The organism is Belnapia rosea (assembly GCF_900101615.1).
Classification (GTDB): Bacteria; Pseudomonadota; Alphaproteobacteria; order Acetobacterales; family Acetobacteraceae; genus Belnapia; species Belnapia rosea.
Genome location: NZ_FMZX01000012.1, coordinates 54,906 through 153,837, shown reverse-complemented (window position 1 = coordinate 153,837; position 98,932 = coordinate 54,906). Strand labels below are relative to the sequence as shown.

The window sequence follows — 98,932 nt, the reverse complement described above, 5'->3', positions numbered from 1 at the left end:
CGCACGCAGCACCAAGCCGCGCCCATACCCACAAACCTCTACACCCAACCAACCATGCCATCACTCAGGATCCGGTTCGGTGGCCCGGTGGTCATCGCGGGGATGATACACCCGATCCCATCCCGAACTCGGACGTGAAACACCCCAGCGCCCATGATACTGCAGCTCAAGCTGCGGGAAAGTCGGTCGCCGCCGGGCCACCCAACCAGATCCTGAACAACCGTCACCACACATCACACACCCATCAACGCGGGGTGGAGCAGCCCGGTAGCTCGTCAGGCTCATAACCTGAAGGTCACAGGTTCAAATCCTGTCCCCGCATCCCAAAACGACGTATCCATTCCGATATTGTCTGTATCATCTCCGAGTAGCTTGGAGATGAAGCCCTACTCCGACAGGGCAGGGACCTGTTCCAACAGGTCGCTAGCAGTCGGCTCCTCAAGTACACGCCAGACACCGCCGACGAGAATTTCGCTCGGGCGGAAGCGGCTCTTGTAGGACATTTTGCGGCTTTCAGGCACCCAGTACCCTAAATAGACAAAAGGCAGGCCAAGTGCTTGCGCCCGGGTCAACAGCCACAAGATCGCCCAGCTGCCTAATGAGCGCCGATTGGCGGCAGGGTCGTAGAAAGAGTAGACAGCAGAGAGCCCATCCGACAGCCAGTCCGTCAGGCAGGCGCCGACGAGCCCGTCCCGTGAGTCGCGGAACTCAACCATGCTGGTCGTGATGGGCGTATCCTCGACCATGGCTCGGTAGTCATAGAAGCCCATGGCCGCCATATCACCTTCGCCATGACGAGCCTGCTGATAGCGCTGGAACAAAGCAAATTGCTCAGCGGTGGCACGCGGCGGCATTTCGAAGCCGGCGATATCGGCATTGATCTTCTGCAGCTTCCGCTGAGCCCGATTCGGCTCGAATTGGTCGACCCGAATGCGGATCGGGATGCAGGCCGAGCATCCAGGGCAGACCGGCGAATAGGCGATGTTGTGGCTCCGCCGAAAGCCGGCGCGCGACAGCCGATCATGCAATGCCTCAGCATCAGGCCCTGTCAGTTCGGTCACGATCTTACGCTCCGTCCTGCCCGCGAGATACGGACAAGGCAGTGGCGCAGTCGTGTAGAAGAATTGGGGACGTCTGTTGGGGCGGTGCAGCATCGCTTGTGTCAGTGTCGGCTCATGGGGCGCCGGAATCAACCGCCAGCGCGCGATAAACCCTTCTGTGATGCATCAAGGCCGAAGGCGGAAGCTGGGAGCGGGCTCGGTAGGGCGGCGGCCAAGCTGGACCGTGCCGCCATCGCGCCAAGCTGGCAGCAGATCCGACCAGTGACGGGATAATGGGTGACCGGATTGGCCGGTGGCGATGATGGCATAGGTCGCGTCCGTATCGGCCAGATCGGCAACCAGGCGCAGGCCTGCACCATGCACATGTTGCCACGCGTCGAGCCCCTGTCCCCCACGCAACCCGCCACGGGCGACTGTCCACTCGTCGCCGCCAGACGCTGCTTCCAATCGGACAAGGCTGTCCAGGCCGGGCAGGGCACGTAGCAGCGGGTGCTCGAAAACAGCGCGGTGCACGGCGCCCCAGCGCCAGCCCGAAGGGGTTCCGCCAAGGCTCGCCGCCAGATCGGCTACCGCCTCTGCCAAGGCCCGGGCGGCAAGCGCCGAGCAGTCGCCGCCGCACCAGGCCGCGCCGCGATTCCCTGGTGCCAGGACCAGGCTGAGAAAAGCCGCATGCGGCGCGGCAAGCTCATCGGGGACGCCTCCCGCTGCCAGGGCAAGCCGTCCGAGCCGCTTGACCCAGGCATTGAACAGGAGCGGCTCCGGCCGGTCGGCTGCCACGTCGCCATCCCAGGCCAGCAGCATGCCTTGCGCCTGACCCGGCATACCCGCCGCCATGGGCAGGGTACTGAGGAGGGAGCCGGGGCCGGTCAGCGATCGGGCAAAGGGCGAAACGGTGTCCCGCTGCATCGCCGTGAAATTCAGCGCATCATGCTTCGGCCGCAATTCGAGCAGGGTGCCGATGCGACGGAAGCGCCAGTCAGCGATCCAGTCGTGACCGAGAAAGACCGGGTGGCCCGGCGGCGCAACGCGGTTGTTGGCATTGGCGAGCATGCCGCTGGAGGGATCGGCCCGATGGGGCAGGGCGTCGAAATCGACCCACCCAGCCCAGTCATGCACCCCGTTCCACCCGGGTACAGGCTGCGTGCCATGCCCGGAGAGACGCATTGGCGTCCGGCCGGTAAGCAACAGACCAAGATGCCCGTCGATATCGGCAGCCATCAGATTCTGCGAGGGGCTGGTGATCCGCTCCGCCGCGGCACGAGCTTCGGCCACCGAGCCCGCCCGGTTCAGGGCATGGAGGCCGGTGGCGGCGGTATCACCCGGCGCGAGATTCGCCATGGCGACCGCCAGCACGGTGCCGTCCTGGCGTGAAGATCCGTCGAGGTCGGAGATCACCGGGCCATGCCGGGTCTCCCGCACCCGGAGAAGTTCGGGCTCGGCGCCACGGACGGCAATCCGCTCCTCGATCACGGTGAAGGGGCGTGGCCCTTCCGGTGTGTCATAGGCATCCTGGCCGGCCAGGCGCTCGATGAAGACGTCCTGGGTATCCGATTGGGTGGTGGTGAAGCCCCAGGCAAGCCGGGCATTGCGCCCGATCACCAAGAAGGGCACGCCGGGTGAGGTGGCGCCGGCGAGCATCCGCCCATCCGCCAGGTCGATGCGCGCCAGGTACCAGAGGATAGGCGCCTGGAAGCCGAGATGCGGGTCCGAGGCCAGGAGCGGCGCCCCGGAGATGGATCGACTGCCCGCCACGGCCCAGGCGTTGCTGGCGGAAGCCGGCAGGGTACCAGGCTCCGGAAAGCGGGGGAGCACAGCCGCAAGACGGGCGAGGGCGGCCGGATCGAGCGCGGCCCGTGGGTCGTCAGGCCGGCCGGCGCTCGCCTCGGCCGGGAACAGGTCTTGCAGGCGTTCGGGCGACAGGATGGCGGCGAGGCGGGCGCGGTCCAGCTCGCTCCGCCAATTGCCGGACAGCCAGAGGCCCATGACCTTACCCCAGAGCAGGCTGTGCTCCGGCCGCCAGGGCTCGGGCGTGCCAAGGGCCAGGAATTCCGGTGCGGCAAAGCGGCCCTTGGCGGCGATCCAGGCATTCACCCCGGCGGCATAGGCTTCCAGCACCGCGCGTGTCTCGGGGGCCTGGGCGGCCATGTCGGCCTCCGCCCGGCGGGCGAGGCCAAGGGTGCGGGTGAACCGGTCGAGGCGCAGCGCGGCCGGCCCGGCCAGTTCGGCCAGACGGCCGGCCGCGCCGCGGCGCATCAGCTCCATCTGGAACATCCGGTCCCGGGCATGCAGCCAGCCAAGGGCCATGGCGGCATCCCGTTCATCGGCTGCCACGATCCGTGGGATACCGTGGGCGTCGAGGGTGATCTCCACCGGTCCGGTGAGGCCGGCCAGCCGAAGCTCGCCCCCGCCGCCGGGCAAGCTCCACCAGATGGCACCGGCCAGGCTGGCGGTGGCCAGCAGGAGCAGGGCGAGCAGCCCAAGACCGAGGCGGCGGAGCCAGCGGAGAGGAGAAAGGCGGCGAAGAAGCATGCGCCGGTATGGCCCGATCGAGCCTCACCCGTCCATGCGGCGCGATTTTGCCCGCAGCGCCTTGGAAAGCAGCATGGCCTGCGCTAAACGCCCCAATCCGGCGCCGTCCTGGTTCTCTCTGCCTTGGGCGGGCGTGGTGGAATTGGCAGACACGCCGGATTTAGGTTCCGGTGGCGCAAGCCTTGGGGGTTCAAATCCCTCCGCCCGCACCATCGGCGCCGCTTTGAGGTCTTAGGGAAGAAAGTGACGACGATGCAGGTGACCGAGGTCGCGAATGACGGGCTGAAGCGGGCCTATACGGTGTCGGTCCCGGCGGCTGATATCGCGGCCGAGCGCACGCGCCGGCTCGAGGAGCTGGGCCGCGAGCTGCGCCTGCCCGGCTTCCGCCCCGGCAAGATCCCGGCGAGCGTGGTGAAGCAGCGCTACGGCCAGGCCGTTATGAGCGAGGTGCTGGAGCAGTCGGTCAACAAGGCAACGCAGCAGGTGGTGACCGATCGCGGCCTCCGCCCGGCACTGCAGCCGAAGATCGAGCTGGTGAATTTCGCCGATGGCGCCGATCTCGAATTCAAGGTCGAGCTCGAGCTGCTGCCCGAGATCCCGATGCCGGATTTTTCCGGGATCGAGGTGGAGCGGCTGAAGGCCGAGCCTTCCGAGGAGCAGGTCACCAAGACCATCGAGACCATCGCCGCCCGTAACCGCAAGCTCGAGGACATCACCGAGGAGCGCGGCGCAGCCAAGGGCGAGGTCGCGGTCTGCGACTTCACCGGCACGCTGGACGGTGAGAGCGAGCCCTTCCCGGGCGGCACCGCCACCGAGATGCCGATCGAGGTCGGCGGCGACGGCTTCATTCCCGGCTTCACCGAGCAGCTCGAGGGAATCAAGGCCGGGGAGACCCGGACCATCCATGTGACCTTCCCCGAGGAGTACGGCTCGAAGGAGCTGGCCGGCAAGGCGGCTGCCTTCACCGTGACCTGCAAGTCGCTGAAGGCCCCGGTGAACCCGGCGATCGATGACGAGCTCGCCAAGAGCATGGGCTTCGAGGACCTGGCGAAGCTGCAGGAGGCGGTGCGTGGCTCCCTCCAGCAGGAATACGACAACCTCTCCCGCCTGAAGGTGAAGCGCTCGCTGCTCGATGGCCTGGCGGAGCGGGCCAGCTTTCAGGTGCCGGACGGCATGGTCGAGTCGGAGTTTGCCCAGATCTGGCAGCGGATCGAGGCCGATATGAAGGCCGACCGCCTGGACGAGGACGACAAGGGCAAGGATGAGGAAACGCTGAAGGCCGACTACCGGGCCATTGCCGAGCGCCGCATCCGCCTCGGCCTGCTGCTCTCCGAGATCGGCCGGACCAACAACATCTCGGTCAGCGCCGACGAGCTCTCCCGCGCCATGCGCCAGGAGGCCGCCCGCTACCCCGGCCAGGAGCAGCAGGTAATGGAGTTCTTCCGCAAGAACCCCCAGGCCGCCGAGAACCTCCGCTCCCCGATCTTCGAGGAGAAGGTTGTCGATTTCATGCTGGAGCTGGCCAAGGTCACCGAGCGCAATGTGGCACCGGATGAGCTTTCCGCTGCCGCCGCAGCCTGAATCTGATATATAAGCTTCACGGAACCGGACCGGGGCCGGGCCGGACCCCCGCCATTCGGCGGGGCCTTCCGGCACGGCCTCGGTTGCTCCACATTAAGGGTTGCGGGCTAGGCTGGCCCGCCTGCTTCCAGTCTGAAAGGCGTCATCATGCGGGACCGTGATCCTGTCGAGGTCTACAACAATACCCTGGTCCCGATGGTCGTGGAGCAGTCCGCCCGCGGCGAGCGTGCCTGGGACATCTATTCCCGGCTGCTGAAGGAGCGGATCATCTTCCTTACCGGCCCGGTCTTCGACCAGGTCTCCTCCTCGATCTGCGCCCAGCTTCTCTTCCTCGAGAGCGAGAATCCGAACAAGGACATCGCCTTCTACATCAACAGCCCGGGCGGCGTCGTTTCGGCTGGCCTCGCGATGTACGACACGATGCAGTATATCCGCAGCCCCGTCTCCACGGTCTGTATCGGCCAGGCGGCTTCGATGGGCTCGCTGCTGCTGACCGCTGGCGAGAAGGGCAAGCGCTTCGCCCTGCCGAACGCCCGGGTCATGGTCCATCAGCCCTCGGGTGGCGCCCAAGGCCAGGCGACTGACATCGAGATCCAGGCGCGCGAGATCCTCAAGCTGCGCCAGCGGCTGAACGAGATCTATGTGAAGCATACCGGCCAGCCGATCGAGGCGATTGAGCGGAAGCTGGAGCGCGACACCTACATGTCCGCCGAGGAAGCGCGGGATTTCGGCCTGGTGGACCAGGTGGTCGAGACCCGGCCGGCGGCGCCGGGCGCTGCAGAGGCGCCGAAGAGCTGAGGCGGCAGCCGCTTCCGGGGTCACGCTCCGGTCGGCGGGGATCGGGTGGCCGGAAATACATTCCGGTTCACTTGTCGCGTTTCGGTGCCCCGCCGCCTGCTGTGACGCCACAAAGCTTTTCCCCCGATGACAGGGGGGCTACAGTCCTACGGAAAGCTCCCTCTTCGGCCCGGGAGGGGGGGCGTGGCCAGCCGGTGGCCCGCGTTATGCGGGAATTCCCCAGCCGGCCCTTTCAGGCGGAGTGCCCATGAGCAAGTCCGGCGACTCGAAGAATACACTCTACTGTTCGTTCTGCGGCAAGTCCCAGCACGAGGTCCGCAAGCTTATCGCCGGGCCCACCGTCTTCATCTGCGATGAATGCGTCGAACTCTGCATGGATATCATCCGTGAGGAGCACAAGACCCATCTGGTGAAGTCTCGGGACGGGGTGCCGACCCCGAAGGAGATCTGCAAGGTCCTCGACGATTACGTCATCGGTCAGGACCATGCGAAGAAGGTCCTCTCCGTTGCGGTGCACAACCACTACAAGCGGTTGGCGCATGGCGCGAAGAACAATGATGTCGAGATTGCCAAGTCGAACATCCTGCTGCTCGGCCCGACCGGTTCGGGCAAGACGCTGCTGGCCCAGACCCTGGCGCGGATCCTCGATGTCCCCTTCACCATGGCGGATGCGACGACCCTGACCGAGGCCGGCTATGTCGGCGAGGATGTCGAGAACATCATCCTCAAGCTGCTGCAGGCCGCCGACTACAATGTGGAGCGGGCGCAGCGCGGCATCGTCTATATCGATGAGGTCGACAAGATCAGCCGCAAGTCGGACAACCCCTCCATCACCCGGGACGTCTCGGGCGAGGGGGTTCAGCAGGCGCTGCTGAAGATCATGGAGGGCACGGTTGCCTCCGTCCCGCCCCAGGGTGGCCGGAAGCATCCGCAGCAGGAATTCCTCCAGGTCGATACGGCGAACATCCTCTTCATCTGCGGCGGCGCCTTTGCCGGCCTCGAGCGGATCATCGGAGCGCGTGGCAAGGGCTCGGGCATCGGATTCGGTGCCGAGGTCCGCTCGCCGGATGATCGCCGCACCGGCGCCGTCCTGCGCGAGGTGGAACCCGAGGATCTGCTGAAATTCGGCTTGATCCCCGAATTCATCGGCCGCCTGCCGGTGATCGCGACGCTCGAGGATCTCGACGAGAAGGCCCTGATCGAGATCCTGACCAAGCCGAAGAACGCCATCGTCAAGCAGTACCAGCGCCTCTTCGAGATGGAGGGGACCAAGCTCACCTTCACCGAGGATGCGCTCCGCTCCGTGGCGACGCGGGCGATCCAGCGGAAGACCGGTGCGCGTGGGCTCCGTTCCATCATGGAGCAGATCCTGCTCGGCACCATGTTCGACCTGCCGGGCCTCGACGATGTCGACGAGGTGGTGGTGAATCGGGAAGTGGCGGAGAGCCGGGCAAGCCCGCTCTTCATCTATGGCGAGCGGGCTGCCGAGCAGAGCTCCGCCTAAGGCCCGGCGCCGGCCGTATCGCGGGGGAGGGACCCTCGCCATACGGCTGGCCGGGCTTGCGGGGGGGTGTCGGGCGGCCCATCTGCATGACATCCCCGTGGCGCCGCGGGTCACGCCGCCAACCAGCGGAAGCTGAGGGTGACCCGTGGGCCGACTGTCCTTCAGTGAGGTCCATAATGGCGGATAAGACCCCAGAACTTCTTCGCGGCGAATTGCTGCCTGTCCTGCCCCTGCGGGACATCGTGGTATTCCCGCATATGATCGTGCCGCTTTTCGTCGGGCGCGAGAAATCCGTGCGCGCGCTGGAAGCCGTGATGCGGGAGGACAAGCAGATCCTCCTGGTCGCGCAGAAGAATGCTGCCCAGGACGACCCTGAGGCCGAGGACTTGTTCACGGTCGGCACCGTCTCGACGGTGCTGCAGCTCCTGAAGTTGCCGGATGGCACGGTGAAGGTGCTGGTCGAGGGTGGCCGGCGTGCGCAGATCACCGGCTTCAAGGAAACCCAGACCCACTTCGAGGCCTATGCGGCCCCGCTTGCCGAGGCGCCGGCCGATCCGCCGGAGACCGAGGCGCTCGCGCGCACCGTGGTCGGGCAGTTCGAGCAGTATATCAAGCTCAACAAGAAGATCGCGCCCGAGGTCCTGGTCTCGATCAACCAGATCGACGATCCGGCGAAGCTCGCCGACACCGTCGCCAGCCATCTCTCGCTGAAGATTCCGGAGAAGCAGGAGCTCCTGGAGACCGCTGGCACCTCCGCACGGCTGGAGCGCGTCTTCGGCCATATGGAGTCCGAGATCGGCGTCCTTCAGGTGGAGAAGCGCATCCGGAACCGCGTCAAGCGGCAGATGGAGAAGACGCAGCGCGAGTACTACCTGAACGAGCAGCTCAAGGCGATCCAGAAGGAGCTGGGCGAGGGCGAGGACGGCAAGGATGAGGTCGCCGAGCTCGAGGCCCGCATCAAGGCCACCGCTTTCAGCAAGGAAGCGCGCGAGAAGGCGATGGCGGAGCTGAAGAAGCTCCGCACCATGTCGGCGATGAGCGCCGAGGCGACGGTGGTGCGCAACTACCTCGACTGGATGCTCTCCATCCCCTGGAAGAAGAAGTCCCGGGTGCGGCGCGACATCGTCGCAGCCGAGAAGGTGCTCGATGCCGACCACTACGGCCTTGAGAAGGTGAAGGAGCGGATCATCGAGTATCTGGCGGTGCAGTCGCGCTCGCCGAAGATCCGTGGCCCGATCCTCTGCCTCGTCGGCCCGCCCGGCGTCGGCAAGACCTCGCTCGGCAAGTCGATCGCCAAGGCCACCGGCCGTAATTTCGTCCGCATGTCGCTGGGCGGCGTGCGCGATGAGGCCGAGGTGCGTGGTCACCGGCGGACCTATATCGGCTCCATGCCGGGCAAGGTCATCCAGGGCATGAAGAAGGCCAAGACCTCCAACCCGCTCTTCCTGCTCGACGAGATCGACAAACTCGGCGCCGACTGGCGCGGCGACCCTTCCTCGGCGCTGCTCGAGGTGCTGGATCCGGAGCAGAACGGGACCTTCGCCGACCATTATCTCGAGGTCGATTACGACCTGTCGGATGTGATGTTCGTGACGACCGCCAACAGCCTGCGCATGCCGCAGCCGCTGATGGACCGCATGGAGATCATCCGGATCCCCGGCTACACCGAGGACGAGAAGGTCGAGATCGCGCGGCGGCACCTGCTGCCGAAGCAGTCCGAGGCGAATGGGCTGAAGGCGGGCGAGTGGTCCGTCACCGAGGAGGCGTTGCGCGACCTGGTGCGCTACTACACGCGTGAGGCCGGCGTCCGCAGCCTGGAGCGCGAGGTGGGTGGCCTGGCCCGTAAGGCGGTGAAGGAGATCGTCTCCAAGAAGGCGAAGAAGGTCGCCATCACCGCGAAGAACCTCGAGAAATTCGCCGGCGTGCGGAAGTTCCGCTACGGCGAGGCCGAGGCGGAGGACATGGTGGGCGTCGTCACCGGCCTCGCCTGGACCGAGGTGGGTGGCGAGATCCTGACGATCGAGTCCGTCACCGTGCCGGGCAAGGGCAAGGTGCAGACCACCGGCAAGCTCGGCGACGTCATGCAGGAGAGCGTCTCGGCGGCCATGTCCTATGTCCGGTCGCGGGCGACCAGCTTCGGGTTGAAGCCGACGCTGTTCGAGCGGCGGGACATCCATGTGCATGTGCCGGAGGGCGCGACCCCGAAGGACGGGCCCTCCGCCGGCATCGCCATGGCGACCAGCATCGTCTCCGTCCTTACCGGCATTCCGGTGCGGCGCGATGTGGCGATGACGGGTGAGATCACGCTGCGGGGCCGCGTTCTGCCGATCGGCGGGTTGAAGGAGAAGCTGCTGGCGGCGATGCGTGCCGGCATCACCACGGTCTTCATCCCGAAGGATAACGAGAAGGATCTCGCGGACATCCCGGACAATGTGAAGAAGGGCCTGACGATCAAGGCCGTCTCGCATGTCGACGAGGTCATCTCGACCGCATTGGTGCGCAAGCCCGAGGCGATCTCCTGGGAGGAGCCGGCCGAGCCGCCGCCTCGCAGCGCCGAGGCCGATGGCAGCGTCCCAACGCTGCCTCACTGAGGCTGGTCCTGTGCGGAGGGTGGGAGCTACCCGCCTTCCGCGCGGTTCCAGTGCCACGATCACGGCGAAAACCGCAGATATCCGCCACCCTGACCTAAGCCTATGATTGACGCGCGAGAATCCGCCCTCTTACAGTCCCGGCGAGTTACAGCCTGGGATTGTCCTGGCTGGCACGAGCAAGCCGTTTCCAGGGGGGGATAGCGTATGAACAAGCAGGATCTCATCTCGATCGTCGCCGAGGTTGGTGATCTGCCCAAGGCCAAGGCGGGTGATGTGGTGGATGCGGTCTTCGACGCCATCGCTCAATCCCTGACCAAGCAGACGGATGTACGCTTGGTCGGTTTCGGGACATTCTCGATTTCGAAGCGCAAGGCAGGCACGGGGCGCAATCCACGGACCGGTGAGGAGATCAAGATTCCTGCCAGCACTACGGTCCGCTTCAAGGCCGGGAAGGGTTTGAAGGACGCCTTGAACTGAGGCTTACTGGGGCCGGCTTCATCATCGGTCCCTGCCATGACTCCCATGTCATGGCTCCCGTGGGCGCTTAGCTCAGCGGTAGAGCGCCTGTCTTACACACAGGTGGTCGGCGGTTCGATCCCGTCAGCGCCCATTCTCCATACGGGCGTGACTTTGATGACGTTCACCCTTCATGTAGAATTCCGGCAGAAGAATGTCTGGCAATTGTCGGCATTATCCTGGCGGAGGCTAGCTTGCGGACGAGTTTTGCGAAGATCGGGTTCGTCGCCTGTGCTGCGATGGCTCTTGGCGGCTGCATCCAGCAGGGCACCGCAAGCGGACCGGTAACCGGCGCGGCCGGTGGTGGCACCAGTGTCGGTGCGGATGCCAATCTGCAGCGTTGTGCGGAGCCTCTGGGCACCGTCGCCATCGATGATGGGCGCGACCAGAGCTGGTGGGGGCCCTTCACGGCGCGGACGCAGATCACGACGATCGAGCCGATGGTACGGCTGGTCGTCCAGCAGTCGAACTGCTTCGTCATCACCGCCATGGGCAACAACCGCCTCGAAAGCCGGATGCGGGGCATGGTCGGTGACATGCGGAACAGCGGCGAGTTCCGCGCTGGCTCCAACATGCAGCGCGGCCAGCGGGTGGCAGCCGATCTCTTCATCGAACCTGCCATCCTGTTCTCCAACCAGAACCTGGGCGGCCTTGGCGGCGGCGTTGGCGGATGGGGCGGCATGGCGCTTGGCCTGGCCGGGGCAGCGATGTCGACCTCAGCCACCTCGGTGACGCTCTCGGTCTTCGACATGCGAAGCGGCGTGCAGGTTGCCGCCTCCGAAGGCTCCTCGACGGCGACGAATTTCGGAGCGCTGGTTGGCGGGTTCGGGGCGACGGCGGGTGGCGTGCTCGGTGGCTACCAGCGTACGCCGGCCGGTCAGGCGACCGTCGCCGCCTTTGTCGATGCCTACAACAAGCTGGTCGTCGCGGTTCGCAACTACCGGGCCCAGGATGTCCGTGGCGGCCTCGGGACAGGTGGCGGTGCTCTGCGCTCCCGCTAGGGCGGGGCTTGGCCTCGCTGCACTGGCGCTGCTGCTGGGCGGCTGCCAGCCCCGCATGGTCGGCGGCAGCGGCTTCGGTAGGGCCGTCCCTGTCTGTGACGAGGCAGGTTGCCGGGTGCAGCCACGCGAGGCGCAGACCCTTATCATCGCCGAGGATGAGCGCCTGCGGCGCCAGTCCGACCCGGATCTCTATCGCGGGGAGCCCATCGGCGAATTACGTGCTGCCGCAGCCTCCGGTGATTCGGGTGCGGCGTACCGAATCGGCCAGGCTTACGAGTTTGGCGCTGGCGGGTTGCCACGCAGCGCCGCCCAGGCCGCACGGCAGTACGAGGTCGCGGCCAATGCCGGCATGCCCTTCGCCATGTTCCGCCTGGGTCGCCTCGTCGAACAGGGTGCAGCGCCCGGCGGCCGCGCCAGGGCCATCCAGCTCTATACCGACGCAGCCCAGGGCGGCGTGGCCCAGGCGGCGCATAACCTCGGCTTCCTCTATCTGCAGGGCCGTGGCGTTCCCCAGGACATGGCCGAGGCGGCCCGCTGGTTCACCCAGGCGGCCGAGAAGGGCGTGGCAGAGAGCCAGTACAATCTCGCCCTGATGTATTTCCGCGCGGAGGGAGTCGCGCGTCGTCCCTATGATGCCCTGCAATGGATGCGCCGCTCGGCACAGAACGGCTTCCTGCCGGCGCAGAAGGCGGTGGGACGTCTCTACATGACCGGTCTTGAGGAGATGGGGCAGGACATCCAGGAGGCGAAGAGCTGGCTCTCGCTGGCCGCCAGCCGTGGCGATGCCGAATCGCGGCGATGGCTGCAACAAGTCGAACAGGCCGAGCAGGCGGAACGGGCCTATCAGCAGCAGCTGGCCATGCAGGCGCAGCAGACGGCGACGCTCTGGGCCACGGTTGCGTTGGCCGCTGCGCTCGCCCCGCCGCCGGTGACGGTGGTTGTCTATTGAGGGCGCTTGACACCAGGGGCGAGGGGCCATAAACCCCGGCTCCTGTCGCGGGCGGGTGTAGCTCAGTTGGTTAGAGCGCCGGCCTGTCACGCCGGAGGTCGCGGGTTCGAGCCCCGTCACTCGCGCCACGCGACAGATTGCAACGACGGCGCCGCTCCTCTGTGGGGCGGCGCCGTTGCCGCATTTTACCCCCTTTTCGTTCCGGGCCTCCGTCGCCACATCCGGTGTAGAGAAGCGCGTTTCCCCCTATGGCGGAGCGGGCGGGGCAGGGCTAATGTCCGCCCGCGCTGCGTTGCGGCAAGGCGGGACCGAGGCTCGATCCCCACCGCCAGAAGGCTGCCCCGGCGCGTCTGTGGGCGGAGCAAACATGACCCAGCCGCTGCTGGCCGATTATTTCCCTATCCTGGTCTTCCTGGCCATCGCCGGCGCTATTGCGGTGGCCATGGTGGGTGGAAGCCTTCTCGTGGCGCGGCAGAAGCCGAATCCCGAGAAGCTGTCCGCCTACGAATGCGGCTTCGAGCCTTTCGACGATACCCGTCGGCGCTTCGATGTGCGCTTCTACCTGGTGGCCATCCTCTTCATCATTTTCGATCTCGAGGTGGCGTTTCTGTTCCCCTGGGCGGTTGCGCTTGGCGGGATCGGCTGGTTCGGCTTCCTCTCGATGGTCGCCTTCCTTGGCGTCCTGACGGTTGGCTTCGTCTACGAATGGCGCAAGGGCGCCCTGGACTGGGAGTGACGGCACGGCCGTCGCCACCGGAGACCCGCATGAACGAGAACACGGACACCATTGCCTGGAACCGCGAGCACCTGGCCCCCGGGCCGGCGCAGGACGCGGTCGTCAAGGGCATCACCGGTGAGATCGAGGACAAGGGCTTCATCGTCGCCAACCTCGACAAGGTGGTGAACTGGGCCCGCACCGGCAGCCTTTGGCCAATGACCTTCGGCCTGGCCTGCTGCGCGGTGCCGATGATCCACGCCTATATGGCGCGCTACGATCTGGACCGGCTCGGCATCATCCCGCGCGGCTCGCCGCGGCAGTCGGATGTGATGATCGTCGCTGGCACGCTGACCAACAAGATGGCCCCCGCGCTGCGCAAGGTCTACGACCAGATGAGCGAGCCGCGCTGGGTCATCAGCATGGGCAGCTGCGCCAATGGCGGCGGCTACTATCACTACAGCTACAGCGTGGTGCGGGGCTGCGACCGGATCGTGCCGGTCGATGTCTATGTACCCGGCTGCCCGCCGACGGCCGAAGGGCTGATCTACGGCATCATGCAGCTGCAGAAGAAGATCCGGCGTTCGGGGACGATCCTTCGTGGTTGAGAATGCAAACCTGGCCGCGCTTGGCGAAGCGGTGCTGGCAGCGATGCCGGAGGGCCGCATCGTCATCGAGCGCGGGGCGGAGCTGGTGCTGACGCTGCCGCGCGAGGGCCTGCTGGCGGGCATGCAGCGGCTGCGCGACCAGTTCGGCTTCGAGCAGCTGATGGATCTCTGCGGCACGGATTGGCCCAATCGGCCGTTGCGCTTCGAGGTCGTCTACAACCTGCTGAGCCTCTCGCAGAACCGGCGCATCCGGGTTGTCGTCGCGACCGATGCGGCGACGCCGATCCCGAGCATCGCCGGCATCTGGCCCTGCGCCACCTGGTACGAACGCGAGGCCTGGGACATGTACGGCGTCGTCTTCGAGGGCCAGACCGATCTGCGGCGGCTGCTGACGGATTACGGCTTCGAAGGCCACCCGCTGCGCAAGGATTTCCCGCTCACCGGCCATGTCGAGGTTCGGTACGACGAGGAGCGGAAGCAGGTGGTGTATGAGCCGGTGCAGCTGCAGCAGGACTGGCGGAATTTCGACTTCATGTCGCCTTGGGAATCCATGACGACCCTGCCCGGCGACGAGAAGGTGCATCTCAACCGTATCGAGGGAGGCAAGGCATGAGCGGCAGTTCCGCCATGGCCTCGGAGGCGGGGCCGCTGACCTCCGCAGCCGATCCGGCCACCATGCCGTCCGCGACTGGCGTCTCGAACGAGACGAAGACGGTCGAGGTCGACAGCCACACGATCAATTTCGGCCCGCAGCATCCGGCGGCGCATGGCGTGCTGCGCCTCATCCTCGAGATGAAGGGCGAGATGGTGGAGCGGGCAGATCCGCATATCGGCCTGCTGCATCGCGGCACCGAGAAGCTGATCGAGTACAAGACCTATCTCCAGGCGATGCCCTATATGGATCGCCTTGATTACGTCAGCCCGATGTGCATGGAGCACAGCTGGGTGCTGGCGGTGGAGCGGCTGCTGCATATCGAGAACGACGTGCCGGAGCGCGCCCGTGTCATCCGCACCATGTTCGCCGAGCTGACGCGCATCCTGAACCACCTGCTTAATGTGACGACCTACGCGCTCGATTGCGGCGCCATCACCCCTGCGCTCTGGGGATTCGAGCAGCGCGAGCACCTGCTGGAATTCTACGAGGCGACTGGCGGCAGCCACTACCACGTGAATTACTTCCGGCCGGGCGGCGTCTCGCGTGACCTGCCGGCCGACCTGCCCGCGCGGATCTCTGGCTGGTGCGCGCAATTCCCGAAATTCCTCGATGACCTCGAGGGGCTGCTGACCAACAACCGCATCTTCAAGCAGCGCACCGTCGATATCGGCATCATGTCAGCCGAGCAGGCAATGGAATGGGGCTTCTCCGGGCCATGCCTGCGTGCGTCGGGCGTGCCGTGGGACCTGCGCAAGTCGCAGCCCTACGAGATCTACGATCAGCTCGACTTCGAGATCCCCGTTGGCCGCCAGGGCGACTGCTACGACCGCTATCTGGTCCGCATGATGGAGATGCGGCAGAGCCTGCGGATGGTGGAGCAATGCCTGGCGCGGCTGAAACCGGGGCCGGTCAAGATCCTCGACAACAAGATCACGCCGCCGAAGCGTGGCGAGATGAAGCGGTCGATGGAGTCGCTGATCCACCACTTCAAGCTCTACACCGAGGGCTTCCACGTGCCCGAAGGCGCGACCTACACCGTGACCGAGGCGCCGAAGGGCGAGTTCGGCATGTACCTGGTCGCCGACGGCACCAACCGCCCCTATCGTTGCAAGGTCCGGGCGCCGGGCTTCGCCCATCTGCAGGCCATGGAGGTGCTCTCCAAGGGGCATATGCTGGCCGATGCGGTGGCGATCATCGGTTCGCTCGATATCGTCTTCGGGGAGATCGACCGCTGATGGTCGCCGAGATGTCCACCGGGACGGAGTTCCCGCAGCCTGAGAGCTTCTCCTTCGACGAGGAGAGCCTGAAGGCGATCGACACCATCGTGAAGCGTTACCCGCCGGGCAAGCAGGCCAGCGCCGTTATTCCGTTGCTCTATGTCGTGCAGCGGCAGATGAAGCGGCAGACCGGCAGCGCCTGGGTGCCGAACAAGGGGATGGATGCCGTGGCGGAGCGGCTCGGCATGGCGCCGATCCGCGTCTATGAGGTCGCCACCTTCTATTTCATGTTCAATATGAGGCCGATCGGGAAGTTCCATCTTCAGGTCTGTGGCACCACGCCTTGCTGGCTGCGTGGCTCGGACGAGGTGGCGCGCGCCTGCCGCGAGGCGGGCAAGGTGGGCGGCTATGGCCAGACCAGCGAGGATGGGCTCTTCACCATGACCGAGGTCGAATGCCTCGGCGGCTGCGTGAACGCGCCGATCCTGCAGGTCGATGACGACTACTACGAAGACATGGATTACGAGAGCACGGTCAAGCTGATCGAGGCGCTGCGGCGCGGCGAGCGGCCGGCGCCCGGCTCCGTCATCGGCCGCCAGACGAGCGCGCCGGAGGGCGGACCGTTGACGCTGTTGGACGTGCCAGGAGAGTGAGATGTCGCTGACCGACAAGGACCGCATCTTCACCAACCTCTACGGGATGCATGACTGGCGCCTGCCAGCCGCACGTCGCCGCGGGCAATGGGACAACACCAAGGCGCTGCTCGAGAAAGGGCGCGACTGGATCATCGAGGAGGTCAAGAACTCGGGGCTGCGCGGCCGCGGCGGCGCCGGCTTCCCGACTGGCCTCAAATGGTCCTTCATGCCGAAGCAGCCGAGCGACCGACCGCACTACCTCGTCGTCAATTCCGACGAGTCGGAGCCGGGCACCTGCAAGGACCGTGACATCCTGCGGCACGACCCGCATACGCTGATCGAGGGCTGCGTCTTCGCCGGCCTCGCGATGGGCGCCCATGTCGGCTACATCTATGTCCGCGGCGAGTACTACAACGAGCAACTCGTCCTGCAGGCGGCGATCGACGAGGCCTATGCGGCGGGGCTGCTCGGCCCGAATGCCTGCGGCGCGGGCTGGGACTTCGACCTCTACGTTCACCGCGGCGCCGGTGCCTATATCTGCGGCGAGGAGACGGCGCTCATCGAGAGCCTCGAGGGCAAGAAGGGGATGCCGCGGCTGAAGCCGCCATTCCCGGCGGCCGTCGGCCTCTATGGCTGCCCGTCGACGGTCAACAACGTGGAGACCATCGCGGTGGTGCCCACGATTCTCCGTCGCGGCGGCGCCTGGTTCGCCGGCTTCGGCCGGCCGAAGAACAGCGGCACCAAGATCTTCTGCATCCAGGGCCATGTGAACAAGCCCTGCAACGTGGAGGAGGAGATGAGCATCCCCCTGCGGGAGCTCATCGAGAAGCATGCCGGTGGCGTGCGGGGCGGCTGGGACAACCTCCTCGCCGTCATTCCCGGCGGCAGCTCCACGCCGATGATCCCGAAGGCCGTCTGCGACGACGTGCTGATGGATTTCGACGCGTTGCGCGAGCACAAGACCGGCCTCGGCACGGCGGGTGTGATCGTCATGGACAAGTCCACCGACCTCATCAAGGCGATCGCCCGGCTCTCCACCTTCTACAAGCATGAGAGCTGCGGCCAGTGCACGCCCTGCCGCGAGGGCATGGGCTGGGTGAAGCGCATGATGGACCGCATGGTCGAGGGCCGTGCCGAGGTGGCCGAGATCGACGTGCTGGAGCAGGTGACGCGCCAGATCGAGGGGCACACGATCTGCGCGCTCGCCGATGGCGGCGTCTGGCCGGTGCAGGGGTTGATCCGGCACTTCCGGCCGATGATGGAAGAGCGTATTGCCGCCTACAAGGCGGGCAAGGCCGCGCCTTTGGCGCTGGCGGCGGAGTAAGCACGCGATGGCGAAGGTCACCGTCGACGGGATCGAGGTGGAGGTGCCGAACGGTGTCTCCGTCCTGCAGGCCTGCGAGGCCGCAGGCAAGGAGATCCCGCGTTTCTGCTATCATGAGCGGCTGAGCGTGGCCGGCAATTGCCGGATGTGCCTGGTCGAAGTGGAGAAGGCACCGAAGCCCATCGCCTCCTGCGCCTATCCGGTGGCGGATGGGATGAAGGTCTTCACCGACAGCCCGATGGTCCGCAACGGCCGGCGGGGCGTCATGGAATTCCTGCTGATCAACCACCCGCTGGATTGCCCGATCTGCGACCAGGGCGGCGAGTGCGACCTGCAGGACCAGGCGATGGCCTTCGGCTCGGATGCCAGCCGCTACCGCGAAGAGAAGCGGGCGGTGAAGGACAAGTATCTCGGCCCGCTGGTCAAGACGATCATGAACCGGTGCATCCAGTGCACCCGCTGCGTGCGCTTCGCCACCGAGGTCGCCGGCGTGCCGGAGCTCGGCGCGACCAATCGCGGCGAGAACATGGAAATCGGCACCTATGTCGAGAAGGCGCTGACGACCGAGCTCTCCGGCAACCTGATCGATATCTGCCCCGTCGGTGCGCTGACCTCGCGCCCCTATGCCTTCGTCAGCCGTCCCTGGGAGCTGCGCAAGACCGACAGCGTGGATGTGCTGGATGCGACCGGCACCAATGTTCGCGTCGATGCACGGGCTGGCGAGGTGCTGCGCATCCTGCCGCGCACCAATGACGACGTGAACGAGGAGTGGATGGCCGATCGCGGCCGCTTCGCCTTCGACGGGCTCAAGCGCCGCCGGCTGGACCGTCCCTGGGTGCGGAAGAATGGGAAGCTGCATCCGGCGAGCTGGACCGAGGCTTTCACCGCGATCGCGGCCGGCTTCGCCGGGCGGAAGCTGGGTGCCGTGGTCGGCGACCTGGTGGATGCCGAGGCGGCGGTCGCGCTGCGCGACCTGATGGCGGGGCTCGGCAGCACGCATCTCGAATGCCGGATGGATGGGGCGGCGATCGATGCCTCGCGGCGCGACTTCTACACCTTCAATACCGGCATCGCCGGGATCGAGGAGGCGGATGCGCTGCTGATCATCGGCAGCAATCCGCGCCTTGAAGCCCCGGTCATCAACGCACGGATCCGCAAGCGGGTCGCGACCAGCGGTTGTCCGGTGGGCTTCATCGGCCCTCGTGGCCTCAACCTGACCTATGCCCATGATTGGCTGGGGGAGGGGGGCACGACCCTCAAGGCGCTGGTCGGTGGCGATCACCGGTTCAATGAAGTGTTGCGGGCGGCCAAGCGGCCGATGCTGATCCTCGGCCGTGGCGCCCTGGCGCGGGCGGATGGCGCAGCCGTGCTTGCGGCGGCCTGGCAGGTCGCGGCACAGAACGGGATGCTGCAGGCCGATTGGCATGGCTTCAACCTGCTGCACCAGTTCGGCGGGCAGGTGGCGCCGCTCGATCTCGGCTTCACGACTGGCATCCCAGCGGATGTGCAGGGGCTGTGGCTGCTCGGCGCGGAGCCGCCGGCCATGGTGCCGGAGGGTGCCTTCGTGGTCTATCAGGGGCATCATGGCGAGGCGGGTGCGGCACGGGCCGATGTCATCCTCCCCGGCGCGGCCTATACCGAGAAGGACGCCACCTGGGTGAACACCGAGGGCCGTGTGCAGCGTGGGCGGCTGGCGGTCTATCCGCCAGGCGAGGCGCGGGAGGATTGGAAGGTCCTGCGTGCGGCCAGTGAGGTGCTGGGGGTGCGCTTGCCCTATGACTCGCTGGATGCGGTGCGGGCGCGGCTCGCCGAGGTCAATCCGGTCTTCGCCGGTCCGGGCTTCGCCGCTCATGGCTGCACCGACACGGCGGGGCCGGTGGGCGATGCGGCCGGCGTCTCGGATGCGGCCTTCGCCTCGAACATCCTCAACTACTGGCAGGCGGATGTCGTGAGCCGCGCTTCCGCCACCATGGCGGAATGCGCGCGCACCTATCTGCCCCAGGCGGCGGAGTAAGCGGGCATGGACGGCTTCCTCGCCTCGCCCATCGGGATCCTGGCCATCACCGTTGCGCAGACGCTGGCGCTGCTGGTGCCGGTGCTGATCGCGGTCGCATACCTGACCTTGGCCGAGCGCAAGGTGCTGGCAGCGATGCAGTTGCGGCGTGGCCCGAATGTGGTCGGGCCGTTCGGCCTGCTGCAGCCCTTCGCCGATGCGCTGAAGATGCTGATGAAGGAGACGATCATCCCCTCCGGGGCGAACCGTTTCCTCTTCGTGCTGGCGCCGATGCTGCTCTTCATGCTGGCGATGATCGCCTGGGCGGTGATCCCGGTGCAGGATGGCTGGGCGATCGCCGACATCAATGTCGGCATCCTCTACCTTTTCGCGGTCAGCTCGCTTGGCGTCTACGGCGTCATCATCGCCGGCTGGGCCAGCAACTCGAAATATGCCTTCCTCGGCGCGCTCCGCTCCGCGGCGCAGATGGTCAGCTACGAGGTCTCGATCGGCTTCGTCATCGTGACCGTGCTGCTATGTGTCGGCTCGCTGAACCTCTCGGATGTGGTGCGGGCGCAGGAGCGGGTGTGGTTCTTCATCCCGCTCTTCCCGATGTTCATCATCTTCTTCATCAGCGCGCTCGCCGAGACGAACCGTGCACCCTTCGACCTGCCGGAGGGCGAGAGCGAGCTGGTGGCCGGCTTCTTCGTTGAATACAGCAGCATGTCCTTCGCCCTGTTCTTCCTTGGCGAATACGCGAACATGATCCTGATGTCGGCGCTGACGACCATCCTCTTCCTGGGTGGCTGGCATCCGCCGATGCATATGGAGCCCTTCACCTGGATCCCAGGCTTCGTCTGGTTCGCGCTGAAGATCGCGCTGCTGCTCTTCGTTTTCATCTGGGTCCGGGCGACCTTCCCCCGCTACCGCTATGACCAGCTCATGCGGCTTGGCTGGAAGGTCTTCCTGCCCTTCAGCCTCGTCTGGCTCGTGTTGACCGCGGCGGTGCTCAAGCTCGCCGGCTGGCTCCCGGCCTAAGGAACCCCGCCATGGCAAGCCTCGATCGTGCCGCCCGCAGCCTGCTGCTTACCGAGCTGGTTTCGGGCATGGCCCTGACCTTGAAGTACTTCTTCAAGCCCAAGGTCACGGTGAACTACCCATATGAAAAAGGCCCGATAAGCCCGCGCTTCAAGGGCGAGCACGCGTTGCGCCGTTACCCCAATGGCGAGGAGCGTTGCATCGCTTGCAAGCTCTGCGAGGCCGTCTGCCCTGCCCAGGCCATCACCATCGAGGCCGAGCCGCGCGAGGATGGCAGCCGCCGTACGACGCGATACGACATCGACATGACCAAGTGCATCTATTGCGGGATGTGCGAGGAAGCCTGCCCGGTCGATGCCATCGTCGAGGGCCCGAACTTCGAGTTCAGCGTCGAGACCCGCGAGGAGCTGCTGTACGACAAGTCCCGGCTGCTTGCGAATGGCGACCGCTGGGAGCCGGAGCTGGCCAAGCGGCTCGAACTCGACGCCCCCTATCGCTGAAGCGGAAGCCCCGATGATTGCCGCGCTCGCCTTCTATCTCTTCGCGGCCATCCTGATCGCTTCCGCGGTCATGGTGGTCACGGCACGCAATCCCGTCCACAGCGTGCTCTTTCTCATCCTTGCCTTCTTCAACGCGGCGGCCTTGTTCCTGATCGCCGGGGCCGAGTTCCTGGCGATGATCCTGGTCATCGTCTATGTCGGCGCGGTCGCGGTGCTGTTCCTGTTCGTGGTCATGATGCTGGATATCGACTTCGCCCGCTTGCGCGAAGGGTTCCAGCGCTACGCCCCGATCGGCGCCATCATCGGTGGCATCCTGTTCCTCGAACTCGTTTTCGTCCTCGGAAGCTGGAGCTTCTCGGACCAGGCGAGCGAGCTGCGCCTCTCGCCCACCCCGGGTGGCGGCGTGACCAATGCCGAGGCGATCGGGCGGGTCCTCTATACGGACTATGTCTATCTCTTCCAGGCCTCCGGCCTCGTGCTGCTGGTGGCGATGATCGGCGCCATCGTGCTGACGCACCGGCAGCGGGAAGGGACCAAGCGCCAGGATATCGCGGCGCAGGTCCACCGTACCGGCTCCGTCGTGCTGGAGAAGGTGCCGAGTGGCACCGGCATCGCGGCCCTTGGCATCCGCAGGCCGCCGGAGCCAGAGGCCGAGCCGCCGAAGGTCACGCATGAGGCCGGTCATGGCCACGAGGGGCACCACTGAGATGACCATCGGCCTCGCCCATTACCTGACCGTCAGCGCCATCCTGCTCGTACTCGGGATTTTCGGCATCTTCCTCAACCGGAAGAATGTCATCGTCATCCTGATGAGCGTGGAGCTGATCCTGCTCGCGGTGAACCTGAACTTCGTCGCCTTCTCCTCCTGGCTGGACGACTTGAACGGGCAGATCTTCGCCATGTTCGTCCTCACCGTGGCGGCAGCCGAGGCGGCCATCGGTCTTGCCATCGTCGTCATCTACTTCCGCAACCGCGGCAGCATCGAGGTCGAGGATATCTCGACGCTGAAGGGCTGAACCCATGTTCGTTGGCGCGATCTTCTTTCCCCTGCTGGGGGCCTGCCTCAGCGGTTTCCTCGGCCGCTGGCTCGGCGACAGGCTGGCGCAATGGGCGACCGTCATCTGCATGGCGCTGGCCGCCGTCTGCGGCAGCCTTGCCTTCGGCCAGGTCGCTTTCGACAGCCAACCCACGACGGTGCCGCTGCTGACCTGGATGGATGTCGGCGGGCTCGAGATCTCCTGGGCGCTCCGCTACGACACGCTGAGCGTGATGATGGTGGCGATGGTCACCTTCATCTCGACGCTGATCCATCTCTACTCGGTCGGCTACATGTCGCATGACGCGACGCCGGCGCGTTTCTTCGCCTATCTCAGCCTCTTCACCTTCATGATGCTGATGCTGGTGACGGCGGACAACCTTGCCCAGCTCTTCTTCGGCTGGGAGGGCGTCGGCCTCGCCTCCTATCTGCTGATCGGCTACTGGTACGACCGCGAGAGCGCGAACCGCGCGGCGATGAAGGCCTTCATCGTCAACCGCGTCGGCGACGTCTTCTTCATGCTCGGCCTGGCGCTGACCTTCTATACCTTCGGCAGCATCGAGTTCGACACGATCTTCCCGGCAGTCGCCGAGCATGCGAATGACCGCTTTGCCGGCCTGCCATCAATCGAGTTGATCGGCGTGCTGCTTTTCCTCGGGGCCTGCGGCAAGTCGGCGCAGCTTGGGCTGCATACCTGGCTGCCGGATGCGATGGAGGGCCCGACGCCCGTCTCCGCGCTGATCCATGCGGCGACGATGGTGACCGCGGGCGTCTTCCTCATGGCCCGCATGTCGCCGGTGATGGAGTATGCCCCGACGGCGCTGGCCATCGTCACCGTAGTGGGCGCCTCGACCGCGCTGTTCGCTGCGACGATCGGCTGCGTGCAGAACGACATCAAGCGCATCATCGCCTACTCGACCTGCTCGCAGCTCGGCTACATGTTCTTCGCCGCCGGCGTGGGCGCCTATCAGGTCTCGGTCTTCCATCTTTTCACCCATGCCTTCTTCAAGGCCCTGCTGTTCCTGGGCGCCGGCAGCGTGATCCACGCCATGTCGGATGAGCAGGATATCCGCCGCATGGGCGGCATCTGGACCAAGATCCCGGTCACCTATGCGGTGATGTGGATCGGCAACCTGGCGCTGGCCGGCATTCCCTTCTTCGCCGGCTACTATTCGAAGGATGCCATCCTCGAGGCTGCCTATGCCTCGCATAGCGGGGTTGGCATCTATGCCTGGGTCTGCGGCATGCTGGCCGCCTTCCTCACGGCCTTCTATTCCTGGCGCCTGCTGATCCTCACCTTCCACGGCGCGCCGCGGGCCGATCACCACACCATGGAGCATGTCCATGAGAGCCCGGCGGTGATGCTGATACCGCTCCTGCTGCTGGCCGTGGGTGCGGTGCTCACGGGTGCCTTCTTCGCTCCCTTCTTCATCGGCGAGCATGAGCACGCCTTCTGGAATGGCGCGATCTTCAACGGCGAGCACAACCACATCCTGCATGCCATGCATGAGGTGCCGGACTGGGTGCCGCTCGCGCCGACGGTCATGGGCATTGCCGGCATTGCGCTTGCCTACTTCATGTACATGGCCATGCCAGGGCTGCCGACGCGGGTGGCGCAGATGTTCAGCGCCCGCCCGCAGCTGGTGCAGCGCCTGCCCCTCATTCCGGAGGAAGGGGCGGAGCAGCGGACCGAGCCCAATCCGGGCGGGCTCTACGGTTTCCTGCTGAAGAAGTGGTACTTCGACGAGCTCTATGACTTCCTTTTCGTCCAGCCAGCCCGGCGTTTGGCGGCGAAGCTCTGGAAGACCGGTGATGCCCGGATCATCGACGGCATGCCGAATGGCGCGGCCAGCCTTGCCGTTGCCGGGGCGCGCGGCGCGGTCCGCATCCAGACCGGGCGTGTGGCGAACTATGCCTTCGCCATGATCATTGGCCTCGTCCTCTTCGTCACTCTCTTCCTGATCGGGCGCTGAGAATGAACGCTGCCGGCTTCCCGCTGCTTTCGCTGCTGACCTTCCTGCCATTGGCGGGTGCGGCGATCATCATGTCCGTGCGTGGCGATGACGAGGTCGTCGCCCGCAATGCGCGCTGGACCGCGCTCTGGACCAGCCTGATCGTCTTCCTCCTCAGCCTCATCCTCTGGGCCCGCTTCGACCAGAGCTCGGCCGGCTTCCAGTTCGAGGAAAAGCTGAACTGGCTGCCGGAATTCGGCGTCGGCTACCATATGGGGGTGGACGGCATCTCGGTGCTCTTCGTCCTCCTCTCCACCGCGTTGACGCCGCTCTGCATCCTGGCCTCCTGGGAGTCGGTGACGTCCCGCGTGCGGGAATACATGATCGCCTTCCTCGTCCTCGAGACGATGATGGTCGGCATGTTCTGCGCCCTCGACTTCATCGTCTTCTATGTCTTCTTCGAGGCCGTGCTGATCCCGATGTTCCTCATCATCGGTGTCTGGGGCGGGGCGCGGCGGGTCTATGCCGCCTTCAAGTTCTTCCTCTACACGCTGCTCGGCAGCGTGCTGATGCTGCTGGCCATCCTCTATCTCTGGTACAATGCCGGCACGACCGACATCCCCGCGCTGTTCGAGTATCAGGTGCCGCGCGCGGCCCAGGCCTGGATCTTCTTCGCCTTCTTCGCCAGCTTCGCGGTGAAGGTGCCGATGTGGCCGGTCCATACCTGGTTGCCGGATGCGCATGTGGAGGCGCCGACCGCTGGCTCCGTCATCCTCGCCGGCGTGCTGCTGAAGATGGGGGCCTATGGGTTCCTCCGCTTCACCCTGCCGCTGCTGCCGGAGGCGAGCGCCACTTTCGCACCGCTCATCTTTGCGCTCTCCGTGATCGCCGTGGTCTACACCTCGCTGGTCGCGCTGGCGCAGGAGGACATGAAGAAGCTGATCGCCTACAGCTCGGTCGCCCATATGGGCATCGTCACGATCGGCATCTTCACCTTCAACCAGCAAGGCCTGTCCGGCGCGCTCTTCACCATGCTGGCGCATGGCGTCGTCTCCGGTGCGCTCTTCCTCTGCGTCGGTGTGCTGTATGACCGGGTCCATAGCCGCGAGATCATGCGTTATGGCGGCGTCGCCAAAATCATGCCCGCCTATGCGCTGGTCTTCATGCTCTTCACCATGGCCTCGATCGGCCTGCCGGGGCTCGCGAATTTCGTTGGCGAGTTCCTGGTGATCGTGGGCGCCTGGCGGGTGAACCCTTGGGTCGCCCTCGGCGCGGCGCTCGGCATGATCCTCGGCGCGGCCTATATGCTCTACCTCTACCGGCGGGTCTCCTTCGGGAAGATCACCAGGGAGGATCTGAAAGCGCTGCTCGATCTTAGCCCGCGGGAATATGTGGTTTTCGCGCCGCTGATCCTGCTGACGCTCTGGATGGGCATCTATCCGCAGTCCTTCCTTTCCTTCTTCGAGGCCAGCGTCGCCGCGCTGGTGGCGCGGCATGAGGCCGCGCTGAACATCAGCCGCCTGGCAGGAATGTAAGCCGATGTCCTGGACACTTGCCTTGCCGGAACTGGTGCTGGCCTGCAGCGGGCTGATCTTGCTGCTGGTTGGCGTGATCCCGAAGCAGGAAACCTTCTTCCCCATCACCATGGGCGCCATCGGTGCGCTGCTGCTGACAGCGGTCCTGGTACTGGGCCAGGGGGAGGGGACTGCGCTCGGCGGCCATTATGTGGCGGACGCCTTCAGCGGCTTCATGAAGATCCTGTCGCTCGGCGCCGCGGCGATCGCTCTCCTGGTCTCGATCGACTTCAACGAGAAGGAAGGTCTCGGCCGCTTCGAATTCCCGGTGCTGGTCGTCTTCGCCACCCTCGGCGCGATGCTGATGATCTCGGCCAATGACCTGATGGCCCTCTATCTGGGCCTCGAGCTGCTCTCGCTGCCGCTCTACGTCATCGCCGCCTTCAACCGCGACAATGCACGGTCCGCCGAGGCGGGGTTGAAGTATTTCGTCCTGGGCGCGCTGGCCTCGGGCCTGCTGCTCTATGGCAGTTCGCTGGTGTATGGCTTCGCCGGCACCACCAATTTCGACCGGCTGGCGGATGCCTTCTCGGAGGCACAGGACGTGTCGCCGGGTGTGATCGTGGGCGTCGTCTTCGTCATCGCGGGCCTTGCCTTCAAGGTATCCGCCGTGCCCTTCCATATGTGGACGCCCGATGTCTATGAGGGCGCGCCGACCCCGGTGACGGCCTACTTCGCCTCTGCCCCGAAGGTCGCAGCCATCGCACTGATGGCACGGGTGCTTCTCGGCCCCTTCGGTGACCTGGCCGGCCAGTGGCAGCAGGTGATCCTGCTGGTCTCCATCGGCTCGATGATCCTGGGAAGCTTCGCCGCCATCGGGCAGAGCAACCTGAAGCGACTGATGGCCTATTCCTCGATCGGCCATGTCGGCTATGCCCTGATGGGCCTCGCGGTCGGCAGCGATATCGGGCTGCGCGGCCTTCTGGTCTACATGGCCATCTATGTCTTCATGAATATGGGCACTTTCGCCGTGCTGGTCGCCATGCGGCGGCAGGGCCGGGCCGTGGAGCGCGTTGACGACCTCGCCGGTCTCGGGCGCACCAACCCGACCATGGCGCTCTGGATGGCCATCTTCATGTTCTCGATGGCCGGCATCCCGCCGCTGGCCGGCTTCTTCGGCAAGCTCTACGTCTTCCTCGCCGCTGTGCAGGGCGGCTACTGGACGCTGGCGGTGATCGGCGTGCTGACCAGCGTGGTCTCCGCCTACTACTACCTGCGCATCGTGAAGGTGATGTACTTCGACCAGGCCGCTGGCGTGCTGGACCGGGCGCCAGCCAGCCTCACCATCGTCATGGCGGGTACCGGACTCTTCACCGCGCTTTTCTGCCTTTGGCCGGCACCGATGCTGGCAGCGGCGCAGGCGGCGGCGGCGGCGCTTCTGGGGTGACGCTTCCCCCCGGTTGGCGGCTGGAGGTGCATGAGGCGCTCTCCAGCACCTCCGACCGTATTGGCGAGGCCGCCGATGCTGGCGAGGCGGCGGGCCTCGCAGTCCTCGCGCGTCGGCAGACGGCAGGCCGGGGTCGCTCCGGTCGTGCCTGGGCCTCGCCCATCGGCAATATGTATCTATCGATGCTGCTGCGCCCATCGGGGCCGGTGCGCGGCGCGGCCCAGTGGTCCCTTCTGGCTGGTGTCGCCCTGGCCGAGGCCGCGCGGCAAATCGATCCGGCACCTGAGCTGCTTCGCCTCAAATGGCCGAATGACCTGTTACGGGATGGCGTGAAGTGCGCCGGCATCCTGACCGAGACGGCGCTCTCGCCGGAGGGCAGTCTTGCCTGGCTGTCCTTCGGCATCGGCGTGAATCTCACCCACGCACCGAGCCTTCCTGATCGGCCAACGACCTGCCTTGGTGCGGCGGAGCCGCCGGAGGTGTTCGCCCAGCGGCTCATCGCCCGGCTCGACTATTGGTGCCGGCGTCAGGCGGAGGAGGGCTTTGCCCCGGTCAGGGCGGCCTGGGTGGCGCTCGGACCGGCGCTCGGCACGAGGCTGGCCTTGCGGGATGGGCCGATCCCGGAAGGCAATTTCCTCGGTCTCGAGGAGGATGGCGCCATTCTCCTCGAGTGGCAGGGCCGGCGGCATGCCATTCGCAGTGGGGAACTCGGCAGCCCGGCGTGACGCCCCCGCCTGCCCGCACGCGAGTTCGTGACCGGGGGGCTTCGCCGCATGACATGCTTGGCGGCGCTTCAGGCGAACCCCATGTTCATCCAAATTCCCTGATGCGACCCGGCAGGACTATCCCCTGTGCCGCCCAAGGGATCGCGATGGCATGAAAGGCTGGGGCGCGCCCGCGGCGGTGTTGCCCTAGAGTGTGAGGATGAACGATCTCCAGGCTTCGGCCGTACCTGATGCGGCCGACGATCTCGCTTTTATTCCGCTCGGCGGGACCGGCGAAATCGGCATGAATCTCAACGTCTATCGCTGTGATGGCCGATTGCTGGCGATCGATTGCGGTATCGGCTTCGGTGGGCCTGAGATGCCAGAAGTCGAGGTCATGGTTCCTGACCCGGCATGGCTGGCAGCGCGCCGCGACCGCTTGGTCGGCTTGGTCATCACCCATGCCCACGAGGACCATATCGGCGCCGTAGCCTATCTGTGGCCGCAACTGCGCTGCCCGATCTATGCCGGACCCTTCGCCTCCGCGGTGTTGCGGCGGAAACTGGGCGAGGCGGGCCTCCTTGGCGAGGCGAAGGTGATCACCGTGCCGCTCAGCGGCAGGGTCGAGCTGAAGCCTTTCGACCTGGAATTCCTCCGAGTGGCGCATTCGGTGCCGGAAGCCCAGGCCGTCGCCATCCGCACCCGTCATGGGCTGGTGCTGCATACCGGTGACTGGAAGCTGGACCCGGAGCCGCTGCTCGGCCCGCCGACGGATGAGGCGGCCTTCGCCCGCCTCGGCGAGGAGGGTGTGCTGGCGATGGTCTGCGATTCGACGAATGCCCTGGTCGAGGGACATTCCGGGTCGGAGGCCGAGGTGCGGCGGAACCTCACTGCCCTGATCCGTGGCCTCCGCGGCCGCGTCGCCGTGACATGCTTCGCCACCAACCTGGCACGGGTCGAGAGCGTCGCGCTTGCGGCCCAGGCCGCTGGCCGGCAGGTGGCACTGTTCGGCCGTTCGCTCCGCAATGCGGAAGCAGCTGCCCGCGAATGCGGCTACCTCAAGGGGATCGAGCCCTTCGTCCCGGAGGACGAGGCCGGCTACATTCCCGACGACAACCTCCTCATCATCTGCACGGGCAGCCAGGGCGAGCCGCGCTCGGCCCTGGCGAAGATCGGCGCCGATACCCATCCGGCGATCGCGCTCGGGGAGGGGGATACCGTCATCTTCTCCTCCCGCATGATCCCCGGGAATGAGCGCGGCATCCTGCAGATGCAGGATGCGCTGGCGCGCCGCGGCTGCCACATCATGACGGCCGATGACCATATGGTGCATGTCTCGGGTCACCCGGCCCGCGACGAGCTGAAGCGGCTCTATGCCCTGGCGAAGCCGAAATACGCCGTGCCGGTGCATGGCGAATGGCGCCATCTCTCGGAACATGCAGCGCTGGCCGGCGATCTCGGCGCCATCCCCGTGCTGGTCGAGGATGGCGATGTATTGCGGCTCTCGCCCGGGCGGCCGGATGTGGTCGAGGGCGTGCCAACCGGGCGGCTCGCCGTCGATAACGGCCGATTGCTGCCGCTTTCCGGTGGGGTGCTGGCAGCCCGGAAGCGGATGCTTTTCAACGGCGTGGTGGTTGCTTCCCTGGCCGTGGATGGCGGCGGCCGGGTGGTGGGTACGCCGCAGGTCTCGGCCCCCGGCCTGTTCGAGAGCGGGGAGCCGGACTCTGTCCATCTCGCCGCCGAACTGGCCCGGGCGGTGACGGACCTGCCGACTGCACTCAAGCGCGAGGACGACGCCCTGCGCGAGGCGGCGCGGAGCGCGCTCCGCAAGGCGGTTGGGCGCCGGGTGCGCAAGCGCCCGAATGTCGAGGTCCATCTGCTGCGGGTGTGAGGAAGCGATCCCATGGGTTGGGTCAGCGGGACAGTCGTCTATTTCCTCATTTGGTGGGTGGTGCTCTTCGCGGTGCTGCCCATCGGCACGCAGCCGGTCGCCGAGGGTGACGCCGAGAGCGGCTGGCGCGGCGCGCCGCAGAACCCCCGACTCTGGCGCAAGGTGGTGATCACCACCCTGGTCTCGACCGTGTTCTGGCTGGGGGCTTACGTGCTCATCACAAGCGATTGGATGAGCTTCCGGAGCGGCTGGTTGGCTATGCCCGAAAAATGAGCGACTTTCGGCCGTTTAGGCCGGTGTCGCTTTCTGTTTGTGCGGTTTGTGTCTGGGAGCCACTTTTTTCATCGATCGCGGCATCGATTGACGTTGTGCCACGTTGGTCCCCCGCGCCAACATACTCGCAGAGAGAGGGTTGGTCCTCTTTCTGCCGTGTGACTGGCGTTTCCTCCCTAAACTCGGGCCGTACCCCATGGGTGCGGCCCTTTTTTTCGTCTACTCGGCCGCTTACGAAAGAGCAAGGAAAAACCATCGCCGAGGGGTAATTTTCTTTCAGGATCGTTCGTATTGCACCGCAGCATCGAAAGAAAATTGCTGTTAAATCTGCAAATCCGGACCACTGGCGGATCGGGCGCCACGCCACTAGTCTCCGCCGCCCGAACACCCCAGGAGCCAGCCTTGCGCCTGTCCCGCGCCTTCCTGCCGACCCTCAAGGAAACCCCAGCCGATGCGCAGATTGCCTCGCACCGGCTGATGCTGCGCGCGGGCATGGTCCGGCAGACCAGCGCCGGCATCTATGCTTGGCTGCCGCTCGGCTGGCGGGTGCTGCAGAAGGTGGAGCAGATCGTCCGGGAGGAGCAGGACCGCGCCGGCGCCCAGGAGATCCTGATGCCGACGATCCAGACGGCCGATCTCTGGCGCCAGTCGGGCCGCTACGACGCCTACGGGCCCGAGATGCTGCGCCTCAAGGACCGGCACGACCGGGACATGCTGTATGGCCCGACCAATGAGGAGATGGTGACGGAGATCTTCCGCACCTACGCCAGGAGCTATCGCGACCTGCCGCGCAACCTCTACCATATCCAGTGGAAATTCCGGGATGAGGTGCGCCCCCGCTTCGGCGTCATGCGCAGCCGCGAATTCCTGATGAAGGATGCCTACAGCTTCGACCTCGATTATGCCGGGGCGCAGAAGAGCTACCGGCAGATGTTCGTCGCCTACCTTCGGACCTTCGCCCGGATGGGGCTGAAAGCCATTCCCATGCAGGCCGATACGGGCCCCATTGGCGGCAATCTCAGCCATGAATTCCTGATCCTGGCCGAGACCGGGGAGAGCCAGGTCTATCTCCACCGCGATCTGCTGGATTTCGACGTGCTCGGCCAGGCGCCGGACTACGAGGGGGATCTCTCGCCCATCGTCGACTTCTGGACCAGCCGCTACGCCGCCACCGACGAGAAGCATGACGAGGCGGCCTGGAACGCCATCCCGGCCGAGCGCCAGGTCTCGGCACGCGGCATCGAGATCGGCCACATCTTCTATTTCGGTACGAAGTACAGCGCCGCGATGGGGCTGCAGGTGCAGGGTGCCGACGGCAAGCCGGTGACGCCCGAGATGGGCAGCTACGGCATCGGCGTCTCCCGCCTCGTCGGCGCCATCATCGAGGCCAGCCATGACGAGGCCGGCATCATCTGGCCGGATGCGGTGGCGCCCTTCCGCCTCGCCGTGCTGAACCTGAAGCAGGGCGATGCGGCAACCGATGCGCTGTGCGACCGGCTTTACGCCGCCTTCGACGGCGATGCCGTCTATGACGACCGGCCGGAGCGGGCCGGGGTGAAATTCGCCGATGCCGACCTCATGGGCTATCCCTGGCAGGCCATCATCGGCCCACGTGGGGCGGCCGCCGGCAAGGTGGAGCTGAAGCGCCGGGCCACGGGCGAAAGGCTGGAACTGTCGCTCGAGGATGCCATCGCCCGCATCAAGGGCGCCTGATCCTCGTCATGTTCGATGCCTTCGAGCGCGCCGTCGCCTTCCGCTATTTGCGCGCCCGGAAGGGCGAGCGTTTCGTATCCGTCATCGCCATCTTCTCGCTGGTCGGGATCGCCCTGGGCGTCGCCACGCTGATCATCGTGATGAGCGTGATGAACGGCTTCCGGCAGGAGCTGCTGGGCCGCATTCTCGGCCTCAACGGCCATATGGGTGTCTACTCGGCCGATGGCGGGCCGCTGCGCGACTATGACCCGCTGGCCGCGGCCATCGGCCGCGTGCCCGGCGTCACCGCGGCGACGCCCGTTGTCGAAGGACAGGTTCTGCTGACCAGCGAACAGGGCGGCGCCTCGGGCGGCCTCGCCCGGGGCATCGCGCCGGACGACCTGCGGGCGAAGGCGATCATCGCCGGCAATCTCCGCCGCGGCTCGCTGGCGGAGTTCGGCGGCGAGGACAGCATCGTCATCGGCACCGGCCTTGCCTCCAAGCTGCGCATCGGCGTCGGCGACCGGGTGACGCTGGTCTCGCCTCAGGGCCGCACCACCGTGCTCGGCACCTTGCCGCGGGTCCGCGCCTACCGGGTGGTGGCCCTCTTCAATATCGGCATGAACGAGTACGACACCAGCTTCGTCTACCTGCCCATGGCAGCGGCGCAGCTCTTCTTCCAGACCGGCGATGCGGCGACGCAGATCGAGGTCTTCGTCGAGGATCCGACACGGGTGCGCCCGATCAACCTCGAGATCCGCCGCGCCCTCGGCCAGCAGCAGCCGATCCGCATCGTTGACTGGCAGGACGCCAACAGCAGCTTCTTCAACGCGGTGCAGGTGGAGCGGAACGTGATGTTCCTCATCCTCACCCTCATCATCATCGTCGCCGCCTTCAACATCGTCAGCTCGCTGATCATGCTGGTGAAGGACAAGGGGCGGGACATCGCCATCCTTCGCACCATGGGCGCGACGCGCGGCGCCATCATGCGAATCTTCCTGCTGTGCGGCGCATCGGTCGGGGTGATCGGCACGCTGATCGGCTTTGGCCTGGGCCTCGCCTTCTGCCTCAACATCGAGAGCATCCGCCAGGCGCTGCAGGCCCTGACAGGGACCGAGCTGTTCAGCCCCGAGGTCTATTTCCTCTCGCAACTCCCGGCCGTGGTCGATCCGCATGAGGTGGTGCAGGTGGTGCTGATGGGCCTCGGCCTGTCGCTGCTGGCGACGCTCTACCCCAGTTGGCGCGCCGCGCGGCTCGACCCGGTGGAGGCCCTGCGCAATGAGTGACGCTCCGCCGCTCCGCCTGGAGAGCGTCGCCCGCCGCTTCCGGACCGAGGCAGGCGAGTTGACCGTGCTGACCGGGGCCGAGCTGACGCTATCGGCCGGCGAAATCGTCGCTCTCGTCGCCCCGTCCGGGACCGGCAAGTCGACCTTGCTGCATCTGGCCGGGCTGCTGGAGCGGCCCGATGCCGGCGAGGTATTCGTCGCCGGCCGCGCCGCCGGGACGCTCTCGGATGACGCACGCACCGCCATCCGTCGCACCGCCATCGGCTTCGTCTACCAGTTCCACCACCTGCTGCCCGAATTCACGGCGGAGGAGAATGTGGTGCTGCCGCAGATGGCGAATGCCACGCCTCGTCCGGCTGCCGAGGCACGGGCCCGGCAGTTGCTCGGCAGCTTCGGGTTGGAAGGGCGGGGGCACCATCGCCCCGGCCGGCTCTCAGGCGGCGAGCAGCAGCGTGTCGCCATCGCCCGGGCCCTGGCCAATGCGCCGCGCATCCTTCTGGCCGACGAGCCAACCGGCAATCTTGATGTCGGCACCTCGGACCTCGTCTTCGAGGAGTTGCTTTCCGCCGTGCGCGGCCAGGGCGTCGCCGCCCTCATCGCCACCCACAACCCGGCCCTCGCGGCGCGGATGGACCGGGTGGTGACGTTGCGGGACGGGCGGGTGGTGCCGGGCTGAGGCCTACTCCGCCACGACCATCCGCGCGGCTGGCTGCCTTGCCAGGACGAGCGGCAGCAGCCGTAGCAGGAAGAGCAACGTGCTGGCGAAGAAGACAAGCGCTGCGCCGATCGCAAGCCCCGGCGCCTCATGCTCGATCGAGAGATAGATGCCGGCCGGGAAGGCGACGGCGGAGCCGGCCGAGAGGAAGAATTGCAGAGGTGCCAGCAACCGGCTCTCGGCCAGTTGCGGCCAGGCGCGGTAGCTCAGCCCCATCAGCGCCAGCGTCGTCCAGCCGACCAGGTTGAGATGCGCATGCACCGGCGCCAAGTGAAAGTCATGCGCGATGCCCATGGCGATGCCAAGGCTGGTGCCGACGACCAGGCAAAGCGCCGCGGCGATGAGGAAAAGGGCGGGCAGTCGAGACATGGAATCCTCCGGGTCTTTGTCGGCGGCGGTGTGACACCGGAATGTCGCCGGAGCATTGCAGCCACGGGCCGCAATTGTCTCATCTGTCACGGCGCCACAGCGCACCGCAGAGCATCCCGGCCACCACGGTCACCATTCCGGCGACCTGCATCGCGCTGACATGCTCGCCGAGCAGCAGCCAGGCCCAGAGCACGCCGAGTGCCGGCACGAGCGGCGGCAGCAGGGCTGCACGAGCCGGCCCCATCGCCACCACCGCGCGGCTATAGAGGATGATGGCGAGGCCACCGGCGATCAGCCCCTGGTAGATTGCCTGCCCCAGCGCCTCCGCCGGATGCGCGACCACCCCGCCGATGCCGAAGATCAGAAGATGCACCGGTACCCAGGCCAGGGAGAAGGCACCGATGATGGCCGCCGCGCGCAGCCCGCTGACCTGCCAGCGCCGCATCAGCACGCCATAGAGCGCCCAGTTGAAGCCGCTCATCAGCACCAGAAGGTCGCCGATCCAGGCTTGCCTGCCGCCTTCGCCGAGTCCGGCCCATCCGATCAGCAGCAGCCCCACCACGATCACCGGCAGGCCGATGCGCACGCCTGTCTCCGGAGGGGTCCGCAACAGCCACCAGGCAAGGAGGGGCGCGAAGACCATCGTCCCGCCGGGGTTGAGGATGGAGGCATGCACGGCGGGCGCAAAGCGGAGCGCCGCCGCCGTCAGCAGGAAATAGGGCGCCCCGGCAAGGGCGGCGAGCACCGCCGCCCGACCCAAGGACAGGCCGCCCAGCCCGATTCGCACCAGCAGCGCGAGGAAAAGCGGCCCCGCCACGCCATAGCGGATCAGCACCAGGTCCGGCACCGAAAGCCCAACGGCCAGCGCATGGCCGGTGGCCGCGAAATTGGCGCTGAACAGGAACATCGCGAGGACGCCGGCGGCGACCACGGCACGGCTGGGCTGGTCCGGCATCGCGCGCAGCATGCAGGCCACGGGGGTGGCGTGCTAGTCTCCCCGGCATGAGCGCAGACCCCAACGCCGGTTTCGTCCATCTTCACGTCCATTCCAGCTACTCGCTCTCCGAAGGCGCCATCAAGGCGGAGAAGCTGGCGAGCCTCGCCAAGGAGGCCGGTATGCCGGCCGTGGCGCTCACCGATTCGGCCAATCTCTTCGGCGCGCTGGAATTCGCGCAGAGCTGCCAGGGCAAGGGCATCCAGCCCATCATGGGCTGCCAGCTCTGGCTATCGCGCACCGCATCCGACCCGCGCCCCGAGGCGGAGCGGATGCCGCCGGATCCGATCGTCGCGCTGGCGATGAATGCGCGGGGCTACGACAACCTCCAGCGCCTGTCCTCGCGCTCCTTCCTCGGCTCGGATGCCTCCGGCCGGCCCTGCCTCTCCTATGCGACCCTGGAGGAGCATGCCGAGGGCATCTTCCTGCTGACCGGCGGCACGCTCGGCCCGGTCAGCCGGCTGCTGGCGGAAGGGCGGCGGGACGTCGCCGAGGAGTTCCTGCGCCGCCTCGCCGCCACCTTCCCGGACCGGTTGGCGGTGGAGCTGCACCGGCACGGTCTGGAGGTCGAGAAGGCGATCGAGCCGGCCCTGCTGGCGCTGGCCGACGAGATGGCGCTGCCCATTGTCGCCGCCAATGACGTCTACTTCGCCGTTCCCGCGATGCATGAGGCGCATGACGCCCTGCTCTGCATCGCTGAAAGCCGGGTACTGGCCGAGAAGGAACGCCGCCGCGTCACGCCGGAGCACTGGTTCAAGCCGCCGGCCGCCATGCGCGCTCTCTTCGCCGACCTGCCGGATGCCTGCGACAACACGATCGCCATCGCCCGCCGCTGCGCGGTGATGGCGGAGACCAAGAAGCCGGAGCTGCCGATCTGCCCCAAGGTGCAGCCCGGCATGACCGAGGCCGAGACGGTGCGCGACATGGCCCGCCGCGGCCTCGCCGCCCGGCTGGACGTGGCGGGCATCGAGGCCGACAAGCGCGAGGTCTATGACACGCGCCTGGACTACGAGCTCGGCGTCATCGAGAGCATGGGCTTCGCCGGCTACTTCCTGATCGTCGCTGATTTCATCCAATGGGCGAAGGCGCAGACGCCGCCCATCCCGGTCGGGCCAGGCCGCGGCTCGGGCGCCGGCTCGGTCGCTGCCTGGGCGCTGCAGATCACCGATCTCGACCCGCTGCGCTTCGGCCTGCTTTTCGAGCGCTTCCTCAACCCCGAGCGTGTCTCGATGCCGGATTTCGACATCGACTTCTGCCAGGACCGGCGCGACGAGGTCATCGCCTATGTCCGCCGCGAGTATGGCGAGGACCGGGTGGCGCAGATCATCACCTTCGGCAAGCTGCAGGCCAAGGCGGCGGTGCGCGATGTGGGCCGCGTGCTCGGCATGCCCTATGGGCAGGTGGACCGCATCGCCTCGCTCATCCCCTTCAACCCGGCGAAGCCGGTGACGCTCGCCCAGGCCATCGAGGGCGAGCCGCGCCTGCAGCAGATGCGTGACGCCGATGAGCAGGTGGCGCGGCTGCTCGAGATCGCCAACCAGCTGGAGGGCCTCTACCGCAACGCCTCGACGCATGCCGCCGGCGTCGTCATCGGCCGCAAGCCGCTGATCGACATCGTCCCGCTCTACCGCGATCCGCGCAGCGACATGCTCATCACCCAGTACTCGATGAAGTATGTCGAGCAAGCGAGCCTGGTGAAGTTCGACTTCCTCGGCCTGAAGACGCTGACGGTCATCGAGCAGGCGCTGGAGATCCTGAAGGGGCAGGGGGTCGAGGTCGACATCAACGCCATCCCGCTCGACGATGCCAAGACCTTCGAGATGCTGCGGAAGGGCGATGCCGCCGGGGTGTTCCAGTTCGAAGGCCAGGGCATGCGGGACTGCCTGCGGCAGATGAAGGTCGACCGCTTCGAGGACCTGGTCGCCGCCGTCTCGCTCTACCGCCCGGGCCCCATGGCGAACATCCCCGCCTATTGCCAGCGCAAGCATGGCGAGCCCTGGGAGAGCCCGCATCCGAAGATCCACCCCATCCTGGCGGAGACCTTCGGCATCATGGTCTACCAGGAACAGGTGATGCAGATCAGCCAGGAGCTCGCGGGCTATTCGCTCGGCGGCGCCGACCTGCTGCGCCGCGCCATGGGCAAGAAGATCGCCAAGGAGATGGAGCAGCAGCGCGCCATCTTCACCGAGGGCGCGGTGAGGAACGGCATCGAGCCGGCCAAGGCGACCGAGATCTTCGACATGATGGCGAAGTTCGCCGAGTACGGCTTCAACAAGTCGCATGCGGCTGCCTACGCGCTGGTTAGCTACCAGACCGCCTGGCTGAAGGCGAATCACACCGTCGCCTTCCTCGCCGCCTCGATGACGCTCGACCTCGACAAGACCGACAAGCTGGCCGGGCATATGCAGGAATGCTCGCGCCTCGGCATCCCCGTGCTGCCGCCCGACATCAACCGCTCCGGCGCCTTCTTCCTCGTCGAGGCGCAGGAGGGCGGCAAGCAGGCCATCCGCTTCGCGCTCGCCGCGGTGAAGCGGGTCGGCGCCGCGGCCATGCAGGCGCTGGTCGCCGCGCGCGATGCCGCGGGGCCCTTTGCCTCGGTCGCTGATTTCGCCCACCGGGTCGATCCGAAGCTGCTCAACAAGATGCAGATCGAGAACCTGGCCAAGGCTGGCGCCTTCGACCGGCTGGAAGGCAACCGCGCCAGGCTGGTCGCCGGGGCCGAGGTGGTGCTGCGCGCCGCCCAGGAAGCCGCCGAACGCCGCGAGGACCCGACGGCCGACATGTTCGGCAGCACCGGTGGCCCAGTGCCGCTGCGGCTGAAGGACATCCCCGACTGGCCGCAGCTCGAGAAGCTGGCCTATGAGGCGGAGGCCGTGGGCTTCCACCTCTCCGCCCATCCGCTCGACACCTACAAGGATGTGCTGAAGCGCCTCGGCGTCACGCCCTTCCTCGCCATTGCCGATCGCGCCAAGGGCGGCTCGGCCAAGCTGACGCTGGCCGGCACCGTCGTCGCCACCAAGGAGCGGCCGACCCGCACCGGCAGCCGCATGTGCTGGCTGACACTGTCCGACCAGACCGGCAGCTTCGAGGTGACGCTGTTCAGCGAGGTGCTGAACCGTGTCCGCGACCTGCTGACCGAGGGCAATGCCCTGCTGGTGAAGGCCGAGGCGCGGCTGGAGAACGATGCGTTGCGCCTCACCGCGAGCGAGGTCGAGGGGCTGGAGAAGGCGAGCCAGGGCGTCGGCCAGGGCATCCGCCTCTGGCTCGAGGGCCCCGCCGCGGTCGATCCGATCCGCACGCTGCTGGAGCGGGAGGGCAGGGGTCGCGGCCGGGTCGTGGTCGTGGCCCGGACGGGGGAGGGGCAGGAAGTTGAGCTCGCCCTGCCTGGTAAATTCAATGTCTCGCCCCGCCTGATGCAGGCGATGAAGGTGCTGCCGGGCGTCGCCGAGGTGGAGGCGGTCTAGCTTTTCGCCCCCGCCCGCTCCTTCGCCAGCAGCGCCCGCTTGCGCGGCACGCCCCAGCGATAGCCTGTAAGGTCGCCATTGGCGCCGACCACGCGGTGGCAGGGCACCGCCAGCGAGACGTGGTTCTGTGCGCAGGCCCGCGCCACCGCCCGGACCGCGCTGGGCGCGCCGATCGCCACGGCCATCTGCCCATAGGTCCGCGTCTCGCCGAAGGGGATGGCCTGCAGCGCTTCCCAGACCCGGCGCTGGAAGGCGGTGCCGCGCAGGTCGAGCGGCAGGGCAAGGGCGGCCTTGGGTTCCTCCAGGAATTCCACAACCTGCCGCACCGTCCCGGCCAGCGCCTCGGGCGCCGGCTCGATCCGCGCCTTGGGGAAGCGCTGCCGGACATCGCCTTCCAGCGCGTCGAAATCCTCGGCGAAGCCGATGAAGCAGACGCCGTTCTCGGTCGCGCCGACCATGAGCGGGCCGAGGACGCTCGTCGCCCTGGCGATGCGAATGGTCTCGCCCGCCCCGCCGCGTCGAGCGGCACCCGGTGTCATGCCGAGCACGCGGCCGGGCGCGCCATAGACCCGGCTTTCGCTGCCATACCCTGCGCCGGCCACTGCCTCCGCCACCCGATCCCCCGCAGCCAGCGAGGCCTGCAGCCGCCGGGCCCGGACGGAGGCTGCGTAGGAGTGCGGCGTCACCCCGGTGCTTTCCTTGAACAGCCGCAGGAAATGGTGCCGGGCGTAGCCGGCGCGGTCGGCAAGGGTCGCGAGGGAGGGTGTCCCCTCGCTCGCCTCGATCAGATCGCATGCGGCGCGGATGGCGGCGGCATGGATCGCAGCCCGCTCGCCCTTCGGGTCGCAACGCTTGCAGGCGCGGAAGCCCTCTGCCTCCGCCGCCGGCGCATCGGCATAGAACCGGACATTGCGGCGGAGCGGCGGGCGGGAGGGGCAGCCGGGGCGGCAATAGACCCTCTGGGTGGTGACGGCATAGAGGAAGCTGCCGCATTCCGGCTCCGGATCACGGGCCAGCAGGGCTTCCCAGCGCAGGGCATCCTGGTCGAGCATCGGTCGGGCCTCGTCGGTAAGCATGGTGCGATGATGGCGATGCGCTCCGGCAGCGGCCATCCGGGCATTGCCCCGGCATCGGCGAGAGGAAGGCAGAGATGACCGAGGCCATCACCGGCTGGCATGCCCATATCTACTACGATCCCGCCTCGACCCGCAGCATGGCCGCGGCGCTGCGCGAGGCGATCGGCGCCCGCTTTCCGGACGCCCTGCTCGGCCGCTGGCACGACGTGCCGGTCGGGCCGCATCCCTGTGCGATGTATCAGGTCGCCTTCCCGCCATCGCTCTTCCCGTCGCTTGTGCCTTTCCTGGCGCTTCACCGGGCTGGGCTGGTCGTGCTGGTGCATCCGGAAACCGGCCGGGCCCGGGCAGACCATGCGGAGCATGCGTTATGGATGGGCCAGGTCCTGCCGCTCAGGCTCGACGTGCTGCCGGTTTGAGGCGACGAATGCGCTTGCGGGTCTGGGTTGCATGCTGTTCAGCGCACATTTTCGTGACATCTGACGAACTGTAGGCCGCAACGTATACGAACTGCCTTTGGGCGGGCCGTATTCCCGGCAGGCCCAAGGGGAGGACATCCCATGGCGCGTAAGCTGGTCGCCGAATTTCCCGAGGCGATGACGGCGGAGCCCGAGGCGCTCGCGCCCATGCCGGCGCGCCAGCCGCGCTGAGGCAGGCGGCGCTGGGTTCAGGCCCGTGCCGTCACCAGCCAGATCGCCGCTGGCATCACGACGCCGCCGGCGCCCTGATGGGCGCGGAAGAAGGTGGTGATGCCGGCGCGCACCGCCTCGCGCCGGCTCTCCGGCGCCTCATGCAGCGCACGGCTCACCTGGCCGACCGTCATGGCGAAATCCGCCGCCTCCGCCGCATCGGCGCCAAGCCGCAGCAGCGGGTCCTCGGCGGTCAGCCGCACCTCCTGGAGGCCGGCGCCGTACAGGATGCGCTCCACCCGTGCCGGGTCGGCGAAGGCGAACTGGCCGGGCTCCTCCGGGCCAGGGGGCGGCGGGGAAGGGATGAGGTCGCGCACGGCGGCCGCCGCGCCGGTCGTCCAATGGTTCTCGGCCGCGCTGCGGAAAGCGGCCAGCACCACCCGCGCGCCGGGCTTCAGCGCCGAGCGGATCTGCGCGAAGGCCGCCACTGGGTCGAGGAAGAACATCACGCCGAAGCGGGAGACCAGCAGATCGAAGCTCGCAGGCGGGAAGGGGTAGGTGGCGGCATCCGCCAGCACCACCTCGGCCTGCGAGAGCCCGGCCGCAGCGATGCGCCGGGCCGCCACCGCGACCGATTCCTCGGCGATGTCGACACCGAGCACCCGGCCCGTCGGGCCCACCTGTCCAGCCAATGCCAGCACCGAGGTTCCGCTGCCGCAGCCGATATCGAGCACCCGCTCCCCTGCCTGCGGTGCAGCGTGGTCCAGCAGCAGGTCGAGGATGGGCGCGAAGCGTGTGTCGATCCTGTCATGCAGCCGGGCCCAGGCCCGGGTCATCGGCCCATTCCAATAGGCGGCCTGCGGCGCATTGGGGCCTTCGGCTTCGGCTGGCATCGGCCGTTCTCCTCGATCAGCTATTTGTACAGGCCGTTGATCTCATCCTTGTAGTGCTCGAGCACGGCGCGGCGCTTCACCTTCATGGTGGGCGTCAGCATCCCGTTCTCGACAGAGAAGGGGGTGGGCGTCGGAGCCCAGCGGCGGATGCGCTCGATGCTGGACAGGCGGGCATTCACCCGGGCGATGGCCGGGCCGATCCCTGCCTCCTGGCCCTCAGCGGGGACGACGAGCGCCACAACGCCGGGCTGTCCCTCGCCGGCGACCACAGCCTGGGCGATCTCCGGCTCTGCCATCAGCAGCGATTCGAGCTTGGCGGGGCTCACCATGTCGCCGCCGAGGGTCTTGATGAAATCCCGCTTGCGGTCCGTGATGGTGATTCGGCCGTGCTCGATGCGCGCCATGTCGCCGGTATGCAGCCAGGGCGCGTCATCCGGTGCGGCCCCGGCGGCTGGATGGATGGCGGCTGCGGTCGCCTCCGGATTCCGCCAGTAGCCGTCCATCACCAGCGGGCCGCGCACCAGCAATTCCCCATCCTCGGCCAGCCGCGCCTCGACGCCGGGCAGCGGATAGCCGACGGTGTGGCGGACATTGTCCCAAGGCGGGTTCACCGCGATCACCGGCCCCGCCTCGGTCTGGCCGTAACCCTGGATCAGCGGCAGGCCGAGACCGATGAAGAAGCCGGAGAGGTCCGGATCGAGCCGTGCCCCGCCACAGACCATGGCCTGGAGCTGGCCACCGAAACGCGCCCGGACCTTGCTTCGCACCAGCCGGTCCAGCACCGCATCCTGCACCCGCTCCAGCAGCGAGAGCGGCGGCCCATCCGCCCGCTTCAGGCCGAGCTCCAGGGCCTTGCGGAACAGCCGCTGGCGGAAGGGCGTCTCCTTCTCGAGCTGGGCGACCATGCGGCTCCGCAATACCTCGAAGAGCCGGGGGACGGCGGTGATGATGCTCGGGCGGAATTCCTGGAATTCGGCCGAGAGCCGGTCGGCGCCACGGGAATACACCACCTCCACCCCGAGCGAGGGCAGCAGGAAGACGCCGACCGTATGCTCGTAGCTGTGCGAGAGCGGCAGGAAGGACAGATAGACCGTGCCATCCAGGTGCAGCCGCTCCGCCAGGGCGGCGACGCCGTCGCGGTTCGCCAGCATGGCGCGGTGCGGCAGCATCACCCCACGCGGCGTGCCGCCGGTGCCGGAGGTATAGATGAGGCAGGCGAGGCGGCCGGGCGGGATCTGCTCCACCTCGGCCATCAGCAATGGGAGATCTCCCGGCTCGCCGGTTACTTCCGCCCAATGCGCGACGCGGGGCGCGGCCTCCTCCGGCGGCGGGGCGTCGAGGCCGATCAGCAGATCGAGCCCCTCCGGCGCCGCCCGCGCCAGGCGCGCGGCCAGCACGGCGGTGGAGGCGATGGCGATCCTCGCCCCGGAATCCCGCAGGATATGCGCGTGGTCCACATCCGTGTTGGTGGTGTAGGTCGGGACGGTGACGGCGCCGATCGCCATCAGCGCCACATCGGCGACGTTGAATTCCGGCCGGCTCTCGCTGACGAGCAGGACCCGGTCGCCCGGCATGACGCCGGCGCGGCGGAGCCAGGCAGCAGCGCTGGCGACGGCAAGGGCGAATTCGCCCCAGCTCATCCGCTGCCAGCCACCCTGCCGCCAATGGCGGACCATGGGCCGGTCGGGCCGGCGGCGGGCGATGTCGAGCAACATCCATGGCAGGCTGCCCCAGGGCGTGCCCCCCTTGCTGCCAGTGAAGGCGCCTCCCTGGCTGGGACCGACATCCGGCATTCCGCGCTTCCCCCGTGCTTGATGGCTTGGCCCTGCCCGCACGCGCCATATATGCAAAGCCGTGACCCGAGCCGAGCCCCAATCGAACCCGCCCCAGGCCGCCGCGGATACCGCCGCGGCCGCATCCTCCCTCCCGGTCCTGCATGGGCTGGTAGCCTCGCCGCTGGATGCCGGTGGCGAGCCGGGCCCGCCGCTACCGGTCTGGGACCTGTCCGACCTCTATGCGTCGCCCGACGATCCGAAGCTCACGGCCGACCTCGATCGTGCCGAGGCCGAGGGGAAGGCCTTCGCCAGCCGCCTTGCCGGGCGGCTTGGCGGCCTCTCCGGGGATGCCCTGGCCGAGGCGATCGCCGAGTATGAACGGATCGAGGAGGTCCTGGGCCGGGCGATGAGCTTCGGCCAGCTGATCTTCGCCGGCGATGCGACCGACCCGGCCAATGGCCGCTTCTACCAGACGCTGCAGGAGCGGGTGACGACGATCAGCAGCCATCTGCTGTTCTTCACCCTGGAGCTGAACCGGCTGGAGGATGCCGAGATCGAGCGCAAGCTCGCTGGCAGCCCCGCACTTGCCCGTTGGCAGCCCTGGCTGCGCGACCTTCGCGTCTTCCGTCCGCATCAGCTCTCGGACGAGCTCGAGAAGCTGCTGCATGAGAAGGAGGTCACCGGCCGCTCGGCCTGGAATCGGCTGTTCGATGAGACCATCGCCAATATGCAGGTGAAGGTAGGCGAGGAGGAGCTGACCGTGTCCGCCGCCCTCAACCGCCTGTCGGACCGCGATCGTGCGGTGCGGGCGGCGGCGGCGGAGGGGGTCTCGGCTGCCTTCGGCAGCCAGGTCCGGCTCTTCTCGCTGGTCACCAATACCCTCGCCAAGGACAAGGAGATCATCGACAACTGGCGCCGTTACCCGCGCCCGGGCTCCTCCCGCAACCGGGCCAACATGGTCGAGGATGAGGTGGTGGACGCGCTGGTGACGGCGGTACGGGACAACTTCCCGCGCCTCTCGCACCGGTATTACAGCATGAAGGCGAAGTGGCTCGGCCTGCCGAAGCTGCAGCATTGGGACCGCAACGCCCCGCTGCCGGAGGAGCAGGACCGCAGCATCGCCTGGCCGGATGCGGTGCGGACCGTGCTCGACAGCTACCGTGCCTTCAGCCCGGAGCTGGCCGATATCGGTGGCCGCTTCTTCGACAAGCCCTGGATCGACGCTGCGCTCCGCCCCGGCAAGGCGAGCGGCGCCTTCGCCCATCCGACCGTGCCGAGTGCGCACCCCTATCTGCTGCTCAACTATCACGGCAAGTCGCGCGACGTGATGACGCTGGCGCATGAGCTGGGCCATGGCGTCCATCAGATCCTCGCCGGGGCGCAGGGCTACCTGCTCTCGGGCACGCCGCTGACACTGGCCGAGACCGCCTCCGTCTTCGGCGAGATGCTGACCTTCCGCGGGTTGCTGGATGCCGAGCAGGACCCGAAGCGCCGGCGGCTGATGCTGGCCGGCAAGGTCGAGGATATGTTGAACACGGTGGTGCGGCAGATCGCCTTCTACCGCTTCGAGACGCTGCTGCATGAGGAGCGCCGCAAGGGCGAGCTCTCCGCCGAACGCATCGCCGAGCTCTGGATGCAGGTGCAGCGCGAGAGCCTCGGCCCTGCCTTCGAATTCACCGAGGATTACGGCGTCTACTGGGCCTATATCCCGCACTTCATCCATTCGCCCTTTTATGTCTATGCCTATGCCTTCGGGGATTGCCTGGTGAACGCCCTCTACGGCGTCTACCGCGACGGGGCAGTGCCCGACTTCGAGCGCAAGTATCTCGACCTGCTGCGCGCCGGCGGCACGCTGCGGCACAAGGAATTGCTGGCGCCCTTCGGCCTCGATGCTTCCGACCCGGCTTTCTGGCAGCGCGGCCTCGACGTGATCGCCGGCTTTATCGATGAATTGGAACGTGATGTCTGAGCGCAGCCCCGACAGCACCATCTTCGGCGAACTGCGCCGGATGGCGCGAACCTCCGGCGCCGTCGGAGGCATCGCCGCCCGCGTGGCCGGCGAGCGCTTCTTTGGGGTGAAAACCGACAAGGCAGCGCATGCGGAGGATCTGAAGGCCATCCTTGGCGGGCTGAAGGGTCCGCTGATGAAGGTGGCGCAATTCCTCTCCACCGTGCCCGACGCCCTGCCGGAAGCTTATGCGCAGGAGCTGGCTACCCTGCAGTCCAATGCTCCGCCCATGGGCTGGCCTTTCGTGCGCCGGCGCATGGGCTCCGAGCTCGGGCCAGGCTGGGAGAGCCGCTTCACCAGCTTCGGCCGTGAGGCCGCCGCCGCCGCCAGCCTTGGGCAGGTGCATCGTGCGACCCTGCCGGATGGCCGGGAGGTGGCCTGCAAGCTGCAGTACCCCGACATGCCAAGCGTGGTGGAGGCCGATCTCCGTCAGCTCAAGCTGGCCGTCAGCCTCTATCGGCGGATGGACAGCGCCCTCGACAATGGCGAGGTCTATCAGGAGATGTGCGACCGGCTGCGCGAGGAGCTCGACTACCTCCGCGAGGCCTCGCAGATGCGCCTCTACGGCATCATGATGCGCGACACGCCGGATGTCTCGATCCCGACGCCGGTCGAGGGCCTCTGCACCAAGCGGCTGCTGACGATGAGCTGGCTCGATGGTCGCGCCATCATCAAGCGGCTCGAGGAGGACCCGCCGCTGGAGGAGCGGAATGCCTATGCCAAGGCCCTGTTCCGCGCCTGGTACAAGCCCTTCTACCAGTACGGCGTCATCCATGGGGACCCGCATCTCGGCAACTACCAGGTCCGGCCGGACCGCGAGGGCATCAACCTCCTCGATTTCGGAACCATCCGCGTCTTCCCGCCAAGCTTCGTCGGCGGCGTGATCCTGCTCTACGAGGCGGTGCGCGACGGCGACGACGAGAAAGCCGCCGAGGCCTACCGCATCTGGGGCTTCCGCAACCTCTCCAAGGAGACGATGGAGGTGCTGAGCCTCTGGGCGAAGTTCCTCTACGAGCCCTTGGTGCAGGACCGGGTGCGGCCGATCCAGGAGGTCGATGACATGTCCTATGGCCGCAAGATGGCGGCCAAGGTGCATGAGGGGCTGAAGCGCACCGGTGGCGTGCGCATCCCGCGCGAATTCCCGCTCATGGATCGCGCCGCGATCGGCCTCGGCAGCGTCTTCCTGCGGCTCCGCGCCCAGATCAACTGGCACCAGATGTTCATGGAGCTGGCGCAGGACTTCTCCGAGGCCGCATTGACCGAGCGTCAGGCCGAGGGTCTGCGGGAGGCGGGGGTCCCGCCACCAATGGCGAACGTCCCACCGGGCTAGGCCGGGGGGCGCCTAATCTCTGGGCTGGTGGCTGGATCTGCCCAAAACCATGGCCACGGCTTGGAGATTCTGTCTTGCCTCCCCTGGCGCGGATGCGCATGTTCCGCGCCCGAAGGGGGATACCCGCATGCGACTTGCAGTGCTCAAGGAACGCCGTCCGGCCGAAACCCGGGTCGCCGCCACGCCGGAGACGGTGAAGAAATTCATCGCCCTCGGCCTGACCGTCGCGGTCGAGGCTGGGGCCGGGCTCAGCGCCGGCATCCCGGATGCGGAGTATGCCGCCGCCGGTGCCGAACTCGCCCCGGATGCGGCCAGCGCGCTGCATGGCGCCGGCATCGTGTTGAAGGTGCGTGCGCCGCTCGGCACCGGTGAGGGTGCTGTCGACGAGCTCTCCTTGATTGCCCGCGGAACCCTGCTGCTGGGCCAGCTCCAGGCGACGCCGGAGATGGCGGCGACCTATGCCCAACTCGGCCTCGAGGCCGGGGCGATGGAACTGCTGCCACGCATCACCCGGGCGCAGAGCATGGATATCCTCTCCTCCCAGGCCAATCTCGCCGGCTATCGCGCCGTCATCGAGGCTGCAGCGGCCTTCGACCGAGGCTTCCCGATGCTGATGACGGCGGCCGGCACCATCCCGGCCGCCAATGTCTTCATCATGGGCGCGGGCGTCGCCGGATTGCAGGCGATCGCCACGGCACGCCGCCTCGGCGGCCGCGTCTCGGCGACCGATGTGCGGCCAGCTGCCAAGGAGGAGATCAAGTCCCTCGGCGCCAGCTTCGTCGGCTATGAGGACGAGGAGAGCAAGGCGGCCCAGACGGCAGGCGGCTACGCCAAGCAACTCTCGGCCAATTTCTACGCCAAGCAGGCCGAGGTGGTGGCAACCCATATCGCCAAGCAGGACATCGTCATCACCACCGCCCTGGTGCAGGGCCGCAAGGCGCCGACGCTGGTGACGGCCGAGATGGTCCGCAGCATGAAGCCGGGCAGCATCATCGTCGACATCGCCTCCGATGCCGGCGGCAACGTGGCGCTGACCAAGCCCGGCGAGGTGGTGACCACCGAGAATGGCGTGACCATCCTTGGCCATTCCAACTGGCCCGGCCGCATCCCGGCCGCGGCCTCCGCCCTCTATGCCCGGAACCTGCTGACCTTCCTGACGACCTTCTGGGACAAGGAAGCCAAAGCGCCGAAGCTGCCGGAGAGCGATGAGATCGTGAAAGGCGTGCTGCTGACCCGTGGCGGCGCCGTGATCCACCCAAGCCTCGCCCCCGCCCAGGCCGCCTGAGGAGACCAGAGCGATGAATCCCACTGACCTGGCCAACCAGGCCAGCGCCACGGCGCAGCGCGCCCTGGAACTGGCCCAGCAGGCTCGCGCCATGGCCGAGACCCATGTCGCGCCCGTGGCCGCGGCGGCCGATCCCTTCCTCTTCCTGCTGACGATCTTCCTGCTGGCCTGCTTCGTTGGTTATTACGTTGTGTGGAACGTGACGCCGGCGCTGCACAGCCCGCTGATGGGCGTCACCAATGCCATCTCCTCGGTGATCGTCGTCGGCGCCATCCTGGCGACCGGGCTCGGTGAGAGCCTGGCGGCGCAGGTCTTCGGCTTCCTGGCTGCCGCGCTGGCCGCGGTGAATATCTTCGGCGGCTTCATCGTGACGCGCCGGATGCTGGCCATGTTCCAGTCGAAGAAGAAGGGCTGAGACCGTGGCCGCAACCCTCTCGACGTTCGCCTATCTCGTCGCCGCCGTCCTCTTCATCCTCGCGCTGCGTGGCCTGTCCCACCCGACCACTTCACGGCAGGGCAACCTGTTCGGCATGGTCGGCATGGGCATCGCCATCGTGGCGACCCTGCTGCGCCCGGGGATGGGCGGGGGCGGGATCGGGCTGATCATCCTGGCGCTGGCCATCGGTGGCGGCGCCGGCGCCTATATCGCCTCCCGCATCCAGATGACGGCGCTGCCGCAGCTTGTTGCCGCCTTCCACTCGCTGGTCGGCCTATCGGCGGTCTTCGTCGCGGCAGCCGCCTTCTACGCGCCGGAGAGCTTCGGCATCGGCCATGCCGGTGAGATCCATGGCGGCTCGCTGGTCGAGATGTCGCTCGGCCTCGCCATCGGTGCCATCACCTTCTCCGGCTCGGTCATCGCCTTCGCCAAGCTGCAGGCGCTGATGTCCGGCGCGCCGATCACCTTCAAGGGTCAGCACTGGCTGAACCTCGGCCTCGGCATCCTGCTGGTGGTGCTGATCATCGGCTTCGTTGCCTCGGGCAGCGCGGCGCTGTTCTGGCTGATCGCCATCCTCGCCTTCGCGCTTGGCTTCCTGCTGATCATCCCGATCGGCGGCGCCGACATGCCGGTCGTCGTCTCGATGCTGAACAGCTATTCCGGTTGGGCAGCGGCGGGCATCGGCTTCACGCTTAGCAACCTCCTGCTGATCGTGACCGGCGCGCTGGTCGGCGCCTCGGGTGCCATCCTCTCCTACATCATGTGTAAGGGCATGAACCGCAGCATCATCAACGTGCTGCTGGGCGGCTTCGGCACGGATGCGGGCGGTGCGGCGGCCGGTGGCGGTGCAACGGGTGACCGGGCGCCGGTGAAGGCCGGCAGCCCGGAGGACGCTGCCTACATCATGAGGAATGCCCAGAAGATCATCGTCGTGCCCGGCTATGGCATGGCGGTGGCGCAGGCCCAGCAGGTGCTGCGGGAGATGGGCGATCTGCTCAAGAAGGAAGGCGCGCAGGTGGAATACGCCATCCACCCGGTTGCGGGCCGTATGCCCGGGCATATGAACGTGCTGCTGGCCGAGGCGAACGTTCCTTATGAGGACGTGAAAGAGCTGGAAGAGATCAACCCGGAATTCGCCGATGCGGATGTGGCCTTCGTCATCGGCGCCAATGACGTGACCAACCCGGCGGCGAAGACCGACAAGTCCAGCCCGATCTACGGCATGCCGATCCTCGATGTGGAGCGGGCGAAGACCGTCTTCTTCATCAAGCGCGGCATGGCAAGTGGCTATGCCGGGGTCGACAATGAGTTGTTCTTCCGCCCAAACACCATGATGCTGTTCGGCGATGCCAAGAAGGTCACGCAGGAGATCGTGCAGGCTCTCCAGCGCGACTGATCTTGTTGACCTAGATGAAAGGCCGGGGAGAGGTTGATCTCCCCGGCTTTTCTATTGGTTGTTGCGCAGGGCAGCCCTGACTTCGGCCCCGGTGCTCAGCCACCCGAAGAATTTCTCGACGTTGAACTCCGTGGCTTCCTGTGCCCCGGGCCCTGCCGCCATGGTCGCGTCCGTGATCATGACCGGAAAGAATTCCCGGTGATAGGCGTCCCGGATGGTGCTCTCGACGCAGACATTGGTGGCGACGCCGGCGACGAGCAGCGTCCTGATCCGCCGGGAAGCCAGGATCTGCTCGAGCCCTGTGCCAGCGAAGCCGCTGTAGCGCGACTTCGGCACGACGAGATCGCCCGGCTCCGGCGTCAGCGGATCGACGATCGCATGGTCCCAGGTGCCGTGGGTGATGAGCTTCCCCGCATAGGCCTCGTTCGCCCGCATGAATTTCAGCGCATTGGACTTGTGCCAAACAGGCGCCGAAGGGCCGCCAACCTCCCGCTGATCGGGCGAGAAGCCGTTCTGCAAGTAGATCACCGGGATGCCGGCAGCCCGGCAGGCGGCGACCACCTGCGCCGTTTCCTCGATGACGGGCGGGGAACCACTGACATCGAATCCCACAAGGTTGATGTAGCCGCCAGGCGAGAGATAGGCGTTCTGCATGTCAACGACGATCAGCGCCGTCTCCTCGGGCACGACCCTGATGGGCTCCGGTCGGGCTGCGAGTTGGACGGTCCGGGACATGGAACAACTCCTCGAATGGGGATTGCTCAGGCCTAGCATATACCGTGCCACAGTAAGACACATCACGTTGCTGTTTTTCAACAAAGTGGGAAATGACTCGGTCCGGTTGCGGGACTACCTGGGAAATCGCCACCTTCCAGAGCGCACTGATGATGCTGAACGCATTGCAACAGCCAAACCCTCCAACGGTTTCGTTGGCGCTCAAGGATATCATGCCGGAGGGTACGGTCAGCCAGACCTGTCCGCCCTGGGCCATCGGGCTAGCTGCCCTGTTGCTGATCTGGCCAGCGCTCTGGAACGGCTATCCGCTGGTCTTTGCGGATACCGGCACCTATCTTGGCCAGGCGCTGATAGGCTATGCCGGTTGGGACCGGCCACCCTTTTACAGCCTTTTCATTCATGGGCTGCATTGGCGGCTCTCGCTCTGGCCGGTGGTGATCGGTCAGGGGCTGATCATGGCGCACCTCCTGCATTTGGTGCTGCGGGTGCAGCGGCAGCCCGGCCCGGTGCCATTGGTGGTGACCTCCGCGGCCCTGGCAATGCTGAGCGGCCTGCCCTTCGTCACTACGCAGATCATGCCGGACCTCTTCACCGGCGTCGTGGTGCTCTGCATCTGGCTGCTGGCCTTCCAGTGGGGGGCCTTGTCCCGGCGTGAGAGAATCTATCTGCTGCTGCTCTCGAGCCTGGCCGTCGTCGTGCATCAAAGTCATGTGCCGCTGGCGATTGGCCTGGCTGGCTTGGCGACACTGCTGATCGGCCTGCGCCGCGGGCCGGTGCCGGCGCTGCGGGGCCTTGGCCGCATGCTGGCGCCCACGGCGCTGGCGGTCATGGCGCTGATCGCCATCAACGGCGTGGCGCATCGGGCGCTGTCGATCTCGCCATTCGGCTCCGTCTTCCTGGCCACCCGGCTGATCTTCGACGATACGGGCCGCGCCTATCTCGACCGCCACTGCCCGGATATCGGCTACAGGATCTGCGCTGTGCGGGACCAAATCGGGACCGGAACCGAGCATAACCTCTTCCTCTGGACCCTGACCGGCCCGCTCTATACCGAGCTTGGCGGGCCGAAGGCCTGGGCGCCCGAGGCCAAGGCCATCGTCCGTGGCGTCCTGGCCGAGAATCCGGGTGGCGTCCTGCTTGACGCGATGCGGAACACGCTGCACCAGCTGGTCACCATGGCGAGCGGCGACGGGCTGGAGCCTTGGCGCAGCCAGCCGGGGCCGGAGCCGATTATCGCCCGCTACTTCCCGAGCGAACACGAGGCCTATCTCGCCTCCCGCCAACAGATGGGCGAGCTCTATGCCTTCGTCCACGGGTTGACGCCACTGCACCTCGCCATCTTCTGCCTCGGCTTGGTGGCGATCGGCCTGCGCCGCCGCTGGTCCCTGTCGGAGCTGGGCCTCGTCGCCCTCCTGCTGGCAGCGCTGATCGGCAATGCGGCGATCACCGGTGGACTTTCGGGCCCGGCCGACCGTTACCAGGCACGGCTGCTCTGGCTCAGCCTCTTCGTCGCCATGATCGTGCTGCTTCCCAGGCTGCGGGCGGCGACGGGGCAGGGGGGCAGTAAATTGGCCGGGGCTGGCGGCACCGGCTGACCGGGGACACCCGCCATCCACCGGGATGGCGGTGCCGAGGCCAAGTATGGCCCGGGCTTCGCATCGCGGCTACGCGGTGCGGAGCAACGAGGATAGCGAGAGGGTCAGTCCTCGATGGCATCGGGGAGGCCGAGGGCCCCATGGCGGCGAAGCCCGGCGAGGCCCATGCCGAAGGCCAGGGAGGCGATCAGCGCCAGCGCCATGCCGATCTCGGCCGGCAGCATCAGGGCTGCGAGGCCAAGCGGCCCAAGGATCATCAGCAGGCGGCGAGGCGCCTCGGGGCCGGAGGTTGGCAGGGTCGCCTCAATGAGTGTCGGCATGGTCGGGTCACCGTTCCTGAGCGCCAATCGCGCCGGGCGAGACATGCCGCAATGTGGTTAACCAGCTCTTTCAGGTCCCGATACGGCGGTTGACCGACAGCGAGGCCGAGGTCCAGCATCATCGGAAAGCCCGAGGCAATGGGCGGGAGGATGGGCATGGGAGGGGCCATCGATGTCGACCTGCACCCGGCACTACCGGGCTGCCGCGCCTTGCTGCCCTATCTCGAGCCCTTCTGGCGGGAGGTGATCGCCAGCCGTGGCATCGACGAGCTGGACTTCGCCCTCTACCCGCGTGGCGCACCACTGACCGCACGGGCGGATTGGCGCCATGGGGACGGCCTCGCCGGGGCCACGGTGGAGGCGGTGCGGCGCGAGGCGCTCGAGCCTTTCGGAACCAGCATCGGCATCTGCAACCCGCTTTTCGGCGCCCCGGCCCTGCACAATGCCGATCTCGCCGCGGTCCTCTGCCGGGCCGCCAATGACTGGATGGCGGCTGAGTGGTTGGACAATGAGCCTCGGCTTCGCGCCGGCATCCTGGTGCCGGTCGAGGATCCGGTGCTGGCGGTCGAGGAGATCGAGCGCCGTGCGGCGGACCCACGCTTCGTCCATGTGCTGCTGTTCGGCGGGGCGGAGACGCTGCTTGGCCGGCGGGTGAACTGGCCGATCCTGGCCGCCGCCGAGCGGCACGGCCTGCCCATCGCGCTTCATGCCGGCAACGCCAATCGGCATGCACCGACGGCCAATGGCTGGCCGACCTACCTGATCGAGGACCACACGACCTTCGCCCAGACCTTCCAGAGCCAGTTGCTCAGCCTGATCGCCGAGGGCGCCTTCACCAAATACCCGGGCCTGAAAGTCGTGCTGCTGGAGAGCGGATTCGGCTGGGTGCCGAACTTCCTGTGGCGCAGCGTGAAGATGTGGCGGGCGATGCGGCAGGAGATCCCCTGGGTCGACCGGTCGCCGGCCCGGATACTGCGCGAGAGCATCCGCATCTCCATCCAGCCCGGCGACGCGCCCGAGGATCCGGTCGGGATGGAGGCGCTGCTCGAGATGATCGACTGCGACGAGCTTCTCCTTTTCGCCACCGACTACCCCCATGCCCGTTTCGAGGGCGAGGCGGCGCTGCCACCCGGTCTGCCGAGCCGGTTGCACGGACGGGTGCTGCGGGACAACGCGCTGGCGATCTATCCACGGCTGGAGGAGGCGAGCCCATGAGCACGACCACGCAGCCCCGGCCCGAGGCGCCGTCCGGGTCCCGCCTCCGCCTCGTCGATGGCGACATCCATCCGGCGCCGCGCGACCTGGCGGTGCTCGATCGCTGGTTGCCGGACCGGTGGCGCCGCCACCGGCAGGAATACGGTGTCCGCCTGCGCCAGCCCTTCGCCACCACGCATCCCTATCCAAAGGCGACGCCGGCGCTGTCGCGCTACGATTCCTGGCCACCGGGCGGCGGGCCGCCCGGCTCCGACCTTGATTTCATGCGGAGCCAGCATCTCGACCCGCTCGATATCGAATACGGCATGCTGCAGCCGTTGGCGGCGCGCGGCATGGACGAGCGCAATCCCGGCTTCGCGGCCGCGCTGAGCAGCGCCGTCAATGACTGGATGCGCGAGGACTGGACCTCGCGGGAGCCTCGGCTGAAGGCCACCATCGCCATCCCCGGCGAGGATGCCGCCGCCTCGGTGCGGGAGATCGAGCGCTGGGCCGGCCAACCCGATTTCGTCCAGATCGCCATGGTGAGCCGTGCGCTCGAGCCGCTCGGCCGCCAGCGCTACTGGCCCATCTACGAGGCTGCCGAGCATCATGGCCTGCCGCTCGGCCTGCACAGCCTCGGCACCAGCGGCCACAGCGTGACGGGCGGCGGCTGGCCGAGCTTCTATTTCGAGGAACACCAGGCGGTCGCCATGAGCATGGCGGCGCTCTGCGCCAGCTTCATCCTCGAAGGCGTGTTCGACCGTTTCCCGCGGCTCAAGGTCGTGATCATCGAGGGTGGTTTCGGCTGGGTGCCCTCGCTGGGCTGGCGGATGGATGGCCTGTGGCGGAGCCTCCGGTCGGAGGTGCCGCATCTGCGCCGCAAGCCATCCGAGTATCTGAAATCCCATCTCTGGTTCACCACCCAGCCGGTCGAGGAGCCGGAGCGCCCGGAGCATCTGCGCCAGGTCATTGATTGGATCGGCTGGGACCGGCTGCTCTTCGCCACCGATTATCCGCATTGGGACAGCGATGACCCACGCTACGCCTTCAAGCTGCAGATGAGCGAGGCGGAGCGCCGGATGATCCTGGCCGACAATGCCCGTGCGGTGTACCGCTTGGGCTGAAGCAAGGAAGGACCTGGCGGCATGCCCGGACCACTCGCGGGCATCCGCGTTCTCGATCTCACCACCGTCCTGGTCGGTCCCTATTGCACCCAGCTCCTGGCCGAGATGGGCGCCGAGGTCACTAAGGTGGAGGCGCCGGAGGGCGACATGGTGCGCCTCATCGGCCCCGGCCGCAGCCCCGGCATGGGGGGCATGTTCCTCACCATCAACCGCGGCAAGCGCAGCATCGCGCTCGACCTGAAGCGGCCGGAGGCCCGGGGCGTGCTGCTGCGGCTGGCCGAGGCGGCCGATGTGCTGGTGACCAATATCCGCCCGGCGGCGATGGCGCGGCTCGGCCTCGACTACCCGGCGCTGCGGGCGGTGAATCCGCGCCTGGTCTATGCCGCCGTGCTCGGCTACGGCCAGGGCGGCCCCTATGCGCCGCGCCCGGCCTATGACGACCTGATGCAGGGCGCCTCCGGCATTGCCCATCTGCAGGCCCGCACCGGCGACGGCACGCCGCGCTACGCGCCGCTCGCCATGGCGGACCGGATCACCGGCCTCGCCGCGGTCGGGGTGATCAATGCGGCGCTCGTCCACCGCGAGCGGGCCGGCGAGGGGCAGCTTGTCGAGGTGCCGATGTTCGAGACGATGCTGAACTTCGTCCTCGGCGACCATCTAGGCGGCAAGACCTTCGATCCGCCCCTCGATGCCGGTGGCTACGGACGGCTGCTCTCGCCCGACCGCCGCCCCTATCGCACGCGCGACGGCCATGTCTGCACGATGATCTACAACGACCGCCAGTGGCGCGCCTTCTGCGCTGCGGTCGGCTGGCCCGACCTGGTCTCGACCGACCCGCGCTTCGCCAGCCATGCGACGCGCACGCGGCATATCGACGAGGTGCTGGCCATGCTCGCGGAGGAATTCCGCAAGCGCAGCACCGCCGAATGGATGGACCTCCTGACCACTGCCGATCTGCCGGTGATGCCGGTCCATACGCTCGACAGCATCTTCGAGGACCCACATCTGCTGGCCACCGGCTTCTTCGGGCGCGAGGAGCATCCGAGCGAAGGCCCCATTACCCGCATGGCCGTGCCATTCACCTTCTCCGCCAGCCCGACCGGTGACCGCGCCCCGGCACCGCGCCTCGGCGAGCACAGCGCGACCATCCTGTGTGAGGCCGGCTATTCCGAGCCGGAGATCGCGGCGCTGCTGGAGAGCGGGGCCATTCGCGCCAACGCCGGGTAGCTCAATCGCCGACCCGGCCCATTGTCACCATCGCGAAGGCGCCGTCCCGGAGAGTGCGGCTGCAGGCGCTCAAGGCCGCAACTCGCCTTCCTCCTTCAGCATCCGCAAGGCGCGGCGCCAGCCATCGGCCGCCTCCGCGATCTCTGCCTCGCCATGCGTTGCCGAGAGGATCACGCCACGTGGCCCCTTCGGGTCCAGCCCACTCACCACCAGCGACAGGTAGAGCTTCGCAAGCATCGTCTTGCGCGGATCCGTCTTGAAGACACCGACCGGCTGGGTATTGGCGTCCCAGGCTTCGGGGTCGATCGCCAGCCCATCGGGGTTGGTGAAGAAATGCAGCACCGAATGCTCGCCATAGACTGACCAGGGGATGCCCTCCTCGGCCAGCACGCGGTTGAAGGCGGCGCGCAGCGCGGTGGCGGCGGCGGTGGCGCGGGCGCAGGCATCGCCGTCGCGGATCTGGGTCAGCGCCTCGATGCCTGCGGCCGCGGAGACGGGGTTGGCATTGTAGGTGCCCTGGTGCTTGATCTTCTCCCGGCCCTTGGCGGCGGAGACGTCGAAGTCGATCCAGTCGAGGATCTCCTTCCGCCCGGCGACCGCGCCGCCCGGCAGCCCGCCGGCGACGACCTTCGCCAGCGTGCAGAGGTCGGGCGTGACGCCGAGCGCCTGCTGCGCCCCGCCGGGCGAGACGCGGAAGCCGGTGACGACCTCGTCGAAGATCAGCACGGCGCCATGGGCGGTGACCGTATTGCGCAGGCCGCGCAGGAAGGCGGCGCCGGTCGGGATCATGCCGGTGGAGGCGCCGGTCGGCTCCAGGATCACCGCAGCGATGTCCGGGTCGCCCTCGAAGGCACGCGTCACCGCCTCGAGGTCGTTCGGCGGCACCAGCACCACCTCGGCGGCGAGTTCCGGGAGCACGCCGGGGGAGGGGGTGCCATCGAAATGATTGTCGACGCCGAAGGCCATGTGGTCGTGCCAGCCATGGAAATGCCGCTGGAAGCGGATCACCTTCCGCCGCCCGGTGAAGGCGCGGGCGAGGCGCAGCGCCATATGCGTCGCCTCGGTGCCGGAGGAGGTGAAGCGCACCCGTTCCGCACAGGGCACCATCTGCGTGACCAGCCGGCTCCAGCCCAGCTCCAGCGCATGGCAGGCGCCGAAATGCGTCCCGAGGCCGAGCTGCCGCTGCGCCGCCTCGGTCACCGCCGGATTGCAATGGCCGAGCAGCAGCGCGCCATGGCCGCCGTAGAAGTCGATCAGCCCGTTGCCGTCCATGTCCCATTTCCGTGGTCCGGCGGCGCGGGCGACATAGACCGGGTAGGGGTCGGTATAGCGGCTGTCATGGGCGATGCCGCTCGGCAGATGCGCCGAGGCCTCGGCATGCAGCGCGGCGGAACGTGGGGTCTTCGCCATATAGGCGGCGACGATGGGGGAGTTGGTTGGGGTCAGCATGGGCAGCGTCCCGCTCTGGCGCGGTGCAGCATCAGTCCTCCGCGCCCGTCCGGCAAGCGGATGAACCGGACAAGTCGGGCGGCGTTGGCTGGCCATGCGATGCTGGATGATCCTCTGCCTGCCTCTGCTCGCCGCCGCCTGTGCGCCATCCGCCGAGCGCAGGCCCGGCACCATGCCGATGCGCAGCGAATCGCCGGCCCCCAACACCGGCTTGATGCGGCCGGAGGCCGGCATCGACCCAGGCATCCGCGCGCCGCTGCCCAATCGCAGCCCAACCACCACGCCGGTCATTCCGCCCAACCCGGGCATCCAGGCACGCTGACTGGCTTGGCGGCGCGGCACCGCCTATGCTGTCCCGGTGCGCGGCTTCACCCTGACCCCGATCGGCCATCTGGAGACACCCTGGCCCAGGCCGGAGGAGTGCCCCCGCAATGGGCGCCAGCCGGACCCCCGCCCGCTCTGCCGCGCCGTCATTGGTGAGGCCTGGCGTGATGGTCTCGACCAGCTCGAGAGCTTCTCGCACCTGATCCTGCTGTACTGGATGCATCTCGGCGGCGATGCGCCGCTGACCATCCTGCCGCGTTTCGCCGCGGGTCCGCGTGGCGTATTCGCCACCCGCTCGCCGGTGCGGCCCAACCCCATCGCCCTGTCCGTCGTGCGCTTCGAGGGCTTTGCCGAGCCGGGCGTGCTGCTGGTCCGCAACCTCGACTGCGCCAGCGGCACCCCCTTGCTCGACATCAAGCCCTACCTGCCGACCGTGGATGCCGAGCCGGGGGCGAGCATGGGTTGGCTCGCCCCGCGGTAGCCCCTCAGGCCCCGCCGCAGCCCTTGGCCTTGAGCGAGGCGACGACCCAGTCCCGCTCCCAGACACCGCCATCGATGTCCTGCTGCGCCTTCGCCTCCTTGGCCTGATGGCCCTCGGCGGCGGCGATGGCCTCGGCGGCGTCGGCTGCCGGCAGCACGACGACGCCATCCTCATCCGCCATGATGAGGTCGCCTGGCATCACCACCTGCCCGCCGCAGGATACCGGATAGCCGATCTCACCCGGCCCGTCCTTGTAGGGGCCGGAGGGCGTGATGCCGCAGGCCCAAATGCCGATCGGCAACTGCCGGAGTTGTGCCGCGTCGCGTACCGCGCCGTCCACGATCACCGCGGCGATGCCGCGCCGGGCGGCCCAGCCCATCATCAACTCGCCGGTGATGGCGATGGCGAGGTCGCCACCGGCATCGACGACGATGACATCGCCCGGCGCCGCCATATCGATGGCCCGGTGCAGCATCAGGTTGTCGCCGGAGCGGGCGCGCACGGTGAAGGCCGGGCCCGCCACTGCCCGCGTGCCACCGAAGGCGCGGAAGCCGCCCCGCATGGTCTGCATGCGGCTGACCACATCGCCGATATTCGCTGCCGGGACGGCCGCGGCACGTGCGCAGAGCGCAGGATCGACGCGGCTGGTCACGGGTTGGATGCGAAAGCCGAGAGTCATGATGGTTTCCCCCTCCAAGTCGGTCGCCTGCATCATGCCTGGCCGCGCCTGGCTGTCGAGGCGCCTGGCTCAACGCGCCGCAGGCTTGCTCAAATTCCCGTGTCGCCGGTGGGTGCCTGCATCCATCGCGTGTGACGCTCGTATCGCCAACGTGGCGCAATCGAATGGATCCGACTCCGAGCCGGTGACGGCCTGCCTGTGGCGTTACAGTGCAACGGATGGCCCGGAATGGGCGGCGAAACAACGATTTGGTGAACAGCCTAAATGTCATATCGACAACATCTCATTCCTTAACGGTATCGTGTCCGAGCCGAGGTGCGATGACCCATTGTGCATTTGCGCAGAGGAAGTATTTGATCCAATAGGTTGAGAGAAACTAATAGACCTTAGAACGAACAAGTTCCTGCTGCCGACTTCCCCAGACCGGAGGCCCTGATGACGACGCCGCGCCCGATCCTGATCGTTGAGGATGATCCTGCCCTCCGCGCAACCCTGGCCGAGCAGCTTGCGCTGGGCGGCGATTTCACCGCGGACGAGGCGGAGAGCGCGGGTGAAGCGGAAGCCAAGCTCGCCAATGCCAATGCGCGCTACGACGCGATCCTGCTCGATATCGGCCTGCCCGATGCCGATGGCCGTGACTTCTGCGCCAAGCTGCGGCGCGATGGCCGCCGCATGCCGGTGATCATGCTGACTGGCGCCGATGGCGAACAGGATGTGGTGCGTGGCCTCGACTCCGGTGCCAACGACTATATCGCCAAGCCCTTCCGCCTGCCTGAGCTGCTGGCCCGCGTCCGGGCCCAGCTGCGCATCTTCGACAACTCGGAAGATGCCGTCTTCTCCATCGGGCCATACATGTTCCGCCCGAGCGTCCGCATGCTCCACGAGCCGGCACGTGGCCGGAAGATCCGGCTGACCGACAAGGAATGCGCGATCCTGAAATTCCTCTATCGCGCCGGTGGCAAGCCGGTGCTGCGGCAGGTGCTGCTGAACGAGGTCTGGGGCTACAACAGCGCCGTCACGACGCATACGCTTGAGACGCATGTCTATCGTCTGCGCCAGAAGATCGAGCCCGATCCGTCCCAGGCGCGGCTGCTACTGACCGAGGCTGGAGGCTACAAGCTGGCGCCTGCGGCGCTCGACACGGGCCACGCCTGACCAGCAAACCCTGATCGCTGACGCGAGCCGTCCGTCCCCCTGGGGCGGGCGGCTTTTGCGTCGCTGCGCCGCAGCATCTTTCGCCATCTTGCCAGCACGCAACCGCCGCCGCAGTCTCTCGATAGATGGCTGATGCCAGCGAGGAATCCGTCCGATGAGCGACCTTCCCAGCGACGCCGAGTTGGAGGAAATCACCGGCTCCGCCGCGCCTGCCCAAGCCGAGGTCGCGTTGGGCGAATGTCTGTTGAGCGAGGCGCTCCTGGCCGAGGCTCCGGTCCCTGCCGAGGCGAAACTCGCCCTGATCAAGGCGATCGCCGGTGCGGGCTTCCGCCGTATCGGCATCACCAACCTGCTCGACCCGGAGCGGCATGCGCAATTCGCCGATGCCGAGGTGGTGTTGCGGGGCGCTACGCGCCGTCCCGGCCTGATCCTGCAGGCGCAATGCCCGGACCTGCTGGCGGTGCGTCGCGCGCTCGTGGCGCAGGATGGTGGCTGGGGCCCCGATGAGGTCGTGTTTTCCATCACCGCCACCGAGGCTGATGAAAGCTGGTCGCATCTGACGGAGATGGTGGCGCTGGCACGGGGCCAGTTCACCCTTTGCGGTATCGTCGGAGCAGCGTTCGACGAGGTGACGGAGCCGGCCACCGTGTTGGCGGCAGCTGAGCGCCTCGCGGAACTGGGTATCACCCGCATTGCCATCGCCGATGGCAGCGGCGTCGCCACGCCGCCGCGGGTGCGGGACCTGATCGGCTGGCTGCATGGCGGCCTGCCCACCGCCAGCTTCGCCGCTCGATTCGCCGACCGGCGCGGGACCGCTATCGCCAACACGCTCGCGGCGATCGAGGCCGGGCTGACGCAGGCCGATACGGCGCTTGGCGGCGCCGGGGGGTTCTGCGCCACCGAGGATCTGGCTGCCGCGCTCGAGGCCATGGGGCTCGGCACCGGGCTCGATCCCGCAGCGCTGCGCCGCGCCGGGCGCGCGGCCGAGCAGGCGCTCGGCCGGTCCCTTCATAGCCGCGTGCTGCGACTCGATGAGGCCGCTAGTCCGGCCTGATGCCGCCGCGCCTCTGCCCAGCCGCGGCGGTCAGGCAGCCAATCTGACCCGCGCCGCGGCCTTGACCATGTCGGCGCATTTTTCGCCGATCATGATGGCGGGGGCATTGGTATTGCCCGAGACGACCGTCGGCATGATCGAGGCATCAGCGACGCGCAGCCCTTCGATCCCACGCACCCGGAGCTCCGGATCGACCACGCTCGCCGGATCGCCGCCCATGCGGCATGTGCCGCTCGGGTGGTAGATCGTGTTGCCGGTCTGGCGGACGAAGGCGAGGATCTCCTCGTCGCTCGCGGCCGCGGCGCCGGGCACGATCTCCTCCTCGACCCACTGACCGAGCGCCCGGGTCTGCGCCAGGCGCCGGCCGAGCTTGATGCCCTCGATCATGCAGCGCCGGTCGGTCTCGGTGGAGGGGTAGTTGGCCTGGATCCGTGCCTTGGCCGCCGGGTCGGGGCTCGCCAGGGTGATCGTTCCCCGGCTCTCGGGCCGCAGCTGGCAGGCGCTGATGGTCATGCCGGGGAAGGGATGCAGCTCCGTCATCGTCTTCGAGGTGCTGAAGGGCAGGAAATGGTACTGCACGTCGGGCGTCGCGCTGCCGGGCAGGACGCGGGCGAAGAGCCCGGCCGTGCCGGCGCTGACCGTCAGCGGCCCGGTGCGGCGCAGCGCGAATTCGGCGCCCATCAGGAACTGGCCCCAGAGGCTTTGCGTCCGCGTGTTCATGCTGACCGGCTTGTTGACGCGATAGGCCAGTCTCGCCTGGAAATGGTCCTGCAGGTTGGTCCCGACCGATGGCAGGTCGTGCACCACCGGCAGGCCCATCTCCTGCAGGTGCTCCGCCGGCCCGATGCCCGAGAGGAGCAGCAGATGCGGCGATGCGATGGCGCCGCCGCAGAGGATCACCTCCTGCGACGCACGGATGGTGAGGTCGGTGCCATGGCGGCGGAACCGCACGCCCACGGCCCGCCGGCCCTCCATCAGCAGTCCGGTGCTATGGGCATCGGCGACCACGGTGAGGTTCTGCCGGTTGCGGGCGGGCTTGAGATAGGCTGTCGCCGCGCTCACCCGCCAGCCTTTGCGCGAGGTGGTCTGGTAGAGGCCGGCGCCTTCCTGCGTCTCGCCGTTGAAATCGTCGTTGCGGGGGAAGCCAAGCTCCGCCGCCGCCTCGATGAAGGACATGGCCAGTGGGTTGCGGTCGCGGATGTCGCTGACGGCGAGCGGCCCGCCGACGCCATGCAGGGCGCTCGGCCCACGCTCCTGGTCCTCGGCGCGGCGGAAATAGGGCAGCACGTCCTCGAAGGACCAGCCGGTGCAGCCGAGCTGGCGCCAGTGGTCGTAATCCTCGTGCTGGCCGCGAACATAGAGCAGGCCGTTGATGGCGGAGGAGCCGCCCAGGACCCGCCCGCGCGGCCAGGGCACCTGGCGGCCTCCCAGCTCCGGCTCCGGCTCGGTCATCAGGTTCCAGGAGAGGGTCGGGTGGTACATGGTCTTGGCATAGCCGATCGGCACATGCAGCCAGGGGTTCCGGTCGCGCGACCCGGCCTCCAGCAGCACCACCCGCACCGACGGGTCCTCCGACAGCCGCGCCGCCACGGCGCAGCCCGCCGAACCGGCCCCCACCACGACGTAGTCCGCGTTCACCGGCACGCCTTCGCTCATCGACTTTCCTCCCGCGTCGCCCACTATCAAGCCCGTGTTGCAGCTGCGCGCCAAGGGGCTTGCCGGGGCGAAACCGCAGCGGGAGACTGTCCGGCATGCCTATGCTCGATGCCCTGGCCGAAGCGATCGGCCCAAGAAACTGCCTGACCGACGAAGGGGACATGGCGCCCTATGCCGTGGATTGGCGAGGCACCTCCCGCGCCATGCCGCTGGCGGTGCTGAAGCCGGGGCGGGTGGAGGAAGTCTCCGCCGCCATGCGCATCGCCAGCGAGGCCGGAATCCCCGTGGTGCCAGCCGGTGGGCGCACGGGCCTCGCCGGCGCCGCGGTGGCGCGGCCGGGCGCTCCTCCCTCGCTGGTGCTCAGCCTCGAGCGGCTGAACCGTATCCGTGACGTCGATGCGCGGGATTTTTCGGTGGTCGCCGAGGCCGGCTGCGTGGTGCAGCAGGTGCAGCAGGCGGCGGCGGCGGTCGACCGGTTCTTCCCCATCGCCTGGGGCGCCCAGGGCACGGCGCAGATCGGCGGAATGCTTGGCACGAATGCGGGGGGCATACGCACCATCCGATGGGGCAATGCGCGGGAGCTGGTGCTGGGCCTCGAGGTGGTGCTGGCCGACGGGCGGGTGCTGAACGACCTGCGGCGGGTGCGGAAGGACAATAGCGGCTACGCGCTGCGGCACCTCTTCATCGGCGCCGAGGGTACGCTTGGCGTCATCACCGCCGCTGCGCTGCGGCTGGTGCCGCCGATGCGGGCGGTCGAGACCGCCTTCCTCGCCGTGCCCTCGCCGGAGGCTGCGCTCTCGCTGCTCGGGCGCATGCAGGGGGCAGGGGCGGAGCTGATCGCCTTCGAGCTGATGAACCGGCTCTGCCTCGAGATGGTGGCGCGGCACGGCCCGCATCTCCGCCTGCCGCTGCCGCTGGAGAGCCCGTGGTTCGTCATGGTGGAAATGGCCGCGCCGCACCCGGCCGTGCCCGTCCGCGCCATGCTGGAGACGGCGCTGGAGGGGGCGCTCGAGGCCGGCGAATGCACCGACGCGGTGCCGGCCGAGAGCGAGGCACAGCGCCTGGCCTTCTGGCGCATCCGCGAGGACTTCCCGGAATTCTCCCGCATGGATGGCCCGGCCATCGCCACCGACACGGCGGTGCCCGTCTCCGCCGTGCCGGAATTCCTCGGCCGCATCGAGGCAGCGCTGGCGGCGCGCTGGCCGGAGGGGCGGATGTACGCCATCGGCCATGCCGGGGACGGCAACATCCATGTCAGCCTGAAGGCGCCGCCGGGTATCGCGCAGAAGGACTGGGCGGCCATCGCCGGCGGTGCCGATATGGTGGTGAACGAGATCGCCGTCGCGCTTGGCGGTAGCTTCAGCGCCGAGCACGGCATCGGCACGAGCAAGCTGCATGTCATGCAGGCGCTGAAGGACCCGCTGGCGCTGGAACTGATGCGGCGGATCAAGGCGACGCTCGATCCGCAGGGCCTCATGAATCCAGGAAAGGTGATTCCTTCGAATTAGCGCGCGGCGAAGGCCGCCAGCATCCGCGCATGGCTGCGGGCACCCTGGTGCAGGCAGCGCAGCTCGAATTTCTCGTTCGGGCTGTGCACCTGGTCGTCGTTCAGCCCGAAGCCGACCAGCAGGCTGTCGAGGCCGAGCAGGCGCCGCATGCTCTCCACCACGGGGATGGAACCGCCGCTGCCGATCAGCACGGCCGGGCGGCCGTATTCCTCCGCCAGCGCGCCCCGGGCCGCGGCCACCCAGCGGCTGTCGGCCGGCACCTCGATCCCTGGCGTCGTGGTGAAGATCGTCACCTCCGCCTTGGCATCGTGTGGCAGCCGCTCGGCGACGAAGCGGCGGATGCCCTCCGCCACCTTCGCCGGGTCCTGGCCGGGCACCAGGCGGCAGGAGAGCTTGGCATGGGCCTCCGAGGCGATGACGGTCTTGCTGCCATCGCCCGTATAGCCGCCCCAGATGCCGTTGAGATCGGCCGTCGGCCGCGCCCAGAGCCGCTCCAGCCCGCTCCGCCCCCGTTCGCCCGCCGGCGTGGCGAGGCCGATATCGCCGAGGAAAGCCCCCTCGTCGAAACCGAGGCTGTCCCACTCCACCCGCTGCGCGTTGGTGATCTCGGCGATGCCGTCATAGAAGCCCGGGATCTGGACGCGCCCGTTCTCGTCATGCAGCCCGCCCATGACCCGCGACAGCGCATTGATCGGGTTCAGCGCCGCACCGCCATAGATGCCGGAATGCAGGTCGCGCGAGGCCGCCTTCAGGTCGATCTGCGCATAGACCATGCCACGCAGCCGCGTGGTGATGGCGGGCGTGTCGATATCCCACATGCCGGTATCGCTGATGACGGCAACATCGGCCGCCAGCTCCGCCTTGTTGGCGGCCAGGAAGGCATCGAGGCTCGGCGAGCCGACCTCCTCCTCGCCCTCGATCAAGACGGAGACGCGGCAGGGCGGCCCGCCGGCGACCTCGTGCCAGGCGCGCAGGGCCTCAAGCCACATCGCCGTCTGCCCCTTGTCGTCGACCGCGCCGCGCGCGACCACGCGGCGGCCATGCGGTCCCTCGACCACCACCGGATCGAAGGGCGGCGAGGTCCAGAGCGCCAGCGGGTCCGGCGGCTGCACGTCGTAATGCCCGTAGAACAGCAGATGCGGCGCATCCGGCCCGGGCCCGGGGTGATGCGCGACGACAACGGGATGGCCGGCGGTCGGGCGGATGCCGGCATCGAAGCCCATGCCGGCGAGCTGGTCGCGCACCCATTCGGCGGCGCGCAGGCAATCGCCCGCATGCGCCGGCTGGGCGCTGATGCTCGGGATGCGGAGCCAGTCGATCAGCCTTGCCTCCGCGGCGGGGGCATCGGCATCGAGGCGGGCGAGGATATCGGGAAGGGGAGAATTCATGCGCCTAATCCAGCATGGGCGAACTCGCCGGGGAAGTGGCACGCCGCCCAGCGGCCGGGAGCGTGCTCGGCCAGCGGTGGCGGTGTTTCGCAGAGGGGGCGTGCAATGGGGCACCGCCCCCGGAACGGGCAGCCGGTGGGCCGGATGAGGGTGCTCGGTGGCTCCCCCTCCAGCACCACGCGGGCACGGCCGGGCACCGGGACCGCGGAGATCAGCACGCCGGTGTAAGGGTGCAGCGGGCGGGCGAACAGCGCCTCCGCCGGCGCGCTCTCCATGACCTGCCCGAGATAGAGCACGGCCACCCGGTCGCAGAGATGCCGCACCACGGCCAGGTCATGCGCGATAAACAGGTAGGTCAGACCCAGCCGCTGCTGCAGGTCGAGCATCAGGTTCAGGATCTGGGCCTGGATGTTCACATCGAGCGCGCTGATCGGCTCATCCGCCACGACCAGTTCCGGCTCCAGAGCCAGCGCGCGGGCGATGGAGATGCGCTGCCGCTGCCCGCCGCTGAACTCATGCGGGAAGCGCGAGACCCAGGCAGGGTTCAGCCCGACCGTCGCCAGCAGCCCGCTCACCCGGTCCCGCACCTCCGCCCCGCGCTGCGCCAGGCCGTGCGCTACCAAGGGCTCCGCCAGCGTCTCCCCGATCGTCATGCGCGGGTTGAGCGAGGCATAGGGATCCTGGAAGACCATCTGCATCCGCCGCCGCAACGGGCGGATGGCGGCGGCGCTGGCCGTTGCGATCTCCTGCCCGTCGAAGACGATGCTGCCTGCGGTCGGCGCATGGATGCGCGTGACGAGGCGCGCCAGGGTGGACTTGCCGCAGCCGCTCTCGCCGACGATGCCGAGCGTCTCGCCCCGAGCCAGGTCGAGATCGATGCCGTTTACCGCATGCACCACCCGGCGGGGCGCGAAGAGACTCTCACGCGGCAGCGGGAAATGCTTCACCAGCCCCCGCACTGTGAGCAGTGGCGCGCCAGCGGAGGGGACGGCACGGGCGCCGCCCAGGCCGGCGCCGCCCGTCCTGGGCAGTAGCTGCCCCGCCTGCGTCACCCAGCAGCGCGCCAGGCGGCCCGGCGCCACCTCGGCCAGCGGCGGATGCTCCCGTTCGCAACGCTCCACCTTGAAGGGGCAGCGCGGCGCGAAGCGGCAGCCGGGCGGCAGAGCCAGGGCATCCGGCGGCGCACCCTCGATGCTGACGAGGCGGCGATCCTCGCCGAGCGGTTGGTCGATCCGCGGTACCGCATTCACCAGCGCCCAGGCATAGGGGTGGCGCGGGTCCTCCAGCACCGCGGCGGTCGGCGCCTCCTCCACCACTTCGCCCGCATACATCACCGCGACCCGACGGCAGACGCTGCCGATGACGCCGAGGTCATGGCTGATGAGCAGGATCGCCGTGCCGAATTCGGCATTGAGCTGGCGCAGCAGATCCAGGATCTGGGCCTGGATCGTCACGTCCAGCGCGGTGGTCGGCTCGTCGGCGATCAGCAGTGCCGGGTCGTTGGCGAAGCCCATCGCCAGCATCACCCGCTGGCGCATGCCGCCGGAAAACTCATGCGGAAAGCGGGAGACGTTCCGCTCCGGCGACGCGATCCCCATGCGGCCGAGCAGCCCTATGGCCCGCCGCCGCGCCTCCGACGGGGCGAAGCGACCGTGCCCCACCATCGGCTCGGTCAGCTGGCGCAGGATGCGGATGACGGGGTTGAGCCCGGTCATCGGGTCCTGGAAGACCATCGCCATGCGGTCACCGCGCAGGGCGCGCAGCTCGTCGGGCCGCATCGCCAGCAGGTCGCGTCCCTGGAAGCGCATGCTGCCGCCGACGATCCGCGCAGGCTCCTCCAGCAGCCGCATCAGGGACAGCGCCGTGACGCTCTTGCCGCTGCCGCTCTCGCCGACGATGCCCAGCGTCTCGCCTGCATCGACGGTGAAGGAGACGCCATCGACGGCACGCACCGGCCCGGCATCCGTCAGGAAGACGGTGCGCAGGCCTTCCACCTCCAAGGTCGGCGGTTTCATCGGCTGCGCGCCTTCGGATCGAGCCAATCGCGCACTCCATCGCCGAGGAAGTTGAAGCCGAGAACGATGGTCAGGATGGCGAGGCCCGGGAAGGTGGCGACCCACCACTGCTCCACCAGTTCACGGCCCTCGGCGACCATCGCGCCCCATTCCGCCGTGGGCGGCACCACGCCGAGGCCGAGGAAGGAGAGGCCAGCGAAGGTGATGATGGCATTGCCGAGGTCGAGCGTGACCAGCACCACCAACGGTCCGACGGCATTGGGCAGGATATGCCTGCCGAGGATGCGTGCCGGCTTCAGCCCCAGAACCACGGCGGCTTCGACATATTCCTGGCTGCGCTGCACCAGGGCGAGGGCCCGGGCCAGCCGGGCGAATTTCGGCCACCACACCACCAACATGGCGATGATGGTATTGGTGGTGCCGATGCCGAGGGCCGCGGCGATCGCCAGCGCCAGGATGATTGGCGGGAAGCAGAGCACCAGGTCGGTCAGCCGCATCAGCGCCGCATCCGCGAGGCCGCGCGCATAGGCGGCGACCATCCCCACCAGCGTGCCGAAGGCGGCACCGAGAGCGACGACGGAGATCCCCGCCAGCAGCGAGATCCGCGCGCCGAACAGCAGGCGCGAGAAGCAGTCCCGCCCCAGCGCATCGGTCCCGAGCCAATGCAGGGCCGATGGTGGCCGCAGCCGGTTCGTCACATCGACGAAATCGGGCGGGTAGGGGGCGAGCCAGGGCGCCAGGATCGCCACCAGCACCCAGGCCAGCACGATGGCTGCCCCGACTGCGGCCAGCCCGTAGCGCCGCCAGAGCCGCGCGCGGCGCGACGGCGGGGCGGGAAGGGCGAGGCTCGCGCTCATCGCCCTACCCGTGGATCGAGCATGGCATAGGAAAGGTCGACGAGAAGGTTGACCAGCAGGTAGGTGATCGAGACCACAAGCGTGATCCCCATGATGGCGGGGAAGTCGAGGGCAGCCGCGCTGCGGAATGTGTAGCGCCCGAGCCCTGGCCAGGAGAACACCGTCTCGGTCATGACCGCCCCGGCGAGGAGGTTGGCATAGGCCAGCCCTCCCAGCGTCACCACCGGGATCAGCGCATTGGGCAGGACGTGACGGAGGATGGTGTAGCTCTCGCGCATCCCCTTGGCGCGGGAGACGCGGACGTAATCCTGCCCCATCGCCTCCAGCATCGCTGCCCGCGTGGTGCGGGTGATGAGGCCGATGGTCGCCGCCGCCAGCACGATCGAGGGCAGCACGAGATGCGCCGCCGCATCGTGGAAGGCCTCCCGGTCGCCGGCGAGGAGGCTGTCGATGAGGAAGAGGCCGGTCACCTCATCCGGCGGGAAGGCGATCGGGTCGAGCCGTCCCGGGCCGGGTGCGATCTGCAGCCCGCCATAGAAGATCGCCAGCATGACGAAGGCGAGCCAGAATGTGGGCGAGGAGACGCCGATGAGGGAGATCACCCGCGCCGCCGCATCCACCCAGGAATCGTGCCATACCGCGGCGGCGATGCCGAGCGGGATGCCGGTGCCGAGGGCGAGGAGGAAGGCGATCGTCGCCAGTTCCACCGTGGCTGGCGCGTATTGCGCGATATCGTCCAGCACCGGCCGTTGCGACGCGATGGAGATGCCGAGATCGCCCTGCAGCAGGCCCCGCAGGAAGAGCAGGTAGCGTTCCCAGAGCGGCAGATCGAGTCCCCATTTCGCGCGCCATTCCGCGACCGTTGCCGGATTGCTGGCAGCGATGTCGCCCAGCTGCGCCAGCACGGGGTCGCCCGGCACGGTATTGGCGATGAGGAACACCACCAGGGTCGCCAGCACGGCCATGATGGCAGCGCCGGCCAGTCGCGTGACCACGGTCCGCAGCATCGACGCCGCTTCTCCCTGCCTTCGTTGCCTGTAGTCTAGCCGCGAAGAAGGTGGAGGGAAGCATGCTGGTCTATCTGACCCATACGGAGGAGGCACTGGCCAACTACTATGGCCCGCATGCGCTCGCCGCGCTGCGCAAGGTGGCCGATGTGCGCCTGAACGAAACCGGGCGCCACCTGGCGGGGCGGGAACTGGCGGAGGCGGCCGCCGGCTGCCAGGCCATCGTCAGCTACCGGCAGTCACCGGGGGAGGCGGCGACCTTCGCGCATGCCCCGGACCTCGTAGCGTTCCTCCGCTGTGCCGTCGACATCCGCAATGTCGATGTCGAGGCCGCCAGCGCCGCCGGCGTGCTCGTCACCCGCGCGACGCCCGGCTTCATCCCCTCGGTGGCGGAGCTCGTCCTGGGGCAGATGGTCGATCTTGCCCGGGGCGTCAGCGCCGCCGCCGCCGCCTACCACCAGGGGAGGGTTCCCGAGGCCCGCATGGGGGTGCAGCTCAGCGGCAGCACACTCGGGATCATCGGCTATGGCGCCATCGGCCACTATCTCGCACCGCTCGGCCTTGCCCTTGGCATGCATGTGCTGGTGGCCGACCCCTTCGTGCAGGTGGAGGATGCGCGCATCGGGCAGGTGCCGCGGGAGCGGCTGCTGGCCGAGAGCGACTTCGTCGTCTGCCTCGCCGTTGCCAATGAGCAGACCGAGAACCTTATGGATGCCGCCGCCTTCGACCGGATGAAGCGCGGTGCCTTCTTCCTGAACCCGTCGCGCGGCAATCTGGTCGACGAGGCGGCGCTGCAGGCCGCGCTCGACAGCGGCCACCTGGCTGGTTGCGCCCTCGATGTCGGCCGTGCGCCGGACCAGATGCCGATGCCCGCACTGGCCGCGCATCCGAGAGTCGTAGCAACGCCGCATATCGGCGGGCTGACGCCGGCCGCCATCGAGCATCAGGCCTTCGACACTGTTCGCCAGGTGGCGGCCCTGGCGGAGGGCCGCCTGCCGGACCATGCGGTGAATGCGGCGCAGGCGCACCGGCTGGCGCGCCTCGGCATCACGCCCTGATTATTCGGCCGCGAGGCGTGGGGTGAAGGCTGGCAGCTCGGCGGTCTCTTCCGCCGAGATCGGCTGCGGCCACCAGCGATCCTCCCAGTCGGAGAACAGGTCGCGCAGCTTCGGCATCACCTGCTCGGCGAAGAGCCTGGTGTTGTATTTGGTGAGCTGCTTCGACATGTTGCCGAATTGCAGCAGCAGCATCAGGTGGCCGACATTCAGCGTGGTCGCCACCTCGCGCAGCTGCTCCGCCACCTCGTCCGGGCTGCCGATGATGACATAGCCATTCTCGACGATGCCCTCCATCTCCTTGGCGGTGCCGGCGAAGCGTTCCTGGGTGCCCTTGCCGAGGGTGCTCTGGCTATTGCCGGCCGCCTTGGCCACTTGGCTCTGCAGGCCGGCCCGCTGCGTCGCCTCGGTCATGTAGCCCGGCGGCGTCGCCCAGCGGCCATCGACATGCAGGCAGCGGCCATAGAAATACTCGGCCGGCTCGCGGTAGAGCTCCATGGCCTGTTCGCGGCTCTCGGCGACACCGATGAATTGCAGGAAGCCGGCGCGATAGGGGTTACGGTCCTTGCCCAGCCGGTCCATCTCGGCCCAGAACCCGTCCATGATGGCGCGGCCGGCCTTGTAACCGTAATAGCTGAGATAGCAGTAGACGTAGTCCATCTCGGCGCACCACTGCCAGGTCTCGACCGAGCCGCCGCCCGGGACCCAGATCGGCGGGTGCGGCTGCTGGATCGGCCGCGGCCAGATGTTCACGTAGCGCTGCTGGTTGAAGCGGCCGTTGAAGGCGAAGGTATCCTTCTCGGTCCAGGCCTTCACCACGAGGTCATGCGCCTCGAGGTAGCGCGCCCGCAGCATCGACGGGTTCTGGCCATAGGCGTAGCAGGTGTCCATTGGCGTGCCGACCGGAAAGCCGGCGATGAGCCGGCCGCCGCTGATCACGTCGATCATGGCGAATTCCTCCGCCACGCGTGTCGGCGGATTGTAGAGCGCCAGCGAATTGCCCATGACGCAGATCGGGGTGTTCTGCGTGCGTCGTGCCAGTGCCGAGGCGATGAGGTTCGGGCTCGGCATCAGCCCGTAGCCGTTCGAGTGGTGCTCGTTCACGCAGACCGCATCGAAGCCGCATTCGGCGGCGTATTCGAGCTCGTCCATGAAGTCGTTATACATGAGATGGGCGCGCTTGGGGTCGAAGAGCGTGCTGTGCACGTCCACCCAGACGGAAGGATGCCGCTCCCGGAAATCATCCGGCAGTTCCGTATAGGGCATCAGGTGGAACCACATCATCTTCATCGCCGGGTCTCCTCCGTCATGCCGGCATGGTCGAGCCGATCTCCAGCTGCCAACCCGCCGCCGTCAGCGGGAATTGCTTCACCGTGTTGCGCACCGCGATCTGATAGACCGGCTGGAAGAGGATGACGTGGTTCGCCTGGTCCACCATCGCCCGCTGCCATTCCACCCAGAGCGCGGCGGCCTTCGCCTTGTCCGTCTCCTCCGCCGCGCGCTTCACCAGCGCCGTCATCTCGGGTGGCACGGGCCAGTGCACCCGCTTCGCCACCCGCTCTACCACTGCTGCGGCCCAGAGCTCATTCTCGACGGCCGGCGGGTTCCAGAAGGTCAGCACCCCGCCCTGCGAGCGCCCGGTGGTGTAGCTGGTGCGGAGATTGACCTGATCCATCGGCGCCAGCTTGGCCCGGATGCCGACGCGGCCGAGATCGGCCTGGATCTTCTGCGCCAGCAATTGGTAGGAGACGCCAGCAACCGCGGCATTGCCATAGGCGATCTCGAACTCGAAACCCTCGGGGAAGCCGCCCTCCTGCAGCAGCCGCTTCGCCTTCTCGAGGTCCTGGCGGAAGCCGACCTCCTGCGCCACCGCTTCGGTGCTGCCATTCACCCCGATCGGCAGGAAATGCGCCGGTCGCTGTGCCGCCCCGCCGAGCATGCTGCCGAGGATGCCGTCATAGTCGATGGCATGGCCGATTGCCTGGCGGCAGGCCTTCTGCCCGAGCGCCCGGTTGAACTCGGCGTTCTGCGTCAGCGCCATATAGACGAAGTCGAGGCTCGGCAGGCGCTCCGTACGCAGCTGGGCCTCGTCGCGCAGAGTGGCGATCTGCTCGGGGATCAGGTTGAAGGCGGCCTGGATGTCGCCGCGCCGGATCGCCAGCAGCTGCGCCGCGCTATCGCTGAAATGCCGGATCACGACCCGCTCATAGGCCGCCATCCCGCGCCAGTGATGCGGGTTGCGGACGAGCTGGATCTGCTGGTTCCGCTCCCATCGCACCAGCCGATAGGCACCCGTGCCGGCGCTGTTCTGGTTCAGCCAATCGGTTGCCTTGTCGGTCTCCTTGGCATCCGCCGCCATGGTCCCGCCATGTTGCATCACCAGCTTCTTCTCGGTGATGCCGAAGGTCGGCGCGCAAAGGATATTCAGCAGAGGCGCAGCCGGCTCGTTCATGACGAGGTCGATCGTCCTGGCGTCGACGACCTCGCACCGGTCGATCGCCTTGACGTATTGCTGGGTCTGTTCCTTCATCGCCAGCAGGCGCTGGAAGGTGAACTGCACGTCCTCCGCCGTCATCACCGCGCCGGAGGCGAATTTCACCCCGTCCCGCAGGGTGAAGCGCCAGCCCTTGCCATCCGGCGTGCGCGCCCAGGCGGTGGCAAGCGAGGGCTTCGGTTCCACATAGTCGCCCGGGGCGAGGGTCAGCAGCGCATCATAGGTCGCCGCGAGCGTCATCGGCGGCGTGTATTGCGCCTGCTTCACCGGATCGAGGGTGATGGTGTCGCTGATATCGATGCCGATCACCAGCGTGGCGCCCCGCGCCTGGGCATAGGCTTGGCCGGCAGGCAGCAGGGCCGATCCGGCCCCCAGCCCGAGGAGACGCATCACATCCCGGCGCGCGATCGGCCGCGCGGTCCCGTCCAGCCTCATCGGACCCTCCCCAGGGCAGGCCGCGCGGTTTGCCCGCGCTGGCCAATGCGGCACGATAGAAGCCGAAGCGGGGAAAAGGGAAGTCATGGCGAGGGTGCTCGGCGTTGGAATGGTCGGCCTCGGCATGGCGGTGGCGCCCCATGCCCTGGCCTTGCGGGACCTCGAGGGCGCCGGTCGCGCCCGGTTCATCGGCGGCTTCAGCCCTTCGGCAGAACGGCGCACGGCTTTCGCCGCCCGCTGGCAGGCTCCGGTTTTCGACAGGCTCGAAGCGCTGCTCGCCGCGCCCGGCCTCGACCTCGTGCTGGTCCTGACGCCGCCGGCCGCGCATCTCCCCGTCGCCGAGGCCGCGGCTGCGGCCGGCAAGCACCTGCTGGTGGAGAAGCCGCTGGAATTCGACCTGGCCCGGGCGGAGGCGCTGGTCACCATGGCGGAGCGGGCCGGCGTCACCCTCGGCGTTGTCTTCCAGCATCGCTTCCGCCCGGCCGCGCTACGCCTGAAGGCGGCGCTGGAGGCCGGGTTGCTGGGCGACCCGCTCTCGGCATCGGCCACCATCCGCTGGTGGCGGGACGCGAATTATTTCGCCCAGCCAGGCCGGGGGATGAAGGCGCGCGACGGCGGCGGCGTGCTGTTGACGCAGGCGATCCACACTATCGATCTGCTGCTCCACTTGATGGGACCGGTCGCGGAAGTGGCCGCCTTCGCCCGCACCAGCCCGCTCCGGGCGATCGATACCGAGGACATCGTCGCCGCCGCCCTGCGCTTCGCCGGCGGTGCGATCGGCACGCTGAACGCCACGACCGTGGCGCGCCCCGGCTTCCCGGAACGCATCGACATCGCCGGCACGCGCGGCAGCGCGATGCTGGTGGCGGAACGGCTCGAATTGCACCCGGAGGGTGGTTCGCCCGAGATCATCGACCACGGCAACGCCGGAGGCGGTGGCGCCGACCCCATGGCCTTCGACCACGGCCCCCACCGCGCGCTGCTTGCCGAGATGCTGGACGCCATCGTCGAGGATCGGGCGCCGAGGAATTCGGGTGCCAGCGCGCTCGGCGTGCAGCGGCTGATCGAGGCGCTGCTGCGTGCGGCTGGGGAAGGGCGCTTCGTCACGCTATAACCGCCGGCTTATAACGTACCGGGTTGCCCCGCTCCGGCAGCGGGGCCACATTGCCGTGGAGCCCGGCGGGACCGGCCCGCCCAAACAGCCTCGGCGGGCACAGGGCCCGCCCAAATAGCCAGGAGACACCCATGGCCTATCCGACCGTCCAGCTGCATATCAACGGGGAGTGGCGGAACAGCCGTTCCGGCAAGATGCTGCAGGTGATCAACCCGGCCACCGAGGAGGTGATCGGCGAGGTCGCCCATGCCGGCAAGGACGACCTCGACGAGGCGTTGGAGGCGGCCGAGCGTGGCTTCGCCACATGGAAGAAGGTTTCCGCCTTCGAGCGCGCCAAGCTGATGCGCAAGGCGGCCGACATCCTCCGCTCCCGCGCCGACGAGATCGCCGCGCTGATGACCGCCGAGCAGGGCAAGCCGCTGCCCGAGGCGAAGATGGAGACGCTGGCCGGCGCCGACATCATCGACTGGTTCGCCGAGGAGGCCCGCCGCGCCTATGGCCGCGTCATCCCGGCCCGCGCCGAGGGCGTCTACCAGCTGGTGGTGAAGGAGCCGATCGGCCCCGTCGCCGCCTTCACGCCGTGGAACTTCCCGATCAACCAGGTCGTCCGCAAGCTCTCCGCCGCGGTGGCCACCGGCTGCTCGATCATCGTCAAGGCACCGGAAGAGACCCCGGCCTCCCCGGCCGCGCTGATCCGCTGCTTCGTCGATGCCGGCCTGCCCGCGGGCGTCGTCGGCCTCGTCTATGGCATCCCGGCCGAGATCAGCGAGTACCTGATCCCGCACCCGACCATCAAGAAGGTGACCTTCACCGGCTCCACCCCGGTCGGCAAGCAGCTCGCCGCCCTCGCCGGCCAGCATATGAAGCGCGTCACCATGGAATTGGGCGGTCATGCCCCGGCCATTGTCTTCGACGACGCCGATCTCGACCTCGCGGTGAAGACCCTGGCGGGCGCCAAATTCCGCAATGCCGGCCAGGTCTGCGTCAGCCCGACGCGCTTCCTGGTGCAGGAGAAGCACTACGAGCCTTTCGTCGAGAAATTCGTCGCGGCGGCCAAGGCCGTGAAGGTCGGCAACGGCATGGAGCAGGGCGTCCAGATGGGCCCGCTGGTCCATGACCGCCGCATCCCCTGGATGGAGGGCCTGATCGCCGATGCCCGCCAGCGCGGCGCCGAGGTGCATACCGGTGGCGAGCGCATCGGCAACAAGGGCTATTTCTTCCAGCCGACCGTGCTGACCGGCGTCACCAAGGATGCCCGGATGATGAACGAGGAGCCTTTCGGGCCGCTCGCCATGATCGCGCCCTTCCGGGAGTTCGATGAGGTGGTGGAGGAGGCCAACCGGCTGCCCTATGGCCTTGCCTCCTACGCCTTCACCCGCTCGGCCAAGACGGCGAATGCGATCGCCGCCAAGGTCGAGAGCGGGATGATGACGATCAACCATCTCGGCCTCGCCCTGCCGGAAGTGCCCTTCGGCGGCATCAAGGACAGCGGCTACGGCTCGGAAGGCGGGTCGGAGGCGATCGAGGCCTATCTGAACATCAAATTCGTCAGCCAGGCTGGTCTCTGACCCTCACTGTACCGACTCGATCCCCGTGGCGTCGAAGGCGCTGCGGGCCTCGGGCCCGGTGAGCCACCGTAGCAGCGCCTCGGCGGTGACCGGCGCATCCGGCGTCAGGGCGCCGCTATAGGTGGTGTAGGATTGCAGCTCGGGCGGCAACGGCCCGAGATAGCGGAGTTCACGGACCATCCGGATCTCGGTGATGGCGCCGAAGCCGATCTCCTGCCCAGTGCCTTGCAGCAGATGCGCCATCACCTCCGCCCCCGTGGCGTATCGCCGCGCCTTGGGCGCCACCACCATGCTCAGCCCGAGGCGACTGAACAGCCGGTCGACATAAAGTCCTGTGGAGGCCCGGTTGTAGACCAGCGACTGCGCCTGGGTGACGAGGGCGCGTAGCCCCTCGGCATCCAGCACCGGCTGGATGGACAGACCGGGACGGACGGCGATGCCGACGCCGACCCGGCCGAGCGGTGTTGGCCTGCCTGTCACGCGCCCCGCCTGGGCCAAGGCCTCCATGAGCGAATGCGGCCCGATCAGGAGATGCGGCGGCTCGCCCTCCGCAAGCGCCCGCTGCAGGCCCGGTGCGGTCGCGTAACGCAGCACCACCGCCTGGCCCGAGGCGCGACGGAAGGCCTGCGCGGCTACTTCGAGGCCGGGCTCCATCGCGCCGGCGCTGAGGACCTGCAATTCGGCGGAATTGGCCGGGACCGCCGCCACGAGCCAGCAGATACCGATGATGGCGGCCAGGATTCGCTGCATCCGGTTGCTCCGCATGGCGCCATGCGACAGGTTCTTCCGCAGGCTTTCGCGCGACCTACAGTACTTTACGCCATGATGCATCGACGCGCTCTGTTGCTCCTGCTCCCGCATGGCCTGGCCGGCGCCGCATCTGCGGCCTTGCCGGCGGAGGCACCCGAGGCGGGGCCGCTGCTGGCCCGGTTGCGTGCTGGCGGTCTCGTGCTCTTCCTGCGTCATGCCGATACGCGGGGCGAGAATTGCGACCGCAGCTTCCGCATCGGCGACCGCGCCGGCCAGCGGAACCTGTCACCGGCAGGGCATGACCAGGCGCGGCGGCTCGGCGCGGCGCTGGTGGCCCATGGCATCCCGATTGCCTGGCCGGCGCTGGCCGGGCCGGTCTTCCGCGCGCGGGATACGGCGGAACTCGCCTTCGGTGCCGATCGGGTCACCGTCACCGATGGCCTCCTCGCCGACGACTATGCCGGCGACCGGCTGGCCTGGGTTCTTGCCGAGCATCGCCGGCTGCTCGGGGCGCCGGTGCCGGCTGGTGCCAATCGCCTTCTGGTCGGCCACCGAACGCCGGCAATCATGCTGTTCGGCCAAGCCGTGGCCGGCGATGCCTTCCCCGAGGGCGCGGCCCTCATCGTCGAGCCCAGGCGCGATGGCGCGGGTTTTGCGCTGCTTGGCATCGTGGCCCTGGCGCCGGTTCCCGGTGGCGGCTTCCATGGCTGCGGCTAGCCGGATGTCCGCCGATTGACCGCCTCGGCCATGGCCCGCAGCATGGCCATATGCCAGCATCTCCCGTCAGGCCCGCCGAGAAACCCTCCCGCCAGGCCTGGTTGATGCTGGCCGGTGCCTTTCTGGCCTTCACGGTCGGCGCCAGCCTCATGCATTCCTATACGGTCTTCCTTCTCGCCTTCGTCGCCGATTTCGGCTGGACGCGGGCGGAGAGTTCGCTCGCCTATTCGGTCGGACAGCTCGTCGGTGGTGCCAGCTCGCCGCTTATCGGCGGGCTGGTGGACCGGGTGGGCGTGCGGCGCTGCGTGCTGCTCGGGGGCTGCCTGCTGACCCTCGGCCTGCTCGGCAGTGCCTTCGCCGATTCGCTGTGGCAGGTGGTTTTCCTCTATGGCGTCGTGATGACTGTCGGCGCCAATTGCCTTGGCCTGCTGGTTTTCGTGCCGCTCGTCTCCCGCATCTTCGTCCGCCAGCGCGGCATGGCGGTCTCCGTGCTGCAATCGGCCAATGCCTTCGGCCGCGCGCTCTCGGCACCGGCGAGCCAGATGCTGATCACCGGCTTCGGCTGGCGCGCTGCCTATCTTACGGAGGCGGCGGCGATGGCCGTGCTGGTGCTGCCGCTGGCTGCGATCTTCCGCCGCAGCCCGGAGCCACCGGCCTCGGCCGGCGGCACGGCAGCGGCCGCCGCGCGCCAATGGACGCTCGCCGAGGCGATCCGCACCCGTGCCTTCTGGCTGCTTTTCCTCGTCTACATGTGCACCAGCATCGGCAGCTTCCTCGTCTCGCTGCACCAGATCGCCTTCGCCGTCGATATCGGCTTCGATCCGCTCTACGCCGCCGGCGTGCTCGGCATGGGCAGCTTCCTGGCCTTCCCCGGGGTGATCGCGACCGGGACCTTGTCCGATTACATCGGGCGGGAGGCCTCGGCCCTGCTGGCCTATGGCATCTCGATCCTCGGCGTGGTCTGCGCCTTGCTCATCACCTCGCCCGATCAGCACCTGCTCCTCTGGCTGCATGGCTGCGGCTTCGGCCTGACATGGGGCGCGCGCGGCCCGGCCATCACGGCGAAGACCGCCGATCTCTTCCCCGGGCCGCGGCTCGGCACAATCCTCGGCGTCATCACCATCGGCTCCGGCCTCGGTGCCGCCATCGGCTCCTGGGCGGCGGGCTTCATCTTCGATCTCACCAACAGCTACCGCATCGCCTTCCTGCTCTCGATCGTCGCCTATGTCGCCGGCTCGGTCGCCTTCTGGGCCCTGCGCCGCCCGATGCGCTGACGCGCCATCAGACGAGCCTGGGCGCTGCCCGGCGAGTGATGTCACCCGCGGGCCCATGCTCTAGACTGCCGGCCGACGGGATCCCGAAGGAGAGGGCGGATGGCAGACTACGATCTGGTGGTGCGCGGCGGCCTGGTCGCCAGCGGCGTTGGCACCATGCGCTGCGACATCGGCATCCGCGGCGGGCGGATCGTGGCGCTGGCCGAGAGCATCACCGACGGCGCCGCGACACTCGATGCCGGTGGTCTTCTGGTGCTGCCAGGCGGCGTCGACAGCCACTGCCATATCGAGGAGCCGGCCCGCGGCGGCTATGTCGGCACCGGTGGCGACCTCGCCGTGACGGTGAATGAGGAGAGCTTCCGCACCGCCAGCACCTCCGCTTTCGCCGGCGGCACCACCAGCGTCGTCTGCTTCGTCCCGCAATGGAAGGGCGAGGGCATCCTGCCGCGCCTCGCCGATTACGAGCAGCGCGCGGCGAAGGGGATGCTCGACTACAGCTTCCACCAGATCATCAGCGACCCGACCGACGAGGTGCTGGAGCGCGAGGTGCCGCAGATCGTCGCCCGCGGGATCCGCAGCCTCAAGGTCTTCCTCACCTACGAGCCGCTGCATCTCAGCGACGAGCAGTTCCTCAAGGTGCTGGCGACGGCCCGGCGGCATGGCTGCCTCGTCACCGTGCATTGCGAGAACTATGCCGCCATCAAGTGGCGGACCGAGATGCTCATCAAGGCCGGGATGACCGCGCCGAAATACCATGCCTGGTCGCGCCCCGTCGTCGTCGAGCGCGAGGCGACGCATCGCGCCATCGCATTAGCAGAGTTGGTCGATCAACCGATCCAGGTTTTCCATGTGAGCTGCGCCGAGGCGGCGGAGGAGATCGCCCGTGCCCAGCATCGCGGCCTCAAGGTCTGGGGCGAGACCTGCCCGCAATACCTGACCCTCACCGCCGCCGACATGGACCGCCCCGGCTTCGAGGGCGCCGCCTATATGTGCTCACCCAGCCCGCGCACCGAGGCGGAACAGGGCAGGGTCTGGGAGATGATCCGGCGCGGCACCCTCGATGTCGTCTCCTCCGACCATTGCGGCTTCTCGATGGCCGGTGAGGCAGGCAAGGCGGCGAATGGCCGCGACGCGCCCTTCCGCGACATCCCGAACGGCATCCCGGGCCTCGCCGCGCGCCTGCCCATCCTGTTCAGCGAGGGTGTCTCCAAGGGCCGCATCAGCCTCGAGCACTTCGTCCGGCTGACCGCGACCAACCCGGCGCGGCTGATGGGCCTCGCACCGCGCAAGGGCGCGATCGCCATCGGCGCGGATGCCGACCTTGCCCTGTGGGACCCGAAGAAGCGCGTCACCATTGCCAACCCGCTGATGCAGCACGCCATCGACTACACCCCTTATGAGGGGCTGGAGGTCACCGGCTGGCCGGTGGCGACGGTGCGGCGCGGCGAGGTGGTGATGCGCGACGGCGTGGTGCAGGGCGAGCCCGGCACCGGCCAATTCCTGCCGCGCGGGCCCTACGACTTCATCGCCCCGCGCGGCGTGCTGGCGGATGGGTTCGACGCGGCACCGCGGGGCTGAGCTCAGCCATCCTCCACCGCAGGCCGGCCGGTGACGAAGCGCCAGTGATGCCAGAGCAGGCGGGCGGCGAGCGAGCGCCAGGGCGCCCAGCCCTCCGCCAGCACCGCCAGCGCCTTCGGCCCCGGCCGTGCCGGCAGGCCCAGCAGATGCGCCGCGCTGGCCGCCAGCGCCAGGTCGCCCGAGGGGAAGACATCCGGCCGCTGCTCGGCAAAGAGGAGATGGATCTCGGCCGTCCAGGGACCGAGCCCCTTCACGGCGGCGATATGCGCCACCGCTTCCGGTGTCGTCATGGCCGGCAGCGCGGCGAAGTCGAGCCGGCCGTCGAGGCAGGCTGTCGCCAGCGAGCGGGCATGCGCCGCCTTCGGCCGTGAGAGGCCGGCGATGCCGCACAGCGTCGCGTCATCCATCGCCAGCAGCCCGGACGGCTCCAGCGCATGGGGCAGGGCGGCGAGGCGGCGCCAGATGGCGGCCGCAGCCTGGTTGCTGATCTGCTGGCCGCAGATGGCCCGCAGCAGGCCGGGGAAGCCGGGCTGGCGGGTGCGCCAGGGCAGCGGGCCGGCCGCTGCCTCGATGCCTCCGAGCCGCGGGTCGGCCTCGATCAGGGCCCGCAGCCCGTCGAGCGCCCATGCCGGCGGTGTGGGAAAGGGGGGCGGCGGGGTGGAGGGGGGGGCCATCCCCGCCGCCTATAGCCCATCGGCAGCCCGGATGGGGAAGGGGCCGTCGATGAGTGACGGGAAGCTGCACCCCGGATGTTGCTGCCGGAAGGCCCCGGCCGTGCCGAATTGAAACGGCCTGCAACGGCGGCGGCCCCCGCAACCTGCCGCAACAACTTTCGGCGCGACGCGTCGCCGGGCGCGCTATGTTACAAAGACCATGGAAGCCCAGCCCCATATCCTCGTCGTCGATGACGACCGTGAGATCCGCGACCTCCTCTCGAAATTCCTTGAACGCCAGGGGATGCGCGTCGCCGCCGCCCGGGATGCGAAGGAGGCGCGGCGGCTCTGGCCCCTTGGCCGGTACCACCTCGTGGTGCTCGACCTGATGCTGCCCGGCGAGAGCGGGCTCGACTTCGCCAAATGGCTTCGCAGCCAGGGCGATGTGCCGATCGTCATGCTGACCGCCATGGCCGACGAGACCGACCGCATCGTCGGCCTCGAGCTCGGAGCCGACGACTATCTCAGCAAGCCCTTCAACCCGCGGGAGCTGCTGGCCCGTGTCCGGGCCGTGCTGCGACGTGCCTCGGGCGAGGGCGGCAGCGCGAAGGAGCCACCGGCCAAGGCGGTGCGCTTCGGCGGCTGGACGCTGGAGCCAGCGCGGCGCCGCCTGCTCAACCCCGATGGTGCCGAGGTTCCGCTCACGGGCGGCGAGTATGAGCTGCTGCAGGTGCTGGTGGAGCGGCCGAACCGGGTGCTGACCCGCGACATGCTGATGGACCTGCTGCGTGGCCGCCAGGCCGGGCCTTTCGACCGGGCGATCGACGTCGCCGTCTCCCGCCTTCGCCGCAAACTGGAGGATGACGGGCGCAACCCGAGCCTCATCAAGACCGTGCGCGGCGGCGGCTATGTGCTGGCGGCGACGGTAGAGCGCAGTTGAGCCGTTGGCGCTTCTGGCCGCGGAGCCTTGCCGGCCGCACCGCCCTGGTGCTGCTGCTGGCGCTGACCGCCGTCCAGGCGGCGGGGCTGACCATCCATGCGCTCGACCGCGTGGACCTGCAGCGCTTCGCCCAGGCGCGCGAAATCTCGGCCCGGGCGATCAGCGCCTGGCGCACCGTCATCCTGGCGCCGGCCGACCGGCGGGCACAGATGCTGGCCGAGCTCGAACTGCCCCAGGGCCTGTCGGCGACCCTCGATGACGAACCCGTGGCGCGGCTCGACCAGCCGCCCATTCCGCCGCCCATCGCGCGGATGCTGCGGCTCGACCTCCTGGGAGGCGGGCCGCCGCGCTTCCGGCCGCGCGAGATCCTGACCGGCTGGGGCGACCGGGCACCGACCTTCCTGGTCAGCCTGCGGCTGCCGAGCGGTGAATGGCTCAACCTCCGCATCAGCCTGCCGCCGCCACGGCCCTGGCATTCGGAGACCTTCCTGATCGCCTTCTTTGCCATGACCCTGGCGGCGGGGCTGCTGATCAACTGGGCGGTGCGGCGGCTGACACGGCCGGTGCGGGCGCTAGCCGAGGCGGCGGAGCGGCTGGGGCGGGACGTCAACGCCCCCCGCATGCCGGAGCAGGGCCCGACCGAGGTGGCCAAGGCGGCCCATGCCTTCAACACCATGGCCGAGCGCATCCGCCGCTTCGTCGGCGACCGGACCCAGATGCTGGCCGCCATCGGCCATGACCTTCGCACGCCGATCACCCGGCTGCGGCTGCGTGCCGAGTTCATGGACGACGACGAGCAGCGGCGGAAGATGCTGGCCGATCTCGACGAGATGGAGGCGATGGTCACGGCGACCCTCGCCTTCGCCCGCGACGATTCGGCCGGCGAGCCGACGGTCGCGCTCGACCTCGCCGCGCTGTGCCGCACGGTGCTGGACGAGGCGGCGGATGCGCGGCCCGACTTGGCGGAGCGCATCGGCTACCGGGGACCGGAGCGGCTGGTGGTCCAGGCAAGGCCCGTGGCGCTGAAGCGGGCGCTTGCCAACCTTGTCGGCAATGCTCTGGCCTATGGCAGCGCGGCGCAGTTGGTGCTGACGGGCGCCGAGGGGCCGGGCCGCGCGGTGCGCCTGGCCGTCGAGGATGAGGGGCCGGGCATCCCGCCTGATCAGCTCGAGGCAGTGTTCCAGCCTTTCCGGCGCCTGGAGGCGAGCCGCAACCGGGAGACCGGCGGCACAGGGCTCGGCCTGCCGATCGCGCGCAACATCTTCCGCGCGCATGGCGGCGATGTGGTGCTGGAGAACCGACCCGGGGGCGGGCTCTCGGCAGTGGCCACGCTGCCGGGATGAAGGACGCGCTGTTTTCGGACAAAATCGGTGCCCGGGCCCTGGCTGGATGCAAAATAGATCAAGTTATCAAATATTAAGGAGAAAAATCCTATAACGGCCGGTGCGGAAAAGCAAGGAGGCGGTGCAACCGCGGCCTCGCCGATGCGTCCCTGCGGCATGGAGGATGATGCCGCGCCGCCGATGGTCGAGCTGATCGAGGGCAGGCTCGAACGCCTCGGCCTGACGCCGGAGGAGGCCAGCCGCGCTGCCGGGCTCGCCCCCGATTTTCTCGACCGGCTGCGCGAAGGGCGGGTGCCGGTGCCGCGGGGCGACCGGCTGCGGCGGCTCGCCGAGGCGCTCTCCACCTCCGTCTCCTACCTCGTCGGGCTTGATCCGGATGTGCCGCCGCCCGCCGAATGGCTGGAGGAGGAGCAGGGCTCGCTCGGCCTGCTCGCGGGCGATGAGGAGGGGCTGCTGCGCGCCTATCGCCGGCTGGAGTTCAGCGCCAAGGCGGCGGTGCTGCTGGTGGTGCGGAAGATGGCCGGGCCGGAGGAGGCGCCGGATGCGGTGCCGGCCAAGCAGCTGAAGCCGGGCCGGCGGACATCCTGACCTGTCCTATCCCGCCCGCGCCCCGGTCGCCCGAAGGATCGGTGCCCATTTCGCCGCCTCGGCGGCGATGAAGCGGCGGGCCTCCTCCGGGCCACCGGCCAATGGCTCGATCCCCGCCTCGGCATAGCGGGCCTGGACGGCGGGCTCGGCCAGCACCCCGGCAATGGCGGCGGCGAGGCGCTCAAGCACCGGGCGGGGCGTGCCGGCGGGTGCCTGCAGCGATTGCCAGGAGGAGGCGGCATATCCCACCACGCCGGATTCGGCGAGAGTCGGCAGCCCCGGCAGCAGGCGGGAGCGGCGAGCGGTGGTCACCGCCAGGGCCCGGATCCTGCCCTCGCGGTCGAGCGGCGCCAGCAGCGTCTGGCTGTCGATCATCATCTCGGCGCGGCCGGCGACGAGGTCCGTCACCGCCTGGGGGGTGCCGCGATAGGTCACCACGGTGAACGCCACCCCCGCCCGCGACTTCAGCAATTCGCCCGCGAGATGCGAGGCCGCGCCGATGCCGGTGGTGGCGAAATTCACCGCATCGCCACGGGCCCGCAGCCAGGCGAGCAGCCCAGGCACATCCATGGCCGGTACGGTGGGATGCACCGCCACCACGAAGGGCTGGTCGCCGAGCAGCGCGACGGGGGCGAAATCCGCCAGGGGGTCGAAGCCGAGATCGGGGTAGAGCGGCGCCAGGACGGCATGCGCGGCGCCCGACAGGAGCAAGGTATGGCCGTCCGGCGCCGCCCGCGCCACGGCTCGCGCGCCGATGGAGGAGCCGGCGCCGGGGAGGTTTTCCACCACCACCGTCTGGCCAAGGTGCCGGCCCATCGGCTCCGCCAGGATGCGCGCGACCACATCGATGATGCCGCCGGCGGCGAAGGGGACGACAAGGCGGATCGGCCGGGTGGGAAAGTCCTGGGCGATGGCAGGGGTGATGTCAGGGGCGGCGAGCAGTGGCGAGAGCAGCAGGGCGCGGCGCAACATGGAGGCATCTCCGGGCGGATGCGCCCATGCTGCACCGCGTAAGCCAGGGTGGCGAGGTGGGCTACTCGATGCGGATGCCGGCCTGCCGGATCAGGGTACCGTAGCGCTCGGCATCGCGGGCCAGCAGGGCGGCGGCATCCTCGCTGCTGCCGCCGCCGGGAATGAAGCCCGCATCCCGGATTCGCGGGCGCAGCACCGGGTCGGCCAGGGCGGTGTTCAGCGCCGCGTTCCACCGCATGCGAACCGGTGCCGGCAGGCCGGCCGGGCCCATCAGCATGTACCAGACATTGGCGTCGAAGCCGGGGAAGCCGCTCTCGGCGACGGTTGGCAGGTCGGGCAGCCAGTCGATGCGCTCGGGCATGGTGGTGGCCAGGGCGCGGACACGCTCGGCGCGGATATGCGGCAGGTAGGTGGGGAAGGTGTCGATGGCGAGGTCGATACGGCCGGCCAGGATCTCGTTCACCGCCTGGCCGGTGCCACGGAAGGGCACATGCGTCATGCGGATGCCGGCCGCCATCGACAACAACTCGGCAGCCAGGTGCTGCTGCGTCGCCACGCCGGAGGAGGAGTAGTTCAGCCCGCCCGGATTCTCCCGGGCCCGCGCGATCAGGCCGCCGAGGTCCCGCGCCGGGGAGGTGGTGGGCACCACCGCAACCAGCGGCACCGTAGCGGCCAAGCCGATCGCGGCCTGGTCGCGGTGGATGTCGAAGGGGGGTGGGGTCATCTGCGGCGGCACGACGGCGGAGGCGCTGACGGTGCTCATATAGACCACATGACCATCGGGCGCCGCGCGGCTGCCGGCCAGGGCCGCAATGGTGCCGCTGGCGCCGGGCCGGTTCTCGACCGCAATGCCTTGGCCGAGCGCTGCCTGGAGCGCCGGTGCCAGCAGGCGGGCGATGATGTCGGTGCCGCCGCCCGGCGCGAAGCCGACCAGCATGGTGATGGGGCGGCTCGGCTCCCAACCCGGTTGGGCGCAGGCTGGGCGCGTGCGAAGCGCGGGCAGGGCGAGGGGCGTGGCCAATAGGCTGCGGCGGGTCGGCATAGCGGTTCCTCCGTGCTTGGCGCGGCGAGCCGCGCCATCCTTGCCTAGCCTAGGACGATGACAAGAATCAGCCGGGAGAAAAGCTGCCGGGCATGACAAAGGGCCGGCCCCATGGGGACCGGCCCTCGATCAGCTTGCCTGGCGCTGGACGATCAGCCACCGCCACCGCTTTGCGGGTTGTTGCTGGTGCCACCACCACCGGGGCCCGAGCCCGGACGGATCGCGCCGCCCGGGGTCAGTGGGCTGCCGCCGGTGCCGGCGCCGAGGCCGGGCGGGTTTGCCATGCCCGGAGGCGGGGCGCCACGACCGGACGGCATGACGCCCGGCGAGGCATTGCCGGGGGCGCCGGGGCCGGTGGCGACACCTCCACCCGGCAGGGGAAGCGTGCCCGGCGCGTTGGGGGTGGCATTGGGGTTGGTGGTCTGGGTCCGGGTCTGGGCCTGTGCCTCGACGAGGCTGACGGTGGCGAGGCCGGCCAGGGCTGCCGTGAACATGGCGATGCGTCGCATGCGCTCTCTCCTCATGACTTTGTTGTTGAGGAAACAGCGCAACCAGAGCGCTCCGGTTCATGTCACATAGACGATACACTTGAAGCGCGGCAGAACTAGCGCCCCGTCCAGCTTGCCGGCCGCCGCGCAAGGAAGCTTTCGACCCCTTCCTGGAAGTCGCGGCTGGTGAAGCACATGGTCACCAGGTCGTCCCCGTTCACCTGTCGCGCCGCAAGACGGAGGCGCCGCATCGCCTCCTTCGTCGCGCGGAGGGTCAGCGGCGCATGGCCGGCGATGGTGCGGGCCAGCGCCTCCGCCCGGGCTTGCAGCGCCGCATGGTCGGGCAGGATCTCGGAGACGAGGCCCATCGCCCGCGCCTCCTCCGCCTCGACGAGGCGGGCAGTGTAGACGAGGTCGAGCACGCGGGCCGGGCCGATCAATGCGGCGAGCCGGCCGTAATTCGCCATGGACAGGCAATTGCCGAGGGTCTTGGCGATGGGAAAGCCGAAGCGGGCATTGGCGGCCGCGATGCGGAGGTCGCAGACCGCGGCGATGGCGGCGCCGCCTCCGGTCGCCGCGCCGGCGATGGCGGCGATGGTCGGCTTCGGGCATTCCTCGAGCGCGACCAGCACGCGGTCGATCCGCTCCTCATAGGCCAGCGCGTCCTCCGGCGTGCGGAATTCGCGGAACTGGCTGATATCGGTGCCGGCGGCGAAGGCCTTCTCGCCGGCGCCGGTGATGACGAGGACCTTGAGCGCGGCGTCGTCGGCGGCGCCGGCGGCGATCTCGCGCAGGCGCTCATACATCGGGAAGGTCAGCGCGTTGCGGGCCTGGGGCCGGTTCAGCGTGACGAAGCCGATGCCGTCGCGGATCTCGTAGAGCAGCTCATCCATGGACTTGCCTCCCGGGCGGGTTCGCAGCAAGGCTAACCCTCTCTGGAGGAGCCTCCAACTCATGCTGCCACCATCCGACCTGCCATTGTCCCGCTTTACCGTCCTCGACCTCACCCGCGTCCGCTCCGGCCCGACCTGCGTGCGCCAGCTGGCGGATTGGGGGGCCAATGTCATCAAGATCGAGGCGCCGGACGAGATCGATACCGGCAAGGGAATGGGTGGCGAGCGGCATGGGCCGGATTTCCAGCATGTGCATCGCAACAAGCGCGGCATCACCATCAACCTGAAGAGCCCGGATGGCCTGGCGCTGTTCAAGCGGCTGGTCGAGAAGGCCGATGTGGTGGTCGAGAATTACCGGCCGGACGTGAAGACCCGCCTCGGCATCGACTACGCGGCGCTTTCGGCGGTCAACCCACGCATCGTGCTCGGCTCCATCAGCGGGTTCGGGCAGACCGGGCCCTATGCGCGGCGCCCGGGCTTCGACCAGATCGCCCAGGGGATGGGCGGGCTGATGAGCGTGACCGGCCTGCCGGGCCAGGGGCCGGTGCGCGTCGGCATCCCCGTCGCCGACCTGACGGCCGGGCTCTACACCGCGCTCGGCATCATGGTGGCGCTGCTGGAGCGGGAGCAGACGGGCCGGGGCCGCTGGGTGCATACCAGTTTATTGGAAGCCATGGTCGCCATGATGGATTTCCAGGCGACGCGCTGGACGATGAAGCATGAGGTGCCGAAGCAGGCCGGCAACGACCACCCGACCACGGTGCCAACCGGGCTGTTCCACACCAAGGACGGCATGATCAACCTGGCGGGCGGCGGGCAGGAGATGTGGCGGCGCATCGTCGAGACGCTGGGCCTCGTCGAGGAAGCGGCGGCCGACCCGGATTTCGCCACCGACAAGTCGCGTGCCGCGAACCGGGCCAAGACCAACGCCCTGCTGCAGAAGGCGCTGCTCGAGGATACCAGCGCGAACTGGATCGAGCGGCTGAACAGGGCGGGCGTGCCGAGCGGCCCGGTCTATTCCATGGACCAGGTCTTCGCCGACCAGCAGGTGCAGCATCTTGGCCTCGAATGGGCGGTGCCGCACCCGGTGCTCGGCGAGGTGAAGCTGGTGCGGGCGCCGATGAATCTCGACGGGGTGGAGCCGCCGCGCCGGCCGACGCCGGAACGGGGGGAGCATACCGCCGAGGTGCTGGCGGAATTCGGCATCGGCGAGGCGGAGCTGGCGAGGTTGCGGGAGGCGGGGGCGGTGTAATCGCCCGGCCGGGACGCTATCCTCCGCGGCACGGGCAGCATGCCCTTGCCCCTATGGAAAGACCCCTGGCTGATGCGTATCACTTCCGTCCGCGATGCGGTGGCGCCGATCAGCAGCGCCATCGCCAACGCCTATATCGACTTCTCGAAGATGACGGCCTCGGTCGTCGCGGTCACCGTGGAGGATGGCGCCGGACGCAGCGCCACCGGCTACGGCTTCAACAGCAATGGCCGCTACGCCCAGCAGGGGCTGCTGCGCGAGCGCTTCATCCCCCGCCTACTGGAGGCGCCGGAGGCGGCGCTCGTCCATGCCGATGGCGGCTTCGAGCCGGCTGGGGGCTGGGCGGCGATGATGCGGAACGAGAAGCCGGGCGGGCATGGCGAGCGCAGTGTCGCGGTCGGCACGCTCGACATGGCGCTGTGGGACGCGGCGGCGAAGCTGGCGGAGAAGCCGCTGTGGCGGCTGCTGGCCGACCGCTATCGCGGTGGCGAGGCGGATGAGAGCGCCTGGATCTACGCGGCCGGCGGCTACTACTACCCGGGCAAGGGCGAGGCGGCGCTGGTCGAGGAGATGCAGCGCTATCTCGATCTCGGCTACAGCGTGGTGAAGATGAAGATCGGCGGCGCGCCGGGAACCCCGCTGCGCGATGCGTTGAAGGAGGATGTCGGCCGCATCGAGGCGGTGCTGAAGCTGCTCGGCGGTGACGGCTCGCGCCTCTGCGTCGATGTGAACGGGCGCTTCGGCCTGCATGCGGCGCTCGCCTATGGCGCGGCGCTCGAGCCTTATAAGCTGCGCTGGTACGAGGAGCCGCTGGACCCGCTCGACTACGCCACGCATGCGACGCTGGCCGAGCATTACCGCGGCCCGATCGCCACCGGCGAGAACCTCTTCTCCATGGTCGATGCACGCAACCTGATCCGCCATGGCGGGCTGAGGCCGGACCGCGACATCCTGCAATTCGACCCGGTGCTGTCCTACGGCCTGGTCGAATACCTGCGGACGCTGGCGATGCTGCAGGAGCACGGCTGGTCGCCGCGGCGCTGCGTGCCGCATGGCGGGCACCAATTCGCCTTGAACATCGCGACCGGCCTCGGCCTCGGCGGCAACGAGAGCTATCCGGAGGTCTTCGCGCCCTTCGGCGGCTTCGCCGACAGCACGCCGGTGCAGGACAGCCGCATCCGCATGCCGGACGTGCCGGGCATCGGCTTCGAGGCCAAATCGGCGCTATGGGCGGTGATGAAGGGGCTGTAGGCAACCCCTTCGACCGCGCATTTCAGCGGCGGCTGAGATCGACCAGGCCGGCGAAGCCTTCCTCGGTGCCGAAGGCGAGCATGGAGCCGGCGGCGTTCCAGCCGAGGGCGGAGATACCGCCGCGGCCCGGCGGCGCCACCGGTACCACCTTGCCCGAGGCGATCTCGGCGATGAGCACGAGGCCATCGGCGAAGCCCGCGGCCACCACTTCATGCTGCGGGTGGCAGGCGACGGCGCTGCACAGCACGCCGTCGCCGCCGGCCAGCTCGGTCGGCGCCTTGCCCATCGGGCCGCCGCCGAAGAAGGGCCAGATCACCACGCTGTCGGCGCCGCTCGTCGCCAGCCAGCGGCCGCGCGCGGTGAAGTCGAGGAAGCGCGTCTTCGACGGGTAGCCGGACATCCGCATGTGCTGGCTGTCGGTGAGGCGCCAGCCATGCAGGGCGTTCTCCTGCATGGCCGTCACCACATGGGTGCCGTCCGGGCTGAAGGCGATGGCGGCATGGCTGCCCTTCCATTCCAGCACCCGCGGCTTGTCCTCCTTCGCGGCGACGAACCAGAGGCTCGCGCCGTTGTAGTGGCTGGCGGCGACGCGCTTGCCCTTGGCATCGAAGGCGATGCCGCCGACCGAGCTTGGGTGGGTCAGCGTCTTGAGCTTGTCGCCCTTGGCGTCGAACAGGTGGAGCTGCTTGCCGACCGAGGCGGCGCGGAGGCCGCTTTCATGCGCGGCAACATGTTCGACCCATTTCATCGCACCGAGCGAGGCGATCTCCGCCACCGCGCCATCGGTGCCGGTATGGACGAGGCGGCCATCATCGCCGCCCGTGAGGAAGCCAGCCTTCGCGTCGGCTACGAGGGAGAGCACGCCGCCGTCATGCGCCTCGGCGGCCCGCCACTCGCCGCCGCCCGGCGGCGCGAGGCGCACCGTTCCGTCGCCGAGGCCGAAGCCGCAGCTGCCATCCTTAGCAAAGGCCAAGCCGATGACCCAGGCGCCGAGCTCCTGCGAGGTGCCGCGCGCGGAGAGCAGAAAGTCGGCGTCGCTCACCTCTGCCCCTTGGTCGCTCATACCGGGCTCCAGCGCGCCACCTCGGCCTCGGCCTTGGCGCCGTCCTCGACCTGGCAGGATTCGAAGCCGCGGCGGAGCATCGGTCGGTTCAGGTCACGGCCGATGAAGACGATCTTGGAGCGGCGCGGGTCGCCCTCCTTCCAGGGCCCGATATAGTCGCCATCGGCGATCATGTGGACGGCCTGGAAGGCGAAGCGGCGGTCGTCGCCCTGGTAGTGCAGGATGCCCTTGGTCCGCAGCAGGTCCTGGCCCTTCTGGGCCAGAAGCTGGGTGATCCAGGCATTGAAGCGCTCCGGGTCGATCGGGCGGCTGACCTCGAAGCTGACCGACATCACGTCGCCATCGTGGTCGTGCTCGTTCTCGCCAGAGAGGAATTCCGGCTCGCGCTCCAGGATGCGGGCGAGGTTGAAGGCGTCGCGGCCGAGCACGGCATCGATCGGCACGTCGGATTTCGTGCTGCGGCGGATCTCGGCATAGCGGTTAATGGCGCGGATGCGGCGCTCGACCTCCGCGGCCTCCTCCTCGCTCACCAGGTCCATCTTGTTCAGGACGATGATGTCGGCGAAGGCGATCTGTTCCACCGCCTCCTTGCTGTCGGCGAGGCGGGCGGGGAGGTTCTTGGCATCCACCACGGTGACGATGGCGTCGAGCTTCGTCGCGCGCTTCACATCCTCATCGGCGAAGAAGGTCTGGGCCACGGGGGCCGGGTCGGCGAGGCCCGTCGTCTCGACGATGATGCCGTCGAACCTGCCGCGGCGCTTCATCAGCCCGTTTATGATGCGGATCAGGTCGCCGCGCACGGTGCAGCAGATGCAGCCGTTGTTCATCTCGAAGACTTCCTCGTCGGTATCGACGACGAGGTCGTTGTCCACGCCGAGCTCGCCGAACTCGTTGATCACCACGGCGAATTTACGGCCGTGATTTTCGCTGAGGATGCGGTTCAGCAGGGTGGTCTTGCCGGCGCCGAGATAGCCGGTCAGCACGGTGACGGGAACGGGTGAGGTGGCGTCGCTCATCGGGGGCTCCGCGAAAGGGGAGGGGGATCTTGGCCGCGAATATGGGGCGGCGGGGGCCGGAGGGCAAAGGGGGCTGGAAGCTGGACGGTGCGGCTGAACGACCAGCTTGCTCCTGCGTCTCATGGTCTCGGTCCTGCCGGGCGGATGGGGCCGCAACGCCACGGGAGGGAATGCCATGCCAACCACACCATGCGGCTGCTGCGGCAGCCTGATGCCGCATCGGGGACCAGAACGCCATCCGGGCCGCCGGGCCCTGGTCGCCGGGCTGCTCGCGGCCCCGGCGGTGGCGCCATGGCGCGGCGCCCACGCGGCCGACCCCGTGCCAAGGACCAGCCTCACCTCCGAGGAGGCGCTCCGGATCCTCAAGGAGGGCAATGACCGCTTCGTGACCGAGGCGCCTTTCCGGAACGTCCCGGGTCGGGAGCGGCGGGTGGAACTCGCTCGTGGCCAGGCACCCTTCTGCGTGCTGGTCGGCTGCTCCGACAGCCGGGTGCCGCCGGAATTGCTGTTCGGACGCGGCCTGGGGGAGCTCTTCATCATCCGCAATGCCGGCAACACCGTCGATACGGCGGCGCTCGGCAGCGTCGAATACGGGGTGGGGGTGCTGGGCTGCCCGCTGATCGTCGTGCTCGGGCATGAGGCCTGTGGGGCGGTGGCCGCGGCGGTGGAGGTGGTGGAGCGGAATGCAACCTTCCCTGGCGTGATCGGCGAGATGATCCAGCCCATCGTCCCGGCCGTGCTGGCCGTGCGGAGCGAAGGCGGCAGCCTGGTCGAGAATGCGGTGCGGGCGAATGCGCGGCGGGTGGCGGCGCGGCTGAAGACCCAAAGCGTGATCCTGCAGGAGGCCGTGCGCGCTGGCCGGCTGAAGGTGGTTGCCGCCCGCTACGACCTCGATGATGGGGATGTGGACTGGATGGAGGACGTCTGAGCCCGAGGACGGGCCAGGTCCTCAGCCCCGGCGCAGCGCCATCTTGGCGGCGACGGAAGCGGCGATCAGCGGCTGCAGCAGCACCGGGCGGCGGTCGGGCTTGGCCTCGATCGCCCGCGCAGCGGCCGCTGCGGCCTTGGCGCCGACGGAGTCGAAGGCGCGCGCGGCCTGGGCGGCGGCGGCCTGCACATCCGGCAGGGCCGGCAGGCTGCGCAGCCGGACGACGCAGGCAGCCGCCTCGTCGAGCGCGGCGCGGTCGCGGATGCGGCGGCCTTCCTGGCCGAATTCCGCCAGCAATTCCTCCCGGCGGAGGGCATCGAGCGGCTCGGCCGGGCTGCGGGCGACGACCACGCGCCGCAATGCCGCCTCCAGCGCCTCAGGCGAGAGGGGGCGTGAGACCAGCGCGTCGAAGCCGGCCTCCTGGCAAGCCGGTTCCAGCCCGCGCTCCTGCTGCCCGGCCATGGCGACCATGGCGAGGCGCGAGAGCGGCGGCGGCCAAGCGCGCAGGCGCTTCACCGCCTCGAAGCGGCGGGCGCCGGGGCAGGTGAGCTCCTGCACCACCACATCGACCAGGATGCGGCTGAGCATCTCCGTCGCTTCCGGCCAGCTGGCCGCCAGCAGGCAGCGATGCCCGGCAGCCTCCAGCCCGGCGCGGAGCTGGGCTGTATCCGAGGCCGCGGTGCCGGCCAGGAGGATGGTGAGCGGCCGGACCCGCGGGTCACCCGCCCCCGGACGCCCGAGGCCGAGCAGGACCGCGGCCGAGAGCGTCGGGAAGGCGGGGGAGGGGCTGGCCATGCCGGCTAGGCAGCTTCCGCCCGGATGGCGTCGGCGAGGGTGCCGTAAAGCCGATCCACATGCGGCTTCTCGATGATGAGCGGGGGCGAGAGGGCGATGATGTCGCCGGTCACCCGCACCAGCACCCCCTTGTCGAAGCAGCGGCGGAAGACCTCCGTCCCGCGCTGGCCTGGCTTGCCGGGCCGCGGTGCCAGCTCGATGCCGGCGATCAGGCCGAAATCGCGGATATCGACGACATTCGGCAGACCCTTCAGGCTATGCGTCGCCTCCTGCCAGAGCGGCTCGATGGCGCGGGCCCGGCCCGGCAGGTCCTCGGCGCGGTGCAGCTCCATGGTGGCGATGGCCGCCGCCGCCGCGAGGGGGTGGCCGGAATAGGTGTAGCCGTGGAAGAGCTCGATTCCCGCCGGGGCATTGTCCACCACGGCGTCGTAGACGGCGTTCTTCACCGCGACCGCGCCCATCGGCACGGCGGCGTTGGTCAGGCCCTTGGCCATGGTCATGATGTCGGGCGTCACGCCCAGCCGCTCCGCACCGAAATTGGTGCCGATGCGGCCGAAGCCGGTGATGACCTCGTCGAAAATGAGCAGGATGCCGTGCTTGTCGCAGATGGCGCGCAGCCGCTCGAGATAGCCGCGCGGCGGCACCAGCACGCCGGTGGAGCCGGCGACGGGCTCCACCATGACGGCTGCGATGGTTTCGGCGCCGTGCAGGGCAACGAGGGCCTCCAGCGCATCGGCGCGCTCGGCGCCATGCTCGGGCAGGCCGCGGGCGAAGAGATTGGCCTCGATCCCATGGGTGTGGGGCAGGTGGTCGACATAGGGGAGCAGGGCGCCGAACTGCTTGCGGTTGCCGCCGATGCCGCCCACCGACATGCCGCCGAAGCCGACGCCGTGATAGCCGCGCTCGCGCCCGATCAGGCGCACGCGGCTGCTCTCGCCGCGGGCCCTGTGATAGGCGAGGGCGATCTTGAGGGCGGTGTCGGCGCTCTCCGAGCCGCTATTGGTGAAGAAGATGCGGTCCATCCCCTCCGGCGTCAGCTCGGCGATGCGCGCCGCCGCCTCGAAGGCGATGGGGTGGCCGAGCTGGAAGGTGGGGGCGTAGTCGAGGATAGCCGCCTGCTGCTGGATCGCTTCCTTGATCTCGCGCCGGCCATGGCCCGCGTTGCAGCACCAGAGCCCGGCCGTGCCGTCCAGGATCTCCTGCCCATCGGCGGTGTGGTAGAACATCCCCTCGGCCCGGGCGAGCAGGCGGGGGTTCGACTTGAAATACCGGTTGTCCGAGAAGGGCATCCAATAGGCGTCCAGATTGTTGGGACGCGGCACGTTCATCTCATTCATCGCGCAGGCTCCGGGCGGATGCCGCCCATGCTAGGCTCCGTGCGGCGGGAACGAAAGACCACGGGTGGCGGGCGGCATGGCCTCTTGACCGCGGAGGCAGGGCTCGACGAGACATTCCGGTCTGCGACATCCCTGGCCCGCATGACCATGAAGGAGCGAACCATGCCCGAAGGCCGCCTCGTCATCGGCAGCAAGCGCTACTCCTCCTGGAGCCTGCGCGGATGGCTTGCCGTCCGCCTCGCCGGCCTCGATGTGGAGGAGGTGATGATCGCGCTCGGCGAGACGCCTTCGGAGGCGATCCGGGCGGCGACGCCAGCGGGGCTAGTCCCCTATCTCGAGCATCGGGGTGCCAAGGTCTGGGAGAGCATCGCCATCGCCGAATACTGCGCCGAGCATGCGCCGGGCCTCTGGCCGGCCGACCCGGTGCTGCGGGCCCATGCGCGCTCCATCGCCGCCGAGATGCATGCGAGCTTCCGCGGCCTGCGCCAGGCCATGCCGATGAATCTCGGCCGCGACTTCACCGGTGGCGGCCGCACGCCGGAGGCGCTGGCCGACATCGCGCGGATCGAGGCGATCTGGCGCGAGGCGCGGACCCTCTCGGGCGGACCCTTCCTGGGTGGCGCCGGATTCGGCCTTGTCGATGCGATGTATGCGCCGGTCGTCACCCGCTTCCTCACCTGGGCGCCGGAACTGGCAGCAGAGACACGGGACTACATGGCCATGGTCCGCGCCCATCCGCTGATGGAGCGCTGGTATGCGGAGGCCGCGGCGGAACCCGCCGCCTGGAGGCTCGACAAGTACGAGAACCCGCCGCTGGCGCCCCAGGGATGACCTCGCCCCTCGGGCGGAGCCTGCGGATCTACTACGCGCCCGGCCGTGCGGCGGCGCTGGATGCCTTCCATCGGCGCTTCCTCCGGCCGGGCGAGCTCGGCTTCGATATCGGCGCCCATGTCGGCGACCGGGTGGCGAGCTTCCGCCGGCTCGGCGCCCGGGCGGTGGCGGTGGAGCCGCAGCCGCGCTTCGCCCGCCTGTTGCGGCTGCTGTTCGGGCGGGATGCGGGGGTCGCGCGCGTCGCGGCGCTGGTCGGGGCGGCGCCGGGCGAGGCGGTGCTGCGGCTGAACCGGGCCAACCCGACCGTGGCGACGGCGAGCGAGGAGTTCATCGCCGCTGCCGATGGTGCGCCAGGCTGGGAGGGCCAGCACTGGGACGCGGCGCTCACCCTGCCGGTGACGACGCTCGACGCCCTGGCCGCCGCGCATGGCCGGCCGGACTTCGTCAAGATCGATGTCGAGGGCCATGAGGCGGCGGCGCTGGCCGGGCTCAGCGCCGCGCCGCGCGGCCTTTCCTTCGAATTCACCACCATCCAGCGGGAGGTGGCGCTGGCCTGCCTCCACCGACTGGCCAGGCTCGGCTACCGGCATTTCAATGCCTGCCTCGGCGAGAGCATGCACTTCGCCCATGCCTCGCCCATTGGCGACACGGCGATGGCCGGCTGGGTCGAGGCCCTGCCGGCCGAGGCCAATAGCGGTGATGTCTATGCCAGCCTGGAGCCGGCACGGCTCACGGGCTGAAGATCAGCACGAGGAAGACGGCGAAGAGTGTCAGGTGCACGGCGCCCTCGAGTGTCGTCGTCCGCGGCCGCGAGAAGGTGAGGGCAGCGAGGATCAGCGTCGTCGTCAGCAGCACCATATTCGCCGGCTCGAGGCCGAGCACCACGCGCTGGCCGGTCAGCAGCCCGATCACCAGTACCGCCGGCACCGTCAGCCCGAGCGTCGAGGTCGCGGCGCCAAGGCAGAGGTTGACCGCGCGGGTGAGCTGGTTGGCGGCGATCGCGCGCAGCGCCGAGATGCCCTCCGGCGTGAAGACCACCATGGCGATGAGCACGCCGCCGAGCGCCGGCGGTGCGCCAAGCTCGGCGATGCCGTAATCGAGCACCTTGGCCAGGCTCTTCGCCAGGATGACGATGGGCAGGATGTTCGCCAGCAGCAGCCCGATATGCGGCAGCACGGCGCCACCCTTCGGCTGTGGTGGGATGTCCTCCGGTACCTCTTCGGCGTCCATGAAATGGCCGCGGTGCCGCCCCGTCTGCAGCATGATGAAGATGCCGTAGAGCGCCACGGTGAAGAGCGAGAAGAAGCCCGCCTGCAGCACGGTGAGGGTGCCGTCGGCGGTGGAGGTGGTGAAATTCGGCAGCACCAGCGCGATGATGGTCAGCGGTATGATGACCGAGAGATAGGCGGCCGCGCCGCGCAGGTTGTGGCTCTGCTCATGATGCCGCTGTCCGCCGAGCAGCAGGCCGAGCCCGACCACGCCATTCAGCACGATCATCAGCACGGCGAACATGGTGTCCCGCCCAAGGGTCGGCGCCTCCTGCGCGCTCAGCATCACGGCGGCGATCAGCGCGACCTCGATGATGACGATGGAGAGCGTCAGGATCAGCGTGCCATAGGGCTCGCCCAGCATATGGGCCAGCTCCTCCGCCTCATGCACCACGCCGAAGGCGAGCCAGACGATGACGCCGAGCAGCCAGGCGAAGAGCAGGCCGGCCATGAGGGGATCGGAAAGGTCGCCAAGCCAGCCACCGCCGAAAAGCTGGAAGGCGCCAACGCTGCCCCAGCCCGCCACCAACCGCAGCACCATCAGGCCCGCCCCGCATACAGGCTGGTGACGGCGGAGTCGTAGCCGGTGAGCTTCCGCTCCTGCCGTCGCTGGCCGTGCGGCGCCAGCCCTGCCAACGCCACGGCGAGGCGGATCGCGGCCTGGGTACCATCGATCAGCGGCCTCGGGACATGAGGCTGCAGCACCGGCGCCAGCCCGGCAAGGGGGCCGCCGGCGAGGATCACCGCCTCGGCGCCATCCTGTTCCACAGCCTCCTGGCAGAGGCCGATCAGCAATTCGCGCCGTTCCTCGGCGACGCGGCCGGGATCGCCGTTGAAGGGCGGGCCCATGCGGAAGCCGCAGCAGCGGCTGCGCAGGCCGTGATGGTCCAGGCAATCCTCGAACATCGGGCGGAGCGCGGCGGTAAAGCTCACCACGGCGAAGCGGCGGCCGAGCATGGCGGCGGCGTGGAAGGCTGCCTCCGAAATGCCGAGAACGGGAACATCGAGCAGCTCCTTGGCGGCATCCAGGCCGGGATCGCCGAAGCAGGCGATCACCGCAGCGTCGTAGCTGCCACGGCGGGCCGAAAGGGCAGCGAGGGTGGCCGGACCAGCGACGAGCCAATCGGCCCTGGTCACGATGAGGGGAAGGCCGAAGGGCGCGGAAACCGCCTCGATCACGGTGCCGGCAGGCGCCACGGCCCCAGCAGCGGCGGCAATCCGGGCGGTGACGCTGTCGGTGGTGTTGCTGTTAACGATCAGGATACGGGTCATGTGGGGGAACATAGCCCGATTTGGCCTGAACGCCTTGTCCACCCCCGGTGCTGGCCCGTCTCAGCTGCGGCGGACCGGCCCGACCGCCAGCCAGCCGGTGCCGACCGGGATGGCGAAGAGCGGCGTCGTGGCGCAGGTGTAGAAAGCCTGGCTGAGGCTCGCCACCGGCTCTGCGACCGGGGCCGCTTCAATATGGTTCCGGCGGTGCGGTCGCCGCGGACGCGCCCGATTCTGGTGCCGTTGCATCGCAACCCGTCCAAGCAGCACATTTGCCGCCGGGGAAGCGCCGCAGCCGAGGCTGGGCGATACCAGCGACGGGGCCTCGAGTTCCGGTGGCGCTGCATGCGCCGACGGGGAGAGGATGCAACCGGCTGCCAGCAGGGCCAGGGGGAGGGCTGTGCGAAGCGAAGGAAGGCGTTTCAGATCCATGGGTTGGGGGCTCCCATTGCCGGCCCGTCTCAAGGAAGCGAGCCATATCTCCCGAACGTCGATATCTCCTGCCTGTTCCATCCCGTATCGGTGTGGTGTGGCGTCGCCCTCGCCAGGGAACCGATGCCGGTCCCGGCTCTTATCGGGTCCGTCGCAGCCATTGACGGCTACGGCAGGCCTGCAAGGGGACCAGGGACGCGATGGCACCGCCGACTGACGATGACGAGGTTGATCTGGGCATCAGCCTCGAAACCGTGGCCACGGTCGTGGACCAGGCCCGGGCGATCCAGGGGACCGAGGAATCGGACCCGGAGCAATTGTCGGAGGATGACGACAGCGAAGCCGCGCTGTTGCAGGAAGATCCGGACGATATGACCGAGGAGACGCTCATCGCCTTCATCGATGGGCTGAATCAGGATGAGCAGGCGGCGCTCATCGCCC

Annotated in this window: 88 protein-coding genes, 4 tRNA genes and 1 rRNA gene (1 of these 93 running past the window's edge); 63 read left to right on the top strand and 30 right to left on the bottom strand. The window is 68.4% G+C overall.

Going from position 1 to position 98,932, the window contains the following annotated elements:
• Positions 1-83: 83 nt before the first annotated feature.
• A 5S ribosomal RNA gene (gene rrf / locus BLR02_RS18800) occupies positions 84-198 on the top strand.
• 50 nt (positions 199-248) lie between these two features.
• Positions 249-322: transfer RNA gene (locus tag BLR02_RS18795), tRNA-Met, on the top strand.
• 64 nt (positions 323-386) lie between these two features.
• Here the strand turns inward: BLR02_RS18795 and BLR02_RS18790 are convergent.
• Together BLR02_RS18790 and BLR02_RS18785 are read right to left on the bottom strand one after the other, a co-directional pair.
• Positions 387-1,154, bottom strand: coding sequence for an arginyltransferase (locus BLR02_RS18790; RefSeq protein ID WP_090566140.1), 768 nt, complete (start codon positions 1,152-1,154; stop codon positions 387-389).
• 72 nt (positions 1,155-1,226) lie between these two features.
• A complete protein-coding gene (locus tag BLR02_RS18785; protein WP_090664235.1) occupies positions 1,227-3,590 on the bottom strand; it encodes a penicillin acylase family protein in 2,364 nt (787 codons plus the stop codon).
• A 127-nt stretch (positions 3,591-3,717) separates the two neighbouring features.
• Between BLR02_RS18785 and BLR02_RS18780 the strand changes: the two genes are divergently transcribed.
• From BLR02_RS18780 to BLR02_RS18635, 30 genes are all read left to right on the top strand, one after another.
• A tRNA-Leu gene (locus BLR02_RS18780) sits at positions 3,718-3,802 on the top strand.
• 40 nt (positions 3,803-3,842) lie between these two features.
• Positions 3,843-5,171, top strand: a complete 1,329-nt coding sequence (gene tig / locus BLR02_RS18775; RefSeq protein WP_090664234.1) for a trigger factor — start codon at positions 3,843-3,845, stop codon at positions 5,169-5,171.
• A gap of 147 nt (positions 5,172-5,318) precedes the next feature.
• Positions 5,319-5,969: an ATP-dependent Clp endopeptidase proteolytic subunit ClpP gene (gene clpP / locus BLR02_RS18770; protein ID WP_090664233.1), complete on the top strand. Its 651-nt coding sequence runs from the start codon at positions 5,319-5,321 to the stop codon at positions 5,967-5,969.
• Positions 5,970-6,216: 247 nt separating this feature from the next.
• The gene (gene clpX / locus BLR02_RS18765) at positions 6,217-7,473 is read left to right on the top strand and encodes an ATP-dependent Clp protease ATP-binding subunit ClpX (protein WP_090566150.1); all 1,257 of its coding nucleotides are present in this window, start codon (positions 6,217-6,219) and stop codon (positions 7,471-7,473) included.
• Positions 7,474-7,649: 176 nt separating this feature from the next.
• On the top strand, positions 7,650-10,064 hold the full coding sequence (lon, locus tag BLR02_RS18760) for an endopeptidase La (protein ID WP_090566154.1): 2,415 nt from the start codon (positions 7,650-7,652) through the stop codon (positions 10,062-10,064).
• Positions 10,065-10,268: 204 nt separating this feature from the next.
• A complete protein-coding gene (locus BLR02_RS18755; RefSeq protein ID WP_090566158.1) occupies positions 10,269-10,541 on the top strand; it encodes an HU family DNA-binding protein in 273 nt (90 codons plus the stop codon).
• Positions 10,542-10,602: 61 nt separating this feature from the next.
• Positions 10,603-10,674 (top strand) — tRNA-Val (locus BLR02_RS18750).
• A gap of 100 nt (positions 10,675-10,774) precedes the next feature.
• Positions 10,775-11,581 (top strand): hypothetical protein, encoded by an 807-nt coding sequence (locus tag BLR02_RS18745; protein WP_090664232.1) that lies wholly within the window; start codon positions 10,775-10,777, stop codon positions 11,579-11,581.
• Positions 11,538-12,530 (top strand): tetratricopeptide repeat protein, encoded by a 993-nt coding sequence (locus BLR02_RS18740; RefSeq protein WP_176849668.1) that lies wholly within the window; start codon positions 11,538-11,540, stop codon positions 12,528-12,530. The genes BLR02_RS18745 and BLR02_RS18740 overlap by 44 nt, the downstream gene beginning before the upstream one ends.
• A 51-nt stretch (positions 12,531-12,581) precedes the next feature.
• A tRNA-Asp gene (locus BLR02_RS18735) sits at positions 12,582-12,658 on the top strand.
• 239 nt (positions 12,659-12,897) lie between these two features.
• A complete protein-coding gene (locus tag BLR02_RS18730; protein ID WP_043336213.1) occupies positions 12,898-13,266 on the top strand; it encodes an NADH-quinone oxidoreductase subunit A in 369 nt (122 codons plus the stop codon).
• Between the two features lie 29 nt (positions 13,267-13,295).
• Complete coding sequence (locus BLR02_RS18725) at positions 13,296-13,853, top strand: NuoB/complex I 20 kDa subunit family protein (RefSeq protein ID WP_176849667.1); 558 nt, start codon at positions 13,296-13,298, stop codon at positions 13,851-13,853.
• A complete protein-coding gene (locus BLR02_RS18720; RefSeq protein WP_408735521.1) occupies positions 13,846-14,466 on the top strand; it encodes an NADH-quinone oxidoreductase subunit C in 621 nt (206 codons plus the stop codon). Before BLR02_RS18725 ends, BLR02_RS18720 begins: the two co-directional genes overlap by 8 nt.
• A 62-nt stretch (positions 14,467-14,528) precedes the next feature.
• Positions 14,529-15,743 carry an NADH-quinone oxidoreductase subunit D gene (locus tag BLR02_RS18715; protein WP_245704851.1) on the top strand — a complete coding sequence of 405 codons (1,215 nt, stop codon included), beginning with the start codon at positions 14,529-14,531 and terminating at the stop codon, positions 15,741-15,743.
• Entirely contained in the window at positions 15,743-16,378 is a 636-nt protein-coding gene (gene nuoE, locus BLR02_RS18710) for an NADH-quinone oxidoreductase subunit NuoE (protein WP_245704850.1), read from the top strand. The genes BLR02_RS18715 and nuoE overlap by 1 nt, the downstream gene beginning before the upstream one ends.
• A gap of 1 nt (position 16,379) precedes the next feature.
• Complete coding sequence (gene nuoF, locus BLR02_RS18705) at positions 16,380-17,684, top strand: NADH-quinone oxidoreductase subunit NuoF (RefSeq protein WP_090664230.1); 1,305 nt, start codon at positions 16,380-16,382, stop codon at positions 17,682-17,684.
• Between the two features lie 7 nt (positions 17,685-17,691).
• Entirely contained in the window at positions 17,692-19,698 is a 2,007-nt protein-coding gene (nuoG, locus tag BLR02_RS18700) for an NADH-quinone oxidoreductase subunit NuoG (RefSeq protein ID WP_090664229.1), read from the top strand.
• A gap of 6 nt (positions 19,699-19,704) precedes the next feature.
• Positions 19,705-20,715: an NADH-quinone oxidoreductase subunit NuoH gene (gene nuoH, locus BLR02_RS18695; RefSeq protein ID WP_090566182.1), complete on the top strand. Its 1,011-nt coding sequence runs from the start codon at positions 19,705-19,707 to the stop codon at positions 20,713-20,715.
• Between the two features lie 11 nt (positions 20,716-20,726).
• The gene (gene nuoI / locus BLR02_RS18690) at positions 20,727-21,215 is read left to right on the top strand and encodes an NADH-quinone oxidoreductase subunit NuoI (RefSeq protein WP_090566185.1); all 489 of its coding nucleotides are present in this window, start codon (positions 20,727-20,729) and stop codon (positions 21,213-21,215) included.
• Positions 21,216-21,228: 13 nt separating this feature from the next.
• Positions 21,229-21,921, top strand: a complete 693-nt coding sequence (locus BLR02_RS18685; RefSeq protein WP_090566188.1) for an NADH-quinone oxidoreductase subunit J — start codon at positions 21,229-21,231, stop codon at positions 21,919-21,921.
• Positions 21,899-22,231, top strand: a complete 333-nt coding sequence (nuoK, locus tag BLR02_RS18680) for an NADH-quinone oxidoreductase subunit NuoK (RefSeq protein ID WP_456303767.1) — start codon at positions 21,899-21,901, stop codon at positions 22,229-22,231. The genes BLR02_RS18685 and nuoK overlap by 23 nt, the downstream gene beginning before the upstream one ends.
• Positions 22,232-22,235: 4 nt before the next feature.
• Entirely contained in the window at positions 22,236-24,224 is a 1,989-nt protein-coding gene (gene nuoL / locus BLR02_RS18675; RefSeq protein ID WP_090664228.1) for an NADH-quinone oxidoreductase subunit L, read from the top strand.
• Positions 24,225-24,226: 2 nt separating this feature from the next.
• Positions 24,227-25,738, top strand: coding sequence for an NADH-quinone oxidoreductase subunit M (locus BLR02_RS18670; RefSeq protein ID WP_090566197.1), 1,512 nt, complete (start codon positions 24,227-24,229; stop codon positions 25,736-25,738).
• Positions 25,739-25,742: 4 nt separating this feature from the next.
• Complete coding sequence (gene nuoN / locus BLR02_RS18665) at positions 25,743-27,164, top strand: NADH-quinone oxidoreductase subunit NuoN (RefSeq protein ID WP_090566200.1); 1,422 nt, start codon at positions 25,743-25,745, stop codon at positions 27,162-27,164.
• Positions 27,161-27,889 (top strand): biotin--[acetyl-CoA-carboxylase] ligase, encoded by a 729-nt coding sequence (locus tag BLR02_RS18660; RefSeq protein ID WP_090566564.1) that lies wholly within the window; start codon positions 27,161-27,163, stop codon positions 27,887-27,889. The genes nuoN and BLR02_RS18660 overlap by 4 nt, the downstream gene beginning before the upstream one ends.
• A 199-nt stretch (positions 27,890-28,088) precedes the next feature.
• Positions 28,089-29,759 carry a ribonuclease J gene (locus BLR02_RS18655; protein WP_090664227.1) on the top strand — a complete coding sequence of 557 codons (1,671 nt, stop codon included), beginning with the start codon at positions 28,089-28,091 and terminating at the stop codon, positions 29,757-29,759.
• Positions 29,760-29,771: 12 nt separating this feature from the next.
• Positions 29,772-30,032, top strand: a complete 261-nt coding sequence (locus tag BLR02_RS18650) for a DUF1467 family protein (protein WP_090664226.1) — start codon at positions 29,772-29,774, stop codon at positions 30,030-30,032.
• Between the two features lie 402 nt (positions 30,033-30,434).
• Positions 30,435-31,745, top strand: a complete 1,311-nt coding sequence (gene proS / locus BLR02_RS18645; RefSeq protein ID WP_090664225.1) for a proline--tRNA ligase — start codon at positions 30,435-30,437, stop codon at positions 31,743-31,745.
• A gap of 8 nt (positions 31,746-31,753) precedes the next feature.
• Positions 31,754-33,010, top strand: a complete 1,257-nt coding sequence (locus tag BLR02_RS18640; RefSeq protein WP_090566212.1) for a lipoprotein-releasing ABC transporter permease subunit — start codon at positions 31,754-31,756, stop codon at positions 33,008-33,010.
• The gene (locus tag BLR02_RS18635; RefSeq protein WP_090566215.1) at positions 33,003-33,686 is read left to right on the top strand and encodes an ABC transporter ATP-binding protein; all 684 of its coding nucleotides are present in this window, start codon (positions 33,003-33,005) and stop codon (positions 33,684-33,686) included. Before BLR02_RS18640 ends, BLR02_RS18635 begins: the two co-directional genes overlap by 8 nt.
• A 3-nt stretch (positions 33,687-33,689) precedes the next feature.
• Here the strand turns inward: BLR02_RS18635 and BLR02_RS18630 are convergent, their stop codons facing one another.
• On the bottom strand, positions 33,690-34,094 hold the full coding sequence (locus BLR02_RS18630; RefSeq protein WP_090566221.1) for a hypothetical protein: 405 nt from the start codon (positions 34,092-34,094) through the stop codon (positions 33,690-33,692).
• A 79-nt stretch (positions 34,095-34,173) separates the two neighbouring features.
• Complete coding sequence (locus tag BLR02_RS18625; RefSeq protein ID WP_143018190.1) at positions 34,174-35,049, bottom strand: DMT family transporter; 876 nt, start codon at positions 35,047-35,049, stop codon at positions 34,174-34,176.
• Between the two features lie 47 nt (positions 35,050-35,096).
• Here BLR02_RS18625 and dnaE point away from each other — a divergent pair, with 47 nt between their 5' ends.
• Positions 35,097-38,552 (top strand): DNA polymerase III subunit alpha, encoded by a 3,456-nt coding sequence (dnaE, locus tag BLR02_RS18620; protein WP_090664224.1) that lies wholly within the window; start codon positions 35,097-35,099, stop codon positions 38,550-38,552.
• On the opposite strand, the gene ada is transcribed toward dnaE, so the two are convergent.
• Positions 38,549-39,628 carry a bifunctional DNA-binding transcriptional regulator/O6-methylguanine-DNA methyltransferase Ada gene (gene ada / locus BLR02_RS18615; protein WP_245704849.1) on the bottom strand — a complete coding sequence of 360 codons (1,080 nt, stop codon included), beginning with the start codon at positions 39,626-39,628 and terminating at the stop codon, positions 38,549-38,551. The genes dnaE and ada overlap by 4 nt on opposite strands.
• A gap of 74 nt (positions 39,629-39,702) precedes the next feature.
• Between ada and BLR02_RS18610 the strand changes: the two genes are divergently transcribed.
• Positions 39,703-40,044 carry a DOPA 4,5-dioxygenase family protein gene (locus BLR02_RS18610; RefSeq protein ID WP_090566229.1) on the top strand — a complete coding sequence of 114 codons (342 nt, stop codon included), beginning with the start codon at positions 39,703-39,705 and terminating at the stop codon, positions 40,042-40,044.
• Positions 40,045-40,292: 248 nt separating this feature from the next.
• Here the strand turns inward: BLR02_RS18610 and BLR02_RS18605 are convergent, their stop codons facing one another.
• A complete protein-coding gene (locus tag BLR02_RS18605; protein WP_090664223.1) occupies positions 40,293-41,147 on the bottom strand; it encodes a class I SAM-dependent methyltransferase in 855 nt (284 codons plus the stop codon).
• Between the two features lie 20 nt (positions 41,148-41,167).
• Positions 41,168-42,940, bottom strand: coding sequence for an AMP-dependent synthetase/ligase (locus BLR02_RS18600; RefSeq protein ID WP_090664222.1), 1,773 nt, complete (start codon positions 42,938-42,940; stop codon positions 41,168-41,170).
• 139 nt (positions 42,941-43,079) lie between these two features.
• On the opposite strand from BLR02_RS18600, the gene BLR02_RS18595 reads away from it, so the two are divergent.
• The 5 genes from BLR02_RS18595 to BLR02_RS18575 all read left to right on the top strand — a co-directional run bounded on the left by BLR02_RS18595 (position 43,080) and on the right by BLR02_RS18575 (position 49,377).
• Positions 43,080-44,891, top strand: a complete 1,812-nt coding sequence (locus tag BLR02_RS18595; protein WP_090664246.1) for a M3 family oligoendopeptidase — start codon at positions 43,080-43,082, stop codon at positions 44,889-44,891.
• A complete protein-coding gene (locus BLR02_RS18590; RefSeq protein ID WP_245704848.1) occupies positions 44,884-46,260 on the top strand; it encodes an ABC1 kinase family protein in 1,377 nt (458 codons plus the stop codon). Before BLR02_RS18595 ends, BLR02_RS18590 begins: the two co-directional genes overlap by 8 nt.
• A 127-nt stretch (positions 46,261-46,387) precedes the next feature.
• A complete protein-coding gene (locus tag BLR02_RS18585; RefSeq protein WP_090566241.1) occupies positions 46,388-47,545 on the top strand; it encodes a Re/Si-specific NAD(P)(+) transhydrogenase subunit alpha in 1,158 nt (385 codons plus the stop codon).
• 13 nt (positions 47,546-47,558) lie between these two features.
• A complete protein-coding gene (locus BLR02_RS18580) occupies positions 47,559-47,960 on the top strand; it encodes an NAD(P) transhydrogenase subunit alpha (protein WP_090566245.1) in 402 nt (133 codons plus the stop codon).
• A 4-nt stretch (positions 47,961-47,964) separates the two neighbouring features.
• Complete coding sequence (locus tag BLR02_RS18575; protein ID WP_090566248.1) at positions 47,965-49,377, top strand: NAD(P)(+) transhydrogenase (Re/Si-specific) subunit beta; 1,413 nt, start codon at positions 47,965-47,967, stop codon at positions 49,375-49,377.
• Positions 49,378-49,428: 51 nt separating this feature from the next.
• Here BLR02_RS18575 and BLR02_RS18570 read toward each other — a convergent pair whose 3' ends face one another.
• Positions 49,429-50,112 (bottom strand): isochorismatase family protein, encoded by a 684-nt coding sequence (locus BLR02_RS18570; protein ID WP_143018189.1) that lies wholly within the window; start codon positions 50,110-50,112, stop codon positions 49,429-49,431.
• A 272-nt stretch (positions 50,113-50,384) separates the two neighbouring features.
• Here BLR02_RS18570 and BLR02_RS18565 point away from each other — a divergent pair, with 272 nt between their 5' ends.
• Positions 50,385-51,707: a hypothetical protein gene (locus tag BLR02_RS18565; RefSeq protein ID WP_218127991.1), complete on the top strand. Its 1,323-nt coding sequence runs from the start codon at positions 50,385-50,387 to the stop codon at positions 51,705-51,707.
• A gap of 104 nt (positions 51,708-51,811) precedes the next feature.
• Here the strand turns inward: BLR02_RS18565 and BLR02_RS18560 are convergent, their stop codons facing one another.
• Positions 51,812-52,027, bottom strand: a complete 216-nt coding sequence (locus BLR02_RS18560; RefSeq protein WP_090566256.1) for a hypothetical protein — start codon at positions 52,025-52,027, stop codon at positions 51,812-51,814.
• Positions 52,028-52,183: 156 nt separating this feature from the next.
• Between BLR02_RS18560 and BLR02_RS18555 the strand changes: the two genes are divergently transcribed.
• Genes BLR02_RS18555 through BLR02_RS18545 form a run of 3 tightly spaced genes read left to right on the top strand, consistent with a single transcriptional unit; the run spans position 52,184 to position 55,572 of the window.
• Positions 52,184-53,242 (top strand): amidohydrolase family protein, encoded by a 1,059-nt coding sequence (locus BLR02_RS18555; RefSeq protein ID WP_218127990.1) that lies wholly within the window; start codon positions 52,184-52,186, stop codon positions 53,240-53,242.
• Positions 53,239-54,345 carry an amidohydrolase family protein gene (locus tag BLR02_RS18550; protein WP_090664217.1) on the top strand — a complete coding sequence of 369 codons (1,107 nt, stop codon included), beginning with the start codon at positions 53,239-53,241 and terminating at the stop codon, positions 54,343-54,345. The genes BLR02_RS18555 and BLR02_RS18550 overlap by 4 nt, the downstream gene beginning before the upstream one ends.
• Positions 54,346-54,366: 21 nt before the next feature.
• The gene (locus BLR02_RS18545) at positions 54,367-55,572 is read left to right on the top strand and encodes a CaiB/BaiF CoA transferase family protein (protein WP_090664216.1); all 1,206 of its coding nucleotides are present in this window, start codon (positions 54,367-54,369) and stop codon (positions 55,570-55,572) included.
• A 69-nt stretch (positions 55,573-55,641) separates the two neighbouring features.
• Here the strand turns inward: BLR02_RS18545 and BLR02_RS18540 are convergent, their stop codons facing one another.
• Positions 55,642-57,021: an aspartate aminotransferase family protein gene (locus BLR02_RS18540; RefSeq protein WP_245704847.1), complete on the bottom strand. Its 1,380-nt coding sequence runs from the start codon at positions 57,019-57,021 to the stop codon at positions 55,642-55,644.
• A 94-nt stretch (positions 57,022-57,115) separates the two neighbouring features.
• Between BLR02_RS18540 and BLR02_RS18535 the strand changes: the two genes are divergently transcribed.
• Both BLR02_RS18535 and tsaA read left to right on the top strand, forming a co-directional pair.
• On the top strand, positions 57,116-57,343 hold the full coding sequence (locus BLR02_RS18535; protein WP_218127989.1) for a hypothetical protein: 228 nt from the start codon (positions 57,116-57,118) through the stop codon (positions 57,341-57,343).
• Between the two features lie 36 nt (positions 57,344-57,379).
• A complete protein-coding gene (gene tsaA / locus BLR02_RS18530) occupies positions 57,380-57,826 on the top strand; it encodes a tRNA (N6-threonylcarbamoyladenosine(37)-N6)-methyltransferase TrmO (RefSeq protein WP_176849666.1) in 447 nt (148 codons plus the stop codon).
• 4 nt (positions 57,827-57,830) lie between these two features.
• Here the strand turns inward: tsaA and BLR02_RS18525 are convergent, their stop codons facing one another.
• Positions 57,831-58,505 (bottom strand): RraA family protein, encoded by a 675-nt coding sequence (locus tag BLR02_RS18525; protein WP_090566576.1) that lies wholly within the window; start codon positions 58,503-58,505, stop codon positions 57,831-57,833.
• A gap of 435 nt (positions 58,506-58,940) precedes the next feature.
• Here BLR02_RS18525 and BLR02_RS18520 point away from each other — a divergent pair, with 435 nt between their 5' ends.
• The gene (locus BLR02_RS18520; RefSeq protein ID WP_090566271.1) at positions 58,941-59,660 is read left to right on the top strand and encodes a response regulator transcription factor; all 720 of its coding nucleotides are present in this window, start codon (positions 58,941-58,943) and stop codon (positions 59,658-59,660) included.
• A gap of 154 nt (positions 59,661-59,814) precedes the next feature.
• A complete protein-coding gene (locus BLR02_RS18515) occupies positions 59,815-60,714 on the top strand; it encodes a beta/alpha barrel domain-containing protein (protein ID WP_090664213.1) in 900 nt (299 codons plus the stop codon).
• 30 nt (positions 60,715-60,744) lie between these two features.
• Here BLR02_RS18515 and BLR02_RS18510 read toward each other — a convergent pair whose 3' ends face one another.
• Positions 60,745-62,370, bottom strand: coding sequence for a GMC family oxidoreductase (locus BLR02_RS18510; protein WP_090664212.1), 1,626 nt, complete (start codon positions 62,368-62,370; stop codon positions 60,745-60,747).
• Positions 62,371-62,465: 95 nt separating this feature from the next.
• Between BLR02_RS18510 and BLR02_RS18505 the strand changes: the two genes are divergently transcribed.
• Positions 62,466-63,878 (top strand): FAD-binding oxidoreductase, encoded by a 1,413-nt coding sequence (locus BLR02_RS18505; protein ID WP_090664211.1) that lies wholly within the window; start codon positions 62,466-62,468, stop codon positions 63,876-63,878.
• Here the strand turns inward: BLR02_RS18505 and BLR02_RS18500 are convergent.
• The 4 genes from BLR02_RS18500 to BLR02_RS18485 are packed head-to-tail and all read right to left on the bottom strand — an operon-like array spanning position 63,875 to position 69,145.
• On the bottom strand, positions 63,875-65,266 hold the full coding sequence (locus BLR02_RS18500) for a dipeptidase (protein ID WP_090664210.1): 1,392 nt from the start codon (positions 65,264-65,266) through the stop codon (positions 63,875-63,877). The genes BLR02_RS18505 and BLR02_RS18500 overlap by 4 nt on opposite strands.
• Positions 65,263-67,281, bottom strand: a complete 2,019-nt coding sequence (locus BLR02_RS30510) for a dipeptide ABC transporter ATP-binding protein (RefSeq protein WP_090664209.1) — start codon at positions 67,279-67,281, stop codon at positions 65,263-65,265. Before BLR02_RS30510 ends, BLR02_RS18500 begins: the two co-directional genes overlap by 4 nt.
• Complete coding sequence (locus BLR02_RS18490; protein WP_090566290.1) at positions 67,278-68,138, bottom strand: ABC transporter permease; 861 nt, start codon at positions 68,136-68,138, stop codon at positions 67,278-67,280. Before BLR02_RS18490 ends, BLR02_RS30510 begins: the two co-directional genes overlap by 4 nt.
• Complete coding sequence (locus tag BLR02_RS18485) at positions 68,135-69,145, bottom strand: ABC transporter permease (RefSeq protein ID WP_090664208.1); 1,011 nt, start codon at positions 69,143-69,145, stop codon at positions 68,135-68,137. Before BLR02_RS18485 ends, BLR02_RS18490 begins: the two co-directional genes overlap by 4 nt.
• A 62-nt stretch (positions 69,146-69,207) precedes the next feature.
• Between BLR02_RS18485 and BLR02_RS18480 the strand changes: the two genes are divergently transcribed.
• The gene (locus BLR02_RS18480) at positions 69,208-70,203 is read left to right on the top strand and encodes an NAD(P)-dependent oxidoreductase (RefSeq protein ID WP_090664207.1); all 996 of its coding nucleotides are present in this window, start codon (positions 69,208-69,210) and stop codon (positions 70,201-70,203) included.
• Here the strand turns inward: BLR02_RS18480 and BLR02_RS18475 are convergent, their stop codons facing one another.
• Positions 70,204-71,490: an LLM class flavin-dependent oxidoreductase gene (locus BLR02_RS18475; protein ID WP_090566300.1), complete on the bottom strand. Its 1,287-nt coding sequence runs from the start codon at positions 71,488-71,490 to the stop codon at positions 70,204-70,206.
• 16 nt (positions 71,491-71,506) lie between these two features.
• The gene (locus BLR02_RS18470) at positions 71,507-73,129 is read right to left on the bottom strand and encodes an ABC transporter substrate-binding protein (RefSeq protein WP_176849665.1); all 1,623 of its coding nucleotides are present in this window, start codon (positions 73,127-73,129) and stop codon (positions 71,507-71,509) included.
• A gap of 85 nt (positions 73,130-73,214) precedes the next feature.
• On the opposite strand from BLR02_RS18470, the gene BLR02_RS18465 reads away from it, so the two are divergent.
• Together BLR02_RS18465 and BLR02_RS18460 are read left to right on the top strand one after the other, a co-directional pair.
• Entirely contained in the window at positions 73,215-74,243 is a 1,029-nt protein-coding gene (locus BLR02_RS18465) for a Gfo/Idh/MocA family protein (protein WP_090664205.1), read from the top strand.
• Between the two features lie 131 nt (positions 74,244-74,374).
• Positions 74,375-75,811, top strand: a complete 1,437-nt coding sequence (locus tag BLR02_RS18460) for an NAD-dependent succinate-semialdehyde dehydrogenase (protein WP_090664204.1) — start codon at positions 74,375-74,377, stop codon at positions 75,809-75,811.
• Between the two features lie 3 nt (positions 75,812-75,814).
• Here BLR02_RS18460 and BLR02_RS18455 read toward each other — a convergent pair whose 3' ends face one another.
• Positions 75,815-76,561, bottom strand: a complete 747-nt coding sequence (locus BLR02_RS18455) for a molybdate ABC transporter substrate-binding protein (protein WP_176849664.1) — start codon at positions 76,559-76,561, stop codon at positions 75,815-75,817.
• A 93-nt stretch (positions 76,562-76,654) separates the two neighbouring features.
• Between BLR02_RS18455 and BLR02_RS18450 the strand changes: the two genes are divergently transcribed.
• The 3 genes from BLR02_RS18450 to hydA all read left to right on the top strand — a co-directional run bounded on the left by BLR02_RS18450 (position 76,655) and on the right by hydA (position 80,130).
• A complete protein-coding gene (locus BLR02_RS18450; protein ID WP_176849663.1) occupies positions 76,655-77,278 on the top strand; it encodes a histidine phosphatase family protein in 624 nt (207 codons plus the stop codon).
• Between the two features lie 50 nt (positions 77,279-77,328).
• On the top strand, positions 77,329-78,552 hold the full coding sequence (locus BLR02_RS18445; protein WP_090566313.1) for an MFS transporter: 1,224 nt from the start codon (positions 77,329-77,331) through the stop codon (positions 78,550-78,552).
• Between the two features lie 99 nt (positions 78,553-78,651).
• Positions 78,652-80,130, top strand: coding sequence for a dihydropyrimidinase (gene hydA / locus BLR02_RS18440; RefSeq protein ID WP_090664202.1), 1,479 nt, complete (start codon positions 78,652-78,654; stop codon positions 80,128-80,130).
• Positions 80,131-80,132: 2 nt separating this feature from the next.
• On the opposite strand, the gene BLR02_RS18435 is transcribed toward hydA, so the two are convergent.
• Complete coding sequence (locus BLR02_RS18435) at positions 80,133-80,804, bottom strand: DNA-3-methyladenine glycosylase family protein (protein ID WP_090664201.1); 672 nt, start codon at positions 80,802-80,804, stop codon at positions 80,133-80,135.
• A gap of 199 nt (positions 80,805-81,003) precedes the next feature.
• Here BLR02_RS18435 and BLR02_RS18430 point away from each other — a divergent pair, with 199 nt between their 5' ends.
• The 3 genes from BLR02_RS18430 (at position 81,004) to BLR02_RS18420 (ending at position 83,654) form a co-directional block, all read left to right on the top strand.
• Entirely contained in the window at positions 81,004-81,723 is a 720-nt protein-coding gene (locus BLR02_RS18430; protein ID WP_090566322.1) for a response regulator, read from the top strand.
• Positions 81,720-83,066, top strand: coding sequence for an ATP-binding protein (locus BLR02_RS18425; RefSeq protein ID WP_245704846.1), 1,347 nt, complete (start codon positions 81,720-81,722; stop codon positions 83,064-83,066). The genes BLR02_RS18430 and BLR02_RS18425 overlap by 4 nt, the downstream gene beginning before the upstream one ends.
• Positions 83,067-83,222: 156 nt before the next feature.
• Positions 83,223-83,654: a helix-turn-helix domain-containing protein gene (locus BLR02_RS18420; RefSeq protein WP_090664243.1), complete on the top strand. Its 432-nt coding sequence runs from the start codon at positions 83,223-83,225 to the stop codon at positions 83,652-83,654.
• A gap of 6 nt (positions 83,655-83,660) precedes the next feature.
• Here the strand turns inward: BLR02_RS18420 and BLR02_RS18415 are convergent, their stop codons facing one another.
• From BLR02_RS18415 to BLR02_RS18400, 4 genes are all read right to left on the bottom strand, one after another.
• Complete coding sequence (locus BLR02_RS18415) at positions 83,661-84,626, bottom strand: tripartite tricarboxylate transporter substrate binding protein (RefSeq protein ID WP_090664200.1); 966 nt, start codon at positions 84,624-84,626, stop codon at positions 83,661-83,663.
• A 61-nt stretch (positions 84,627-84,687) separates the two neighbouring features.
• Complete coding sequence (locus tag BLR02_RS18410; RefSeq protein ID WP_090566331.1) at positions 84,688-85,668, bottom strand: Bug family tripartite tricarboxylate transporter substrate binding protein; 981 nt, start codon at positions 85,666-85,668, stop codon at positions 84,688-84,690.
• A 152-nt stretch (positions 85,669-85,820) separates the two neighbouring features.
• Positions 85,821-86,177, bottom strand: coding sequence for a hypothetical protein (locus BLR02_RS29595; RefSeq protein WP_090664199.1), 357 nt, complete (start codon positions 86,175-86,177; stop codon positions 85,821-85,823).
• Positions 86,178-86,272: 95 nt separating this feature from the next.
• A complete protein-coding gene (locus BLR02_RS18400) occupies positions 86,273-87,049 on the bottom strand; it encodes an enoyl-CoA hydratase (RefSeq protein WP_090664198.1) in 777 nt (258 codons plus the stop codon).
• 61 nt (positions 87,050-87,110) lie between these two features.
• On the opposite strand from BLR02_RS18400, the gene BLR02_RS18395 reads away from it, so the two are divergent.
• Positions 87,111-88,301, top strand: coding sequence for a CaiB/BaiF CoA transferase family protein (locus tag BLR02_RS18395; RefSeq protein WP_090664197.1), 1,191 nt, complete (start codon positions 87,111-87,113; stop codon positions 88,299-88,301).
• A gap of 72 nt (positions 88,302-88,373) precedes the next feature.
• A complete protein-coding gene (locus tag BLR02_RS18390) occupies positions 88,374-89,552 on the top strand; it encodes a mandelate racemase/muconate lactonizing enzyme family protein (protein WP_090566343.1) in 1,179 nt (392 codons plus the stop codon).
• A gap of 22 nt (positions 89,553-89,574) precedes the next feature.
• Here the strand turns inward: BLR02_RS18390 and BLR02_RS18385 are convergent, their stop codons facing one another.
• Complete coding sequence (locus tag BLR02_RS18385; RefSeq protein WP_090566345.1) at positions 89,575-90,615, bottom strand: WD40 repeat domain-containing protein; 1,041 nt, start codon at positions 90,613-90,615, stop codon at positions 89,575-89,577.
• Positions 90,612-91,631 carry a CobW family GTP-binding protein gene (locus tag BLR02_RS18380; RefSeq protein ID WP_090566351.1) on the bottom strand — a complete coding sequence of 340 codons (1,020 nt, stop codon included), beginning with the start codon at positions 91,629-91,631 and terminating at the stop codon, positions 90,612-90,614. The genes BLR02_RS18385 and BLR02_RS18380 overlap by 4 nt, the downstream gene beginning before the upstream one ends.
• Before the next feature lie 175 nt (positions 91,632-91,806).
• Between BLR02_RS18380 and BLR02_RS18375 the strand changes: the two genes are divergently transcribed.
• Complete coding sequence (locus tag BLR02_RS18375) at positions 91,807-92,559, top strand: carbonic anhydrase (protein ID WP_245704845.1); 753 nt, start codon at positions 91,807-91,809, stop codon at positions 92,557-92,559.
• A 21-nt stretch (positions 92,560-92,580) separates the two neighbouring features.
• On the opposite strand, the gene BLR02_RS18370 is transcribed toward BLR02_RS18375, so the two are convergent.
• Together BLR02_RS18370 and BLR02_RS18365 are read right to left on the bottom strand one after the other, a co-directional pair.
• Positions 92,581-93,354, bottom strand: a complete 774-nt coding sequence (locus tag BLR02_RS18370; RefSeq protein ID WP_090664196.1) for a PleD family two-component system response regulator — start codon at positions 93,352-93,354, stop codon at positions 92,581-92,583.
• 5 nt (positions 93,355-93,359) lie between these two features.
• Positions 93,360-94,682, bottom strand: coding sequence for an aspartate aminotransferase family protein (locus BLR02_RS18365; protein ID WP_090664242.1), 1,323 nt, complete (start codon positions 94,680-94,682; stop codon positions 93,360-93,362).
• Between the two features lie 171 nt (positions 94,683-94,853).
• Between BLR02_RS18365 and BLR02_RS18360 the strand changes: the two genes are divergently transcribed.
• Positions 94,854-95,522, top strand: a complete 669-nt coding sequence (locus BLR02_RS18360; protein WP_090664241.1) for a glutathione S-transferase — start codon at positions 94,854-94,856, stop codon at positions 95,520-95,522.
• Positions 95,519-96,262 (top strand): FkbM family methyltransferase, encoded by a 744-nt coding sequence (locus BLR02_RS18355; RefSeq protein WP_090664195.1) that lies wholly within the window; start codon positions 95,519-95,521, stop codon positions 96,260-96,262. The genes BLR02_RS18360 and BLR02_RS18355 overlap by 4 nt, the downstream gene beginning before the upstream one ends.
• On the opposite strand, the gene BLR02_RS18350 is transcribed toward BLR02_RS18355, so the two are convergent.
• Complete coding sequence (locus tag BLR02_RS18350) at positions 96,252-97,331, bottom strand: calcium:proton antiporter (protein ID WP_090664194.1); 1,080 nt, start codon at positions 97,329-97,331, stop codon at positions 96,252-96,254. The genes BLR02_RS18355 and BLR02_RS18350 overlap by 11 nt on opposite strands.
• On the bottom strand, positions 97,331-98,062 hold the full coding sequence (locus tag BLR02_RS18345) for an aspartate/glutamate racemase family protein (protein ID WP_176849662.1): 732 nt from the start codon (positions 98,060-98,062) through the stop codon (positions 97,331-97,333). Before BLR02_RS18345 ends, BLR02_RS18350 begins: the two co-directional genes overlap by 1 nt.
• 629 nt (positions 98,063-98,691) lie before the next feature.
• Between BLR02_RS18345 and BLR02_RS18335 the strand changes: the two genes are divergently transcribed.
• Positions 98,692-98,932, top strand: partial view of a DUF3775 domain-containing protein gene (locus tag BLR02_RS18335; protein WP_090566367.1) — the 5' portion only. 182 nt of this gene lie beyond the right edge of the window; 241 of the gene's 423 nt are visible here — the first part of the coding sequence; it begins with the start codon at positions 98,692-98,694; its stop codon lies beyond the right edge, outside the window.

Coding starts and splice junctions, on each gene's coding strand:
- BLR02_RS18790 (WP_090566140.1), bottom strand. CDS start 1,154: ATGCTGCACCGCCCCAACAGACGTCCCCAATTCTTCTACACGACTGCG.
- BLR02_RS18785 (WP_090664235.1), bottom strand. CDS start 3,590: ATGCTTCTTCGCCGCCTTTCTCCTCTCCGCTGGCTCCGCCGCCTCGGT.
- tig (WP_090664234.1), top strand. CDS start 3,843: ATGCAGGTGACCGAGGTCGCGAATGACGGGCTGAAGCGGGCCTATACG.
- clpP (WP_090664233.1), top strand. CDS start 5,319: ATGCGGGACCGTGATCCTGTCGAGGTCTACAACAATACCCTGGTCCCG.
- clpX (WP_090566150.1), top strand. CDS start 6,217: ATGAGCAAGTCCGGCGACTCGAAGAATACACTCTACTGTTCGTTCTGC.
- lon (WP_090566154.1), top strand. CDS start 7,650: ATGGCGGATAAGACCCCAGAACTTCTTCGCGGCGAATTGCTGCCTGTC.
- BLR02_RS18755 (WP_090566158.1), top strand. CDS start 10,269: ATGAACAAGCAGGATCTCATCTCGATCGTCGCCGAGGTTGGTGATCTG.
- BLR02_RS18730 (WP_043336213.1), top strand. CDS start 12,898: ATGACCCAGCCGCTGCTGGCCGATTATTTCCCTATCCTGGTCTTCCTG.
- BLR02_RS18725 (WP_176849667.1), top strand. CDS start 13,296: ATGAACGAGAACACGGACACCATTGCCTGGAACCGCGAGCACCTGGCC.
- BLR02_RS18715 (WP_245704851.1), top strand. CDS start 14,529: ATGCCGTCCGCGACTGGCGTCTCGAACGAGACGAAGACGGTCGAGGTC.
- nuoE (WP_245704850.1), top strand. CDS start 15,743: ATGGTCGCCGAGATGTCCACCGGGACGGAGTTCCCGCAGCCTGAGAGC.
- nuoF (WP_090664230.1), top strand. CDS start 16,380: ATGTCGCTGACCGACAAGGACCGCATCTTCACCAACCTCTACGGGATG.
- nuoG (WP_090664229.1), top strand. CDS start 17,692: ATGGCGAAGGTCACCGTCGACGGGATCGAGGTGGAGGTGCCGAACGGT.
- nuoH (WP_090566182.1), top strand. CDS start 19,705: ATGGACGGCTTCCTCGCCTCGCCCATCGGGATCCTGGCCATCACCGTT.
- nuoI (WP_090566185.1), top strand. CDS start 20,727: ATGGCAAGCCTCGATCGTGCCGCCCGCAGCCTGCTGCTTACCGAGCTG.
- BLR02_RS18685 (WP_090566188.1), top strand. CDS start 21,229: ATGATTGCCGCGCTCGCCTTCTATCTCTTCGCGGCCATCCTGATCGCT.
- nuoK (WP_456303767.1), top strand. CDS start 21,899: ATGGCCACGAGGGGCACCACTGAGATGACCATCGGCCTCGCCCATTAC.
- nuoL (WP_090664228.1), top strand. CDS start 22,236: ATGTTCGTTGGCGCGATCTTCTTTCCCCTGCTGGGGGCCTGCCTCAGC.
- BLR02_RS18670 (WP_090566197.1), top strand. CDS start 24,227: ATGAACGCTGCCGGCTTCCCGCTGCTTTCGCTGCTGACCTTCCTGCCA.
- nuoN (WP_090566200.1), top strand. CDS start 25,743: ATGTCCTGGACACTTGCCTTGCCGGAACTGGTGCTGGCCTGCAGCGGG.
- BLR02_RS18655 (WP_090664227.1), top strand. CDS start 28,089: ATGAACGATCTCCAGGCTTCGGCCGTACCTGATGCGGCCGACGATCTC.
- BLR02_RS18650 (WP_090664226.1), top strand. CDS start 29,772: ATGGGTTGGGTCAGCGGGACAGTCGTCTATTTCCTCATTTGGTGGGTG.
- BLR02_RS18640 (WP_090566212.1), top strand. CDS start 31,754: ATGTTCGATGCCTTCGAGCGCGCCGTCGCCTTCCGCTATTTGCGCGCC.
- BLR02_RS18635 (WP_090566215.1), top strand. CDS start 33,003: ATGAGTGACGCTCCGCCGCTCCGCCTGGAGAGCGTCGCCCGCCGCTTC.
- BLR02_RS18630 (WP_090566221.1), bottom strand. CDS start 34,094: ATGTCTCGACTGCCCGCCCTTTTCCTCATCGCCGCGGCGCTTTGCCTG.
- BLR02_RS18625 (WP_143018190.1), bottom strand. CDS start 35,049: ATGCCGGACCAGCCCAGCCGTGCCGTGGTCGCCGCCGGCGTCCTCGCG.
- dnaE (WP_090664224.1), top strand. CDS start 35,097: ATGAGCGCAGACCCCAACGCCGGTTTCGTCCATCTTCACGTCCATTCC.
- ada (WP_245704849.1), bottom strand. CDS start 39,628: ATGCTTACCGACGAGGCCCGACCGATGCTCGACCAGGATGCCCTGCGC.
- BLR02_RS18610 (WP_090566229.1), top strand. CDS start 39,703: ATGACCGAGGCCATCACCGGCTGGCATGCCCATATCTACTACGATCCC.
- BLR02_RS18605 (WP_090664223.1), bottom strand. CDS start 41,147: ATGCCAGCCGAAGCCGAAGGCCCCAATGCGCCGCAGGCCGCCTATTGG.
- BLR02_RS18600 (WP_090664222.1), bottom strand. CDS start 42,940: ATGCCGGATGTCGGTCCCAGCCAGGGAGGCGCCTTCACTGGCAGCAAG.
- BLR02_RS18590 (WP_245704848.1), top strand. CDS start 44,884: ATGTCTGAGCGCAGCCCCGACAGCACCATCTTCGGCGAACTGCGCCGG.
- BLR02_RS18585 (WP_090566241.1), top strand. CDS start 46,388: ATGCGACTTGCAGTGCTCAAGGAACGCCGTCCGGCCGAAACCCGGGTC.
- BLR02_RS18580 (WP_090566245.1), top strand. CDS start 47,559: ATGAATCCCACTGACCTGGCCAACCAGGCCAGCGCCACGGCGCAGCGC.
- BLR02_RS18570 (WP_143018189.1), bottom strand. CDS start 50,112: ATGTCCCGGACCGTCCAACTCGCAGCCCGACCGGAGCCCATCAGGGTC.
- BLR02_RS18560 (WP_090566256.1), bottom strand. CDS start 52,027: ATGCCGACACTCATTGAGGCGACCCTGCCAACCTCCGGCCCCGAGGCG.
- BLR02_RS18555 (WP_218127990.1), top strand. CDS start 52,184: ATGGGAGGGGCCATCGATGTCGACCTGCACCCGGCACTACCGGGCTGC.
- BLR02_RS18550 (WP_090664217.1), top strand. CDS start 53,239: ATGAGCACGACCACGCAGCCCCGGCCCGAGGCGCCGTCCGGGTCCCGC.
- BLR02_RS18545 (WP_090664216.1), top strand. CDS start 54,367: ATGCCCGGACCACTCGCGGGCATCCGCGTTCTCGATCTCACCACCGTC.
- BLR02_RS18540 (WP_245704847.1), bottom strand. CDS start 57,021: ATGCTGACCCCAACCAACTCCCCCATCGTCGCCGCCTATATGGCGAAG.
- BLR02_RS18535 (WP_218127989.1), top strand. CDS start 57,116: ATGCGATGCTGGATGATCCTCTGCCTGCCTCTGCTCGCCGCCGCCTGT.
- BLR02_RS18525 (WP_090566576.1), bottom strand. CDS start 58,505: ATGACTCTCGGCTTTCGCATCCAACCCGTGACCAGCCGCGTCGATCCT.
- BLR02_RS18520 (WP_090566271.1), top strand. CDS start 58,941: ATGACGACGCCGCGCCCGATCCTGATCGTTGAGGATGATCCTGCCCTC.
- BLR02_RS18515 (WP_090664213.1), top strand. CDS start 59,815: ATGAGCGACCTTCCCAGCGACGCCGAGTTGGAGGAAATCACCGGCTCC.
- BLR02_RS18510 (WP_090664212.1), bottom strand. CDS start 62,370: ATGAGCGAAGGCGTGCCGGTGAACGCGGACTACGTCGTGGTGGGGGCC.
- BLR02_RS18505 (WP_090664211.1), top strand. CDS start 62,466: ATGCCTATGCTCGATGCCCTGGCCGAAGCGATCGGCCCAAGAAACTGC.
- BLR02_RS18500 (WP_090664210.1), bottom strand. CDS start 65,266: ATGAATTCTCCCCTTCCCGATATCCTCGCCCGCCTCGATGCCGATGCC.
- BLR02_RS30510 (WP_090664209.1), bottom strand. CDS start 67,281: ATGAAACCGCCGACCTTGGAGGTGGAAGGCCTGCGCACCGTCTTCCTG.
- BLR02_RS18490 (WP_090566290.1), bottom strand. CDS start 68,138: ATGAGCGCGAGCCTCGCCCTTCCCGCCCCGCCGTCGCGCCGCGCGCGG.
- BLR02_RS18485 (WP_090664208.1), bottom strand. CDS start 69,145: ATGCTGCGGACCGTGGTCACGCGACTGGCCGGCGCTGCCATCATGGCC.
- BLR02_RS18480 (WP_090664207.1), top strand. CDS start 69,208: ATGCTGGTCTATCTGACCCATACGGAGGAGGCACTGGCCAACTACTAT.
- BLR02_RS18475 (WP_090566300.1), bottom strand. CDS start 71,490: ATGAAGATGATGTGGTTCCACCTGATGCCCTATACGGAACTGCCGGAT.
- BLR02_RS18470 (WP_176849665.1), bottom strand. CDS start 73,129: ATGAGGCTGGACGGGACCGCGCGGCCGATCGCGCGCCGGGATGTGATG.
- BLR02_RS18465 (WP_090664205.1), top strand. CDS start 73,215: ATGGCGAGGGTGCTCGGCGTTGGAATGGTCGGCCTCGGCATGGCGGTG.
- BLR02_RS18460 (WP_090664204.1), top strand. CDS start 74,375: ATGGCCTATCCGACCGTCCAGCTGCATATCAACGGGGAGTGGCGGAAC.
- BLR02_RS18455 (WP_176849664.1), bottom strand. CDS start 76,561: ATGCAGCGAATCCTGGCCGCCATCATCGGTATCTGCTGGCTCGTGGCG.
- BLR02_RS18445 (WP_090566313.1), top strand. CDS start 77,329: ATGCCAGCATCTCCCGTCAGGCCCGCCGAGAAACCCTCCCGCCAGGCC.
- hydA (WP_090664202.1), top strand. CDS start 78,652: ATGGCAGACTACGATCTGGTGGTGCGCGGCGGCCTGGTCGCCAGCGGC.
- BLR02_RS18435 (WP_090664201.1), bottom strand. CDS start 80,804: ATGGCCCCCCCCTCCACCCCGCCGCCCCCCTTTCCCACACCGCCGGCA.
- BLR02_RS18430 (WP_090566322.1), top strand. CDS start 81,004: ATGGAAGCCCAGCCCCATATCCTCGTCGTCGATGACGACCGTGAGATC.
- BLR02_RS18420 (WP_090664243.1), top strand. CDS start 83,223: ATGGAGGATGATGCCGCGCCGCCGATGGTCGAGCTGATCGAGGGCAGG.
- BLR02_RS18415 (WP_090664200.1), bottom strand. CDS start 84,626: ATGTTGCGCCGCGCCCTGCTGCTCTCGCCACTGCTCGCCGCCCCTGAC.
- BLR02_RS18410 (WP_090566331.1), bottom strand. CDS start 85,668: ATGCCGACCCGCCGCAGCCTATTGGCCACGCCCCTCGCCCTGCCCGCG.
- BLR02_RS29595 (WP_090664199.1), bottom strand. CDS start 86,177: ATGCGACGCATCGCCATGTTCACGGCAGCCCTGGCCGGCCTCGCCACC.
- BLR02_RS18400 (WP_090664198.1), bottom strand. CDS start 87,049: ATGGATGAGCTGCTCTACGAGATCCGCGACGGCATCGGCTTCGTCACG.
- BLR02_RS18395 (WP_090664197.1), top strand. CDS start 87,111: ATGCTGCCACCATCCGACCTGCCATTGTCCCGCTTTACCGTCCTCGAC.
- BLR02_RS18390 (WP_090566343.1), top strand. CDS start 88,374: ATGCGTATCACTTCCGTCCGCGATGCGGTGGCGCCGATCAGCAGCGCC.
- BLR02_RS18385 (WP_090566345.1), bottom strand. CDS start 90,615: ATGAGCGACCAAGGGGCAGAGGTGAGCGACGCCGACTTTCTGCTCTCC.
- BLR02_RS18380 (WP_090566351.1), bottom strand. CDS start 91,631: ATGAGCGACGCCACCTCACCCGTTCCCGTCACCGTGCTGACCGGCTAT.
- BLR02_RS18375 (WP_245704845.1), top strand. CDS start 91,807: ATGCCAACCACACCATGCGGCTGCTGCGGCAGCCTGATGCCGCATCGG.
- BLR02_RS18370 (WP_090664196.1), bottom strand. CDS start 93,354: ATGGCCAGCCCCTCCCCCGCCTTCCCGACGCTCTCGGCCGCGGTCCTG.
- BLR02_RS18365 (WP_090664242.1), bottom strand. CDS start 94,682: ATGAACGTGCCGCGTCCCAACAATCTGGACGCCTATTGGATGCCCTTC.
- BLR02_RS18360 (WP_090664241.1), top strand. CDS start 94,854: ATGCCCGAAGGCCGCCTCGTCATCGGCAGCAAGCGCTACTCCTCCTGG.
- BLR02_RS18355 (WP_090664195.1), top strand. CDS start 95,519: ATGACCTCGCCCCTCGGGCGGAGCCTGCGGATCTACTACGCGCCCGGC.
- BLR02_RS18350 (WP_090664194.1), bottom strand. CDS start 97,331: ATGGTGCTGCGGTTGGTGGCGGGCTGGGGCAGCGTTGGCGCCTTCCAG.
- BLR02_RS18345 (WP_176849662.1), bottom strand. CDS start 98,062: ATGACCCGTATCCTGATCGTTAACAGCAACACCACCGACAGCGTCACC.